Annotated in this window: 92 protein-coding genes and 1 tRNA gene (1 of these 93 only partly in view); 49 read left to right on the top strand and 44 right to left on the bottom strand. The window is 46.3% G+C overall.

All coding sequences use genetic code 11. The annotated features are described in order from the left end of the window. Nucleotides 1-31 precede the first annotated feature (31 nt). Entirely contained in the window at nt 32-541 is a 510-nt protein-coding gene (locus LU351_RS04420) for a disulfide bond formation protein B (protein WP_269783284.1), read from the bottom strand. Nucleotides 542-791: 250 nt separating this feature from the next. Between LU351_RS04420 and LU351_RS04425 the strand changes: the two genes are divergently transcribed. Further along, nucleotides 792-1232 carry a flagellar basal body-associated FliL family protein gene (locus tag LU351_RS04425; protein ID WP_232592845.1) on the top strand — a complete coding sequence of 147 codons (441 nt, stop codon included), beginning with the start codon at nt 792-794 and terminating at the stop codon, nt 1230-1232. Nucleotides 1233-1333: 101 nt separating this feature from the next. Here LU351_RS04425 and gshA read toward each other — a convergent pair whose 3' ends face one another. Next, on the bottom strand, nt 1334-2923 hold the full coding sequence (gshA, locus tag LU351_RS04430; protein WP_232592846.1) for a glutamate--cysteine ligase: 1590 nt from the start codon (nt 2921-2923) through the stop codon (nt 1334-1336). A gap of 51 nt (nt 2924-2974) precedes the next feature. Next, a complete protein-coding gene (locus LU351_RS04435; protein ID WP_232592847.1) occupies nt 2975-3460 on the bottom strand; it encodes a hypothetical protein in 486 nt (161 codons plus the stop codon). A 682-nt stretch (nt 3461-4142) separates the two neighbouring features. On the opposite strand from LU351_RS04435, the gene gspC reads away from it, so the two are divergent. The 22 genes from gspC (at nt 4143) to LU351_RS04545 (ending at nt 27643) form a co-directional block, all read left to right on the top strand. Next, complete coding sequence (gene gspC, locus LU351_RS04440) at nt 4143-5150, top strand: type II secretion system protein GspC (RefSeq protein ID WP_232592848.1); 1008 nt, start codon at nt 4143-4145, stop codon at nt 5148-5150. A gap of 17 nt (nt 5151-5167) precedes the next feature. Further along, nucleotides 5168-7201 carry a type II secretion system secretin GspD gene (gspD, locus tag LU351_RS04445; RefSeq protein WP_232592849.1) on the top strand — a complete coding sequence of 678 codons (2034 nt, stop codon included), beginning with the start codon at nt 5168-5170 and terminating at the stop codon, nt 7199-7201. Between the two features lie 34 nt (nt 7202-7235). Further along, nucleotides 7236-8759, top strand: coding sequence for a type II secretion system ATPase GspE (gspE, locus tag LU351_RS04450; protein WP_232592850.1), 1524 nt, complete (start codon nt 7236-7238; stop codon nt 8757-8759). A gap of 2 nt (nt 8760-8761) precedes the next feature. Continuing rightward, nucleotides 8762-10015 carry a type II secretion system inner membrane protein GspF gene (gene gspF, locus LU351_RS04455; RefSeq protein ID WP_232592851.1) on the top strand — a complete coding sequence of 418 codons (1254 nt, stop codon included), beginning with the start codon at nt 8762-8764 and terminating at the stop codon, nt 10013-10015. A 38-nt stretch (nt 10016-10053) separates the two neighbouring features. Then, complete coding sequence (gene gspG, locus LU351_RS04460) at nt 10054-10518, top strand: type II secretion system major pseudopilin GspG (RefSeq protein ID WP_269783270.1); 465 nt, start codon at nt 10054-10056, stop codon at nt 10516-10518. 51 nt (nt 10519-10569) lie between these two features. Continuing rightward, nucleotides 10570-11205: a pilus assembly FimT family protein gene (locus LU351_RS04465; protein WP_232592852.1), complete on the top strand. Its 636-nt coding sequence runs from the start codon at nt 10570-10572 to the stop codon at nt 11203-11205. Nucleotides 11206-11272: 67 nt separating this feature from the next. Continuing rightward, nucleotides 11273-11689 carry a type II secretion system minor pseudopilin GspI gene (gspI, locus tag LU351_RS04470; protein WP_232592853.1) on the top strand — a complete coding sequence of 139 codons (417 nt, stop codon included), beginning with the start codon at nt 11273-11275 and terminating at the stop codon, nt 11687-11689. 19 nt (nt 11690-11708) lie between these two features. Continuing rightward, nucleotides 11709-12500, top strand: coding sequence for a type II secretion system minor pseudopilin GspJ (gene gspJ, locus LU351_RS04475; protein ID WP_232592854.1), 792 nt, complete (start codon nt 11709-11711; stop codon nt 12498-12500). After that, nucleotides 12442-13566, top strand: coding sequence for a type II secretion system minor pseudopilin GspK (gene gspK, locus LU351_RS04480; RefSeq protein ID WP_232592855.1), 1125 nt, complete (start codon nt 12442-12444; stop codon nt 13564-13566). The genes gspJ and gspK overlap by 59 nt, the downstream gene beginning before the upstream one ends. Nucleotides 13567-13587: 21 nt before the next feature. Next, the gene (gene gspL, locus LU351_RS04485) at nt 13588-14796 is read left to right on the top strand and encodes a type II secretion system protein GspL (protein ID WP_232592856.1); all 1209 of its coding nucleotides are present in this window, start codon (nt 13588-13590) and stop codon (nt 14794-14796) included. 4 nt (nt 14797-14800) lie between these two features. Then, on the top strand, nt 14801-15286 hold the full coding sequence (gene gspM / locus LU351_RS04490) for a type II secretion system protein GspM (protein WP_232592857.1): 486 nt from the start codon (nt 14801-14803) through the stop codon (nt 15284-15286). Between the two features lie 60 nt (nt 15287-15346). Beyond that, the gene (locus LU351_RS04495; RefSeq protein WP_232592858.1) at nt 15347-16135 is read left to right on the top strand and encodes a type II secretion system protein N; all 789 of its coding nucleotides are present in this window, start codon (nt 15347-15349) and stop codon (nt 16133-16135) included. Continuing rightward, nucleotides 16101-17327, top strand: a complete 1227-nt coding sequence (locus tag LU351_RS04500; RefSeq protein ID WP_232592859.1) for an FAD:protein FMN transferase — start codon at nt 16101-16103, stop codon at nt 17325-17327. The genes LU351_RS04495 and LU351_RS04500 overlap by 35 nt, the downstream gene beginning before the upstream one ends. A 433-nt stretch (nt 17328-17760) precedes the next feature. Further along, a complete protein-coding gene (locus LU351_RS04505) occupies nt 17761-18330 on the top strand; it encodes an AraC family transcriptional regulator (protein WP_232592860.1) in 570 nt (189 codons plus the stop codon). Further along, nucleotides 18318-20396: a tetratricopeptide repeat protein gene (locus LU351_RS04510; protein WP_232592861.1), complete on the top strand. Its 2079-nt coding sequence runs from the start codon at nt 18318-18320 to the stop codon at nt 20394-20396. Before LU351_RS04505 ends, LU351_RS04510 begins: the two co-directional genes overlap by 13 nt. Continuing rightward, nucleotides 20393-23263 carry a tetratricopeptide repeat protein gene (locus LU351_RS04515; protein ID WP_232592862.1) on the top strand — a complete coding sequence of 957 codons (2871 nt, stop codon included), beginning with the start codon at nt 20393-20395 and terminating at the stop codon, nt 23261-23263. Before LU351_RS04510 ends, LU351_RS04515 begins: the two co-directional genes overlap by 4 nt. Then, on the top strand, nt 23250-23981 hold the full coding sequence (locus tag LU351_RS04520) for a tetratricopeptide repeat protein (RefSeq protein WP_232592863.1): 732 nt from the start codon (nt 23250-23252) through the stop codon (nt 23979-23981). Before LU351_RS04515 ends, LU351_RS04520 begins: the two co-directional genes overlap by 14 nt. A 117-nt stretch (nt 23982-24098) precedes the next feature. Continuing rightward, the gene (locus LU351_RS04525; RefSeq protein ID WP_416053929.1) at nt 24099-24362 is read left to right on the top strand and encodes a hypothetical protein; all 264 of its coding nucleotides are present in this window, start codon (nt 24099-24101) and stop codon (nt 24360-24362) included. Nucleotides 24363-24777: 415 nt separating this feature from the next. Continuing rightward, nucleotides 24778-25437 (top strand): MotA/TolQ/ExbB proton channel family protein, encoded by a 660-nt coding sequence (locus tag LU351_RS04530; RefSeq protein ID WP_232592941.1) that lies wholly within the window; start codon nt 24778-24780, stop codon nt 25435-25437. A gap of 58 nt (nt 25438-25495) precedes the next feature. Beyond that, entirely contained in the window at nt 25496-26080 is a 585-nt protein-coding gene (locus tag LU351_RS04535) for a biopolymer transporter ExbD (RefSeq protein ID WP_232592865.1), read from the top strand. Further along, nucleotides 26077-26676, top strand: a complete 600-nt coding sequence (locus tag LU351_RS04540) for an ExbD/TolR family protein (protein WP_232592866.1) — start codon at nt 26077-26079, stop codon at nt 26674-26676. The genes LU351_RS04535 and LU351_RS04540 overlap by 4 nt, the downstream gene beginning before the upstream one ends. A 1-nt stretch (nt 26677) precedes the next feature. After that, nucleotides 26678-27643, top strand: coding sequence for an AgmX/PglI C-terminal domain-containing protein (locus LU351_RS04545; RefSeq protein WP_232592867.1), 966 nt, complete (start codon nt 26678-26680; stop codon nt 27641-27643). 211 nt (nt 27644-27854) lie between these two features. On the opposite strand, the gene LU351_RS04550 is transcribed toward LU351_RS04545, so the two are convergent. Further along, complete coding sequence (locus LU351_RS04550) at nt 27855-29318, bottom strand: undecaprenyl-phosphate glucose phosphotransferase (protein WP_232592868.1); 1464 nt, start codon at nt 29316-29318, stop codon at nt 27855-27857. A 436-nt stretch (nt 29319-29754) separates the two neighbouring features. On the opposite strand from LU351_RS04550, the gene rraA reads away from it, so the two are divergent. Beyond that, a complete protein-coding gene (gene rraA, locus LU351_RS04555) occupies nt 29755-30243 on the top strand; it encodes a ribonuclease E activity regulator RraA (protein ID WP_232592869.1) in 489 nt (162 codons plus the stop codon). Between the two features lie 94 nt (nt 30244-30337). Here the strand turns inward: rraA and LU351_RS04560 are convergent. After that, nucleotides 30338-30414 (bottom strand) — tRNA-Arg (locus LU351_RS04560). 257 nt (nt 30415-30671) lie between these two features. Here LU351_RS04560 and LU351_RS04565 point away from each other — a divergent pair. Beyond that, a complete protein-coding gene (locus tag LU351_RS04565; protein ID WP_232592870.1) occupies nt 30672-31094 on the top strand; it encodes a c-type cytochrome in 423 nt (140 codons plus the stop codon). 103 nt (nt 31095-31197) lie between these two features. Here the strand turns inward: LU351_RS04565 and LU351_RS04570 are convergent, their stop codons facing one another. Then, a complete protein-coding gene (locus LU351_RS04570; protein ID WP_232592871.1) occupies nt 31198-33138 on the bottom strand; it encodes an ABC-F family ATP-binding cassette domain-containing protein in 1941 nt (646 codons plus the stop codon). 34 nt (nt 33139-33172) lie between these two features. On the opposite strand from LU351_RS04570, the gene LU351_RS04575 reads away from it, so the two are divergent. After that, nucleotides 33173-33769, top strand: coding sequence for a TIGR02444 family protein (locus tag LU351_RS04575; RefSeq protein ID WP_232592872.1), 597 nt, complete (start codon nt 33173-33175; stop codon nt 33767-33769). Nucleotides 33770-33881: 112 nt separating this feature from the next. On the opposite strand, the gene LU351_RS04580 is transcribed toward LU351_RS04575, so the two are convergent. Next, the gene (locus tag LU351_RS04580; protein ID WP_232592873.1) at nt 33882-34790 is read right to left on the bottom strand and encodes a hypothetical protein; all 909 of its coding nucleotides are present in this window, start codon (nt 34788-34790) and stop codon (nt 33882-33884) included. A gap of 319 nt (nt 34791-35109) precedes the next feature. On the opposite strand from LU351_RS04580, the gene LU351_RS04585 reads away from it, so the two are divergent. After that, the gene (locus LU351_RS04585; protein ID WP_269783276.1) at nt 35110-35865 is read left to right on the top strand and encodes an FKBP-type peptidyl-prolyl cis-trans isomerase; all 756 of its coding nucleotides are present in this window, start codon (nt 35110-35112) and stop codon (nt 35863-35865) included. A gap of 151 nt (nt 35866-36016) precedes the next feature. On the opposite strand, the gene rep is transcribed toward LU351_RS04585, so the two are convergent. After that, entirely contained in the window at nt 36017-38035 is a 2019-nt protein-coding gene (gene rep / locus LU351_RS04590; protein WP_232592874.1) for a DNA helicase Rep, read from the bottom strand. A gap of 514 nt (nt 38036-38549) precedes the next feature. Between rep and LU351_RS04595 the strand changes: the two genes are divergently transcribed. Next, entirely contained in the window at nt 38550-40265 is a 1716-nt protein-coding gene (locus LU351_RS04595; protein ID WP_232592875.1) for a putative bifunctional diguanylate cyclase/phosphodiesterase, read from the top strand. An 86-nt stretch (nt 40266-40351) separates the two neighbouring features. On the opposite strand, the gene LU351_RS04600 is transcribed toward LU351_RS04595, so the two are convergent. Together LU351_RS04600 and LU351_RS04605 are read right to left on the bottom strand one after the other, a co-directional pair. Further along, on the bottom strand, nt 40352-41848 hold the full coding sequence (locus LU351_RS04600) for a YifB family Mg chelatase-like AAA ATPase (protein ID WP_232592876.1): 1497 nt from the start codon (nt 41846-41848) through the stop codon (nt 40352-40354). Nucleotides 41849-41997: 149 nt separating this feature from the next. Beyond that, the gene (locus LU351_RS04605; RefSeq protein ID WP_232592877.1) at nt 41998-42231 is read right to left on the bottom strand and encodes an accessory factor UbiK family protein; all 234 of its coding nucleotides are present in this window, start codon (nt 42229-42231) and stop codon (nt 41998-42000) included. A 532-nt stretch (nt 42232-42763) separates the two neighbouring features. Here LU351_RS04605 and LU351_RS04610 point away from each other — a divergent pair. The 5 genes from LU351_RS04610 (at nt 42764) to LU351_RS04630 (ending at nt 46787) form a co-directional block, all read left to right on the top strand. After that, nucleotides 42764-43504 (top strand): TorF family putative porin, encoded by a 741-nt coding sequence (locus LU351_RS04610; protein WP_232592878.1) that lies wholly within the window; start codon nt 42764-42766, stop codon nt 43502-43504. A 127-nt stretch (nt 43505-43631) separates the two neighbouring features. Next, a complete protein-coding gene (gene glnK / locus LU351_RS04615; RefSeq protein WP_232592879.1) occupies nt 43632-43970 on the top strand; it encodes a P-II family nitrogen regulator in 339 nt (112 codons plus the stop codon). A gap of 51 nt (nt 43971-44021) precedes the next feature. Beyond that, nucleotides 44022-45284, top strand: coding sequence for an ammonium transporter (locus LU351_RS04620; protein ID WP_232592880.1), 1263 nt, complete (start codon nt 44022-44024; stop codon nt 45282-45284). Nucleotides 45285-45611: 327 nt separating this feature from the next. Continuing rightward, nucleotides 45612-45950, top strand: coding sequence for a P-II family nitrogen regulator (gene glnK, locus LU351_RS04625; RefSeq protein ID WP_232592881.1), 339 nt, complete (start codon nt 45612-45614; stop codon nt 45948-45950). Between the two features lie 567 nt (nt 45951-46517). Next, on the top strand, nt 46518-46787 hold the full coding sequence (locus tag LU351_RS04630; protein ID WP_232592945.1) for a hypothetical protein: 270 nt from the start codon (nt 46518-46520) through the stop codon (nt 46785-46787). A gap of 154 nt (nt 46788-46941) precedes the next feature. Here the strand turns inward: LU351_RS04630 and xerC are convergent, their stop codons facing one another. The 8 genes from xerC to argH form a co-directional block, all read right to left on the bottom strand. After that, nucleotides 46942-47895: a tyrosine recombinase XerC gene (gene xerC / locus LU351_RS04635; protein ID WP_232592943.1), complete on the bottom strand. Its 954-nt coding sequence runs from the start codon at nt 47893-47895 to the stop codon at nt 46942-46944. Between the two features lie 34 nt (nt 47896-47929). After that, nucleotides 47930-48619, bottom strand: a complete 690-nt coding sequence (locus tag LU351_RS04640; RefSeq protein ID WP_232592882.1) for a DUF484 family protein — start codon at nt 48617-48619, stop codon at nt 47930-47932. Beyond that, nucleotides 48616-49446 carry a diaminopimelate epimerase gene (gene dapF, locus LU351_RS04645; RefSeq protein WP_232592883.1) on the bottom strand — a complete coding sequence of 277 codons (831 nt, stop codon included), beginning with the start codon at nt 49444-49446 and terminating at the stop codon, nt 48616-48618. The genes LU351_RS04640 and dapF overlap by 4 nt, the downstream gene beginning before the upstream one ends. 72 nt (nt 49447-49518) lie before the next feature. Continuing rightward, nucleotides 49519-50775, bottom strand: a complete 1257-nt coding sequence (gene lysA, locus LU351_RS04650) for a diaminopimelate decarboxylase (RefSeq protein WP_232592884.1) — start codon at nt 50773-50775, stop codon at nt 49519-49521. Between the two features lie 42 nt (nt 50776-50817). Then, nucleotides 50818-51054: an LPS translocon maturation chaperone LptM gene (gene lptM, locus LU351_RS04655; protein ID WP_232592885.1), complete on the bottom strand. Its 237-nt coding sequence runs from the start codon at nt 51052-51054 to the stop codon at nt 50818-50820. Nucleotides 51055-51284: 230 nt separating this feature from the next. Next, nucleotides 51285-54245: a class I adenylate cyclase gene (locus LU351_RS04660; protein WP_232592886.1), complete on the bottom strand. Its 2961-nt coding sequence runs from the start codon at nt 54243-54245 to the stop codon at nt 51285-51287. Between the two features lie 235 nt (nt 54246-54480). Beyond that, nucleotides 54481-57123: a response regulator gene (locus LU351_RS04665; RefSeq protein ID WP_232592887.1), complete on the bottom strand. Its 2643-nt coding sequence runs from the start codon at nt 57121-57123 to the stop codon at nt 54481-54483. Nucleotides 57124-57877: 754 nt separating this feature from the next. Continuing rightward, nucleotides 57878-59272 carry an argininosuccinate lyase gene (gene argH, locus LU351_RS04670; protein WP_232592888.1) on the bottom strand — a complete coding sequence of 465 codons (1395 nt, stop codon included), beginning with the start codon at nt 59270-59272 and terminating at the stop codon, nt 57878-57880. A 379-nt stretch (nt 59273-59651) separates the two neighbouring features. On the opposite strand from argH, the gene LU351_RS04675 reads away from it, so the two are divergent. The 6 genes from LU351_RS04675 to LU351_RS04700 all read left to right on the top strand — a co-directional run bounded on the left by LU351_RS04675 (nt 59652) and on the right by LU351_RS04700 (nt 66154). Continuing rightward, entirely contained in the window at nt 59652-60692 is a 1041-nt protein-coding gene (locus LU351_RS04675; RefSeq protein ID WP_232592889.1) for a sensor histidine kinase, read from the top strand. A 27-nt stretch (nt 60693-60719) separates the two neighbouring features. Continuing rightward, a complete protein-coding gene (locus LU351_RS04680; RefSeq protein ID WP_232592890.1) occupies nt 60720-61460 on the top strand; it encodes a LytR/AlgR family response regulator transcription factor in 741 nt (246 codons plus the stop codon). Between the two features lie 172 nt (nt 61461-61632). Next, complete coding sequence (hemC, locus tag LU351_RS04685; protein ID WP_232592891.1) at nt 61633-62571, top strand: hydroxymethylbilane synthase; 939 nt, start codon at nt 61633-61635, stop codon at nt 62569-62571. A 22-nt stretch (nt 62572-62593) separates the two neighbouring features. Continuing rightward, a complete protein-coding gene (locus LU351_RS04690) occupies nt 62594-63400 on the top strand; it encodes a uroporphyrinogen-III synthase (RefSeq protein WP_232592892.1) in 807 nt (268 codons plus the stop codon). A 125-nt stretch (nt 63401-63525) separates the two neighbouring features. Next, on the top strand, nt 63526-64899 hold the full coding sequence (locus tag LU351_RS04695; RefSeq protein WP_232592893.1) for a uroporphyrinogen-III C-methyltransferase: 1374 nt from the start codon (nt 63526-63528) through the stop codon (nt 64897-64899). After that, a complete protein-coding gene (locus LU351_RS04700; protein WP_232592894.1) occupies nt 64892-66154 on the top strand; it encodes a heme biosynthesis HemY N-terminal domain-containing protein in 1263 nt (420 codons plus the stop codon). Before LU351_RS04695 ends, LU351_RS04700 begins: the two co-directional genes overlap by 8 nt. Nucleotides 66155-66223: 69 nt before the next feature. Here LU351_RS04700 and ubiD read toward each other — a convergent pair whose 3' ends face one another. From ubiD to LU351_RS04775, 15 genes are all read right to left on the bottom strand, one after another. Further along, nucleotides 66224-67690, bottom strand: coding sequence for a 4-hydroxy-3-polyprenylbenzoate decarboxylase (gene ubiD / locus LU351_RS04705; RefSeq protein WP_232592895.1), 1467 nt, complete (start codon nt 67688-67690; stop codon nt 66224-66226). Between the two features lie 454 nt (nt 67691-68144). After that, nucleotides 68145-69503, bottom strand: a complete 1359-nt coding sequence (locus LU351_RS04710; RefSeq protein ID WP_232592896.1) for an OmpP1/FadL family transporter — start codon at nt 69501-69503, stop codon at nt 68145-68147. 559 nt (nt 69504-70062) lie between these two features. Then, a complete protein-coding gene (gene rho, locus LU351_RS04715; protein ID WP_232592897.1) occupies nt 70063-71322 on the bottom strand; it encodes a transcription termination factor Rho in 1260 nt (419 codons plus the stop codon). 710 nt (nt 71323-72032) lie between these two features. Further along, on the bottom strand, nt 72033-72359 hold the full coding sequence (gene trxA / locus LU351_RS04720; RefSeq protein WP_232592898.1) for a thioredoxin TrxA: 327 nt from the start codon (nt 72357-72359) through the stop codon (nt 72033-72035). Between the two features lie 232 nt (nt 72360-72591). Next, on the bottom strand, nt 72592-74676 hold the full coding sequence (gene ppk1 / locus LU351_RS04725; protein WP_232592899.1) for a polyphosphate kinase 1: 2085 nt from the start codon (nt 74674-74676) through the stop codon (nt 72592-72594). A 192-nt stretch (nt 74677-74868) separates the two neighbouring features. Continuing rightward, nucleotides 74869-77283 carry a response regulator gene (locus LU351_RS04730; RefSeq protein WP_232592900.1) on the bottom strand — a complete coding sequence of 805 codons (2415 nt, stop codon included), beginning with the start codon at nt 77281-77283 and terminating at the stop codon, nt 74869-74871. 551 nt (nt 77284-77834) lie between these two features. Next, nucleotides 77835-79019 (bottom strand): radical SAM family heme chaperone HemW, encoded by a 1185-nt coding sequence (gene hemW / locus LU351_RS04735; protein ID WP_232592901.1) that lies wholly within the window; start codon nt 79017-79019, stop codon nt 77835-77837. Between the two features lie 26 nt (nt 79020-79045). Further along, the gene (rdgB, locus tag LU351_RS04740) at nt 79046-79666 is read right to left on the bottom strand and encodes an RdgB/HAM1 family non-canonical purine NTP pyrophosphatase (RefSeq protein WP_232592902.1); all 621 of its coding nucleotides are present in this window, start codon (nt 79664-79666) and stop codon (nt 79046-79048) included. Beyond that, the gene (locus LU351_RS04745; RefSeq protein ID WP_232592903.1) at nt 79650-80129 is read right to left on the bottom strand and encodes a DUF4426 domain-containing protein; all 480 of its coding nucleotides are present in this window, start codon (nt 80127-80129) and stop codon (nt 79650-79652) included. Before LU351_RS04745 ends, rdgB begins: the two co-directional genes overlap by 17 nt. Nucleotides 80130-80163: 34 nt before the next feature. Next, nucleotides 80164-80754 (bottom strand): methionine biosynthesis protein MetW, encoded by a 591-nt coding sequence (metW, locus tag LU351_RS04750; RefSeq protein WP_232592904.1) that lies wholly within the window; start codon nt 80752-80754, stop codon nt 80164-80166. Nucleotides 80755-80758: 4 nt separating this feature from the next. Then, nucleotides 80759-81979: a homoserine O-succinyltransferase MetX gene (gene metX, locus LU351_RS04755; protein ID WP_232592905.1), complete on the bottom strand. Its 1221-nt coding sequence runs from the start codon at nt 81977-81979 to the stop codon at nt 80759-80761. Nucleotides 81980-82076: 97 nt separating this feature from the next. Beyond that, nucleotides 82077-84062, bottom strand: a complete 1986-nt coding sequence (locus LU351_RS04760; RefSeq protein WP_232592906.1) for a dynamin family protein — start codon at nt 84060-84062, stop codon at nt 82077-82079. Between the two features lie 209 nt (nt 84063-84271). Continuing rightward, a complete protein-coding gene (locus LU351_RS04765; protein ID WP_232592907.1) occupies nt 84272-84868 on the bottom strand; it encodes a YggT family protein in 597 nt (198 codons plus the stop codon). Nucleotides 84869-84922: 54 nt separating this feature from the next. Next, nucleotides 84923-85741 (bottom strand): pyrroline-5-carboxylate reductase, encoded by an 819-nt coding sequence (proC, locus tag LU351_RS04770; protein WP_232592908.1) that lies wholly within the window; start codon nt 85739-85741, stop codon nt 84923-84925. A gap of 172 nt (nt 85742-85913) precedes the next feature. Beyond that, nucleotides 85914-86624: a YggS family pyridoxal phosphate-dependent enzyme gene (locus LU351_RS04775; protein WP_232592909.1), complete on the bottom strand. Its 711-nt coding sequence runs from the start codon at nt 86622-86624 to the stop codon at nt 85914-85916. 160 nt (nt 86625-86784) lie between these two features. Here LU351_RS04775 and LU351_RS04780 point away from each other — a divergent pair, with 160 nt between their 5' ends. Continuing rightward, nucleotides 86785-87819: a type IV pilus twitching motility protein PilT gene (locus LU351_RS04780; RefSeq protein WP_232592910.1), complete on the top strand. Its 1035-nt coding sequence runs from the start codon at nt 86785-86787 to the stop codon at nt 87817-87819. Between the two features lie 136 nt (nt 87820-87955). Continuing rightward, a complete protein-coding gene (locus tag LU351_RS04785) occupies nt 87956-89098 on the top strand; it encodes a PilT/PilU family type 4a pilus ATPase (protein ID WP_232592911.1) in 1143 nt (380 codons plus the stop codon). Nucleotides 89099-89113: 15 nt separating this feature from the next. Here LU351_RS04785 and ruvX read toward each other — a convergent pair whose 3' ends face one another. The 4 genes from ruvX to gshB form a co-directional block, all read right to left on the bottom strand. Next, nucleotides 89114-89530, bottom strand: coding sequence for a Holliday junction resolvase RuvX (gene ruvX / locus LU351_RS04790; protein WP_232592912.1), 417 nt, complete (start codon nt 89528-89530; stop codon nt 89114-89116). A 57-nt stretch (nt 89531-89587) separates the two neighbouring features. Next, nucleotides 89588-90172, bottom strand: coding sequence for a YqgE/AlgH family protein (locus LU351_RS04795; RefSeq protein WP_232592913.1), 585 nt, complete (start codon nt 90170-90172; stop codon nt 89588-89590). A 66-nt stretch (nt 90173-90238) separates the two neighbouring features. Next, complete coding sequence (locus tag LU351_RS04800; RefSeq protein WP_232592914.1) at nt 90239-91111, bottom strand: energy transducer TonB; 873 nt, start codon at nt 91109-91111, stop codon at nt 90239-90241. A 186-nt stretch (nt 91112-91297) separates the two neighbouring features. Next, a complete protein-coding gene (gene gshB, locus LU351_RS04805; protein ID WP_232592915.1) occupies nt 91298-92251 on the bottom strand; it encodes a glutathione synthase in 954 nt (317 codons plus the stop codon). Between the two features lie 296 nt (nt 92252-92547). Between gshB and pilG the strand changes: the two genes are divergently transcribed. The 8 genes from pilG (at nt 92548) to LU351_RS04845 (ending at nt 107357) form a co-directional block, all read left to right on the top strand. Further along, nucleotides 92548-92943, top strand: a complete 396-nt coding sequence (gene pilG, locus LU351_RS04810; RefSeq protein WP_232592916.1) for a twitching motility response regulator PilG — start codon at nt 92548-92550, stop codon at nt 92941-92943. A 111-nt stretch (nt 92944-93054) separates the two neighbouring features. Further along, nucleotides 93055-93417 (top strand): twitching motility response regulator PilH, encoded by a 363-nt coding sequence (gene pilH, locus LU351_RS04815; protein ID WP_232592917.1) that lies wholly within the window; start codon nt 93055-93057, stop codon nt 93415-93417. A gap of 205 nt (nt 93418-93622) precedes the next feature. After that, nucleotides 93623-94168, top strand: coding sequence for a chemotaxis protein CheW (locus LU351_RS04820; RefSeq protein ID WP_232592918.1), 546 nt, complete (start codon nt 93623-93625; stop codon nt 94166-94168). Nucleotides 94169-94284: 116 nt separating this feature from the next. After that, entirely contained in the window at nt 94285-96507 is a 2223-nt protein-coding gene (locus tag LU351_RS04825; protein ID WP_232592919.1) for a methyl-accepting chemotaxis protein, read from the top strand. A gap of 60 nt (nt 96508-96567) precedes the next feature. After that, a complete protein-coding gene (locus LU351_RS04830; protein WP_232592920.1) occupies nt 96568-97479 on the top strand; it encodes a CheR family methyltransferase in 912 nt (303 codons plus the stop codon). Beyond that, nucleotides 97436-105790, top strand: coding sequence for an Hpt domain-containing protein (locus tag LU351_RS04835; RefSeq protein ID WP_232592921.1), 8355 nt, complete (start codon nt 97436-97438; stop codon nt 105788-105790). The genes LU351_RS04830 and LU351_RS04835 overlap by 44 nt, the downstream gene beginning before the upstream one ends. Before the next feature lie 78 nt (nt 105791-105868). Continuing rightward, entirely contained in the window at nt 105869-106828 is a 960-nt protein-coding gene (locus LU351_RS04840) for a chemotaxis protein CheB (RefSeq protein ID WP_232592922.1), read from the top strand. 55 nt (nt 106829-106883) lie between these two features. Further along, the gene (locus tag LU351_RS04845; RefSeq protein WP_232592923.1) at nt 106884-107357 is read left to right on the top strand and encodes a chemotaxis protein CheW; all 474 of its coding nucleotides are present in this window, start codon (nt 106884-106886) and stop codon (nt 107355-107357) included. Between the two features lies 1 nt (nt 107358). On the opposite strand, the gene LU351_RS04850 is transcribed toward LU351_RS04845, so the two are convergent. From LU351_RS04850 to LU351_RS04880, 7 genes are all read right to left on the bottom strand, one after another. Beyond that, nucleotides 107359-108084 carry a 16S rRNA (uracil(1498)-N(3))-methyltransferase gene (locus tag LU351_RS04850; RefSeq protein WP_232592924.1) on the bottom strand — a complete coding sequence of 242 codons (726 nt, stop codon included), beginning with the start codon at nt 108082-108084 and terminating at the stop codon, nt 107359-107361. A 66-nt stretch (nt 108085-108150) separates the two neighbouring features. Further along, complete coding sequence (gene metF / locus LU351_RS04855; protein ID WP_232592925.1) at nt 108151-109002, bottom strand: methylenetetrahydrofolate reductase [NAD(P)H]; 852 nt, start codon at nt 109000-109002, stop codon at nt 108151-108153. Nucleotides 109003-109206: 204 nt separating this feature from the next. Further along, complete coding sequence (gene ahcY, locus LU351_RS04860; RefSeq protein WP_232592926.1) at nt 109207-110607, bottom strand: adenosylhomocysteinase; 1401 nt, start codon at nt 110605-110607, stop codon at nt 109207-109209. A 75-nt stretch (nt 110608-110682) separates the two neighbouring features. Then, nucleotides 110683-111837, bottom strand: coding sequence for a methionine adenosyltransferase (gene metK, locus LU351_RS04865; RefSeq protein ID WP_232592927.1), 1155 nt, complete (start codon nt 111835-111837; stop codon nt 110683-110685). A 91-nt stretch (nt 111838-111928) separates the two neighbouring features. Beyond that, complete coding sequence (locus tag LU351_RS04870) at nt 111929-112951, bottom strand: ArsR/SmtB family transcription factor (protein WP_232592928.1); 1023 nt, start codon at nt 112949-112951, stop codon at nt 111929-111931. A 269-nt stretch (nt 112952-113220) separates the two neighbouring features. After that, on the bottom strand, nt 113221-114240 hold the full coding sequence (locus tag LU351_RS04875) for an alpha-L-glutamate ligase-like protein (RefSeq protein WP_232592929.1): 1020 nt from the start codon (nt 114238-114240) through the stop codon (nt 113221-113223). A 9-nt stretch (nt 114241-114249) separates the two neighbouring features. After that, nucleotides 114250-115343, bottom strand: the 3' portion of a protein-coding gene (locus LU351_RS04880; protein WP_232592930.1) for an inactive transglutaminase family protein. The gene runs 430 nt beyond the window's last position; 1094 of the gene's 1524 nt are visible here — the last part of the coding sequence; the start codon falls outside the window, past its right edge — the gene reads right to left on this strand; the stop codon is at nt 114250-114252.

Consider the following 115343-nt stretch of genomic DNA (forward strand, 5'->3'; position numbering starts at 1 on the left):
AGTTTGTTCTGTGAGTGAGTTTACTTGGCGACTAGGCAGAGCGAGTACGAAAAAATTGCCACAGGTTAATGATGACTAAACCTGCAAACGCGACGATCGTCCAGCCAGGGATGCTAATGCCTAAAAACGTCCATGCCACTTCTGAGCAATTACCATCACCTCTTAACAGAACTGAGAAAGCGTCTTGCAGAGGAAAGTTTTCGATAAGATAGCCAAGGCTTGGGCCGCAAGCGGGTTGTGATTCGGGGGGTAAACTTTGCAAGTAAGTGTGGCGTGCTGAAAACCCTCCACCGATGATAGACATCAGTATGCCTAAGCCTGCGAAAATACGTAAGCCGAGTTGGGCAGGGTTAAAGACAAATGCGATTAAGGCCAGTAGGCCAGTGGCGATAATAAAGATTCGTTGTGTGATACACAGAGCGCAAGGCGCAAGATCCATCCCATGTTGCATATACAACCCTATCAAGATTAATCCGGTGCAGCCGAGAAAAAGAACCAAATTGGTCAGGCGGATCGAAGGTATAAGCGGGTTGGCAGACAAAGCGGGTATCTCCTGTTTTGAACTGGGTAATACGGTGTTTTGGTATACGCTGTGAAGAATGTGGCCGCTAACGTTACTAGAGCTGACGAAAAAAGAAAATGAGTCTTTGAGTTGTATACGCTTTGCAGTCATCTATATGGGGAACTTGACCGTTTTATCGGTGAAAGGTTCTGTTTTCTTGGAAGCGGGGGGCTCTTGAAACAGGCTCGGCTCATCTACACTAATGGTATCTATGTTTCGGAGAGAAAAAATGAAAGTATTTAAAAATAGCCTCTGGACACGGTTATTGAAGTGGACATCGATGGTACTTGTGATGATGAGTATTACGCTATTGGCTCAGGCCGAAGAGGAAGGGGGTGGGGTTGTACCATCGGCAATCTATATCCCAATGAAACCCTCGTTTGTGGTGAATTACGGGGGGCCGGGAAAGCTACGTTATATTAAAGCCGATATCACCTTGCGCGTTAAAGATACGGTTTCGGCGAATGCGGTACGCCATCATTTGCCCTACTTGAGAAATAACATTGTTTTATTGCTCTCTAAGCAAACGGAAGAGGTGATTGATACTCAAGCCGGAAAAGAGCTTCTTAGGCAGGCAGCGCTAGAAGAGGTGACTGGCATTATGGAGTCTGAAGAGGGGGAAAGTGGTATCGTGGATTTGTATTTCGACAACTTCATTGTTCAGAAATAATATGATCGCACATGCGATTAAGCGTTTTATGTATCGATAAAACGCTTAATCGGGCCCTTGGGTTTGAGACTTATTGGGGTTTGGGACTTAGCGTAAGGCTATCACCCTTTACAAAAATGATATTGGTCGTAGTAGCTCTTCAAATGTTCCTCAAAGGATTTGGTTTCATTGTTCTCGATCTCCAATTGATCTTGCAGTGACTGGTCTGCCATTTCTTTAAACTGTTGGGTTTGTTCAGGAGTGAGCGGATCTTTTGAAAGAGTGTCATGGTGTTGGCTAGCGTACTTCATCATGAGCTCGTAATACCCTATTTTTTGTTCTTTCATTTCAGCCAGGATACGTGCAGAAGGAGTGAGCTCAGGGTCCCTTAATTTCGTTTTTTCTTTTGATAAAGCGTGGGTGTGGCAGTTTGTTTCCAGGGCGTGATCAAGTAACTCGGCTACAGGTCCCATTTTTTCCATTAGTTCTTCCCCCCACTCTACCGTGCCTTTATCCCCATTTGAGGTGAGTAACGATAATTCGGGGTTGCGTCCCTCATAGACAATGCGTTTTTGATTTTCTTGAATGAAATGATATTCGTCAGCAGTGGATTGCGGGCTGTTCTCAAGCAAACAATAAAGCAAAAAAGTATCTAAGAAGCGAATTTGAGCGCTGGAAATACCCAGTGGTTCGAAGGGGTTTAAATCCAAACATCGTACTTCTATGTACTCCACACCACGGTAATGCAGAGCGGTTAAGGCCGTTTCACCAGAACGAGCGGTACGTTTGGGGCGAATGGGGCTGTAAAACTCATTTTCGATTTGTAATAGATTGCTATTTAATTGGTGCCTTAGGCCATCTTCACCAGTATGCCCCATCTTTGAATAATCTGGATATTCCGTGTTAATGGCGCTGCACAGGGTTTTTAAATAGTTTTCGATATGGTTGTAATCCACCACCAGACTTTTTTGCGCATTGCTTTGATAGCCCAAATCGCCCATACGCAGAGATGTGCCATAAGGAGCATACAGTGTGTTGCCTTCACCATCCCATTGTGTAAGTTGATGGGTTTGACCGTTAATAAAGGTTTTACACACCGCTGGAGACGCCCCAAATAGATACACCAGGAGCCAGTAATAACGACGAAAATTACGTATTAAATCGAAATATCGTTCGGTTTTATACCGCTGTAGGTCAAGCTTACTGCCGGACTTGGTGTGCAAGTAGGCCCAAAAAGGGCTAGGTAGGGAAAAGTTGTAATGAATACCGGCAATGGTTTGCATTTTTCTCCCATAGCGCTGACCAAGGCCGAGTCGATAAACGGTCTTCATTCGTCCTACATTTGAGGTGCCATATTGTGCTACGGGAATTTGTGAGTCATCCCCCAATACACACGGCATACTGCCCGGCCAAATCCTTTCGTTATTAAGCGACTGGTAGGTGAATTGGTGTACTTCTTTGAGTGATGCGAGGACTTTTTCTGCACGGTGTGAGGGTGGCGTAATGAACTCAAGCAGCGCTTCTGAAAAATCAGTGGTAATTTTGGGGTGAGTCAAGGCTGACCCTAGTGCTTTAGGGTGGGGGCTTAGTGCAAGTCCTCCTTGCAGGTCGATGCGTAATCCTTCTTTTTCTATTCCCCTCAGAATTCCATTCAGTAGTAATGAATTTTCGGGCTTCTTCAAGGCGGTAATGAGAGTTTCCAGCGCTGACAAGGGATATTCCTCACAATGAATCGAATATGGAATTTCGGTAAATAAGGGAAGTTAACACTCCTCGGTGATAGGGGGCAAAGGCTCGTTTGATGTGTCACTGTCGGGTGTTTCTGTTGATGTATGTGTCTTGCCTATTGTGTTTGAGTTGAGTGAGTCCTTTTCTTTTTTTGAGGGATTCGATAGGGATATCGTTCCATTTATCTGGGGGGCATGTTCACTATTTTCGACAATGTGAGAGGCTTTTTCCTCTTGGGTGAGACTTTCATCGGTTGTTGTTATTTTATTGGTGTCTGTATTGGTGTTGATGGGCGCTAACCAGTCATCTTTGATTATGGGAGCACCTTTAGAGCCAGTTTCACATTCTATGACACTAATGCGTTGATCATAATCTTTAGCGTTTGTCTCGAATAATTGATTTAGCGCTTCATCTTTATTGGCTGTGCGATATAGGGGCGTCGAATCCCGTCCGTCTGTCCATTCACCTTGTCGTGTTAGGAACAGCTTGTGCTGGTTTTGTAAAATATAAACGTTACTCATAAGAAGGTTATGTAATGATTTTATAGCCTCCGTACTATCAAAAAAGAAAAGCGATGCCTGTCGCAAATCAAATGCTTATACGAAGGGTAAATAGTGAATTTCTAGGGTATATCAGTCAGTTTCGGTTAACGCCGATAACTGCATAATGGTGATCCTGGCTCGAAAATCAATGTAATATTCAAGGCGAAACGCGTACCGTTCGTTTTTCTCGATGTGTATTCTTTGAACGGCTTTGCATAATCTCATGTCATTCAGTTTCTAATGGGTGTCAGATAGACGCATAGGGCGTTATGATAGCCCACGGATTTTATTTATTAGCCATCGACAGAGTTAAATCAAGGGTTTACCTATACTTCAGCAGGTAAAGCTTTAACTTGTAACGGCTTGGCGTACATAATAATCGGCTCAACCTGAACATGACCTGCTTTTATTGATGGTCTTAGTTCATGGTTTTTGGATGAAGTTGGTCTGAAAACAAAGAAATGGAATAAAAAATAGCAACATTAGTGTAAAACCTACTGGGAAACTTGTCATAGTCAGGGCAACATGGGCCTCTTCGATTGGAGTGATTCATGGATTGTCGCATTACACAGTGAATCTTTTTGCAATGATGTGGTCTCTGGCCTCGCTAGACATGACCATTAGCGTATTGGAAATTTAGTCTTATTTAAGAAGCGAGAGCATGATTCGACAGTTGGATTTTGGAGAGTTTGCAACAGTTTTGAAGCAGGGGGTCGAAAGGCCTGGCACTGTTGGGGCAATTCGGGATGGCCTTATCGTACTCCTATTGATATCGGCTTGCGTTAGCTTTGCCAAATTATTTTGGTTGATGTTTCCTCTTCCCTCTCTTCCCGATCCTGATCTTCGAACCCCTAAAAACTTGGTGGTTTCTGGTCAAACCCAAAGCACTACTTCTTCTAACGATATCAATATTCAATTACTGGCTTCGGCGAAAATTTTTGGTGAAGTGGCTTCAAACGATACGGCAGCAGCTCCGGAGCCGGTGAGTGTTGGTATTGAAGATGATGCAGTCGATACGAAGTTAAATTTAAAGCTAAAAGGTGTTGTCATGAGTGCGACACCAGAGCAATCACGAGCCATGATCGAGGATGGACGTGAAGAAGAGCTATACAAAGTTGGTGACAAGTTACCCGGTGGTTCTAACGTCACATTGAGTAAAGTCTTGACCGACCGCGTCATTCTAAGCAACGCCGGTAGAGCCGAGTCATTATGGTTGTTTGACCCAGACGGTTCTCTGGGGGGGAGCAGTGTGAGTTCAGGTCGAGGCAGTTCTGGCCGCAGTGCTAGCAGTTCGCGCCCTAGGTCAATACGCCCTGGTGTTAGCCAGCCCAATACAGCCAGTCGTCGCTCGTCTGGCCCAGGCCCTCAGGAAAGTCGGAAAATTTCCCGTCTACCCAAGTCCTTGGCGGAAGTCATTAAATTCAGTGTTCATCGTGAAAATGGTCAAATCATGGGTTACAAAATTCGCCCAGGCCGAGACCGAGATGCATTCCAAGAGTTGGGTTTGCAAACCAACGATATCGTTACAGAAATTAATGGCATTGCTTTGAATAGCTCAGGCAGTGTCACCCAGGTTTATCGTGAGATGCGAGAGGCCACAAGTGCCGATGTAACCCTGTTGCGCGGTGGACAATCGATGTCTTTGAGTGTGGAACTCGATACCAATTGAGATCAGTGAGGATTAGTGTGCGTGCGGTAATATTAGCAGTCTTCCTATTTTGTGCCTTAGGTGCAAAAGCCCAGGAAACTTTCACAGTCAGTTTCAACGATTCTGATATCGGGGAGCTGATTAAGTTGGTATCGGATGTAACGGGAAAAACAGTTGCCATTGACCCTCGTGTTAAGGGCAAGGTCACGGTAGTTTCCAAACAACCACTAACAACCGATGAACTTTACGATCTTTTCCTTTCTGTGCTTGACCTACATGGCTTTACGGCATTTGAAAGTAATGGTGTAGTTCGGGTGGTGCCGAATAAAGACGTCCGGTCATCCCCTATTCCTGTGGTCTCTAATACACCTAAAGCTGACCAGAGCGATGAATACGTAACCGAAGTGATTGTGTTGCGGAATATTTCAGCGGCTAAGGTTCTGCCGGTTTTACGCCCATTGGTGGCTCAGCACGCACACATGGCTGCCTATGACCCGAGTAACTCCATTGTTATTTCAGATACCTCTTCAAACATCGCCCGGATTAAAAAGGTTATTGATAAAATAGATGCCGCTGCAGTTGCTCAAACTGAAGTGGTGCAATTGGATTATGCCCCCGTTGAAGAAGCGGTAAAAATGATCGAGCAATTGCTCAAAGGTGACAAAAATACAGGCAGTATGAAGCTTGTTGCGGACGCTCGGACGAATTCTATTTTGGTCAGTGGTGACGAGATACAGCGCAATCGAGTTCGGGGTTTGGTTTCACGAATTGACCGGCCACAGGCTCAAACCGGCAATGTGCGCGTCATCTATTTAGAATATGCTGATGCAACTGAAGTGTCTCAAGTTCTGAATAAGTTGCTCCAGAACATGCAGAAAAAAGCCGATAAAGCCAAGCAGGGTACGGGCGCTTCCGTTGAGGCAGATGAAGATACCAATGCGTTATTGATTACTGCGGAAGGGGATATTTTAGATTCGTTATTGCAAGTAGTAGAGCGCTTGGATATTCGTCGTGCTCAGGTATTAGTTGAAGCCATCATCGCAGAAATTGAAGACGTTGATGGTACTGATCTAGGCGTACAATGGTTATTTGCAGACCAAGATGGTGGCTTCGGTGGCCTTTCTACAGGGGATGGTGCTCTGGGCGGCGCTGCGCGAGCTGCTTTCAGTGATGATGATGATGCAATTGAAGACCTTGCTGGTGTTGTGGCAGGTATCGCTGGTGCAACGTTAGGGGTGGGAGAATTCGATGGTGAAGAAGGTTTCATCGCTCTATTGAATATGTTGCAGAGAAAGACTAACTCCAACATTTTGTCTACACCAAGCTTATTGACCACAGATAACCACGAAGCGGTGATTGCGGTCGGGCAAGAAGTTCCTTTCGTGACGGGCAGCTTCACCAGTGCCGATGGTAACTCAACCAATCCTTTCCAGACCATCGAGCGTCAAAATGTGGGTATTTCCTTAACGGTTACCCCACACATAAATGAGGGCGATAAGATTCTTCTGGATATTGAGCAGGAAGTATCCAGCTTGACTGGTGAAACGAGCGCCTCTGATGTCATCACCAATGAGCGTTCAATTACGACACAGGTATTGGCAGCAGATGGCCAGGTGGTCGTATTGGGTGGCTTGATGCGTGACAACGTTCAAACGTTTGAATCCAAAATTCCAGTCCTGGGCAGCATTCCTGTATTAGGTCAATTATTCCGCTCAAACCGAGACTCGGTCACTAAGACGAACTTGTTAGTGTTCATCCGAGCTACGGTTATTCGAAACGATGAGACACTAACGGGAACTACGGCAGAGAAGTATCGTTATATCCGTGAGCAGCAGCTACAGCGTCGCGAGAAAGCGGGTTTGCTGATTGATGATGATTCGTTGCCTGTGATTCCCGAGTGGCCTGTTTCTCCACACCAAGATCTTTCGGGATACAACAAAACGTTGAACGAAATGCGCATTAAACGAGGAGAAGCTCCACTTATTTATGAGCCAACTCCAGCAAAACAGAGTGCAGAAGATCAGTCTACAAATCTGGAATCGGACGATGCAGATCAGTCCGACAGCCAATAGCCTCCATAGGCAACAAGGTAATTGAGGTGGGTTTATGTCGGAAAATGCTGAACAAGAGATTGTAGAGACGGAAGTAGAGGAGTTTGAGTCGCAACCGTTAACGGACAGCGACTTGCCTTTCTACTACGCGAGTCAACATGGTGTCATCTTCGAGGATGGTGTCCTATCGCACCGAAGCCCACTGCCGTTGCCATTGTTATTGGAAATACGTCGATTTTTAAATACTGACTTCGATGTAGAAAAAATTGAAGATTCGGTTTTCCAAAAACGCCTAAAAGATAAGTACCACGGTGCTAGCGGTTCTGCCCAACAAGCTGCAGATCAAATGGCTGATGAAGTAGGCTCGGATATTGATTTAGGGTCATTGGCTGACGAGCTGTCAGACGATCAAGAGTTGTTGTCTGGTAATGACGATGCGCCGGTCATCAAGTTGATCAATGCCATCCTCTCTCAGGCGGTACGTGAAAAAGCATCCGATATCCATATCGAGCCCTATGAGGATCGCGTAGCGGTGCGTTTTCGTGTGGACGGTGTCTTGAATGAAATGCTGTCTCCGAAAGCTGTACTTGCACCATTATTAGTTTCCCGATTGAAGGTGATGGCGAAACTGGATATTGCCGAAAAGCGTTTGCCACAGGATGGTCGTATTAGCGTAAAGTTAGCGGGTCATGGCCTAGATATCCGCCTCTCTACGATTCCCTCTGCCCATGGCGAGCGGGTGGTGTTGCGTCTTTTGGATACCACCGCTGGACAGCTCACATTGGATCAAATTGCGATGCCACCTCAAGTTCGCAATGGGTTTTCAGAGGCATTGCATAAGCCCCACGGTATTATTTTGGTGACTGGGCCAACGGGTTCAGGTAAAACCACCACACTTTACGCGGGCCTTAGCCATATCAACGAACGCAGCCGTAACATCTTAACCATCGAAGACCCGGTGGAATATGCTTTGCCTGGTATTGGCCAAACACAGGTGAACGCAAAAATTGATATGACGTTTGCTCGTGGACTGAGAGCCATTCTCCGCCAAGACCCGGATGTCGTCATGATTGGTGAGATTCGAGATCAGGAAACGGCTGCCATTGCAGTACAGGCGAGTTTGACGGGTCACTTGGTTATGTCCACCTTACATACCAATACTGCTATTGGCGCGGTCACGCGTTTGCAAGACATGGGCATAGAGCCTTTCCTCCTTTCCTCTAGTTTGACCGCAGTCATGTCCCAACGATTGGTTCGGACATTATGCAGTTGTAAACGCCCTGATAAGCCAACACCAGCCGAACAGCTTCATATGGGCATTGGTCCAGATGAGACGATTTACCGGCCTGTTGGCTGTGAAGCTTGTCATCATCAGGGCTATCGTGGACGAAGTGCGATTTATGAATGGATTGATATCACCCCTGAGATGCGTCAAATGATTCATGAGGATGTGGGTGAGCAAGAGATGACCGAATGCGCACGGAAGTATTCTGATTCGATTACTACTAATGGGTGTCGCCGTGTTTTAGCCGGCGAAACGAGTATTGAAGAAGTTATGCGCGTAACGACGGCGGTGTAATCGTGGGTGCTTACAGTTATACAGCGATTAACAGCTCTGGAAAAACCGTAAAAGGGATTATTGAGGGTGACAGTGAGCGCCAGGTTCGTTCACAGTTACGAGGCAAGCAACTGAAGCCCCTTACCGTATCCAGCGCGCGTGATGGTGGTAAACAAAAAGCCACCCAGTCTTCTAGTACCGAAGGTGGTTTATTCGGCTTAGGTGGGCTGAGTTTATTTGCACCGAAAGTCACTTCTAAAGAGCGTTCCTTGCTGACTCGCCAGTTGGCCTCTCTGATTAGCTCGGGTTTGCCTCTTGACGAGTCTTTAAATACGGCGGCTAAACAAGCCAATAAACCGGCGACACAATCGGTTTTATTCAGTATTCGTAGCCGAGTATTGGAAGGCCACTCTCTTGCACAGGCTTTTTCTGAACATCCAAAAAGCTTTGACAATATGTACCGTTCCATGATTCGGGCAGGTGAATCATCCGGTTATTTGGGCGAGATTTTAGAGCAGCTCGCAGAGTACATTGAGCGGAGCGAGCAGGCCCGTGGCAAGCTAAAAATGGCGATGATATACCCCATTGTTCTTCTTTGCGTCAGTATTGCGGTTGTGACAGTGCTGATGGTGTTTGTAGTACCGGATCTGGTGGGAATGTTCCAGCAGAACGAACGTGAGTTACCTGGTATCACGGTCTTCCTTATTGCTTTCAGTGACATTTTAACGAGTTACGGGCTCTTCATTTTGATGGGGCTAGCCGCTGCTGTTTCTGGTTTTCAATATTTACTCCGAAAGCCTTCCAGGTTGAGAGCTTGGCATCGGTTCTGTTTGCGTGTTCCCCTCATTAAAGATGTCATTTTATTGGCTGACAGTTCGCGTTTTGCCGGGACATTAAGTTTGTTGATACACAGTGGCGTGCCGTTATTGCAGGCGTTACGTATTTCAACGCAGGTGTTGGGGAATTCGGAACTGCAAAGTGCATGTTCTGATGTGACACGAACGGTTCAGGAAGGTGGCAGTCTAAATAAAGCGTTACGCCAAGTTGGCTGGTTCCCGCCTCTACTGGTTCAAATGGCTGCCAGTGGCGAAGCAAACGGTACGTTAGATCATCAATTAAAACACTGTGCGCAAAACCAAGAGCGTGAATTGGAAATGACTTTGGCAACTACATTGGGCATTTTTGAGCCTCTGATTGTTGTCTTCATGGGAGGCGCTATTGCCTTCATCATGCTCGCAATTCTGATGCCTATTTTTGATATGAATAAGATGGTTTAACCCTCTTGGCAATGTATTTCCTAAACGGACGAGTAACTATGAAATCAATGCAATCTACAAATGAAGTTAACGTAAAAACACAACAGAAAGGCTTCTCGTTAATCGAGATTATGGTGGTATTGGTCATTATTGGGCTATTGGTGGGTATTGTGGCACCTAATGTTCTTCAGAATGTTGATGAGGCCCAGAAACAAACGGTATTTGCTAACTTCAAAAGTATTGAAACCTCTTTAAAAATGTACCGCTTGGATAACTTTGTGTACCCGAGTACAGAGCAAGGTTTAGAAGCGCTAGTGACAAAGCCAGCACTTGATCCTGTTCCTGCTAAGTATCGCAAAGGTGGCTACTTGCCTGATTTACCCAAAGATCCCTGGGGCCGAGAGTACCTTTACCTAAGCCCAGGTGAAGGTCACGAATACGATATTTATACCTATGGTGCAGACGGTGTTCCAGGTGGTGAAGGCCAAAATGCTGATTACAACAACTGGGAAAAGCCACAATAAGTAGTCGCTGAGTAGTTTTTAATAAAATTGACGGCCAGGTTTAACAATCAAATGAAGTTAATGAAGGTGAATCATTCCTCTCAATGGGGCTTCTCGTTAATTGAAATTATGGTCGTCATGCTGGTGATTGGTTTGGGGGTTGGTGTTGCTACGGTAGGCTTAATGCAACCAGATCCAGCTTCCAGATTGAAAGATTATGGTGAGGATTTTTACTCACAATTAAGTTGGGCACGCGATGAAGCTCTGCTCACTGGCGAGCATATCGGAATGGTGCCGGAGCTGGTAGGAAATGAGCCGGGCGGTCGCAACGATGGTCAAGGAGTATGGCAATTGTTGTGGCATCGCTGGCGAGACGGCGAATGGATGCCCCTAGAGCTAGAACCATTGATCCCCCCAAGAGGAATGCTCGTCGAGTTAGAAATCGATGAACAGCCTGTGGATTTGTGGCGTTGGCTGGAATATGACAAACCCTTACCCGCTGCTGTGTTTTATGGTGGAGGAGAAGCCACCCCTGCTGTGTGGATTGTCCGCTTGGAAGAAGAGTTGGCTCGCGAAGTGGAAGAGTTTGAGGATCGCCAACTTCATATGGTAATGGATGAGTTAGGACGCATTATTTGGGTTGAGCGCTCAGATTTGGATCGATGGGGCGGAGACGAGAGCGATTTAGTTGAGCGATATCGCCGCTAATAAACGTTTCGTTTTTTGCTGAGACTATTGATATCTGCCGTATTTCGTTATCACGGAGTGTGAATTCTTGAAGAAGCAATCGGGTTTTACGTTGGTTGAAGTCATTGTTGCGATGGCGATTGTGGCGGTGGCGTTACCGGCATTGCTTACCGTTATGATGACTCAAGCTGATAACGCCGTATCCATTCGAGAAAGAACTCTGGCGGAGTGGGTCGCAATCAATTTGCTTGAAGAACACCGTTTGAATTACCAACTCAGCGGTAGGGTTCTTAACGGTCGAGATACCGGCGAGGCTGAATTAGCCGGCACAACTTGGTATTGGCACGCTGAAGGAAAGGTCACGGCGGTAGAGGCGATTCGGAACTTGAAAATCTCGGTGGGTACAGACGCTTCCACAGTGAAAGATGAGCCTATCACGACATTGTCTGGATATTTGTATGAAGATACCAATACCAGTGGTAATCGAGGCTCAAATAGGAATTAACGAGAGCTGGTGTGGTTAGGTGAAAAAAGCATCCGATATGATAGCGTGTAAAAGCAGTTATTCGTCAGGTTTTACCCTCGTCGAAGTAATGGTTGCACTCGCCATTGGAGTAATGGTGACGGTGCTTGCTTACCAAACGCTCTCCGTATCAATTACCAGCAGTGAGGCCACTGCCGATGCCCTGGCAGAAATTGACGATTTGGATCGCGCATGGCAGATGATAGACCGAGACTTACGTCATGCTATTAGCCGAGCTAGTTCGTTACATGGCGTTAGATCTGTCACTGGGTTCGGAACTGAAATTGATAATGCTTACAAGTTGAAATTTACGCGCTCCGGGCGCCCGAACCCTATGAATTTACCCCGAAGTGCGTTATTGCGTGTGGGGTATCGTTGGGAAGACGAGGTGCTTTATCGTGACGCATGGCCGGAAAGCCAAGAAGCGGATATTGATAATGCGTTGTCGATGAAACTCTTAGGGAATGTGACTGACTTTCAACTTCGCTTTCTACCTGAAACGGCTAGAAATGCAGAAGGTCCTTGGGTCGATCAATGGCCAGACGGAAATGCCCAGAATGACCAAGATGAAAAAATGCCTATTGCCGTTGAAGTGACAATGGAGGTGACAGGTTACGACAAAATTGTTCGCATGTTTTCAATCAGCTCAGGCGTTGTTGTCGCTAACAACAATAATACAGCTGGTGGAAACCCTAATGCCGGTGGTGGCCGCTCTGGAGTAGGAAACCGAACGGGTGGAGGTGCGCGCACCGGTAGTGGGCGAGGAGAAGGTGGTGGGCGTGTTGAAGAATAATCAACAACGTTTATTCGCAGGACATCAATCATCGGCCTCCAGTGCACAGGGCGGGTTTGCGCTAATTACGGCACTGGTGATTGTCAGTCTAGTTGTGGCCTTGTCTATCGGAATTGCTGCCAGCCATGATCGCAGCCTTTGGTTGTCAGAAAGTCGTTGGCACGGAAATCAAGCGCTTCAATATGTCTATGGCGCAGAACAAATGGCGATTTATGCTTTAAATGAAGATTACAAGGACGACGATGAAAACCAGGAAATGGTAGACCACAATGATGAAATTTGGGCTCAGCCAACACCATTTGAGCTGGATGAGGGATGGCTAGAGGGCAATTTAACTGACGCGCAATCGAAGTTAGATATTAATCGATTGGCGGAGAAGGTTCAGAATGCCAACAATATTTCCTATGGCGCAACTGATCCACGCCGTTTTACGGAAGCGCAACGACGATTTTTAAGATTGCTTCAAAGCTTTGAAGAGCAGTATCCGGTAGATCCTTCTCAAGCAGTTGAAATCACAGAAGCTATTGTGGATTGGATTGACCAAGATGACCAAGATTTTGGTTTTGGGGGGGCTGAGAGTTTGTATTATCAGCGTCAGGATCCAATTGTGACGCCTCCAAATGGCCCAATGGCAAGTGTAACCGAGTTACTTCTTGTTCGGCACATGACACCCGAATTATATGAGTTGATTAGGCCTTTTTTGGTTGCCTTGCCCGGTCAATCTAAAGGGTTGAATGTCAATACGGCAGACGAGCATTTACTCCGTGTGTTAAATGTGGATACAGACTTACAGCCATTATCTGCTGTAGACGCAGAAAGCTTAGTGGTGGAGCGTGGGGCCACAGGTTTCCTGGATATGACGGAGTTCATGGAATCGTCGATGGCAATGAACTTATCGTCTTCTGGGAGGGGGCAATTTAGCCAAGAAGGCATTGTGTTTAATAGTGAATATTTTTTACTACGAAGTCGAATACAAGTAGGACGACAACGACGGACTATGAACTCTCTCCTGTACCGAGAAAATGGTCAGGCTAAAATAGTGAGACGTAGCGAATTTGAACTTTAAGCCGTATGGCATTTGATTGATATGAACAGACTGGTAGTAATACACGACGGGCAACAGTTGTTGTGGCGTTTAGCGCAAGATGGCAATTGGATGGGGCCGGAAGTCACCGGTGATATCCAAGAGCTTAAGCAGGCACAGCTACAAAGTAATGCGGAAATATGGCTGGCGCTATCGACGGATCAGTTGGTCATGTCTCGAACGGATTTTAATCCGGCTGAAAAAAAACATATTGGTAAACTACTGCCTTATGAGCTTGAAGATCAGATTCTTGGTGACGTTGAAGATTTCCATTTTGCCATTGGAAAAATGGATGAGAGCAAGCTCAATTTTGCTTATGTACCGAAGCGCTGGATAACCAATATTATTGATCAATTCAATGATGCGCAGATTGAAGTCGTTGTATGTTTACCTGAGCCATTGCTCATACCTTGGGAAGAGCACCAATGGACATTACGTTGGCTAGGCGGAGACTCCGTCGTTGAAGTTCGTTATGCCTATGATTTGTGCTTTCGTATTCATATTGGGTTGTTGTCTTCAACGTTGAATGCGTTGTTGGACGATGAGGAATTTTCAAAGCCCAATCAAATCAAGCTATTTGCTCAGACGTTTGAAGATTTGCAAACCTTGCAAGATGCATTGCCTGACGCTTTACAAGATATTGCCACCAGTCAGCAATGGGATCGGTGGCTGAGCCAGTCCTTAGACAAGCTAGCCCCTCTGAATTTACGTCAACAAACCCTGGCGCGAGCATTGCCCGTACAGCGCTGGTGGTTACAATGGAAGCCCGCTGTTATTGCTGCAGGTGTTGCTGCTGTTACCTACTTTGGTGTGAATTGGGTTGAATTGCTGCAGTTAAAGTATCAACACGAGAGGCACTTAGCGGCGGCTGAAGAAGCGTACCGTAGCGTTATGCCGAAAGGGGCGATGGTGGATCCGGTTAGGCAATTAACAACGCAGCTGGAAAAATATCGTTCAACCGATGACAGTGGCGGGCCCAGTGCCATTCATATGCTCTCTAAAATCACTCCTGTTCTTTCCTCTTCAGAAGGTCTGTTGATTAAAAATTTGTATTTTAACGATGGTGATATGCGATTAAACGTAGAGTCGCCTTCTTTCCAAAATATTGAAAAGCTCAGAAGCGATATTGAAGTGCAAAGTATGAGTGCTGAATTAATTAACACCAGTAATAATTCAACTGGAGTTCAGGCTAGGTTGAGAATTCGAGGATAGGGTAATGATGGAGTCGATAAACCAGCAGTGGCAAGCCCTTTCTCGCCGTGATCAAACCGCATTATTAGTGTGCTCAGTGGCGCTGATTTTGGCCGTTATTTGGTGGATGATATTACAACCAATGTCAAAAGCGGTTGATCAACAAGCCATCAGTACTCGAGCCAGTGCTGATAACTTAGCCAGAGTGAGAGAGATGGCGCTTGAGTTAAAGCAGTATCAAGCCAGTGGCTCTAGTCAAAGTTCGGGTAGTAATGCGCCGTTAAGTGAATTAATTGATCGTAGCTTGCAAACTCGAGGCTTAAAGATGAGTAGCTTTCAGCCTGTTAAAGATGGCGAGGTACGTTTACGCATTGATGATGCTGAGTACACTAAATTTGTGCAATGGCTTTACGATATGGAGCAGCAGCAAAAGCTCACGGCTCGTGAACTCACTGTGACACCAACACGAGCCAGCGGTAAAGTGTCTGTCAGTATACGGCTTGCTCGCTAAAAGGCCTTTCGTTTTTAAAGGAAAGAATGTAGATGCAAACAGTTGGAGAAATACTTCTCAATGGAAGCTAGTATTTTAAGAAACCGATGGTTGTGGTTTGCCATTGTTGTTTTATTTTTGGTGCTGGTGATTAATCGGATTCCTGCCCAGTGGGGGGCTTTTGGTTTTACACGTGCAGTGCCTGGCCTTTCTTTATCAGAAGTCAACGGCAGCCTCTGGAATGGTAAAGCGGGTAGTGCTCAGCTCGTGGTGCAGGGCGATGTGTACAGCCTTGGGCAATTAGAGTGGAAACTCAGCCCCTTCAGTTTGTTGACCTTTAATCCTTGTGCTCATGTTAGCCTTGGTTTTCAAAATCAAAGCACCAGTGGGCAAATCTGTGCGGGTAAAAATTCCCTTGAGTTAACGGATTTTGAATTGAGCTTACCAGCGGCGTTAGCGGAGCTTTGGTTTCCTATGAACTTGGATGGTGATTTTTCACTAATGATCAGTAAGGGGAAATTGGAAGGCCGCCAGGTGAAAACATTGGATGGGAACTTATCTTGGCGAGGAGCCCGCTATCATGATGGTCAGCGCTGGATTGATGCTGGCAGCTTTGGAGCCACATTGGTTGATGACTCCCAAGGTGGTATTAATGCAAAAGTGACAGATTTAGGTGGCCCATTGCTCGCGAAACTGGATGCCAATTACAATCCCATATTGCGGCCAAATGATATGGTGGGTTTACTGGTTAAAGGCGAGGTTGGTGCTCGGGAAAGTGCTCACCCTGAGCTGAAACGGGTTGTACCCATGTTTGCTCAAGTCGTAGGGGAGCCGAGTGAAAACGGTTATCTCATTGAGTGGCAACAATGACTTTTTCCTGAGTGCCCTTGCCACCTGCGAGTTGTTGCTTAGGTGGCGTCGCAACTCGCTCACCAGTAGCTTAATTTTGACGGTAATCTTCTGGTTGGTGGTGGTATTACCAGTTTCAGCGAATCACTCTCAGCAGACGCCAAAGCTTCCTATACCATTTGAACAACACGTCCTATCTTATACCTCCCTTTCAACTCAAAAAACGCTTCATCAAACGTCTGGCTCGAAAGTTGCCAAGCCCATTAATTTTCGTTGGTATGTTGATGAGTGGCCCATAATGGGTACGGAAGTGTCTGCTCGTATTCATCATGATCAAGCCGAAGAGGCGCGCTTACTTTTGAAGCACGTTAGGGAGGAGATGCAACGAATTGATAACACTTATAGCCCATATAAGCCTAATAGTGAATTATCTCGGGTTAATCGCCTCGCCTCTCAAGCACCACAAAAAGTATCCGATGAATTTTATGCATTGATTAAAAAGGCCCTATGGGTATATGAACGGAGTGCAGGTGCATTCGATATTACTTATGCGTCAGTAGGTCATTTGTATAATTATCGAAAAGCGGAAGCTCCTACAGACGATGAGATTAAGGCGTTAAAGCCTGCGATTGGGAGTGTGGGGATTACGTTAAATGATCGTCATCAAAGTGTTTATTTTTCCGATGAGCGTATCAAAATTGACTTGGGTGGGTTGGCCAAAGGGTACGCCGTTGATAGCGCGATAACCTTATTGGCGAAATCAGGTATAAAACATGCCAGTGTCAGTGCTGGAGGAGATACCCGCCTTTTAGGAGATTATGTTGGGCGGCCTTGGATGGTGGGCATAAAAAACCCGCGACTTGTTGGCGCCAGCTCTAATAATTGGGAAGAACAACAAGTCATGAAAATCCCAATGATAAACGAAGCCATTTCGACTTCAGGAGACTACGAGCGCTTTTTTATTGATGACGATACTCGTGAACGTGTGCATCACATTATTGACCCTGGCACGGGAAAATCGACCAATGAAATGATGAGCGTAAGCGTTATTGGCCCGGAGGGTTTCAATACAGATCCTTTGTCAACCGCCCTATTTGTACTTGGGTTTGAAAAGGGTCTTGAGCTCATTGAGAAAATTCCAGGCTATGAAGCCATATTTATCAGACGAGATGGCCAAGTAAAATATTCGTCAGGCTTGGTCAATCCAGAATAAATAATTTCTTGTTTTTATTATAAAAATCGGACCCTTATAATAAAAGTATCGTTTATGTATCGATGGCGTCATCAACTTCTACAATATTGTGAGGTTTTGTGCTCTTTGACGCATTTCATTGGTTGCCTCATCAGTACACTTTGATTCAGCTGTATACAATGTGACACAGTTTTACAAAAACAGTGTGAACTTGTCCAAATCTAAGCCATGGTTACACTAGGGTATTGTCGTCGGATTTTGTATTTTTTTGAGCTTGGGTGAGTTTGTCATTAAAACCCATCAATCACTCAGTAGGATTTGTTATTTGGCCGAGCCGTTTTCATACTCAGCCCTAAGTCTGAACAACAAGCAGTAACGTTCAGCATTAGTAATAAGGTTTACTTTCTTAAATGATTTCATTTAAGCCTCTTTGTATTTGGGAGACTTCATTTTCATGTCAGGTAGGAAAAATCACGTTTGGTCTTTTATCGCGGCTTGGTCATCTATATTGTCGCTCTCATTGTTGTTCTCAAGTGGCACATTATCTCAAGGCGTTGAGGAAGTGGATGCGGGGGAAACACAAGCTGGTCAGACTATTGAAGATCTCAAAAAAGAAGTGTTAAAACTTAACCGAGATCTTTTAATTCTAGAAGAAGAACTTTTGTATCCGGCAAGTTCACAATTGGCGCTCTATTTATCGATGGATGTAGGGGAATACTTTGAATTGAATTCAGTCAAAGTCCACTTAGACGACAAATTAGTGGCCAGTGAATTGTATACCCCTCATCAAACTGATGCGTTATATCGTGGTGGCGTGCAGCAATTGTATCTTGGTAATTTAAAAACGGGGGATCACACCCTTAGCGCATTCTTTGTGGGGATAGGGCCAGAGGGGCGTGAATACAAGCGTGCGGCTTCTGTAACGATTAACAAAGAAACCACCGGGAAGGTGTACGAGTTGCGAATAATAGACTCGGGAGCAAAACTCCAACCTCTTTTTGACATCAAGGAATGGCAGTTGTAATGGTTTTACGCTGGACGAGTGTGGCCCTCTTCGCGGCAAGTATTGCGTCTTCTTCTTTAGCAAAAGAGCAACCTTTGACTTCTGTGGCGGATCTACGCTACGGGGTGGCGTTGTATCATTATTTTCAGGATGATTACTTTTCGTCATTGAGTGAATTGATGGTGGCGGAAGAAGAAGGTGGAATACACGGTCATGGCGATAACCCTGAGTTAATTGAAGGGGGTATCAGTCTTGCGTTTGGAATGTATGATCAGGCTGAGGCAACCTTTACCCGCTTATTAACCGAAGACAGGTCAGAAGCGGTGCGCAATACAGCGTGGTTTTATTTGGCAAAGCTGGCTTATCTACGAGGAGAGTGGGCAAAAGCTAAAGCATCGCTTGATCGCTTAATGGTTGAGTCATTGTCATCGGAAATGGCGGCTGAGCAACAGGTTATGCGAATTAACATTGACCTGCGTGCCGGGAGTGTTCAAAACGCGATTTCTGCATTGGAAGAATCTGAAAACTTGGGTATTTGGGAAAATTACGCACAGTTTAATATTGCTTCATCGTTAAGTAGAGAAAACCAACACACCGTCGCGGTTCCTTACTATCAGGCAATTTACCAAGAGCCATTGCTTGAAGACGCACAAGTACCGGATGAGCAATTGGCTTTAAGAGATAAAGCGCATACTGCCGCTGGTTATAGTTTTCTTGCCAGTGAAAATTGGCAAGAAGCGCTGAATGAGTTCCGACAAGTAAGATTGGACACTACCTTCTCGACAAAGGCGTTATTGGGTTATGGGTGGGCTGCCTTTTCACAAGAAAACTACAGTGAGGCCATTACGCCCTGGCAGGAATTGTTAAGGCGTGATCATCAGCTGTCGGAAGTACAGGAAGCGATGATTGCACTGCCCTATGCGTATGAAAAAATGGGGGCACCAGGGGATGCACTTCAACAGTACCTCAATGCAGAGACTGCGTTTGAGAAAGAGCTGGATCGAATTACCAGTGCGGTGCAAGTTCTAGGCAATGCTAACCTTCTGCCGCTATTGAAGATTGATATCGACAAAAACAGTTCTTGGCTAAACGAAGAAGAAGTGCTTCGTGCTCCGATTATTAACTATCTTCAAGTTCTCGTCTCCCAGAATCAATTTAATAACGACTTACAAGAACTCAGAGATTTGTATGCTCTTCGTCAACAGCTCGCTCTTTGGCAAGACAAATTAGACCATTATGACCATTTGATCGCTGCCAAATCCGTTGCCAGAAAAACGCAGGTGCAAAAGATTCAAGACCAGGCGTTTGTGGAAAAGATTTCACAGTTAGAAGCCGAGCGTGATGCAGTCAGTGCCGAGATTGAGCGAATAAAGTCAGAGAAAGATTACCTGGCTTTGGCGCTTAATGATCGCCAAGAGTTAGTGGACAGAGTAAAGCAGACGACAGCAGCTATTGAGAAGCTCGGTAGCAAAGTGAATACAGAAAATGTTGCCAAGCAAAAATTGCTTGCAGGAATTCTTTTTTGGGAAAGTAGCGAAAAATACCATACGTTGCTCTGGGATCTTGAGCAGCGTCAAGCTCAACTGATACAAGATCTCAACGCGCTTTCTGGAAATTACGAGCATTTGCAGGCGGTGATACGTAATGCGCCAGATGTGGTACCTCAGCGGGCGAAAATTGCGGCCCACCTTGCCAAACTCCAGGCACAGGTTCAAACATTGGATGCCGGTATTGCCAGCGCCGAGCAAAACCTTAAGGAAAAAATGTTTGCTCAATTGGAATTTCAACGAAAACGCGTGAATTATTACCAAGGCGAAACGCGTTTGGCTATTGCGAGGTTGTATGACACGACCACGCAAATGGAGCCAGACCCGATCAGTAATGAAGCGACAATCAAGCCAGTCCAATCCGGGAACGGTACTCGACCGCTTGGCGGGAGTGCTCGAATTGGTGGCGAATCCCCGGCGATTGAATCTTCCCAAAACTCAACGAGTTCACCACAATCCAATTCTGTAGCAGAGCCTGATGCTACGGAAATAACAGATGACCTCGTTGGAGATGATGATATTGGGGAGGATGAACTGTGAAGCGTTTACGCTCCCCCATCGCTTTAGTGGCAACAATATCGCTTTTGATTGGTTGCAGTTCTGTTGACACTCTTGATTCTGGGCCGACGCTTAGCGATCTGCAACCCGCCGTTTTACCCGATACGAATCACCCAGTACCAGAAATTTCTTTGGACGATATTGAGCAACACTATCGCAAAGCACTGTCTACCGCTGAAAACCCTGAAACTCGACGGAAAATTTTAATTCGGCTTGCGGGTTTGGACATGGCTCGTAGCGAGCAAAACCTGGTGGATGCAAACCAGCCTGGGCAGTTCTTTGATACGACGATCTCGATGTATCAAGAGTTGATTGATTTACAGCAGCAACAACCCGAAGGGGTCGATACCAGTATCGATGAGCTGATGTATCAATTGTCAAAAGCGTATGCGTTGGATGGTCGTACAGAAGAATCGGATGCCACACTAGAGCAATTGGCCCGAGAATACCCAACATCGCCATTTTTGGCTGAGTCCGATTTCCGTCGTGCTGAGCGGGACTTTGCACGACAAGATTATCGCAGTGCCAGTGCCGGTTATGCCAGTGTCGTCATGGCTGGCCCCGAGTCAGCATTCTATGAGAACGCGCTTTATATGTTGGGGTGGAGTTTATTTAAGCGCGGTATTTATGAAGATGCCATCGATTCCTTTACTGGATTATTGGATATTTATCTCACCGATGGCTCAGAGTTAGAAGACCTCACCGGGACACCCCGAAATTTAACGGAAGATACTTTAAGAGTCATCAGCCTTTGTTTCAGTTATCTTGATGGCCCGCTCACCATCGCATCGACCTATGATCGACTGGGTGCGCGTGACTATGAGCATATGCTCTATAGCAATCTAGCGGGGTTGTATCTAGAGAAGCAGCGTTTTAACGACAGCGCAGATGCCTATGAAATGTTTATTCAACGTTATCCACTAAGCGATAAAGCCCCTCAATTTAGTGCTGCAAAAATCGATGTGTATGAAAAGGGCGGTTTTCCAGATTTGCAAATTGCCGAACGGGCAAACTTTGTTCGCCGGTATGGCGTGAATAGTGAATATTGGGCATTAAAAGACGATGAGGCTCGTGAAGTACTCAAGAAAACGCTCCACCCTTTTATCATCGACTTGGCTAAGTATCGGCACACTCGTGCTCAAAGATGGGAAGTTCAACTGGCCAAGCAGCCTGCTGGCGTTCCTCTAAAACTGGATAGCGATATTATTGACGGCCCTGCTGTCATCAATGAGTTTGCTTTAGCGGCTCGTTGGTATCGAGAGTTTGTCGAAACTTTCCCTGCCGATAAAAATACGGGAGAAATGACGTACTTATTGGCCGAATCCCTCTACTCTGCAGGTCAAGTAGAGGCGGCTTATGCGGAGTACCGTAATGTCGCTTACAAGCATAAAGATGAACGTTATGGCTCTGAAGCGGCCTATTCTGCGGTGGTACTGGCAAGAGAGTTACGTGATAGCAGTAACGCTCCTGAGCAACAAACCTATTGGAATACTCAGTTAATCGACAGTGGGTTGCGATTTGCTGAGTTTTATAAAGGTGATCAGAGAGCGGTGGTGGTACTGGCGGATTCTGCACAGTTATTGTTGAACGCCAATCAGCCACAACGGGCGATCGACGCCGCGTTGGAAGTCACATTGTGGCAGCCTGCGCCAGAAAAAGAGGTATTGAAAACCGCTTGGTTGGTGGCGGCACAGGCGCAGTTTGACACGGACCAATATGGCCAAGCGGAATTTGCCTATTCACAAGTGTTGGCGTTATTACCGAAAAACGACCCACAGCGAGAAGCCATTCGTCAGCGCTTGGCGGCCAGCGTGTATCAGCAAGCGGAGATGCTATTGGCTACAGGCGACCGCCAAGGTGCAGTGGATCAGTTATTGCGGGTTCGATCGATGTTGCCTAACTCCGATATCGCGACCACTGCGCATTTTGATGCCGCTAATTACCTCATGGAGATGGAAGACTGGGGAAGAGCAGAGCAGGAGCTTCTATCGTTTCGCCAGCAACACCCTAATCATGAGTTGACGTCTTCTATTGGTGCCAAGTTGGTTGTGGTTTATCAAGCCCAGCAGAGCTGGAGTGCAGCAGCGAAAGAGTTGAAGCGTGTCATTGCCAATGACAGTGACCCCGAAGCAAAGCGTCAATCGCAATTGCTGATGGCTGAATTTTACGAAAAAGCCGGGGATATGGAAAACGCGATTGATAGCTATCGTTCTTATGCCCATGGCTATCCAGAGCCGTTTGACGAAAATATTGAAGCACAACAAAAAATGACTGAGTTGTATGCGCAAACCCAGCAAGTGGATAAGCGCAATTTCTGGTTACGAAAAATCATTGCCACCCACGATGCCGCTGGAGCGCAAGCGAGTGATCGAAGTTTGTACTTGGCCGCTACGTCAGCGGGTGATTTAGCAGAGCAGCAATATCAAGTATTTGAATCAATCCCGCTTAGGTTACCGCTCAAAACCAGCTTGAAGAAAAAGAAATCGGCGTTAGAAAAAACCTTAAAGGCATATGAAAAAGCGTTGGACTACGACATTCAAGACGTGTCCACTAAAGCCACGCATCGAATTGGAGAGGTGTACGCTCAACTCAGTCGAGACTTAATGGATTCGGAGCGACCTAAAGGCCTTAGTGATCTTGAGCTGGAGCAGTATGAAATCTTACTGGAAGAACAGGCCTATCCATTTGAGGATCAAGCGATTGAAATTCTTGCCAAAAACTCCGAGAGAAGTTGGCAAGGGGTTTACGATGAGTGGGTGAAAGAAAGCTTTGACTCTCTTGCAAGGTTATTACCAGGGCGTTACAACAAACCTGAATCCAGTCTGGAGTTTTCTAATGAAGTTTATTAGTCCTTTTGCCACGTGCTTGGTGGCATTGCTCCTGATTGGTTTGGTTGGGTGCGCTCAATTACCCAACGTCGGAGGAGAGCCGAGTGATACCAAAGAGGTTGAAGAAGGCGACTCTAAAGAAGCTGATGTGCTTGGTGATTCCGATGGCACCGACGAAGGTCTTGCGCCTGTTCGTCAAGTTAGCCCCAACCCTTATTTAGCCAACCCGAAACCTATTGCGACAGACATACAAAGAGCGTTTGATGAAGCCATTGTTGCTCAGCAGTCTGAGGATTGGGCAGTCGCAGAGTCTTTGTGGCGTCAAATCTCCACCCAAGCGCCAGAGTTGTCTGGGCCGCATCTCAATCTTGGTATTGTTCTGCAGGCAACAGATAGGCCAGCTGCCGCTGAAAGTGCTTATCTTGAAGCCATTAATGTGAATCAACAGAATGTGTTTGCTTACAATCAGTTGGGGGTCCTTAAGCGGAAATTGGGTGAATTTACTGAGGCAGAAACCTTCTACCTAAAGGCGCTCGATGTGTGGCCCGATTATGCACAAGCTCATAAAAACCTTGGCATTCTCTATGATTTATATATGGGTCGCTTAGCGGATGCGCTCAAACATTATCGTGCCTATCAATCACTCACACAGGAGGAGGATAGAGCGGTAAAAGGTTGGGTGGCCGACCTCGAACGCCGTGTTCAGTCGATGAGTGGTTCCGATGCGGGCGCGTCATAACCCGAGAATGATTGGTATGTTGTGGATAATCCGGTATTACGAAAATAGGCAGATTGGTGAATCTAGGGTCATTGGCTTATGAGAAGACGAATACTTTTGTTTAGAACTTTTTTCGTGATGAGTCTTTCAGGCTGGTTATGTTTATCGGGTGTTAAAGCGTTGGCTCAGGGAAATGTAGTCAACATTGATGAAACGGTAACGGGTAACCAAGAGCAGCCAAAAGTGCTTTATATTGTTCCCTGGAAGTCAGCGGCAAATCAAGAAAACCTTGAACAAGATCTTCAGTCGCAGCTCTTGTCCGGTGTTTTTGATCATTTAGAAAGGGCGGAATTAAAGCGAGAAATTATCTTAATGCAACAAAATGAGAATCAAACTGAATAATCGCAACTCAGTTGATCAATTTATTTTTGCAATACCTTTTTGTTTAGGCTGGCACAAAACATAGCGCAAAAAATTATGGTAAGCGCTAAATAATAACTTGTTGTTTGCGTGCGATAAAAAATAACAAGAGTGAATATGTGACAAAAATGCGCAGTTTTCAGTGTATTCCAAGTTGAAAAGTGTCATTTCTTGTCAGCGGGCTGCAGTAGAGTGTGAGGTTTAGCGCTTATTTACACAATACAGTTTAGATCACACTTAAACTGTGGCACCATTTTAAAAAATATTGGCGGCTTCTTATTTTTAAACCTATTTTTGAAACAGCATTATTTGTGTTTACAAATTGGTTACAAATACAGTGTTTAAAACACTGGCCGACAGGTTTTATCTTAATGGCTTTTATGCAGGTGATGGCATTATGGATTTCTTCAACACAGTTGTGACTTTCTTTCAAAGCGGTGGCTCCTTCATGTACCCCATCGCAGTAGTCTTGGTTATTGGGCTTGCGATTGCTGTAGAGCGTTGGATGTTTTTGACCTACGCTAAACAATCCAACAAGCGCGCTTATAACCAAATCATGCCGTTACTAAAGAAAAAAGATTACGCCTCCATTGTAAAGATGGGGCAGAATGGCGGTGCTCCAGTCAGCCGAATTATTGCAGCTGGTGTGGTGCGTATGGCTGAGTCCCCACGTCGTGATGATATTGAATTGGCCATGGAGGAAGGTGTATTAGAAGCCATGCCTCGTTTAGAAAAGCGCACGAACTATCTCGCAACACTGGCAAACATTGCTACCTTACTTGGCTTGTTAGGTACCATTATTGGTTTGATTGCCGCCTTCACTGCAGTGGCGAACGCAGATCCAACCGAAAAAGCCTCACTCTTATCTCAAAGTATTTCGGTTGCTATGAATACGACTGCATTTGGTCTTATTTCCGCAATTCCACTTCTATTAGCCCATGCCGTTTTGCAGACAAAAACCACTGAAATTGTGGATAGCTTGGAAATGGCGGGAGTGAAATGTTTAAACGTAATTTCTGGCGGCTCTGTGAGTAAAACTCGCAATGTAGATCGATAACACTTTCAGCGAGTCATTAACGTGACCACGATTTATCTTTTCTGCCAGGATTTCTACGATGTTTCGACATAGGCACAAACGCAATTTTGAGGCCGAACTGGATATCACCTCGTTCATGAACTTGATGATTATTCTGGTTCCTGTACTCCTTATGAGTATGGTGTTTTCTCATGTGACAGTGTTGGAGTTAACGCTACCCGATTCGGCATTGTCAGACAGTTCAAATCCTGATGAGCCGAAGTTGCTTGAGGTTGTTCTTCGCGATGACTATCTGGATGTGAATTACCCTGCGGGCATCCGCGTTAAGCGAATTGAAAAAATAGCGGCGCCTATTGAGGATGAGAATAACATTGCACCAGTGGACGGGGCAGATAGTGGTACGACAACAGAGCTTGTGCATAATTTCGAATTGTTATCGCTGACACTGCAAGAGTTGAAACGGCAACTCAAGGAGAAGGGCATTGAAAAGCGCGATATTTTATTGCTATCGCAGCCCAATACGGATTATCAAACCATCATCAGTGCTATGGATACCGTCCGTTCCTTTAAAGCCGTAGTGGTAGCCGATGTGGTGGATGCAGAACTTTTCCCGGCAATCTCATTAGGTGATGCGCCAGTGGCTGCTGAGGGAGGTGCCCAATGAAACAATCTCTCAGAGCAAAACGGATGGCGAAACATCATCGTCGATTGGGTGGGGCGAATAAGTTAAACCTTGTTTCCTTAATGGATATCTTCACAATTTTGGTTTTCTTTTTGCTGGTTAATTCTTCGGACGTTGAAGTATTGCAAAACAATGAGGCCATTACATTGCCGGAGTCCGTTGCAGAGCAAAAGCCAGAGTCAACATTGGTTATTATGGCGAGCGCTGAGGATATTATCGTTAGTGGGCGCAGCCTCGTAAAAGTCCCTGAATTATTGATGAGCCCCGATAGTGATATTTCCGCTTTGGCCGAAGAATTAAAATACGTAGCACAGAGGGCAGGCCCCTTGACGGAATTAGAGCAAGAAAAAGGCCGCGCCGTCACTATTATGGCGGATGAAACAACCCCATATGCTCTGTTGAAAAAAATCATGAGTACCTGTGCGACCAATGATTATCGCGATATTTCCTTTGCGGTAAGTCAGGTTCCCACCAAAGATTTGGACCCTTCGACGCTTCCTCTTGGTCCAGGTGGAGAATCGCTACCTTCCGGTACTGGTGGTGATACTCCCGCCGTCGATACAGGCATGGAGGGGTAAAATGAGCGTAGCGTTTAATACGGCGATGCTCAATCTTGAGCTGCCATGGCAGTCTGGCCATAAAGAAAATAGCCGCTTCAAAAAAATCGCGACCATTATGCTGGCGGTGTTGTTCGTCGTGGGTGTCGTTATTCCGATGATTCCCATACCAGAGAAAACACGCGAAGAGAAAGAAACGCTTCCGCCTGAATTAGCACGCGTGGTGTTAGAAAAGAAAGAAATTCCTAAGCCTGAACCTAAGAAAGAAGAGAAAAAGCCAGAGCCGAAAAAGGAAGAAAAGAAGCCTGAGCCTAAAAAAGAAGAGCCTAAGAAAGAACCGGAAAAAATTGTTGATAAAAAGCCGGAGCCTGCGCCGACGGTAGAGAAAGCTCGTGAAAAAGCGGCAACTAGCGGCTTGTTGCAATTTCAGGATGATCTTGCCGATATGCGTGAGGCAATGGATTCCAGCAAGTTAAGTAGCAGTAGCTTAAGTCGTGGAGAATCTCAGGCGAAACAGTTGGATCGCTCGGTGATTACCAATAAAGCAAAACAGTCCAGCGGTGGCATTAACACCGCAGCGCTCAGTCGTGATACCGGTGGTGTTCGCCTCTCTGGTAAAGAAAATACAACCGTCAGTAGTGAATTGGCCGATGCCCAAGGCAAGAACCCGGTTTCAGCGGGCAAAGGCAAGGCACGTTCTGGCCGTGGTGATCAGGATATTCGTGCGGTGATGGACCGCAATAAAGGAGCAATTTTCGCCATTTACAACCGTGAGCTTAGAAAAGACCCAAGCTTAGAAGGTAAAGTAGTCGTGAAAATGGTGATTGAGCCTAATGGGTCTATTTCTGATATCCAAATTGTATCCAGTGAATTGAATAACCCGGCACTAGAGAAAAAGCTCCTAGCGCGTATTCGATTGATTAATTTTGGTTCTCGTGATGTCAATCAAACCACTGTCAATTACACATTGAGCTTCTTTCCCGCTTAATGATTTACATTTCGCTTAGATCAAACGTTATTAATAAACACAGTCTTAATACGTTACTTTGAGTGAAGGGTTGTTTAAGTGAGGGAGTGCTTTAAAGATATCGGCGCGGCAAGGTAAGGTGGTGTTAATGATAAAAAAGGCAGAGTAATTATACTCTGCCTTTTTTATTGGATTGCATTAAATTTATCTGGTGGTCTCAAACATGTGTTTTTTAATAAGCATTTTTATTAAAGATGCGAAAAGGAGTGAGTAATAGGATCTTAATGTCCAAAATAGGACTCCAACGATTGATGTATTCCAAGTCACTTTTTACACGAGACTCCATGTCGCTGATTTCTCGTGTTTCCCCTCTGAAGCCTCGAATTTGAGCGAGACCTGTCATGCCTGGTTTAATACGGCTGCGGGCAAGATACGATGAGATTTTTTCACTGTAAAAATTGTTGTGGCTCACCGCATGAGGTCTTGGCCCGACTAAAGACATACTACCAAACAAGACATTAAACAGCTGGGGCAATTCGTCCAAACTGGTACGCCTTATAAAACGGCCAACAGAGGTAATGCGATCGTCGTTTTTTTCCGCCTGTTTAACATAGTGATCTGCCTCGTGGACATACATACTGCGAAATTTATAGACAAAAAATCGTTTACCATTCCAGCCATCCCGTTCTTGTCGAAAAATAACTGGGCCAGGAGAAGAGCGTTTAACGGCAATAGCAATGGAAATGAGCAATGGCGCAATCAATAAAATGACTGCACCGGAAATGCATTTATCCATGACATTTTTAATCAGTGCTCTGCTGCCACCAAATAGGGGTGTTTCGTTTAGGGTAATCAATGGAAGCCCAGAGATTTCGCGAATGCAGTGATTTAACAAGTCAAACTCATAAATATCCGGTACCCAAATAACATCCACGTGCTGGTTCTTTAGAGCATTGTAATGTTCCATCAACTGGGGTGTTTCTTGTAAAGAGAGAGCGACATAAACCCGTTGAATGTTTTCATTTCGAATCAATTGTTTTAAATCATCAAAGTTAAAGACAGATTTGATTTTTGAGGGGAGAGAATAACTTAATTCACTATTGGAATAGTCGCATACAGCGATCAGATTTTCATCCAGCCAAACATTATCAGAAATGCGTTCCGCTAACCGATAGACGATATCCCCCGAACCGACAATAACAGTACGTGAGCGGTTGCGACGAACACTACGGGCGAATAGTTGGAGTTGTAATAGAACATAATGAATTAATGACTGCATAATTAAGCTGATGCAGACCCAATAACCTAGTAAATTTCGATCATAGACTTGGGTGCTTTCGGTAAAAAAGCCGACAGCAGTCAATGAAAGCACAACCAAGCCCCAAGCCCTTCCTGTTCGTAACACGCCTTGAAAGCCACTCATTCTACGTCGTCCTACACCAATACTTGGGTAGATGATCAGCATTAACAGCCCTGTTGTGACAATTAACTGAGAGTGAATTCTGGTAAATTCAGTACCAAATAATGTCAGGCAGAGTGAAAGAGAGAAGGCAACGGTGAGTAAATAAAATGCGTACTCAAACCAGATAATTAATGAGTCGTGCCGTTGAAGCAGGCGTTTGTATGTAGCGTGATTGTGTTGTGGGCGAGATACAGAAACAGGCGACGAATCGATAGCTTCCTTGACACTATTCATAAAGGCTTCCCTGTATTTTTGGTGATTAGGTAAAGCGGTGTCTCGTTACGTTGTGTTACCTATGGTAGATGAGTTATGCGCCATTAGCAAAAAACGGCTGGTATCTGTTTTTTATAAAATAGTTCCTCTTTTATCGCAAGTGAATTCTTTTTCTGTATTTTTCTGGTTGGAACAGAAGGGTAAACCAACACAGGCTATTTTTTTCGACAACTCATAAATGAGTGGATTTTGCCAATACAAATTATAGCCAATGCAATAGGTGGTTTTATAAGAAAACAATCTCAGTGTTTGAGTCAATGGTTTTGATTAAACGAGAGAAGTTATCTGAATGACGTTGCTCTGTTAACTACAATAAATTCACACAGACGTTTAGTTTATATACATTTTTATGTGTCAATACACGAAACATAAACATCATTGATATAGCGGAGGTGTAATGGATATTTCGACCCCAGACATATGCGATCAATTCCCGGAAGAGGTGCGAGTATTAGAACCCATGTTTGCCAATTTTGGTGGTATTGCTCGATTCAGTGGTGAAGCGGTGACGGTGAAGTGCTTCGAGGATAACTCAAAGGTAAAAGAGTTAGCCGCCACGGATGGACGAGGAAAAGTCTTGGTAGTCGATGGCGGTGGTTCTCCACGTCGTGCATTGATGGGGGACATGATTGCGGCTAATGCAGCGGATAATGGTTGGGCTGGGGCGGTTATCTATGGGTTTGTTCGTGATGTGGATGAATTAGCGGAAACGCAAATAGGCATCCAAGCCTTGGGCAGTTTTCCCATTAAGACGGATAAACGAGGATTGGGAGATGTGAATGTCCCTGTGACTTTTGCGGGGACAACGATTATCCCAGGTAATTTTGTGTATGCTGATGATAACGGGATTGTGATTTGTGATCGTGACGTACTGTCGGTTAGTTAACTATCTTATTGTTGAGTTATTAATTGTTTAGCCATCCATTATTTAGTTATCGATGGTATTGCTGTCGCATGGTCTGTGGGGGTTAGGTACTGAATGGCCCGCCCTAGAGGATTCGAACCTCTGACCTTTGCCTCCGGAGGGCAACGCTCTATCCAGCTGAGCTAAGGGCGGGTAATAAGAAGGTGCATGACCGTTGTGTGGCAATGCGCCGCGAATGATACCGAGTTAGGTCCATCGCGTCTAGCAACCTGTATTCCACTTGGTTGAAATTGGAGCATTTCCCCCTAAACGCATTTGTAGCTATAATCCGCGCTCAATTAGAACTGCTTTTATCATTAGGTTGCCTAGCTGAGACGATAATTCATAATGCACTGGGCAATCGCATTCAACCGCGAACTGATGACGTAGAAAAACCGCGAGGAGAAGCCGTGACTTCAACATCTATATTTAGCCTGATTGCCACTGCTGCAACATTAGCAGCGTTAGCCTTAACTGCGGTAGCGGCAGACGTCGAAGAGGGAATCGAAAGCCGTATTAAATCAGTAGACAGTGTGTGTATGTCTGGAGATGAGTGTGCGGCGGCGCCTGTTGCGGCGGCACCTGCGGAGCCTCGAACTGGCGCAGAAGTGTATGACACTAAATGCACGACCTGTCATGGTTTAGGTGTTGCCGGCGCACCGAAAATGGGTGAAGCCAGTCAATGGGGCCCAAGAGCTGCACAGGGCATGGACACCTTATTTGATCATGCTTGGAATGGCTTTAATGGCATGCCAGCAAAAGGCTTGTGTATGGATTGCAGCGAAGATGAAATCCGAGGTGCCATTCAGCACATGCTGGATAACAGTCAGTAATAAGATCCGCTGTTAGTTCCCTTTACCAATGAACCGGCCGAAATGGCCGGTTTTTTGTGCCTGTAGGTAAATCAATCGGGGAGTATTTATCAAGCACTTGCTCTTACTCCGCATTCTCGGCGTGCAGAGCTTCCAAGGTATCGGTCACCTCTAGCCATTCTTCTTCGGCTTCTTCCAATTGTTGAACCACATCGGCTTGTTCTTTCAATAAGGCTTGTAATTGGGCTTTTTGCTCGGGGTTGGCGTATAAAGTTTCATCGGCCAGTGCCGTTTCCAGCTCATTCTTTCGTGACGCCAGTTGCCCCATTGCAGTTTCGAGCTTTTTAACTCGGTTAGTGAGTGGTTTGAGTTTCTCTCTTAAGGCCGCCGCCGCTTGTCGCTGGCTTTTCCGGTCTATCTTTTCAACGGCTTTGGGGGGCGTTTCTTCTGCTGTGCTGGGGGTTTCTGAGTGCGTATTTAAGACGTTTTTCGCATCGGCGTTTCTTTGGCTCAACCAGCGTTGGTAGTCTTCCAATGTGCCGTCAAATACTTCAACTTTTCCGGCGTCAACCAAGACGAAATCAGTAACCGTGTTGCGAAGTAGGTGACGATCATGGGAGATAATCACCACCGCTCCGGCATAAGCTTGTAGCGCGACTGTCAATGCGTGACGCATTTCCAAGTCCAAATGGTTGGTGGGCTCGTCCAGCAGCAATAAATTGGGCTGTTGCCAAGCAATGATGGCCAGAGCTAAACGGGCTTTTTCACCTCCAGAAAAGGGACGAATGGGTTCGAGAGCGCGATCACCATGGAAGTCAAAGCCGCCTAAAAAATTACGGATGCTTTGTTCTGTGGCATTTGGAGATAAGCGTTGTAGATGCAGAGCGCAGGAGGCGTCCATATCCAACGCTTCCAGTTGATGCTGGTTAAAATAGCCAATATGAAGGTGTTCACCGCACACCCGTTCACCTGACAGCAATCCAGTTGATTCTGCAATGCATTTAATTAGTGTGGATTTCCCTGCGCCGTTAGCGCCGAGTAAACCCAAACGTGTTTCCGGGGTAATGCTGATGTTCACAGTGCTTAACAGCGGTGTTTGATCGTACCCCAATACCCCGTTATCCAAGCGTACCAGCGGCGTTGACATTTTTTCTGTGCAGGGAATAGAAAATTGAAAAGGCGAATCTATATGAGCTGGAGCAATGGCTTCCATGCGTTGTAATTCTTTTAATCGACTCTGAGCCTGTTTGGCTTTGGTCGCTTTGGCCCGAAAACGACGAACAAAATTTTCAATTTCGTTAATACGACGTTGCTGTTTTTCAAAGGCTTGCTGTTGCTGAGACAGCCGTTCGGCTTTTTGTCTTTCGTAGCTGGAATAATTCCCTGCGTAAAGAACTAACTCTCGTTGCTCAATATTCACCACTTCACTAATGACTTGATCGAGAAAATCTCGGTCATGGGAGATCAGCAGTAATGTGCCTTGGTAGCGTTGCAGCCATTGTTCAAGCCAGACGGTGGTGTCTAAATCCAGGTGGTTAGTGGGCTCGTCTAGCAGGAGTAATTCCGATGGACGCATGAGTGCTTGAGCAAGATTTAATCGGATACGCCATCCACCCGAAAAGCTGTTTACGGGCTTTTGATAGTCCTGGTTGGTAAACCCTAACCCTTGTAGCAGTTGTTCGGCACGTACACTGGCGTTATAGCCATCAATGGTTTCGAGTTGCGCGTACAGTTGCCCGAGTCGCTCTCCGTTACTGCCGTCATCTTCGGCAATCGCGTTTTCGATATTTCGTAGCTCGGTATCGCCGTCAATCACATAGTCCAGTGCAGAGCGTTCACTGCCGTCCACTTCCTGGGCCATATGGGCAATTCGCCAGTCGTTCGGGATATCACAATGGCCTCCATCGGGCTGTAATTGTCCAAGCAAGAGCTTAAATAGGCTGGATTTGCCACAGCCATTGGCACCGATAACGCCAATTTTGTGGCCCGGATAGATACGCAGGCTGGTTTCTTCAAGCAAAGGCTTAGTGCCGCGTTGTAAGCTGAGTTCGTTCAATGTAATCATGGCGGCATTCTACATGGCAGAGGTGTAAACCGTAATGGTACTGGAGAATGATCTCTGGAAATTTTCTCTTAAAACCTATGCTCATGCACAGGTTGCAGAGTATTGCTTGCAGCTTCAGGATGAATTTGGAGTGAATGTGAACCTTATTCTCTGGTGCTTATGGCTAGAGAGTCGTTCTATTGCTATTTCAAGCGAGGATATTCATCAGGCTAATTTGGCGGTTGCACTGTGGCAAGAAAGGATTACTGTGCCGCTTCGCGAAGATCGCAGGGCCTTGAAGCTTCTGGTTGAGGATTGTTTTCATTACCTGCAATTGAGGGAGCAAGTTAAAAGGCTGGAGCTGCTTAGTGAACAATATCAGCAGTTTATTTTGTGGCGTTACTCTGCCTCAGTCATTTCAAGCTGGCAGGCCTACGTAAAATCCGAAATGTCACTCTATAAAAACTCACATGATGAAGGCTTTCATGACCTGTCCAAAGACAAGTTTGATCAAGTTGATGCTGAAAAGTCCATAATTTGGAAAAGGCCGCCCATCGCTCTAGCGTATTTTTATGATTTAAATGAGAAAAATAAACGACGATTGTTGGGAATAAAAAACATCATTACTGAGTCCGATATTAACGGGCAGTAATGATGTTTTTAAGGGCAGGAAGCACACCTGCCGGTCTTAACTGGAATGGCCTTTTTATAAAAACGTCCTTTTGTGCGTATTTTCTCTCCTTCAGCCTTTCCGTTATTAAAGATTAAAGTAGAGGCGCATCGAATAAGCTGGGTGTTTGGGGCTTATCGTCTTCGGATGCATCACTTTCATTTGCACTGTCTTCGGCAGGTGCTGGCGTTTCTTCAGCAGTGTTTTCTGGCGTTACCTCTGTTTCAGTCGCTTCTGCTTCTACTGTTTCTACTTCTGTTTCCGGAGACTCTGGCGTGTTTTCTACGATGGGTGTCTCTGGGGCTACGTCTGTAGCGGGTGTTTCCTGCGCTACCGCTAACTCTTCTACTGGAGTCGCCGGAGTCTCTACTTTGGGCTCTTCCACTTTTTTAGGCTTGCGGCCTCTTTTCTTTGGTGCCGGCTTTTCGGTTGCAGTGGTATCTTCCGCAACTTTTATTTTTGGCGGACGTCCACGACGTTTTTTCACTGGTTGACCATCTTCAGTGACGGCCGGTGTTGCAGCAGCAGCGGGCTTGGCTTTTGGTGGGCGTCCACGACGTTTTTTGACAACAGGTTGATCGTCGTCGGTGGTGACTGCTGTTTTTGCAGCGACTCCAGTCGTGCGGTTTTTGCTTCCCGGTTTACGGCCGCGCTTTTTCGGTGCTGCTTTTGGAGTTGATTTTTTCTGTGTGCGGCTTGTTGTTGAAGTCATTTGGGCAATGGTTTCGGCAACCTTAATGTCTTCTTGTGTACTTTCTAGTTCTGAGGTGGCAATTTCCAGCTCGAGTTCAGCAAGCTCAGCGATGGATTCGGCTTTTTCAGCAGCAACGCGTGCTTTTTCAGAACGGGCTAATGCCGAGCTTGCCGCTTTTTGGGCTTTTTCAACGCGCTTAACCGCTGACGCAACTTTTTTAAGACGCGCCGCTTCTAATTTTTGTGAAACATTTTCTATTTGAGCTTCAAGGTCCGCTACGGTATCGACGGATTTTCTTCGGGCAGCCATGTGTCGAATCCTTATGATGAAATTTGGGTTGGTTAGATATTTTTATTAAAGATGGGATGATAACGTTGTTTTTTTTAAAAATGTACGTTTGCTGCTGTAATTTTCATCGGATTTAATAATCTTAGCACCGGCATTCTCTACTGACGGATTTTTTACCGATAAAACTGTGCATTTGTGCAACTTATTGTCCCCAAAATGTTCAGTGAAAGGCTTGCAGTGGGTGTGCGACCTAACCGTTATAGGTTACCATGAACACGTCATAGGGGGGCGAGCGCCCGCGTGGCACTTAACAGAACACTAAAATTATTGGGTATTTGGAATGAAATTAAAACTAATCGCCGGTATCGCCCTGGGCTCTCTCATCCTTGCGGGTTGTGGTGAAAAAAAAGAAGAGGCGGCTGCTCCAGTTGAACCAACGTTAGAAACGCTTGAGCAAAAAGTTAGCTACATTTTCGGCATGAATCTTGGCAATCAATTTAAGCGCGATGATATTGAGTTGGATATCGACATCATGGCGATGGCATTGCGTGATGCAAGAGAAGGTAAAGACCCTCGCTTGACGGAAGAAGAAATGCAACAGGCCATGACGCAATTCCAAGAGAAGCAGCGTGCCGCAAAAGCAGAGGCTGCAAAAGCCATTGCGGATGCAAATTCAAAAGAAGGGCAGGATTACTTGACGGCTAATGCCGGCAAAGAAGGGGTTGTGACCACAGAGAGTGGTTTGCAATACAAGGTAATTACTGAAGGTAGTGGGCCTAAGCCAACCCCAACCGATACCGTTACCGTTCACTATCGTGGTACGTTAATTGATGGCACTGAGTTCGATAGCTCTTATGGTCGTGGTGAGCCCACGTCTTTCCCAGTAAATGCCGTGATTGCCGGTTGGACTGAAGCACTTCAGTTGATGCCAGAAGGCTCTAAGTGGGAACTGTATATCCCGGCAGAGTTGGCCTATGGCCCAGGTGGAACCGGTGGCTTAATTGGTCCAAACGCTACGCTGATCTTTGAAGTTGAGTTGCTAAAAGCCTCTCAAGACAAAGAAGGCGAAGAGAAAAAAGAATCAAAAGAAGGCTAATTTTAGTCGGCCTTCTTTCTACTCGGGTGCTCGCAACATCCTGACTGACAGATTAAGTGGGGTGCATCCATTGCCACTAATGGGTCAGTTTAAAAACCCGGCATTGCCGGGTTTTTTTATGCCTTGCTTATTACTTGATTAAAAACGCACATTAAAGATCGTCAAACAAGTTTTTTAAATTATCCAGTGTGGCTCGTCCACGGGCCTGATTTTTCTCTGGATTGTATTGTCCAAAACCTTCTTGTTCTAAATCATTTTCTGGCAGCTCATCAATAAATCGGCTCATACTGGTTTCGAGTACTTCGCCGTATTGTTTACGTTTTCCGGCCAGCGTCAGCGTTAATGTTTTTTCTGCCCGTGTGATTCCCACATAAGCGAGTCGGCGCTCTTCTTCTATGTTGTCTTCTTCAATACTGGTTCGGTGGGGCAGGATGTCCTCTTCCATTCCCAGAATAAAAACGTGTGGAAATTCCAAACCTTTGGAGGCGTGAAGGGTCATCATTTGTACTTGGTCTTGTACCTCGGCTTCTTCTTGTCGATCCAAGAGATCCATCAGAACCAGCTTGGCGATGGCGTCTTTCAGGTTTAATGGTTCTCGTGCAGGGTCGGTGGGCTCTAGCATTTTCGCAATAGACTCAATTAAATAGTGCACATTTTCTAGGCGCCTTTCGGCTACCTTGGCGCTGCTGGCATTTTGGTGTAACCACCCTTCATAATCGATGTCGTTAATTAATTGTCGTAACGCAGCCGTTGCTTTTTCCGATTCGGTTTCAATCGTGAGCTTTTCCATCCAATGGCAAAATCGTTGAATACGCTCGGAGGTATTGGCCGCCAATTGCTGTTGCAAACCGATCTCCTGACAGGCTTGAAACATACTGATTTCTCGCGTGGTGGCGTAATTACCTAAGGTTTCGAGTGTGGATGTACCAATTTGTCGGCGTGGTGTATTAATAATACGGAGGAAAGCGTTGTCGTCATCAGGATTAATGATGAGACGAAAATACGCCATGATGTCTTTAATTTCGGTGCGTGCGAAAAACGACGTGCCTCCACTCATGCTGTAGGGAATTTGATGTTGTTGCAGTTTTAGCTCCATAAGACGCGCTTGGTGATTGCCGCGATAAAGAATGGCAAAGTCTTTGTAGCTGACTTGGCGCTGCATTTTTTGATTCAGTATTTCGGTGGCGACTCGTTCAGCTTCGCTGTCTTCGTTGGTGCATTTAATAATACGAATGGGCTCCCCAATGGCTTTTTCACTCCATAGTGTTTTTTCGAATTCATGGGGGTTGTGGGCGATAAGATGGTTGGCTACTTTCAGTATGCGTTGAGTAGAACGGTAGTTTTGTTCCAGTTTGATGACTTCTAATTGAGGAAAGTCCACTTTAAGTTGAGTCATGTTTTCAGGGCGGGCACCTCGCCAGGCATAAATAGATTGATCATCATCGCCCACCACCGTGAGCGCAGCCCGATCACCCACTAATTGTTTCACCAGACGGTATTGGCTGTTATTGGTGTCTTGGTATTCGTCGACCAGCAAGTAGCGAATTCGACGCTTCCAAGAATCAAGAATGTTGGGTTGCTCTGAGAATAATTGAACTGGAAGTAAAATGAGGTCGTCAAAATCGACGGCGTTATAGGCGCGTAAGGCTTGGTTGTAGCGTTGATACACCAATGCCATCAGATACTCCCCATCACTAGAGGCACGGCTCATGGCATGTTCTGGGGTGACGAGGTCATTTTTCCAGTTCGAGATGTGATGTTGTGTAAGATCCAGTTGGTCTGAATCTAAATCACCGTCTTTAAGCATCAATTCGCGCAGTAGCGACTTGGCATCTTCCGCATCAAAAATGGAAAACCCGGGTTTAAACCCAAGTGCTTTATGTTCTTTACGAATGATGTTTAACCCGAGGTTGTGAAAGGTAGACACCGTAAGCCCTTTAGCTCTACCACCTTTGAGTAATGCACTTACACGTTCTTTCATCTCCCTAGCTGCCTTATTGGTGAAGGTTAAGGCGGCAATATGGTGAGCTGTGTAACCACACTCATCCACAAGGTAGGCAATTTTTCTGGTGATCACGCTGGTCTTGCCACTGCCAGCTCCTGCGAGTACAAGGCAGGGGCCATCAATGTATGAAACGGCCTGCTTTTGACGAGAATTGAGATTGTTCAATGAAGGACTTCCGACGAGTGCAAAGTAAACGGGTTAGTGAGACTGAATACGATAAGGGTTAACTTAATAGTATCCGTGTTTACTTGAGGGATAAAAGGACTATTCGTGTAATGACGGCGTCATCTGTTTTCTGATAAGGGCTTGAGGAGGATAAATGAATGTGAATCCCTTTGCGCAATAGACGGATGTCTTATATTTAGAGGGGTTTTTATGCGCCAAAATGAGTTGATAGAAATCATAAATCATAGAAAATTTTGTAAAATGTGACGCTATTTTCTTATTTGTGTGCGCTATGTTGATTTAAATTTGTTAAAAATAGCGTGTTTAAGAAAAATTAAGATTCATTGTGCAGGGGTTAATAATGACTCTACATAAATGAGAGCCCCTTAATCGTCTCGTTGGTGCTGTCACGGTAAACTAACCCCTAATCCCGTCACTGAGTCAGGCTGAAAGCGTGATGTTGTGTTGGCTAACTGACTCATGAGATATGGCTTAACGCCCCCAAGGTTTAATCATGGAACCCTGTATTAATGTGCTTGTTGTGGTTGAACGAGCCGACACTTTTCAAATGCTGGAACAACACTTAGAGCAATCTAGCCAAGCGTATCGTCTTCGTTGGCAAGATTCGCTGGATGGGGTGGAGTCAGTGCTGGAAGAAGGTGAATATGATGCCGTATTGATTGAATACCATTGGGGAGAGGTTAACTGTAAGCCATTAATTTCCAGTTTGAACCGCTTGTCATTGGCTTCGGCACTGGTGGTGCTTGATGGTCACAACGGCCCTTCTTCAAACCGGTTTTCTCAAAGCAGTGCCGATAGCCTTTTGCGCTGTGGTTATGATTGTCTAACGATTTCTCTAGATCGGTTGCACCAGTTGGATCGAACTATTCGCTTTGCCATTGAACACAAGTTGCCGTTATCGGAACACTTTGACTCTTCGACGCAGTTGCCGAGCCATCGCTTACTGATGCATCGACTCAATCATGTTATTCCGTTGAGCCAACGTAATGGTGACAAGTTTGCGTTATTACTGGTGGAATTTGACGTGGTATGTGAGTCAGAGCCACAACAGGTGAGCGTCGATCAGTTAATTAGCCATGCCGCAAAGCGTTTGCGAGGCATCATGCGGCGCAGTGATTTTGTAGCGAGAGTTTCTGGACAACAGTTTGCCATTCTGTTGGAGGGAATTGAGGCTGTATCGGGGGTTTCGAACTTTGCCACCAAGGTTATTGAGCGATTTGCCACCCCTGAGAGCTTGGCAGATGTACGTTATTCATTAGCGTGTCGAATTGGGGCCGTCGTGCACCCACCCACCGATCAATCATCGGAAGCCGTTTTTGGCCATGCGTTGTCGGTGTTGAATGAAAGTGATTATGGCGAATTTCGTTTATACCGACATAACAAGGGCGATTTCTCGAAAGAAAGCGAACGACTGAATATTGAGTCTCAACTCAATGAGGCCATCGCAAAAAAAGAATTTATTCTTCAGTATCAACCAAGGTTTGAATTAGACAGCGGCAACATCGTTGGGGTAGAGGCTCTATTACGGTGGCAGCACCCAGAAAGGGGTTTATTGCAGCCACAAGAGTTTATGGAAGTTGCTGAGTCCAGTGGTTTAATTTGTGATATTGGTCGTTGGGTTATGGTGCAAGCTTGCCGAGATTGGCAAGTCATACAGCGGTCTTGTGGCCAAATGATCACGATGGCAATTAACCTTTCCCCCAAGCAGTTTGCTGATCATTCATTGGTTGATGTGCTGGAAGGACTTCGCCTTGAGGCTGATCTTGACTCGTTTCATGGGTTAGAGCTCGAAATTACTGAAACACAAGTGTTGGATAATTTAGAGTTTGTGGCCACTCGTATGGAACAACTGGCGGAGATGGGGGTGTACTTTTCGTTGGATGATTTTGGTACGGGTTATTCTTCCTTTGTTCATTTACAACAACTGCCTATTCAGGCTCTGAAAATTGATCGTACCTTTATTAATCGTTGTGATATTAATAAAGACGATGCTGTATTGGTGGATGCGATTGTAAAAATGGCGAAAAGCCTAGGGAAGTCGGTGATTGCAGAAGGTGTAGAAACGTCGAAGCAGCAGCAATTGTTATTGTTATCTGGCTGCGATCAAGCCCAAGGGTTTTTCTTGAGTGAGCCATTAGATCTTCATCATTTATGTGCATTGTTGATGGAGCGTCCATCAAGAGAATCAGAATCTTCTTTGTTTCATTAATTGAAACACGCCTTGTATTCTCCATTACGCGATGTGATCGCCCTTTGTTTTAATTAAAGGGCTTTAACTGATCTCATTTTCTCTTTTTATTTCATATTACGCTCAAGTTGACGGTAGTTGAGTGCTTCCACTAAATGTGTTGTTTGAATGTTTTCCTCACCTGAAATATCGGCAATGGTGCGAGCAACTCGCAAGGTTCGGTGGTATGCACGGGCAGAAAGGCCGAGGGTGGTCGTTGCTTTTTCGAGTAATTGCATTTGGGCATGATCAAGGCGACAGATTTCGTCAATTTCTCTACCTGACAGCTCCGCATTGGTTTTCTGTTGCCTTTGTTTTTGGATGTCATGGGCTTGCTGAACTCGTTCTCTTACGGCTTGGCTGGGTTCTCCGGCCTCTAGGTGAGACAACTGTGTCGGCTTAATGGGAGGGACTGCAATTTGTAAGTCAATGCGATCGAGCAGCGGGCCAGAAATTTTTTGGCGGTAGCGCTTTACTCGGTCTAGGCTGCACTGACAGCGGTCGCTACCTAAGTAACCACAAGGGCAAGGGTTCATAGCCGCCACCATTTGGAAACGGGCGGGATAGCACACTTGGGCTTGTGCCCGTGAGATGTGAATTTCCCCAGATTCGAGTGGCTCTCTGAGTACTTCAAGTACTTGTCGTTGAAATTCCGGCAGTTCGTCCAAAAATAAAACGCCGCCATGGGCCAACGAAATTTCGCCTGGTTTTGGGTGAGAACCCCCTCCCACTAACGCGACACTTGAGGCCGTGTGGTGTGGGTTGCGAAAGGGTGGCAATTGCCAGCTGCTACGAGCACTTCCTGCAACAGAATGAATGGTCGCCACTTCGAGTGCGGTGGTTTCATTTAGGGGCGGTAGAATACCGGGCAGTCGGCTGGCAAGAAGGGTCTTGCCGGTGCCGGGAGGCCCAAAAAATAATAAGTTGTGCCCGCCAGCGGCGGCGATTTCCAACCCCCGTTTTGCTTGATGTTGGCCTTTCACATCCGCAAGGTCTAAATAGGCGCTGGTATCGGGTTCGGAAAGGCCTTCGGAAGTCATCGGTGCAAGGGGTTTTGCATTACGTAAATGCGCGCACAGTTGCAGAAGGTTGGCCGCGCCAAAGCAGGTTAATGAGGGGATACGGCTGGCTTCTTGGGCATTTTGCAGGGGGAGATACAGCTCGGTCTGCTTATCTGCTGCCACCTTTGCAGCCGGCAGCACCCCTTTAACAGAACGTAACTCGCCATCCAGCGCTAGCTCCCCTATAAATTCACGATTCGCCAGAGACTCAACAGGCAATTGACCGGAGGCCGCTAAAATTCCAAGTGCAATGGGTAAGTCGTAGCGACCACCTTCTTTGGGGAGGTCGGCGGGTGAGAGGTTAATGGTGATACGTCGGGTGGGAAATTCAAAGTGGCTATTCAAGAGCGCACTGCGTACGCGGTCTTTTGATTCACGAACGGCGGTTTCAGGTAACCCAACAATGTTAAGGCTGGGAAGGCCTGATGAGAGATGAACTTCAACGCGAACAAGTGGTGCGTTAACCCCAATTTGGGCACGAGTATGGGTAATGGCGAGTGTCACAGTAAATCCCTTTCTTCTTAAATGATCCTAATGGCACTCTATATTAAATTATCCATTTTCAATGTGACATAACCCATGCTTTAAAGGCCTGGCGCTCAGGAAACCTTCAATTGATTCTGGAGTGTGGATGTGAATATGCTTGGCTAATACTATGGTGTAGGGTCACTGTTTGTTTTCGATAAGGTGTCTAATTGTTGCTGAGCCGCTTCTAGCCTCTGTCGAGTATGTTGTAATACAGCGGTTTGTGCATCGAATTCGCTGCGAGTGACTACGTTGTGCTTTTTCAAAATACCTTCCACTAAGCGTTGTAAAGCGGTGTTATCTGTCGGTGCTTTAACGGAGGCTAATTCGTCGGCCAATTGTTTGGCTAAGTTTTTTAACACGTTGATCTCCAAAGATAAGGGCAGAGTCATAGTCTCAATTATGGAGACTGATTTGTCACGAATACGGAGTTTTACTGTCGTCAAGCCTATTTATGGTGCGAAAAAAAACCTTTGTGCTCCAGAAAAGTGAAAATTGAGCACGGAAAGGAGGTTCGTGTTCTTTTAAGTTTAACAAAATTCGACCTTTATTTGGTTTCAATGCGTACTATCGCACTATTGAATTTATCTTATTAGTTTTTTAGATCACTTTTCGCGCCAATTTTGTTAACGCCTATTTTTTGTGCACTTCTTTGGTGTTTATTCCTGCCCCCACTGGTGATTAAATGCAATTTAATGGTGCGCGTATCTCTGCTTGCCTTCTATCTTTTTCTTTTCAATGGCGTTAAGTGCTTGTTTATTAGTTATTTTCCCTAAGCTGGCATGTGTTCTGCACTTTGTCCTCCGAGTGATGGGTGAGCGCAAACCTGTGCTCATCCATGACTTTGCTTTTTTTAAAAATTAAATAATCGAAAGCACCCTCTTGGAGAAACACATGAACTACAAAAAAAAAGCGGCTGCCTTAGTGTTAGCTGCAACGTCTTTAGGTGTAAACGCTTCCTTCGCGGAAGTTTCTGCAAACGTTAGTGTAACCAACAATTACATTTGGCGAGGGTTAACTCAGACCAGAAATGAAGCCGCTGTTCAAGGTGGTATTGATTTCGCATCAGATAGTGGCTTTTACGTTGGCACATGGGCATCTAACGTAAGTTATGCCTCTGAAGATAACTTTTCTTATGAGCATGATATTTATTTCGGCTTTAGCGGTGAAGCTGGAAGTGTTAGTTATGACGTTGGTTATCTCTACTACAACTACGACGATGCAGCCGAGTTTGACTTCGGAGAAGTTTATGGTTCGTTGGGCGTTGGTGGTTTCAGTGCGACACTATATGTGCTTGCGAATACAGAGGCTGAAGAAGGAGATGATCAAGACTTTGGTGCTGGTGAAGCTTTTTACGCCTCTTTAGATTATGGCTTTGAGGTAGGGAATGGCTTTGAAATTGGATTGCATGCTGGATACCACGATGGTGATTTCAATGAGGCGTTTAATGGAGTACCTGACAGCTATGTGGATTACAACTTTAGTATTTCTAAAGGTGATTTCAGTTTCATGATTACTGATACCGATTTAGATGATGTAGAGATTGACCCAATTCTTTCTGATCTTGGTGTTGTTGATTATTTAGATAACGATGAAATGAAATTTGTCGTTAGCTGGGGTATGACGATCCAATAAAATAGGTCATTTGTATCAATGAGGTTTCTTTCGGGCTTGTCCAGACGAAACCTCTGTGGTGCATGATTGAACATTGATAGGCTCTGCTGTTTTGTGACGGTAGATAAATGAATAGCAGGAGAGGCAAATGAAATTAATCACTGCAATTATTAAACCCTTTAAATTGGATGCGGTACGCGAAGCACTGTCTGAAATTGGTGTGCAGGGTATCACCGTCACCGAAGTGAAGGGTTTTGGCCGCCAAAAAGGCCATACAGAACTGTACCGGGGTGCAGAATACGTTGTGGATTTTCTGCCAAAAACCAAACTCGAAGTAGCGATCTCAGATGACCAGATAGACGCGGTAGTTGATGCCGTTAGTAAGGCCGCCCACAGTGGCAAAATTGGTGATGGAAAAATCTTTGTATCGGCTCTAGAGCAAGTCGTGCGTATTCGTACCGGCGAAACCGGCGAAGATGCACTGTAACGGACTTGTCCGACTTCACTTTAATAATGTAAATACTTTCGGAGAGCTGCTATGGAAAATAGTGTTTTAGAATTGCAGTACGCCATGGACACCTTCTACTTTTTGGTCTGTGGTGCTTTAGTCATGTGGATGGCAGCGGGTTTTGCCATGCTAGAGGCTGGTTTAGTTCGGTCTAAAAATACAACAGAAATTTTAACCAAGAATGTCGCGCTATTTGCGATAGCCTGTACCATGTATTTAGTTTGTGGTTACGAATTAATGTACGGCGGCGGTTACTTCTTGCAAGGTATTGTCACTGACGGTGCCGAATCTATGGAAGGCTTAAAAGACGCTGTATTGGCTGAGTTTGCTGGCGAAGACGCCAATGCGTATTCAAATGCCTCAGACTTTTTCTTCCAGGTTGTATTTGTTGCCACAGCCATGTCGATTGTTTCCGGTGCGGTGGCTGAGCGTATGAAACTGTGGGCGTTCTTAGCCTTTGCGGTTGTGATGACAGGTCTGATTTACCCTATCGAGGGTGGATGGACTTGGGGCGGTAATTCTGTATTTGGCTTGTTTGAGCTGAGTTACAGTGATTACGCCGGTTCTGGTATTGTGCATATGGCCGGTGCTGCCGCCGCGTTAGCGGGTGTATTGGTGCTTGGTCCACGTGCAGGCAAATACGGTAAGAATGGTGAAATTAACGCGATTCCTGGTGCTAATTTACCTTTGGCAGCGTTAGGTACCTTCATTCTTTGGATGGGGTGGTTCGGGTTTAACGGTGGTTCAACCTTATCTCTGGACAGCGTGAGTGCAGCCAACGAAGTAGCGGTCGTATTCTTGAATACCAATGCAGCGGCTTCTGGTGGTTTAATTGCGGCACTGATTGTTGCGCGTTTTATGTTTGGTAAAGCTGATCTCACTATGGCACTCAATGGTGCACTGGCGGGCCTCGTTGCCATTACGGCAGAACCAGCAGACCCAACGCCATTGCTCGCTACCATCATCGGTATGATTGGTGGTGTTATCGTTGTCTTTAGTATTATTGCCTTAGATAAATTAAAAATTGATGATCCTGTTGGTGCCATTTCTGTTCATGGTGTTGTGGGTATTTGGGGTGTGTTGGCAGTATTGCTTTCAGACTCTGATGCAACCTTCGTTGGGCAAGTGGTGGGTATGTTGACCATCTTTGTTTGGGTATTTGCTACCTCATTCGTGGTTTGGTTGGCATTAAAAGCCATTATGGGTATCCGGGTTTCTGAAGAAGAAGAATTCGACGGTGTGGATATTTCAGAATGTGGTATGGAAGCTTACCCAGAATTTACGGGCAAGTAATCGTTTCTTAGGTAAGTAACATTCTCTTGTGTAAGTAACTTTCGTTCGTATAAGTAGTTTTTTGTATTGATATTTACACAATCAAAAACCGCAGCATTATGTTGCGGTTTTTTTTCGTGTCTTTTTTGCCTTTTTACCGTGGTAATGTGGCAATAGATGTAACAGCAGTGATATACATCAAAAATTATTGAGAATTGGCGCTGCGAATAGCGGACTCTTTTTCATTCTCGTTTGTGATAATGATAAGGTTGAGGTAGATTTCATAGTTACGGTTACACTAAAAAGTGAACATAAAAAAGACTAACAAGCGCATTCAAGGAACCAACAATGAAATTGATCACCGCTGTAATAAAACCCTTTAAGCTAGATGACGTTCGTAGTGCATTGTCTGAAGTTGGCGTTCAAGGCATGACAGTGACTGAGGTTAAAGGGTTTGGGCGACAAATGGGTCACACAGAGCTGTATCGTGGTGCGGAATATGTTGTGGATTTTTTACCGAAAGTCAAAATCGAATTAGCGGTGGATGACGAGGCATTAGAGCAGGCAGTGGAGGCGATTACCAAAGCGGCTCATACGGGTAAAATTGGTGACGGCAAGATCTTTATTACCAACTTGGATCAAATTATACGTATTCGCACGGGTGAAACGGGTGGCGATGCGGTTTAACCTCTTCCCTCTCTCAGAATTCTGTTTCATATTGGCTCTTTTAACAGCGGATAATAGAAGCCGTTCCTAAAACAATTTTACAACATGGTTTTTGCGACATGCTTTTGTGGCATGTTTTTGTGGCATGTTTTTGTGGCATGTTTTTGTGACCTGTTTTTGTGACATAGCGGTTATGAAACAGCGGTTATGAAACAGCGCATGAAGGAAACCATGTTGTCCTGCTTCAATGTATTTTTGCCTCTCTTCGACGTATTTTCACTTCTCTATATTTTACAGCGTCATCTCTGATTCATCGTCATTAAGATGTCACAATCACACTTTAAAAGTGACTTTCATAGGCAGTGTTACCCGAATTGTTTCGCGTTTTGTTACGGGTTTTCTCAGTGTTTTAGGTTGTTGGTTTTTTAATAACTAAGCAATTCACAAAACTCAAAAAATTAGTCAGAAATAACCTAAAAACTGAAATAAAAAATCTTTGGTGATAGGGGATTTTAGACTATAAATATCCTCGTCGGCGCCTGTAATGGCGGATTGCGTTTAAATGTAATTACAGAGGTTAAAATAAACATGGCTAGTGAAGCGACTTCTGAATACGATGACGACGTTATCGGTTCTGTAGAGACGGATGAACCCAATACAGATTCCGTGACTACTGCAGCGAAGGAAGATTATATGGACGATCACAGCGTGAGCGCGAAAGAAATCGAACGCAGTGAACTGCAAAAACAAATAGACGAATTCTTGTCTCGTGGCGGGAAAATCACGGAGGTAGAGCCAAACGTAACGGCTGACCCTCCACAAAAGCCCAGTAGTAATTATGGCAGCCGCCCTATTTAACGAAGGCACTCACATTTTACATAAGTAAATCAAACTTGTTCTGAGGCTTACCTTATTAAAGTGGACTCAGGGCGGGGGGTGTTTTTTATGATTTATTTATTGTGTCTTAATTTTTTTATTCTTTAGATATGAATAGCGGATGGACGTGCTGATTTTATTTTCCAAGCGTCTCATCGTCAGTGTGTTGTTTATCGGCCAGTTCAGCCGATTGACCTGATCGATTGGCTCTGGGATGGGCGGCGTCATATACCTTGGCTAAATGTTGAAAATCCAAGTGTGTATAAATTTGTGTTGTTGAAATATTGGCGTGGCCCAGTAATTCTTGTACCGCACGTAAATCTCCGCTGCTTTCGAGCATGTGACTGGCGAAGGAATGGCGCAACATATGCGGGTGGAGTGGCTTATCTAACGAATGTGTTTGGCTGGCCTGTTGCAGTCGAGCTTGAACATTACGTTGGCTGATGCGCGTGCCTCGCTGTGATACAAACAGCGCGAGTTCTTCTGAACTTGCCCACCGAGTGCGAACAGCGAGCCAGCGTTGAAGACTTTCTATGGCTTTCTCACCAACGGGCAACAGTCGTGTTTTTTGGCCTTTACCCACCACAGTAATCAGTTCTTGAGAAAAATCGATATCACCCACATTGCAATTCACCAGCTCGGTTAATCGCAATCCACTTGAGTAAAACAGTTCGCAAATGGCCTTATCTCGTAATTCGATGGGAGTTGAATCGCGCGGCGCATCCAGAAATTGTTGGGCTTGATCGATGTCCAATAATTTAGGCAACGTTTTGGGAGCTTTGGGGCCAGAAAGTGTGTGGGCGGGGTTGTGTTCAATCCATTGTTGGCGACAACAGTAGTGAAACAGGTTTTTTACTGCCGATAACCATCGTTGCAGGCTCTTGGCAGAAAGTCCTTCTTGCCGCTGGTGGGCCATGGCATGGCGGAGATTATGCGGGGTAATGTCTGCCACCACCCCAGAAAAGTCTGTCTCTGTCAGTGTTCGGTGTAACCGTTTCAGGTCACGCCGATAGGCATCTACTGTGTGTGGGGAGGCTTGTTTAACGGTCACGAGATGATCCAGGTAGGCCTCGATACAGTCTTCCAGCATTATTGCCACAGGTAGATCCTTTTCACCTTCAAAGCTAGCTCGGTATTTTATCGGGCAGCACCCGGTTAAGCACATCGGCAATGTAACTCAAAAATATGGTGCCCATGCTAGAGCGATAATAATCGGGGTCAGAATTCCCGATGGCCAGTAACCCTAAACGCTGACCATGTACTAAGGGGGCTACTGCCGCCGAGCCAATGTCGTTAATGTTTTTTGGGAAAAGCAGTGCGAGTTCGTTTTCGGGTAAATGCCCACACACAGCTTTATTCAATGGCAATAAACGGGGGAAGCAACGGCGCATATCGTTTAATGCCATTACTTGTGCTAACCCAGAATTAATACTGCTGGGGTTACCAATGAGTATCAAACTGGTAAATTGAATATTGAATTCATTTTCGAAGCTATAAAAAATGGCGTCGATGATGTCACCAATATCTCTTGCTTCCAGCAGTGTTAACACTAAGCGCCGTGTTTTATCAAATAAGGCATCATTTTTACGCGCGTTGTCGATGAAGATATCGAGGCGTTTGCGCATATCCATTGTTCGCTCACGCAACACCGAAACTTGGCGTTCAACGAGAGAAACGGCTTTACCACTTTCGTGGGGTAAGCGGATATCGTTCAGTAAATATTGATGGTTGATGAAAAATTCTGGGTTTTCGCGCAGATATTCAGCAACCTCTTCTGCGCGCAAGCTTTGAGTCTGATCGACACTCTCGGTCATAATCGAATTTGTCCGTGATAAACCGTCGTTGCTGGGCCTGTCATCAGTACTGGGGTATCGGGCCCTTGCCACTGAATGGTTAAGCTCCCACCAGGGAGGTTAACTTTCACATTTGAGTCTAACAAGTTCTGTAAGCACCCTGCTACTACTGCGGCGCATGCTCCGGTACCGCAAGCCAAGGTTTCACCCGCGCCACGTTCAAAAACCCGCAGGTTAATTTCACCTCGGTGGATGACTTCCATAAAGCCAACATTAACGCGTTTCGGAAAGCGGGGGTGTGTTTCAATGGCCGCGCCGATGGTCTCTACCTCTGCTGTTTCCGTGCTTCCGACCGTCAGTACGGCGTGGGGGTTGCCCATGGAAACGGCACCAATGGTGTACTGGATACCGTTATGTTCGAGTGGGTAGTGGGTCGCTTGCTCGGCAGCGGTAAACGGAATGTGTTCGGGGTTTAAAACGGGAATACCCATGTCAACGGTGACCTCACCGTTGTTCTGCAAGTGCAGTGTCATTTTACCGTTGGCGGTTTCGACACGGATCGATGAGCGGCCAGTGAGCTTTCGATCGGTAACAAACTTTGCGAAACAGCGTGCACCATTCCCGCAGTTTTCCACTTCTGAACCATCGGCATTAAAGATTCGGTAGCGAAAGTCCACATCGGGTGATGAGGGAATTTCTACCAATAAAATCTGATCGCAGCCAACACCGAAGCGTCGATCTGCAATGGCTCTTACGCGCTTTTCATCCAATAGAACACGTTGACTGATCGCATCGATAACAACAAAGTCGTTGCCTAAGCCATGCATTTTAGTGAATTTAAGGCGCATATAAGTCTCTCTTGGTCGTTTCTTTGGTAGACGTATGGGAAAGGGCGTATGCTCAATATGTGAGCACCCCTTTTATTGGTTTGATTTGGGTAAGAGCGCCTCACCTTTAATTAGGTCATCGAAGGATTCTCGTTCGCGTACAAGATGGGCTTGGTCGCCATCCACAATGATTTCGGCTGCACGTGTACGGCTGTTGTAGTTGGAGCTCATTGTAAAACCGTAAGCACCGCAGGAGCGAAGTGCCAATACATCTCCGGCGGAGAGGGATAGCGAACGATCGTGGGCGAGAAAATCTCCGGTCTCACAAACCGGGCCAACAATATCCCAGGATTGTGCAGTGGCATCACTTGGGCCGATATTTTCAACGTTGACCCAAGCTTGGTAGAGCGCTGGACGAATATTGTCGTTCATCGCGGCATCCACAATGGCAAAGTTTTTGTGCTCGGTGGGCTTTAAGTATTCAACCGTCGTTAACAAGATGCCGGCGTTGGCGACGATTGAGCGTCCAGGTTCCATCATCAATGAAACGTTTCGCCCTTCCAGTTTTTTCAACACTTCTACCATGTAATCGTGCACCGCCGGAGGTTGTTCATCTCTATAGGTCACGCCCAAGCCACCGCCAATATCTACATGATCAATCGTAATGCCTTTTGCCTCCAGGGTATCAACCAATGCTAATACGCGGTCGAGTGCGTCTAAGAAGGGGGTCATATCGGTTAATTGTGAACCGATATGGCAATCCACACCGGTGATATTGAGGTTAGGCAAACTCTGGGCGAATTCATAAACTTGTGGTGCGGTTTTAATATCGATGCCAAATTTATTTTCTTTCAACCCTGTGGAAATATAAGGGTGAGTTTGCGCATCAACATCTGGGTTGACACGCAAAGAAATATTCGCCGTTTTACCCATTGATGTGGCGATAGCAGAAATACGCTCAAGCTCTGGCGATGATTCTACGTTGAAGCACTTAACCCCAACTTCCAGCGCGAATTGAATTTCTTGATGGGACTTACCGACGCCGGAAAAAACGACGTTGTTCGGTGAACCGCCTGCTGTAATCACCCGTTGTAATTCACCCCCAGACACAATATCAAATCCGGCACCAAGCTCGGCCAGTAATCCTAATACGGCTAAATTTGAGTTGGCTTTCACGGCATAACAAATCAACCCTTCATGTTTACCTAATGCGTTTTTATAGGCCATGAATGCGTCTGAAATGGCTTTTTTACTGTAAACATACAGAGGGGTGCCATGGGTTTGAGCTAGGTCAGAGAGGGCGACGCCTTCTCCATAAAGTTGGGATGCTATGCGGGGAAAGTAACTCATAATATCGATCTATTGACGGGGTTTACGTGGGCTTTTAGTGAATTATTGTTGAACTGTAGTGGATTTACTGGTGTTTTCCGTTGTTGGCTCTTCAGTCGGCGATTCTAGCAAGGGCTGTGATTGAGATGTTTGCGCTGAAGGGGGTTGTTGAGCGGACTCAGGCAAATACAGGGGGCCGGTTTGCCCACAGCCTGTTAGGGTGATCAATGCCAACATGACACAACCAGTGGCAACGATGGTAAACGGTGTAGAGAGAAACCTTGTGTAGCCAGCTGTCATGAAATTAGTCTCATCGTGCGGTAATCGAAATGTGTGGCGTAATGGGCATTGACCGTATCTTTGGAATGCCATTTATCTAATGCTGTTTAACGTCTGCGACTGACCACCGGTCGTTAAATCCGCCGTTGTTCAACCTTCCATACGAAAATAGCAGGCCAGTATAACATTTGCTGTCGTCTTGATAATGCTTTGCGTTTTTGACCTTGAACAGAATTAAAGAAGAGGCTTATTTATAGCGCGGATAAAGCATGGTTAAGTTTGTTCTCTATGGTGGCTTTCATTTGCAAGTAATGAGCGAGCCTGAGTTCCCCGGTGCTACTGAGGGTATCGCTGCAACGAGTTAAATCTAAATCATTGATGTAAATGGGGTATCGAGTACCTTGGCGGCGTCGGGATAAAATGAATTGAGCCGCAGCGAGGTATAAGTTCTCGCCATACTGAAGGTGATTGAACTCATGTTGGTCGCACAGTAAGTCCACGTGTACGTGATCGAACGCATCCGGTTCGGCCAGTGCAAGCACATTAAAATGCGTCTTTTGTGGCACATTCACTAAATTGAAAGGCTCTTTACTGAGCTTCCAGAGTTGGCGCTCGTAGGTCAGTTCTCGAATATGAATAGGGTAGACGCCAAAGCTGCGTCGAGCAATCAGGGTGTTCGTGCCAATCTTAGGCAGTACCGCACGAATGAAGGTGTTAAGACTTAATAATAATGTTTGAGAGTTTTTACAGGGCAGCTCCAGTAAAGTGAGCGCATTGTATTCATCTAGGCAATAAATTTTGACTCGCTCAGATTGAGCCCGGAAAAAGGCGAGTTTGATGCCGCTTAATGAACATTGTGTGGCCACTAAGCGTAGTGGGTCATTGTGGCAGGCTCTTGGGTCAAAGGTGATGCGTTGAGAACCTGTATGCGGGGCTTGCAATAATTCAATTAGGGCGTTTCGGGTGGTGACGCTTTTTAGAGAGGGGTGGTCATGACCAAGGTAAATACAGTGGTAATGGCTGTCTGTCTGAAACACGAAGGTAGTGGTATTGGAGACTTTTTGCTTCCCCGCCATTGCCGCTAGGGTGTTTTTGCTGAATAGGCTTGACGAGGTTTGGGCGTGTTGGTTTTGCCCTCGATGTCTTTCGTGGGTTTCTAAAATAGTATCGATAAATTCGTTGATTCTTTGCTTAATCAAATGGTTAAAATCCACGGCAGCGCAGATGACATGCAAGTGCGGATGTTGCCCACGAGGGCACTCATCCAGCACTTGAAACAGCCGTAACGCCAAGTGTTTTAAGGCAGAGCTGCCTAAATCATGACAAGACACTTCCCGCCAGCTATTGCAGACAATCAAGTCGATACTGCTGATTAAGCTGAGTTTCTGATCTCCGTAACAAAAGGCGTCATTATTATCGCTAATGGTGTGAGTCTCTCCTGTTCCTGTTGCCGTGGTCGGGTTTAAATTGGCAATGATAATGATGGATTCAATATACGCTTCTTGCGCGAATTGATCATGGTCTGTGGGAATGGGGAAGGGTGGAAGTTGTTGGGATAACTCATTAAACAATTGCTTCAAAATGGCAGGGGTGATACTGCCATTTTTGATGAGTAGCTGCGTGCCAAGCGTGTAAATACCATTGCAGTGACACCAGCAAATCAGTTCCGTTAACGAGCGGGATTGGCGCAAAAGCAATAATGGGGTTGGGGTGGTAATGCGATTAGGAAGGCCATACACATTCCAACTGGCGCTGGTGTTCTTGCCGGAGCGAAATTCAAAGAGTAAATACTCTTCGCTGAGATTGCTGGAAATGTCCGGGTTAATGCGTTCAATTTTTCCGGGCTTTCTCTCAAATGCGGCGTGTAGTTTATTGCCGAGTACGGTTAATTCGAGGTGATCACAGTGGCTTTCTGCACCTGAGCTTTGAGCAAAGTGTGTTAATGAACGATAACCATTGGTTAATTCACTCACTAAGCGTTGGCGCTCTTGAATGACTCGTCGAGCTTTCCATTGGCGGCGACTGTCCAACAATTCGATAAATTCTGGTTTCCATCCCCATTGTGTTACAACGTGCTTGAGGAGTTCAGTTTGCCAGTGAGTGGAGGTGGCGTTGCGCCTTTCCCGAGCGGAGTTTAGGGCATTGGTCTTGGCCTTAGACAGTGTACGTCCTACCTTGAAATAAAGACTGCGCTGGGCCAAATCTAAGCGCTTTTGTTCTTTTCGTTGGGTAAGGTAGCGCGCTAAATGCTCATAAAGCAGCACATAGCTGTCTAAAGAGTCTAATTCTAGACAGCCTTGATAAACGCATTCTTTAAACTGGAGACTCAGTGTTCGAATATTGGGGTGTTCGCTGGCGTAGGTTTCTAACAACAGCAGTTTAAGTACTGCTTTATAAGGCGACTCTATGCCCTTGTACATTTGCCAAATGCCGGCCCCAATAAATTCTCCGGCAGGAATGTTGCCGCTACTGCCAAAATCCAATACATCAGTGTCGCGTAAGAATTTCTTTGAAAGCAATGTATTTGCATACTCTGCGTAACGTTGCTCGCATTCTGGCGGTACATACCACCATAGAGGGGTTCTGCCTGCTAGCCATACGGCAGAGCGATAAAATTCATCCAGCAGTAAATAGTGCTGGGTGCTGCCGCTGGCTTCGCTGTCTAGGCGTGCAAGTTCGCCGCTGCGAAATTGTTCGCAGTCCATCGTAAAGGCATGTAACTCAACACCATAGGTTTCCGCCCATCGGCTGATTTCATCGCACTTTCGTTTTAATAACTGGATTGACTCGGGGGCTATCCCAGGCTTATGGCAGACCCATATGTCCAAATCACTGTGGCTGCTTTGGGCGATGGTGCCTATGCTGCCCATTAAGAAGAGCGCATAAATATCTCGGTCTTTGTGAATCGGTTCGTGATAATGAAAGCTGCGACAAACCGATTTTGCCATCTGTTGTTCGGTTTTACTGGGCTGATAATTCCAGATACCGCTGGGGGTATTGGTAGTGAGGTAGCCTGGCATGGCGGGGTGGTTGCAGTGAAAAAGAAGGCATAACAAATCTAATACGATGTGTTGGCGTTCTGGTAATGCGGCGCGAGTACGTAAAAGGCGTTCAGCACTAATGTGCAGAAATCGCTCTTTTAGGCGGTTTAATTGATAGCGGTCGATACCGTTGTCGATATCGGCAATGGAAATAGAATCGCCTTGCATCATGATGGTAAGGGACTTTGATTGGAGTAGTGACAGTAATTATGACGTAACTTTTCTGTAGACGACGATTGTATATAGAACATTTTGGTATGGCTTTCGGCATCCCATTATAGTTGTCCTATCGTTGTGGTATGAAGTAGCTGCAAAAAGTAGCTGCAAAAAGTAGCTGCAAAAAAGTGTAGTGAGGCGCTGGATGCAGTGCATTAAGCGTGTGGCTGGAAATAGACCAGTTTATGTTTTAGTCATCTGAGTCGACCGAAATTTCCACAAAGTCGGCTATGGTCCGGTACAATAATTTCGGATTGACGGGTTTGGTTAAATACGCATTCATGCCGCATTTCAGGCACTGTTCTCTGTCGCCGCTCATGGCATGGGCCGTCATGGCAATAATAGGAATATTGGTGTGGTGTTGGCCTTTGCGAATGGTTTTGGTCGCGTCGTAGCCATCTACAATGGGCATTTCCATGTCCATTAAGACTAAATCAAAGTAACCCGGCGGTGAATGGTAGAGTTCATCAATGGCCTCTTGGCCATTATTGGCGACTATGACCTCTATGCCTTTTTTCTTCAGTAAGCCGACGGCGACCTTCTGGTTGACGATATTGTCTTCCGCCAGCAGGACGCGTGCGCCATCCAATAATTTATCAATATTATCTTCGGGCCGAGCATCCATCATGTCGACTGGTTTGATGCTGTAGATGGTGTCGAACAGGCTGGAAGGGCTAATGGGTTTGTGAAGAAACCCATGGATAAAGTCGGGTTTGGATGAAAATATTTCGTTGCGACGATAAGACGAAACCAAAATGACACGAGGTTTGTGGGCAATAATCTCATTGTGTTGAATTCTTTGGGCGGTCTCTAGCCCATTGAGCCCCGGCATATCATAGTCGAGAACAATGACTTTATAGGCGCTCTCGGATACAGATTTTTGACTGTGTGGGTCCAATTTTGGACTATGTGGTTCCAATTTTTGACTGTGTGATTCCACTTTTTGATTGTGTTGTTCCAGTAGTGCGATGGCCTCTTCACCATTCGCGACGCTGGCGACGTCAAGTTTTATGGCTTTACCGGTTCTTTCTAGGACTTCACGGGCTTGGTCATTGTCGTCCACAATGAGCGTTTTGAGGTTTTCGAAACGGTCCGGGTTTTCTCTAATGGGCCGCGCCCCTAAATGGCTGTCTTCAAATAATGCATTGAACGAAAATGTACTGCCTTGGTTTTCGGCACTTTCGACAGATAATTTCCCTTTCATTAACGTGATGAGTTGTTTGCAAATAGACAATCCCAGTCCGGCGCCACCAAATCGTCGACGACTTGAGCCATCGGCTTGGGTAAAAGGTTCAAATAAGGACTCTAATTTTTCTTTGGGAATGCCAATACCGGTATCTTTGACACTGAATACCAGTTCTGTGGCATCGGGACGTATTTTTTTATGTTGAATCGAAAAGCGAATTTCCCCTTTTTCGGTAAACTTAATCGCGTTATTTAATAAATGATTTAATACTTGGCCAAGTCGAATTGGGTCTCCCCGAAGATAACGTGGCAGTTCAGGGGATAAATCGTACACGACTTCAAGATGTTTAGAGGTTGCTTTGGCGTCGGTATCTCTTGCGACGGAGCGCAATAGTTCGTCTAAGTCGAAATGGCTGTTATCGAGAGTAATATCACCGGTTTCGATTTTGGTGAAATCCAGAATGTCGTTAATGGTATAAAGCAAACTATTGGCAGAAGTATCAATACTTTTTAAATAGGCATGTTGGGTTTGGTTCAACGGGGTGTCGCGCAATAAATGCGCCATGCCGATAATGGCATTCATGGGGGTACGAATTTCATGGCTCATGCGAGTAAGAAATTCACTTTTGGCTTGGTTGGCTGCGTTGGCGTATTGCATGGCCTTTTTGAGTTGCCGCTCAGATTCTTTAAACGGAGTAATATCCATATTAATGCCCACAATACGCGTTGCCTTGCCGTATTTGTTGCGGCGAACCACTTTCGCTCGACAGTATGTCCAGACAATATGTCCGTCTTTGTGTAAACCTCGATATTCGTTTTCGTAACTGTCTCGATCGCCTTCCAGCGCTTCTTTGAGAATTTGTTTGGCTCGATGGAGGTCATCGGGGTGGATAAAGTAATTTTCGGCAGTAGACGCTTTTTGAGGTAGGTGGCTTTTTTCGTAGCCGTACATTCTTAAACAACTCAAGCTGTAAAAGCAATCGCCTGTGGTAGGGTCGAAGTCCCACAGTCCATCTCGTGAGGCCTCCATGGCATAGCTCAGTCGTTTTGCTTGGGAGTTTAATGCTTCAATTAATTCCGTTCGGCTAAAGACTAATGCGAGAGCATTGCCCAGTAAGTGACAACACTCAATTTGCTCGCGTTGCCATTGTTTGGGGTGTCCACAGCTCAATACCAGGAAGGCTTTAACACGTAAACTGCCCTGTTGTTTAATGGGGACAAGCAACAAGGATTGCAGCTCACCAGAGGCTACCCACGGCGCTATGATGGGATCAATTTTTTCGTGTGTTAGACGAGTATCGTTAATGATTAACGGTTCGCCAGACTCAAGATTGCGTTTAAGAATCTCCTGATTAGTAATATCAAAGGGGACAGTGGCCCCTTCAATGGGGTGCTTGTCTGAGTGATGCCATCCCACTTTGACTTTAACCAGATTGCTGGCCTCATCAAATTTATTTAGCGTGCAGTAATCACTACCGGTAGCTTGGCCTAATCGGGCAACTGCATTATGCATTGCTGTGTAGGGGTCGCCTTGAGCAATTTCATAAATAATTTTACTCAAAATCTCTTTGCCCAAGTCGAAAGTACTCAAAGGATTTGAGTGCGGATTGGATTCGTTTAAAGGGGCAGCAGAAGATTGAGATTTCAAAACTTGAATCTCTTTTTCCAGAACCTGTATTCGAGCCTCTAGCTCTTCATATGTGGGTTTTTTAGGCATGTTTTTTAGGGAGGAAAATAGCCTCGTGAGTAAAGGTCAGTTTTACAGCTTTGTTAAGCCATAACTTAATCATCCCATTGATAACACGCATTCCTATTGGTTCATTTGATTTAAGTTGCCAGAGCAGTAATACAATACGCCGATAAACGAACTTATACGACGGTTTGCTATTGTTTGTTCTTACATATTTATGTTTTTTTATAATATAAAATCTATTTTTTTAGATGCGTCAAAGCTTTGAATAAAGCGATTAGCGTTCAATTTCAAAAACTTAATGCTTAACTTTGTATTTTAGCATTATTTCCTCTTTCCCATTGCGCTCTGGGGGCCTAGAGAATTGATCGTTTAACACTCCATGACAGGTAGTGAGCCCGCGCTAGAAATGGAAAACTTTGATTAATTCGCCTGCTTTTCCAAGAAAGTAATGTAAAAACATCGTCGATACTTTGATACAAAAAGCGATTAAAGCAATTACAAAAAATGGTTATATTCATTCTTGTGATTACTGGTTGGGGGCAGCTTCATCTTTGTCGCTGTGTTGATAAAAGGGTGGGGGTTGTTTAATAAAGCGAATTAATAAAAAAGAAAGGAGGGAGGCTTTCAGGGACGGCGAGGAAGTCGCCGTCAGTGACTACTTTGTTATGACTATTACTTTGTTGTGACTACTTGTTGAGTGTATTTTTGTTCAAGGATTGAGGGTTTGTCTTGCTGTGGCGACGGCGATTTTCACTTGTTCAGGCGCTGTACCTCCAATATGACTTCTTGCTGCCACAGAGCCTTCCAGCGTTAACACGTCAAACACATCGCTCTCGATAACGGTAGAAAATTGTTGCAATTCTTCTAATGTCATCTCCGATAAATCGCGTTGTTGCTCCAACCCAAACGCCACGGATTTACCCACAATTTCATGGGCATCACGGAAAGCAACGCCTTTTCGAACCAAATAATCGGCTAAGTCTGTGGCGGTAGAGAAACCGCGTTTAGCCGCTTCGTACATGGCGGTTTTGTTGGTTTCCAGTGCGGGAATCATGTCGGCAAACGCACGCAAACAATCTTTAACGGTATCAACGGCATCAAAGAGGGGCTCTTTGTCTTCTTGGTTGTCTTTGTTGTACGCCAACGGCTGCGACTTCATTAAGGTCAACAGCGCGATGAGATGACCATTAATGCGGCCGGTTTTGCCACGGACTAATTCGGGGACGTCCGGGTTTTTTTTCTGAGGCATGATGGAGCTGCCGGTGCAAAAGCGATCAGGCAAGTCAATAAAATTAAATTGCGCGGAAGTCCATAGGATGAGCTCCTCGGAAGCACGAGAAAGGTGGGTTAGCAGTAAGCTTGCAAAGGCGCAAAATTCAATGGCGAAGTCCCGATCCGATACAGAGTCTAGTGAGTTGCGGGTAGGGGCGCTAAAGCCAAGTAATTCGGCGGTGCACTCACGATCGATGGGGTAGGTGGTGCCGGCCAGTGCGGCGGAACCAAGAGGCGATAGGTTTACACGCTTGCGGCAATCGAGCAACCGATCATGATCTCGGCTGATCATCTCCTGCCATGCCAGCATATGGTGCCCAAAGGTGACCGGTTGTGCGGTTTGCAAATGGGTAAAGCCCGGCATAATGGTGCTGGCTTCTCGTTCTGCCAAGTCCAATAATCCGGTACGCAGACGAGTTAATTCGGTACTGATGGCATCGATTTCATCGCGCAAGTAAAGACGAATGTCGGTGGCCACTTGGTCATTACGTGAGCGGCCTGTATGAAGCTTTTTCCCTGTGATGCCGATTTTCTGGGTCAGTCTTGCTTCAATGTTCATGTGAACATCTTCCAGTGCTTCCGACCATTCAAACTCACCACGCTCAATTTCTTCTCGAACTTCATTCAATCCTTGAATGATTTGGTCTTTCTCTTCGTCTGTGAGCACGCCGACTTGGGCGAGCATGGTGGCATGGGCGATGGAACCGCGAATGTCTTGCTCGTAAAGGCGTTGGTCAAAATTCACAGACGCTGTAAATCGTGCAACAAACGCATCGGTGGGCTCGCTGAACCGTCCGCCCCATTGTTGGTTGGTTTTAGAATCATCACTCATGAATATCTGCCTGCTGAAGTCGATGGTTGATAGTGAATACTTCGCGTTTGAAGTGAAACGGTTGAGTATAAGGTATAGCGAATTTGTGGGCGATGGTGTTTGGCGCCTAAATTGCTTTTTGGTTATTTCTGATTTTTATCGAGTGAAGACATTGTGTGTGGTGTATCAAATTATGCGGTGTGCGGTAGATTGGTGGTGCCTAACTTGAGCGTCCTTTGCTTATCTGGTGGAATTTTCCCTGAAAAGGGGATGTGCATTATTCTTAGTTTTTAAAGGCTTAGGCTCAATCACGGGTTTAGAGACAGCAAGCGAACAAGAATTCATTATTTTTAATTTCAATGTCATTTTAAATGCCAGCTTTTCGGCCTAAGGGGGTAGTTTGTCTGGCTCAATAGCCTCATCTCGAAATCCGTTTTTACCGGATTTATGTGCCATGCAATCGGTTTTTTTCTTGGTGCTCGGTGCTGAGCTCTTGGCCTTTGCTTTGGTGATTGCTTCTGCACCGTTGGCTTATTTTAGTTGGGTCAAGCTCGGCCAAATCTCGATGTTGGTGCAGTGGATAACGCTCAGTAATGCGGCGGTACTGTGTCGGTTGCGCTTTTGGTTAGGGGGGCTTTCGCCCAGCTCTGCAGGTACGTTCAGCTACTTACTCGTGCTTGCCATTACCTTGTTATTTAGTTGGGGTGGTGGGGTGTTGATGTATCGAGAAGTGGCATTGCTTGAATCTTTGCGGGCGGCATTATTGGCGGCCATTATTGCCGGTGTGGTATTGCGCTACATGTATTTGCAGCAGCAATTGGCCAATGAGCAGCAAGCCCAAGCCCAAGCGCAAATTGCGGCATTGCAGGCACGTATTCGGCCCCATTTTTTGTTTAACAGCATGAATGCGTTGGCAAGCCTGGTTTCCATAGACCCCGAACGGGCCGAGCAATTGGTATTGGACTTGTCGGATTTGTTTCGTGCCAGTATGGCCGAGGCGGCATTGGTGCCGGTGTCGCAAGAAATTCAACTGGGACAACAATACTTAGCCGTCGAGCAGGTAAGGTTAGATAGTCGATTAAGCGTGAGCTGGTCGACCCAAGGTGAACTTGAGCGTGCCGTCATGCCCAGCTTGATGTTACAACCTTTGCTGGAGAATGCGGTTTATCATGGTATTGAGCCTTTGAGCCAGGGAGGGGTAATTGAGGTGGTGGTTGAGGTGACGGAGACCACCGCCGGTGATGCCTTCGACGTGGTGATTACCCTTCATAACGATAAGCCGTCGGGTGGTTCATCAGAAACCCGTGGCAGTGGTATTGCCCAACAGAATATTCGACAACGGTTAGTGGCACACTTTGGTGAACAGGCGAGCTTTGCGGTTGAAGACCACGATAACCACTATGCTGTGAAGATCGCCTATCGGTGTGGCCGTGAAGAATAAAAAATAAAAAGAGAAGAGTGCTTAACCATGGACATAATTGTTGTAGATGATGAGCCTTTGGCTCGTGCGAGATTGATCAAGTTAATCGCAGAAATTGAGGGTTGCCGAGTGTTGGATGAGGCGGGCAATTGTGAGAATGCGGTCGCCGCAGTAGAGCGTCATGACCCAGATTTGGTGCTATTGGATGTGAGAATGCCCGGCAGCAATGGATTGAATGCCGCAGAAGCCATTAACCAGTTAGATGACCCTCCGGCCATTATCTTTTGTACCGCCTATGACGAATATGCCATCAACGCCTTTGACTTGGGTGCCGTGGGCTATTTGCTCAAACCAGTTCGAATTGAAAAGCTTAAGGAAGTCTTAGAGAAAGCAAAAAAAGTCAATCGTGTGCAGCGGGCGGCCGCAAAAGAGTCCAAGACGCCTCTGGAAAATGCAAAACGCACACACATTAGTGCCAAAACTCGGCGGGGTGTGAAGCTTATTGATATTAATCATGTTCAGTTTTTTCAGGCAGATCAGAAATACGTCACCTGTCATTACGATGGCGGAACGCTATTGATCGACGACACCTTAAAAGAGTTAGAGCAAGAGTTTTCTTCATTATTCGTGCGAACTCACCGTAACGCGCTGGTGTTTATTGGCGCCATTGAGGCAATGGAAAAATCCCAAGAGGGGACTTACTATCTACGCCTGAAAGCAACAGAAGAGACACCGGCGGTCAGTCGTCGTCACGTGAGTAAAGTGAAAGAGTTGTTGATGTCTCTGTAGGTTTTGGAAAATAGGTTTTGGAAAACAACTCAGGTGGCTTTCAACATCACAGATCGTGATGTGTCTCGTATCGGGCATTTCCAAAGCGCTTACCGGCACTGTTATGATTCACCTCATAAACCATCATTCGATAGTGACGATACGATCTTTTTTCTATAGATAGAGTAAATCCATGCCTCTTGCCCAAAAACTCCGAATTGCTACCCGAAAAAGTGCCTTAGCCATGTGGCAGGCTGAATACGTTCAAGCTTCATTGGAAGCGCATCACCCTGGGTTGGGGGTCGAGTTGTGTCCAATGGTCAGTAAGGGCGACAAGATTCTAGATGTGCCGCTGGCGAAAGTGGGCGGTAAAGGGTTGTTTGTAAAAGAGCTGGAAAATTCCATGCTGGCCAACGAGACTGATATTGCGGTGCATTCTATGAAAGATGTGCCAATGGAGTTTCCTGATGGGTTGGGCCTTGCTGTTATCTGTGAGCGAGAAGATCCCCGTGATGCGTTTGTCTCTAATCGATACAGCTCGTTCGAGTCGCTCCCTCAGGGTGCGGTGGTGGGGACTTCCAGCCTACGCCGCCAATGTCAATTGTTATCAAAGCGCCCGGATTTGGACATCAAGTTTCTGCGTGGCAACGTGAATACGCGATTGAGTAAGTTAGACGGAGAAGAATACGATGCCATTATTCTTGCCGCCGCCGGGTTGTTGCGCTTGGAGTTCAAAGAACGTATCGCTGAGTATCTCCCGCCAGAATTAAGCTTGCCTGCGGGCGGCCAAGGGGCGGTGGGTATCGAGTGTCGAACCGATGACACGATCACACAAGCGCTATTGGCACCGTTACATCACCAAGACACTGCTACAAGAGTCTTGGCCGAGCGTGCCATGAATCGCCGTTTGGAGGGGGGCTGCCAGGTACCTATTGGTTGTTATGCCGAACTTGAGCAAGACCAGCTTTGGCTACGAGGGTTGGTGGGGGCGCCGGATGGCAGTGTGTTGCTATTCGATGAGATACGTGGCGAGCGAGAAGATGCCGAAGCAATGGGGGTGGCATTGGCAGAACGTTTATTGGCGTCTGGTGCCGATAAGATTTTAGCCTCAGTGTATGGCACTTCAGTTTGATGATGAATGAGTTCGCTTACTAATGAGCAGCTTGAACCATGATGAATCGGATAACCGAGGAACCATTCCCTCTTCAATGAAGTGGGTGTGGGTGACTCGACCGAGGTTGCAAGGGGAGCAAACGGCTCAACGATTGATTGAGATGGGGTATCAACCTTGGGTGCAACCGGTGATGGATATTGTTCCGATTGACCTTACCCCTTCATCTCGACAAGCCCTGATGAACTTGGATGAATATCAAAAAGTCATTTTTGTCAGCCAAAATGCGGTGCGTTTTGGTTGTCTCGCCATAGAAGATTTCTGGCCACAGTGGCCGGTTGGTGTTGCTTTCTTTGGTATCGGTGAAGCAACGGTACTCGCTTTGGAATCTCAAGGTATACAAGCTCAAAGTAATATTGATAGCGCTGCCAAGAATTCAGAAGCCCTATTGGCGTTGCCTGCTTTGCAATCGCTTGAACATAACCGAGTGTTGATTCTGCGTGGCAAAGGGGGGCGTGAAACGCTAAAAGAAACACTAGAGGCACGGGGGGCGAAAGTGGAGTATTGCGAACTGTATGAACGTCGGTTGTCCCCAGAGGCAGAAAACGCACTGCGAGCTTCTGTGTTTTCTCAGTCGGTGCCGGCAAGTTCGGCGATCTTGGCATACAGTGGGGACAGCCTGGCCTATATTGATCGCGTGATTGCGTCCGCAGGCTTGTCCTTCTTAAAGCAATTGCCAATCATCGTACCGGGTGAGCGTGTGGCCAAGTTGGCACAAGAGCGAGAGTTTTACGATATTCGCATGGCAGACAATGCCTCGGATAAGTCCATGCTGAAGATGTTACCGTAGCGCTTTTGCGGCTACACATGAGCGACTGGCCATTGATTTATCGTTTATTACTGTCACTTATTACTAACACTTAATGACTACCATTTATTATTACCGCTTAACATGGGTTTTGGGGAAAGACCGCTATGAAGGACACTACGCCTGACGACCAGCCGTCAGCGAATCATTCATCCAATCAGCCATCCAATCAGACATCCGATAATACAGATCGTGACCACTCGGATATTCCAGAGAAGACAGACGTGAGCGCAGAGCAGCCAATAGATGAGGCCGGCTCCAGTAAAAATGAGGTTGCCCAATCCTTGAAAGCCGAAACCCCTACCGAAGACCGCTTACAAACACAGTCGACTCAACCACAGTCGATTAAAGCGAGCGCACAAAAGACAGATCAAAAGAGCGACCCTGAGGATTCACAGCCTGTGGATAAGCCATCAACGCCCTTGTCAAAACTGGCAGTGGTGTGCTTCGTTTTAGTGCTGATTTTGGGTGGCCTTATCGGCACGGGTGGCTACGTTGGTTGGAAAGAATGGCGCGCGCAACAAGCGCAGAATCTATTACTGACCCAACAAATCAGTGCCAGTGCGAGTAGCATTGATGCGCTGGAGCAGTCTTTACGACAAGCTCAAACTGTCGCTAATACCAGTACCGGTGAGCGCCGTGACTTAGAGGCCAAACTCAATGCCGTTACTTCACGCCTAGATGCTCACAATGAGCGATTGTTGTCGCTTTCCAACACCAGCCGGGAAGATTGGTTGTTGGCTGAAGCGGAATACCTATTGCGATTAGCCAACCAACGATTACTGGTAGATCGTAGTGCTCGTTCTGCGGTGGGCTTGCTGGAAGCTGCTGATGAAATCTTACGGGAATTGGCCATGCCAGATTTATTCCCAGTACGACAGGCTGTGGCGCAGGATTTGGGGGCTCTGAAATTGGCCGCGACGGTGGATCGAGAAGGTTTGTACCTGCGGTTAGATGGGTTGGCCAATAATATCCATTTGTTGCCAAATGTATTCAGTGATCTCCAATTTGAGCCGGGTGAGGTAGAGGCGGTATTGGCGCCAGCGGATGAGTCTCAACATTGGATAGACCGCCTGAGCATGATGGTTAAGCGTGTCACCCATGAGTTTAGCCAGTACGTTAAGGTACATGGCCCCAGCGACCAGCCAGCTAAACCGCTTTTACCGCCAGAAAGCGACACTTACCTGAAGCAAAACCTTCGCTTTTTGTTAGAACAAGCGCAACTGGCGATGCTCAGAGAGCAGACCAATATTTATCAACAAAGCCTGACTAAAGCTCGTGAGTTATTGACTGAGTTCTACCCATTGAGTGAACAAGCGAGGCGCCTGCGGACTGAGTTGATTTCGCTTGCCTCAGAGCCTGTTGTTGAGAAACTACCTGATATTTCTAGCTCTCAAGAGCAGTTGCATGCTTACATCGAAGCCTTGCACCAATTGACCGGCACTCGTGCTACGCCAAAGCAGGAGGATGTTCGTGATTAAAAACCTTCTGTATCGTGTGTTTTTTTGGTTGTTCCTCATTGTTTTTTTCCTGTGGGCCATTTACCAAGTGGTGACCAGTACTCCGGGCTATGTCGCTATTTCTATCAATCGCTATACCGTTGAAACCACATTTTGGGTCGCTATCGCCTTGAACGTGGCCCTGTTCTTGACGTTGGTGCTGATTTGGAAAAGCATCAAAAGAACACGTCGTGTAATGATTGGCAGTGTGTCATGGATGCGTCACGGTAACCCGCGCAGTGCTCAACGAGCCACGACCATCGGCTTGTTGGAATTCTTAGAAGGCAATTGGCGGCCTGCCCGCAAGCAACTGCTTAAAGGGGCAAAGCGCGTCGACAATCCATTGTTAAATTACTTGGCGGCTGCCCGTTGTGCCTATGAATTGGGTGAAGAAGAAACCGTTGGAGAGCTTCTCAACCAGGCTGAGCAAAGGGCGCCAAAGAATACCTTGGCGGTTGCATTAACTCAGGCGCGTATGCAATTGATTGCCAAAAAATATGAGCCGTGTATTGCCACTTTAGAGCGTGCCAGAAAAGCTAAACCCAACCATCCAGTCGTTTTGGGGCTACTATCCGAAGCGTATATGGGGGTCGGTGACTGGAAAGCGTTGCAGAAATTACTGCCACAATTGAAGCAACGGGGTCATATGAGCGAAGAAGAGTGGGCCGCATTGAGCATGAAAGCGGTACTAGAGCGCCTGGAATCCGAGGGGGATCTTGCGAGTCGTTTGTCTTCCGCAGAGGCGGTCAAGCATATGGAGCAAGTGTGGCAAGAGTTGCCTGCTCAATACCGTAAAGATGTGGCCGTGATTGCCTCGTTTGTGCAGCAGTTGGTGCGAAATGGTGGGGATGCTTCTGCCGAGCAGGTATTGCGCAAAACATTGCGAGAACAATGGGATGCACGATTGGTACGGTTTTACGGAATGGTCTCCGGTGAAAACGTTAATAAGCAGTTATCGTTGGCAGAAAGTTGGTTGAATGAGCATCCAGACGACAAAGAATTGTGCTTGGCTTTGGGCCGAATCAGTTTACGAAACGAATTATGGGGTAAGGCTCGTGAGTATTTTGAGCGAAGCTTGAAGTTGGCTAAAAACCCGGAAGCCTATGCTGAATTGGCGAGATTGCTGGCTCACTTGGGTGAGCATCGGCTCAGTACTCAATATTACCAAGAAGGTTTGATTTTAAGTACTGCCGGTTTACCTGTATTGCCTATGCCAAAATCAGTGACCGAGCATTAAGCTCGGTCATCATTCTTCATTTCTTTCTCTTTATTTTAGCTTTCCGTCTTTTAATTGATGTCCAGACCATCAATCGATTCCTAGTGAACCCCATAACTCGTCCACTTTTGCTTTTACTTCGGCATCCATTTCAATGGGTTCGCCCCATTCCCGTTCGGTTTCACCAGGCCACTTATTAGTGGCATCCAACCCCATTTTTGATCCCAAGCCGGAAACCGGTGAGGCAAAATCTAAATAATCGATGGGGGTATTGTCGATCAAGGTGGTGTCACGGGTTGGGTCCATACGGGTGGTAATGGCCCAAATCACATCGTCCCAGCTTCTCGCGTTGACGTCATCGTCGGTTACGATGACAAATTTGGTGTACATAAATTGCCGTAAAAACGACCACACCCCCAACATCACACGTTTGGCGTGCCCTGGGTACTGCTTCTTAATGGTCACCACCGCCATGCGATACGAGCAGCCTTCTGGTGGTAGATAAAAATCGGTAATTTCAGGAAATTGCTTTTGTAAAATCGGTACGAACACTTCATTTAAGGCAACGCCTAAAATAGCCGGTTCATCCGGTGGACGGCCAGTATAGGTACTGTGATAAATGGGCTCTTTACGATGGGTAATACGATCCACCGTAAACACTGGGAACTGATCCACCTCATTGTAGTAACCGGTATGGTCGCCGAAGGGGCCTTCATCAGCCATTTCACCTGGGGCGATATGCCCTTCTAAGATAAATTCCGCTGAAGCGGGGACTTGTAATTCACCGGCAAGAGTGTCGACCACTTCGGTTTTATCACCACGCAATAACCCGGCAAAGGCGTATTCGCTTAAGGTATCTGGAACCGGGGTGACCGCTCCTAAAATGGTGGCCGGGTCGGCGCCTAGGGCAACCGCAACTGGGAAGGGCTCCCCCGGATTTTCTTGTTGCCACTCTCGAAAATCCAAGGCGCCACCACGATGACTTAACCAGCGCATGATTAATTTATTACGACCAATTAATTGCATCCGGTAGATGCCTAAATTCTGACGAGCTTTGTGTGGGCCTCTTGTCACCACTAATGGCCAAGTCACTAATGGCCCGGCATCGCCAGGCCAGCAGGTTTGTATGGGAAGTTTATGTAAGTTGACTTCATCGGCTTCAATCACCTTTTGTTGGCAAGGTGCCTTTGAAACCACTTTCGGCCCCATATTCAATACTTGTTTGAAGATGGGCATTTTATTCCAAGCGTCTTTTAACCCTTTTGGTGGCTCGGGCTCTTTTAAAAAAGCCAGTAGTTTACCCACTTCTCGTAAGGCTTCTACATTCTCTTCTCCCATCCCTAAAGCGACCCGCTCAGGTGTTCCAAAAAGGTTCGCCAATACTGGAATATCGTGTCCGATGGGGTTTTCAAATAATAATGCCGGGCCACCTGCTCTTAATGTACGGTCGGCAATTTCCGTCATTTCAAGGTTAGGGCTGATCGGGTGTGAAATTCGTTTAAGCAAGCCGCGCTTTTCCAGAAGCGCAATAAAATCACGAAGGTCTTTGTATTTCATAGAGTGGGGGGCTCACAGATCGTTGGTTGGGTACTCGCAAAATGAATAACGAGACCTGCATTCTATTCGACATGAATGAACGATACGAGTCAAAGACGTGCTTGGTTCTCCATAACGTTTATTCACATTTAATTAAAAAAAATGAGGCGTGGGCGCAAAAATTACATGTTTTTATCAAAGGTAGGAGATTGAATTTATGTTGATCAAGCGTATTTAAGCGGGATTTTAAGAGTTGAAAGTAAAGGCAGTAAAAAGGGCGCTAATAAATTAAATGCGCCATTTCATGTTAAATTTTATTCACTTTGGTGTGATGTGAGCTGAGCTACTGAGTGATTGATTATTTTCAAAACTACTGTGTTTTCGAAACTTCTATGTTTTTGAAACTACCATTTAGATAGATAATTTTTCCAAACCAGAATAAATAAAGGCCGCTATTGCGGCCTTTAAAAATTAATTAGAAGCTGTAGTTAACCGATGCTGCGAAAATATGAGCGTCACCACCGGAAGTTCCTTCAAAACTGTTGCGAAGAGGAGTTTCTTCGGCGTCGACAAATACGTCTTCACCTGAAACGAAAGAATAACCAAAATCGAAACTGACATTTTGGCTCATGGTGTAGGTAGCACCTAAGCTGTACCATTCGCGATCAGAGTCAGGAATCGCCAATGAGCGATGTTCTGCAGGAACTGGGCTTTCATCTAGGGCGAAACCTGCGCGTAAGGTTAAAGCCTGAGACACTTCATAGCCGACACCAATCGCATAGCGCCATGCATTATTCCAGTTTTCTTCAGCAAGTACTCTAGTAAAGCCTGCGTCAGTGGTTACCGCTAATTCTTCAAAGACATGCCATTCAGTTAAAGTGGCATTACCAGAGATGGTTAATTGACCAACTTGGTAGGCAGCGGCAAATTCAGTCACGGCTGGCAAGGTAATGTCTAAGGTACCGCCATCGTCCAGAATGGCACTTTGTGCGTATGCCGCAAAGCCTTCTAGGCCAGGTACTACCGATAAGCTTGAAAGATTTTCCAAGTCAGTAGACACGTCGCCTTCCAGCTCTAAATCAACTTCACTACGGTAGCTGAAGCCCAGAGTTAGTGCGTCAGTGGGCTTTAATGCGATACCTGCATTCCAACCAAAGCCCCAGTCGTCCCCTTCTAGTTTTACGACAGTATTGTTCGGTAGCTCGGCACCAATTTGTGCACCTACACCAGAAAGAACAGTGGATTCGTAAACAGGGAAGGAGTTTTCTAAGGTGCCATCACCATAAACAATGTTGATACCAAAACCGATACTGACTTTCTCATCTGGCTTGAAAGAAAGGGTTGGGCTGAAGTTAACGGTTACGATTTCAGCAAAATCGGCAGTGTCCAGTGCTGCGAAGTCATCGTCGTAATCGGTGCTTAAACCGAAGTTTGAGTTAACGATCATGCCGAAACTCAGTTGATCGTTTAGTGGGCGAATGTAGTAGGCATTAGGAACAACCGCAGTCGGTGCGATGTCTTCACCTCTGGCTTCACGCTCAGTACCCGGTGAAGGATTACCCGCGATTTGATCGACGGTAGGGTTAGAAACCGTACCGTTTACATCGATTTCTGGGTCGATGTAGCTGAAACCGGCGGAAATTTGAGATGTGCTGAAAAATCCAGAAAGCGCTGGGTTATGGGAAATGGTAGAGGCATTGTCAGTCATGGCGGCCTCACCTGCGAATGCACGCCCTAAACCCACGGCGCTATGTTCTTGTAGTTGGAATCCGGCCGCTATTGCTTGGGTGGTGGCAAGTGACAGAGCACAGACTGCAAATGTTTTTAATTTCATGGTAGTACCTCTTACACATCGTTTGTTAATGATTTTATCGATGATTTTTTTATTGCCGGGTGGTAGTCCCTGGCGCGAAATGAACGCAGGATTATAGAAGCCAAAAAGCTTGAAGAGTATGATTTGGCGTGTTTATTTGTGACTATTTAGTCAATGTTGTTAAATAACGACACAAAAAGTGAATGAGGGCTGAATATTCTTTGGAAATAAGAGTTTTTTATAATTATTCTTATTAAATATGATCAATGAAGGTTTCTGCTTTACACACTAATAATAGGGTTTTTAAGTCACGAGTTCATTTGCTGTAGGTGAAATTGGATGAATAATGTGGCTTTACAAAGACAAGCATTTGAGAAAAGGCATTATTGTTTTCAGACGTTGCTAACGTAAATCGGCTGCTAAGCAGTAGCAGCCGATTTACCAAAATCGTTATTTCGAAAACCGTTATTGTAGAGAAATTACTGTCTAAAAAGTAAAGAAGCAAAAAACGGTTATGTAAAAATATCGATATAAAAAAGAATCCTATTAAAAACGGTAATGTAGTTTTAACGGATGCTTTTTATTTACGCTTCATCGATAAGAAAAACTCATCATTAGTTTTATGATCTTTGAGTTTATCGACCAAAAATTCGGTTGCCGCGACATCTTCCATATCGTGCAATAATTTGCGAAGAATCCAAACTCGTTGCAGCTCATCTTCTTTCATTAATAGGTCTTCACGACGAGTACCGGAGCGACGAACATTAATAGCAGGATAAACGCGTTTTTCGGCGATTTTTCGATCTAGGTGCAACTCTTGGTTACCCGTTCCTTTAAATTCTTCAAAAATCACTTCATCCATTTTTGAGCCAGTGTCGATGAGTGCGGTGGCGACAATGGATAAGCTACCGCCTTCTTCGATATTACGTGCAGCCCCGAAGAAGCGTTTTGGGCGCTCCAAAGCGTGAGCATCCACACCACCGGTTAATACTTTGCCGGACGAAGGAATGACGGTGTTGTAGGCACGGGCTAGGCGGGTTACGGAGTCCAGTAGAATCACGACGTCTTTTTTGTGTTCAACGAGACGCTTGGCTTTTTCGATAACCATTTCCGCCACTTGAACATGGCGAGCCGGTGGCTCATCAAAGGTTGAGGCAACCACTTCGCCACGTACAGAGCGTTGCATTTCGGTCACTTCTTCTGGACGTTCGTCTATCAGCAGTACAATCAGGTGACACTCAGGGTTATTTCGCGTGATGGCCTGGGCGATGTTTTGCATCATGATGGTTTTACCGGCTTTCGGCGGTGCCACAATCAAGCCGCGTTGGCCTTTCCCAATCGGTGCAATCAAGTCGATAATACGGCCGGTTAAATCTTCGGTGGAGCCATTACCGGCTTCAAGAATAAGGCGATCGTCTGGGAAGAGTGGAGTGAGGTTTTCGAAGAGAACTTTGTTGCGTAGTTTTTCAGGTTTGTCGAAGTTGATTTCGTTAACTTTTAATAAAGCGAAGTAACGTTCGCCGTCTTTTGGCGGTCGAATTTTTCCGGCAATCGTATCACCGGTGCGCAGGTTAAAGCGCCTGATTTGGCTGGGTGAGACGTAGATATCGTCTGGGCCTGCCAGGTATGAACTGTCTGCAGAGCGCAAAAATCCAAAGCCGTCTTGAAGGATTTCCAATACGCCATCGCCGTAAATGTCTTCACCGCTTTTGGCATGACGTTTCAGGATATTGAAAATGATGTCTTGCTTGCGTGAGCGAGCGATGTTTTCAAGGCCCATTTCCGTTGCAATAGAAATGAGTTCTTCAATAGGTTTTGTCTTTAGGTCTGTTAGGTTCATAGGGGATTAGTCGTTAAGGGTGGGGTGATTTGTTGGTCGTGATCTCACACGAAGACAGGTGTATTAGTGTTGTTGTCGTGTAAATCGTTAAATTTAAATATTACGTTCAAATACTGTAATGGTTTGCCGAAGTGAGCATTGATGTTAATCGTTTTCAGCGCAATGAATCCTATCACTCGAAGTAAGCCTTAATGCATTGAATAGGGTTTATCACAAACGTGACAAGACATTATTTGTCATACGGTAAATTGTAATACGGTAAAGTTTGCTGAATTAAGCCGGGACTGAAACTACGTTGAGAACGCTGCTACTCTCGGGCTGCAATTTCCTGTTTAAAAGCGAGGTTATTTTTTTCAAACCGTCGTGCGTGTTGCTTAGCAAGAGCGGAACATTGAGAAGACCACTGATGGGCGACAACGATTGCGTTACGGTATTGGGCGCAGATTAATCAGGAATGAATAGTTCGAGTATAGCGGCTATCACTTTGGAGTGCAAAATACAAAAAGCAAATTCAGTACAGTTTTTTTCAATAGTGATTTATGTATGGGCCTATCGGCCCATTAGCCTGAGTCAGTTGGCTATTAAAACCGGGTTTCACCACACTTAACCATCTGGTTGATTTTCAATCAAAACGCCTGGTGATTAAGTATGATGGAAGGACACAGGTTGAGCGGATGGATGGCCTATTTACGTTAGGCTGTAAAATTGGGCTAAACCGCTGAGTCCAAAAATTCAATCAGTTGGGTTTTTGAAAGTGCACCCACTTTGGTTGCTTCCAAATTACCATCTTTAAAAATCATCAACGTAGGAATACCACGAATCGCGTATTTTGCTGGGGTGTCCTTGTTGGCGTCTACGTCCATTTTGCAGATTTTTACTTTATCTTTGTACTGGTCGGCCAACTCATCCAACACCGGCGCAATCATTTTACAGGGGCCACACCAGGCCGCCCAAAAGTCAACCAATACTGGCAGGGATTCACCCAGAACATCAGTTTCGAAACTAGCGTCGGTTACTTGTACGATGGCATCACTCATAAGTTGCATCTCCGTTTTTTCGGTTTACAGTCGCTGCTGTTCTTTTGCTCGGCATAATAAGGATTGCGCTGGCTGAGAACAAGGATTAGGCCAAACGCTTTTCACCTCAGTGAGGATTGGTCACTGTCGAGCAAAATGCTTGGCTATATCGTTTGGGCGATATTGGATAAATTCAAGCATAAATTATGGAGAGGGCTTTAAATTGAGAAGCCCTCTCCATGTGATGAGCGGGTTAATCTCTCAAGGATTCCAGTAGTAAACTTTGTACTCCTTCATTGAGTTTACTGTTCGGGGGGGCTTCGTATTCACCGCTGGAGGTGAGCGTCCAACTTTGGTTGTTGTCATCTAAGTACATTTCTAAGTCTTGCAGTACGCGCTTGGTGAGTTTGGGTGACTCAATGGGAAAGCACACTTCAACACGACGATTGAGGTTTCTTTCCATGAGGTCGGCAGAGCCGCAATAGACATTCGGTGTGCTGTTGGCGAAATAGTACACGCGAGTGTGTTCTAGGAAGCGCCCAACAATGGATTTGACTCTAATATTATCGGAAACACCCGGAATGCCGGGACGCAGGCAGCACATACCTCGAATGATGAGGTCAACTTTAACTCCCGCTTGAGAGGCTCGATACAGCGCATGAATCACATCGGGTTCAGTTAGGCCATTGGCTTTCATGATGACGCGTCCGGGTTGCCCGGATTCTACCGCATCAATCTCCCGTTGAATCAGTCGTATCAGCCCTGTTTTTAGGGTAAAAGGAGCATTCAATACACGGCGGATGCGCTCTGTTTTCCCCATACCAGTGAGTTGTTGGAAGACTTTATGAACGTCAGCACAGATGTTTTCGTCTGCGGTGAGCAAGGAGTAGTCTGTGTACAGCCGAGCGGTGTCGGCGTGGTAATTCCCAGTCCCTAAGTGTGCATACCGCTTGAGCTGATCATTTTCGCGCCGAACCACCAGGATCATTTTCGAATGTGTTTTATAGCCCACCACACCGTAGACCACGACGGCCCCGGCGGCTTGAAGTTCGGCGGCTAATTCTAGGTTTTCTGCTTCGTCAAAGCGGGCGCGTAATTCCACGACGGCAGTGACTTCTTTACCGTTGCGAGCGGCTTCTAACAGTGCTTGGACGACAGGTGAGTTGTCTCCTGTGCGATACAAGGTTTGTTTGATGGCCATGACATTGGGGTCGATGGCGGCTTGTCGTAGTAATTGCACCACAGGCTTAAACGATTCAAACGGGTGTAGAAGCAAGTAATCGCGTTTGGCAATGGCACTGAACATATCGCTTTTCTTGCCCAGTGCGCGGGGAATGCCTGGATTAAACGAGGGGTAAAGCAAGTCTGGTCGGTCTACCATGCTGGGTACACGCATTAGGCGTTTTAGGTTGACGGGCCCTTGAACCTGATACAGATGAGCTTCAGTCAGTTGTGTTTCTTTCAGTAAGAAGTCAATCAGTGGCTCGGGGCAATCGTCTGCCACTTCCAAACGAACTGCACGGCCAAACCGTCGGGACGCTAGCTCCCCTTTTAAGGCGATGGCCAAATCGGCGACGCCTTCCATATCCACATCTAAATCGGCATTGCGAGTGACTCGGAACTGATAACAGCCTTTGACGGTCATGCCGGGGAATAATTTATCCACGTGGGCATGAATCATGGACGATAAAAAGACAAAGCTGTAAGTGCCATCGCTGAGGTGGTCTGGGAGTTGAATGACCCGGTCTAAAGAGCGGGGGGCCGGTACGATGGCCATGCCAGTTTCACGACCAAAGGCGTCTTTCCCTTCAAGGGAGACAATAAAATTCAAGCTTTTGTTTACCAGTAACGGAAAAGGGTGCGCAGGGTCTAGTCCAATGGGGCTCGATACGGGAAGGATGTCGGAGAGAAAATATTCTTCCACCCATTTCTGTAGGGCCGGTGTCCACTCGCTGCGGCGTAAAAAGTGTACGCCCTGTTCTTGCAGCTCAGGGATCAGCATGGTGTTTAAAATATGGTATTGCTTTTCCACTAAGGGGTGGCAAGTCTCTGCAATGTGTTTGAGGGCTTGCTCCGGTGTGAGGCCGTCTAACCCGATGTTTTGTCGCTCTAGGTCGATGCGATCCATCAAGCCCGCAACTCGAATTTCAAAGAATTCGTCAATATTGGAGCTGAAGATCAATAGAAATCGCAGGCGTTCCAGTAGAGGGTGCTCGGTATTGAGCGCTTGCTCCAGAACGCGTTGATTAAATGTTAGGTGGCTTAGCTCCCGGTTAATGTAAAACTCCGGGTTATCGAGAGAGGGTTTTTCAGTGGAAACGGACAGGTCGTTGGGCATGGTAAAACCTTAGGTGATGTCTGTAGATACCGCGACAGGAAGGCACCGCGAGGCTGGCTTCTATTGGAAGATCTGCGGCTAGTCTGTGGCGGTAATGTTAAGAGTTTGTGACGGGAATGGAAACTGTGTGGTCATGGTTTTTGTTGGTGTTTCAGGGCCACATCAGACTACTTGGTGCCTCAACTCAGTTGTTCACCCGAGAACTTTCTCTGGGCTTTGAATTAACCCCATCTTTTGTATCGCCTCCACCAATGATTTCATGGTGACGGGTTTGCACAGATAATAATTCATACCACATTCGAATACGGCTTCTCGGTGTTCTTCCAGCGCATGAGCTGTCAGTGCCACGATGTTAGAGGCAGTGACACTATGGGTGCGCTCGTATTCCCTGATATTTCGGGTGGCTTCGAAGCCGTCCATTTCCGGCATTTCACAATCCATTAAGACTAAATCGAATTGTTTGCCAGAGTTGGTGACGCTATTAAACGCCTCCAGCCCGTTCTCTACAATTTCAGGTTCGATTCCCATTTTATTCAGTAGGCCGCGAATTACCATGCGGTTAACACTGTTATCTTCGGCCACTAAAACACGTAGTTTGGTGTAATGCATGAGGTTAGCCTCATCCAAGTCCAGAACTGGTTTGCGTTTAGTGTGGGTGCCGTGGAGTAACTCGAGTAGTTTGGATTTAAAGCGTTGTGGGGACACCGGTTTGCGCATCCAAGACTCAATGCGTGCACTGGTGAGTTGCTCATTGTCGTAATTGGCTTCCGCCCCCGTGAACATAAACATGTGTACATCTTTATGTTGGGTAAGTTCGACAGCAAATTTTTTCGCTAGTTGGTAACCGTTGATGTCTGGCAGTTCATAATCAATGGCGATAAAGTCGTAAGGTTTATCGGTGTCCATTTGGTCTTGCAAGAGCATGTGGGACTCGTGTCCGCTGGCGGAGGTTTGAACCATCATGCCCCAACTTTCACATTGCACCTGCAATACCCGAGTGAGGAAAGTGTTGTCTTCCACGATGAGAATGGACTTGCCGCGCAGCTCATTGGCCGCATCTTCCGCTTTTTGTGTAATTGGTCTATCCACTCGATGAAACCGAGAGGTGAACCAAAATGTTGAGCCTTCACCTTCAATACTTTCTACACCAATTTCACCGCCCATCATTTCAGCAAGACGTTTACAAATGGCGAGTCCTAAACCGGTTCCGCCATATTTACGCGTGGTAGAGCTGTCTGCTTGACTGAAGGATTCGAAAAGGTTTTCTTGGGCATCAGTGGAGATGCCAATACCGCTGTCGGTGACACTGAATAACAACAAGACTTCGCTGCCGTTATCGGCACTGTCGAGCTTGGCTTCTAAAACGACATGGCCATCTTTAGTGAATTTGAAGGCATTGCCTAATAGGTTGATGATCAGTTGGCGTAATCGGGTAGGATCCCCCACTAAATAGAGTGGTGTACCGGGGGCGACATTGCCGATGAGTTCGATATTACGTTTGTTGGCAGTGGCTCCAAACAATTGCACACAGTCTTCAATGAGTAAGTCGACATTGAACTCGGTGGTTTCGAGCTCCATTTTGCCGGCTTCGATTTTGGAGTAATCCAACACATCGTTAATGATGTCCAGCAAGCTGATGCCCGAGCGGTGGATAACATCGAGATAGTGACGTTGGTTCTCGTTAAGCTCGGTGTCGCGAAGTAATTCCACCATACCGATTACCCCGTTCATTGGGGTTCGAATTTCATGGCTCATGGTGGCCAAAAACTGGCTTTTAGCTCTGTTGGCTGTTTCCGCTGCCACTTTCTGACGTCTTGATTCCAGCTTTTCTTGTTTCTCTGTTAGTAAGGCGTTCTCAATGACTCGGCGTTGTTCAATGTCGTCTAGGAGTGTTTCGCGCATTTGGTTAAATGCCATGACCACATTATCGAGTTCGTCTGGGTTGGTTGTGTGTAAGCGCTTGTTGTGCAGTTTGAGTGGCGTTTCGAGGTTGTCGAGAGTAAGCCTTCGAGCGTACTGGGCGATGGTTACCATATGCCGGGTCAACATAGAGCGTACTAGCCACAAAATAAATAGAGCGATGGCCAATGTTTTACTGCCCTGTAATGCCACAATGTAAGATGCTCTCTCCCACATTTTGGTATAAACACTGTCGAGGCTGGCGGAAACGAAAAGTGTGCCCAGCTCTTGGGGTTCTGAGGTTTGGTCACTGTAGATGAGAGGGTATTCTTTGGTAAGGGTGTTACCTTGGTTGCCTAAAATTTCTGTTTCAGCATCTTGTGGGGTGGCGCTCATGGCCTGTTCGCGGTTATTCCAGTCACGCCAAACCACCGTCACCTGCACCACGTCCTCTACTTCCAGTAAACTGTGTATTTGTACGTTCAGTTGTTCTTCGTCAAAGCCCCATAAACTTTTTGTGATGCTCGGGAGAGTACTGATACGCACCTGATCAAGACGTTTTTCGAGAGAGGCAACATCATCATGAAAGCTCAGATACAACTGGATAAGAATGGCCAGTAATGTAATTAATGAGCTGGTGATAAGAATCAACCCCATTAGCTTGGTGGCAATAGGGTTGTTGCGACTGTATCGAATAATGTCGAGCATTATTGATCAACTCTGTCTGTCATAAATTATGTGGTGGGTGAGTGTCTTCGCTCGCGCCGGTATAATTGATCTGGCAGGAATAGAGGCGCGAAGCATTTATTGTTGAATTCATTCTTTTATAAACTGATTTTTTTGCAAACGTATTGATGCGTCATTTGATGGTGTCAAATAATAACAATAACGCCAATCCGAGCTTATCGGCAGTACGTTTCAATCAATAAAAAATTTATATTAATAAATTACTAAAGTTGCAGCATATCTTATGCCATACAAAAAACATACTCACGACGAACCGTCTCTCGCTTGAGCCATTGGGTTTCATCTAGGCGAGAGATTATTCACTGTGAGAAAACGTTCGCTTGGTTGGGTGTTTAATTTGCACCACATTTGCCCATTGATGTTGTATCAAGTGTAGCAGTATCCCAATGTATGACGAATCAATTATGAGCATTCGTTCGGCTAGTGCCAAATAAAAGCAATTATTCACCGAAAATCGTGTGTCATTGGGATAATTACTGTTGTCAGCCCAATGTTTTTGCGTCGAAGGTTTATTATTCAGGCGCTGAAAGGTGTTCGTTGGCCTCAAACATGGCTAGTACGTGATTGAGAAAACGGTGGCCAAGGGGGGTGGTGCAATAGCGTTGTGCATCTTCTTTTAATAAAGTTTTTTCTGTGAGTGTGCGAATCACAGAGATGATTTGGTCTTCTTGCAGCCCTGTACGTGCAGGGAACAAATCTCGTTCGACCCCCTCATTGAGTCGCAGTGTATTCATGAAAAACTCAAGGGGAAGTGCATCGGCCACAATGGTTTTTTTCCCTGCGCAGAAATCAGAGTCTCGTTCCAAGTACTTGGCGGGTTGTCGTGTTTTCCAGCGACGCTCAATAGTATCGTTGGGGTACGAACTATCTGAGTTGAGGTGAGTGACTTTGCCGTGTGCACCTGCACCAATGCCGAGATAATCCCCAAATTGCCAATAGTTCAGGTTATGGCGACAACGGTTATTGGGTGAAGCGTAGGCAGATACCTCATATTGCGCAAAACCGGCGTTGTCGAGGAGATCGTGTCCAGCGTCTTGAATATCCGCCAGGGTATCATCAGCGGGTAGAATGGGCGGTGCGCTGTAAAACTCGGTATTGGGCTCAATGGTGAGCTGGTACCAACTCAAGTGGGTTGGCTCTAACGACAGTGCTTGGGTTAAGTCTGCTAAAGCATCATCAAGGGATTGATTAGGGAGGCCATGCATCAGGTCGATATTAATGTTTTCAATACCTGCTGTGCGTGCACTTTTTACGGCGTTGCTGGCTTCCTGGCTTGTATGAATACGCCCTAATGCCGTTAATTGTTCTGATTGGAACGATTGCACACCAATAGAAAGTCGATTGACTCCGGCGGTGAAGAAGTCAGAAAACTTTTGTTGCTCTACCGTGCCTGGGTTGGCCTCTAGGGTGATCTCAGCGTCTTTAGCGATGCCAATGATGTCATCAGCGGCGTCTAAAATCGCGCCGATGGCCTTCCCAGAAAACAAACTGGGCGTGCCACCGCCAAAGAAAATGGATTCGATCGGGCGATGGTATGCGTTGATTTTTTCCGAGAGTAAATCTCGTCGAAGCGCGGCAACATACTCTTCTTCTGGCAAGGTGTTACCAAACGCGTGGGAGTTAAAGTCACAGTAAGGGCATTTGCGAACACACCACGGAATGTGTACATAAAGGCTCAGTGGCGGAAGGGAAAGCATTATCTTCTCTTTAATTTATCGTTCAATCAGCGAATGATTTGGGCGTTACGCATACCGTCTAACAGTTGAGACATGGCCATACCTCTGTGGCTGATGGCGTTCTTCTCTGCTTTGTCTAACTGTGCGCTGGCACAATGGTGGGTGGGAACGTAAAAAAGAGGGTCGTAGCCAAAACCGTTTTCCCCACAAGGGGCTTCTAGAATGCGGCCATACCATTGGCCAATGGCCAAAATAGGGGTCGGGTCTTCGGCGTGACGCATAAACGCTAAGGCGCAGATAAAACGTGCCCCTCGCTTGGCTTCAGGAATATCGGCCAAGGCGGTAATCAGCTTTGCGTTGTTATCGGCATCGTTACCGGATTCGGAATACCGGGCAGAATAAATGCCCGGAGCCCCATTTAGGGCATCCACAGCAAGGCCAGAGTCATCAGCGATGGCGGCAAGCCCGGTATGCTCACAGGCATGGCGCGCTTTTAAAATCGCATTTTCCACAAAGGTGAGCCCGGTTTCATCCACACTGGGCACGTTAAACTCGCTTTGCGGTTTGATCGAGATATGGTACTCCCCCAACAATTGCTGAAATTCACGAATTTTTCCAGCGTTGCCGCTGGCGAGGACAATGGATTGTGGCTTAATGGCGGTCGACATAGAGCTTCTTCGAAAATTTCAATTTGATGGGTGAGTCACTGCCTTCTGGCGTAACAGTGATAAAAAAGTTCATGACTTCTTCATTAGTGAACCGTATTGGGGCCAGATAGTACGTGGTGTTTTGCTCATTAATGCGCTGGAATTTCAGTTTTTGCGCTTGTTGCATCAAGTTGCGTGCTTCGCCTTTCAAGTTGGCGGGTAGTCCAAGTGTTTGTGTTTCTTCGCCGTCTTTGGTTACCACAATATTAACCAGTGCGCGATCTTTCCCGCGAATCAGTTTATAAGTGCTTGCAATGTCAGGCGGGATGAAACTGCTGTTAAACACGCTGTAAAAAATACGATAGCCATCTTCGGTAATGGAGATATTCTCTTGAGCATTTGAAGTCATTGACGATAGCGTGAAAAACAGAGCCAATAAGCTCATGAGTAAGGCAGGAAAAAATTGATGCAGTTGAGTCAACATGGGTCACCTCATTTGGCTAAGTTAACCTGGGGCATTAGCCTAGGTGGTAAATGGCGGTATCACCGAAAAGGTTGGGCAAGAAGGTAGCCCCTGCTTTGTCCAGTGGATTTTGAGTGACGACCAGCCGCTGTTTTATGGTGATATTGCGCTCTTTACACAAGACTTCAAAGTCTTTAAAGGTACAAAAGTGAATGTTTGGCGTGTTATACCACTCGTAAGGCAGTAAATCAGACACTGGCATGACACCGCTGAGCCCAAGGTGTAAACGGGCTTTCCAGTGACCAAAGTTGGGAAACGTCACGATACATTCCTTGCCAATACGCAACATTTCTTCAACGAGTTTATCCGGGTAGCGCATGGTTTGCAGTGCTTGGGTCATGATCACGGTATCAAAGCTTTGATCATTGAATTCATCTAAGTGGCGTTGATCCAGATTGTAATCAATGACATTTACTCCCTTTTCAACGCAGCTGGCGATTTCTTTGGCATCAATCTCCAAGCCATACCCGCTAACCTGTTTGGTGTCTGATAAGAGTTTTAACAGTGTGCCATCACCACAGCCTAAATCCAGAACGTGGCTGCCGGGTTTGATCCATTGTTGAATGACTTGAAAATCAATGCGCATGAGCTCAGCCTCCTGTTTTAGGCTTGGACGCCGTGCCAATGTCGATATTGTTGAGGTACTGGGAAAAAACGGTTTGATATCGCTCATTGGGCAATAAAAACGCATCGTGACCATACTGAGAATCGATTTCGGCATAACTGACGGGGCGCTTGGCAGCGATAAGTGCGTTGACGATTTCCCGAGAACGTTCTGGCGAAAAGCGCCAATCGCTTGAAAAGGAGATTACCAAAAAGTTGCATGTGGATTGCTCGAAGGCAGTGACGGGGTTGTCGTTGTACTCTCGGCTTAAGTCGAAGTAATCCAGTGCTTTAGTCATCAAAATATAAGTGTTGGCATCAAAACTCTTGGAAAAATTCGCGCCCTGGTAGCGCAGGTAGCTTTCAATCTGAAATTCTACCGGCTCATTGTCGCCTTGCTTAAAGCTGCCGCTTTTTAATTCTCGACCAAATTTATTTCCCATACCGTCGCCCGACAAATAGGTAATATGGCCGATCATACGTGCAACGGATAGCCCACCTTTGGGATAGGTGTGGTGCTTGAGATAGTCGCCACCGAAGAACTCCGGGTCTGAAGTGATGGCGCTGCGTGCCGCTTCATTAAAGGCGATGTTTTGGGCGGTGAGTTTCATGGAAGAGGCAATCACAATACAGTGGCGTACTCGATCTGGGTACTCTAATGACCAGCGCATCGCTTGCATGCCCCCCAAACTGCCTCCAATCACGGCTGCCCAGCACTGAATGCCCAAGGTATCGGCCAAACGTGCCTGGCTATTTACCCAATCTCTCACTCGCAGAAGCGGGAACCCAGATCCCCAAGGCTCACCGGTATCTGGGTTAATGCTGGTGGGGCCGGTAGAACCGTGACAACCGCCTAGGTTATTGAGGCTCACGACAAAAAATCGATTGGTATCGATGGGTTTACCAGGGCCAATATATTGATCCCACCAGCCCGGCTTCTTGTCGTTTTGATCATGGAAGCCCGCTGCGTGGTGGTGACCTGAAAGGGCGTGACAAATCAATATGGCATTACTGGCGTCCGCGTTTAATCTGCCATAGGTCTCATAAATAAGCGTAAATTCAGAGAGTGTTTGTCCACAGGTAAGCAATAGCGGGTTGGTAAAGTGATGAATTTGGGGGGTCACTAAGCCAACGCTATCGTCTGGAAAGCGGCAGGGTTGCTCCGTTACAGGAGGGGCATCAACGTCGTTGGATGGAGAATTGGGCATAACAATACGACTCTTTAGCGGACGCGAAAGTCTATTCAGCTATTTTGCTATGCGCAAGTATTCCAACATTACTGGACGGTTTTGAGGGTAATGAGAGCTAGCCTTTCGCGGCTTTTTTCTCCGGAGTTGATCGTGCCATGGTTAATGGCAGAACGTTGTCATTGGGTTTGGAAACCAGCTCCAGGGTGTCGATATCTCGAATTAAAGCATTTAGGGTGTGCAATGCGCCTTCTTGGTGACTGATTTCCAGTCGCATTGTACGTGCTTGTTCTTGACGGGGGTTTTCGGTTTTGGCGACGCGAGAGAGATTCAGCAATTCTTTTTGCAATAGCTGTTTTTGATAGTAGTTAGGGTAAGCCAGTGGGGTTAGGGCTTGTTTATACCAAGTCTCTAACCCGTCATTGAGGTCAATAATAAAATGTCGGACTTCTTGGCTCACGCTCAATAAAAAGTGCCTCACGATGCTCTCTTCAACAGAAGATGTCTCTAACAGGTGCTCAAGATAGTGTTCACTTCGATGTTTGATTTCCAAAAACTGACGTTGGCGGCGACCTAATTTGAGTAGACGACTTTTCAATAATGCACGTTCTGGCGGATTTTTGGGGCGCTGATAAATGTCTGCCAGCAATCGATTGGCGTGGGTTGCTTCGGCGGCTAACTTTTGTAGGTTCAGGTGAATCTGGGCAAAGCAAGCGTGAAGTCCGGTACGTAAAAAACTCTCGGGGTCGGATGCGGCATTTTGTAGGCAATTAAAAACTTTATCCTGCTGTTTATGATCAAATACTTCACTTAATGAGGTGAATTGTCGATTGAGTAATCGTTGATAGGATTTGAGCAGCAAAGCTTCCTGGTGCACTTTACGATGAAGGTGTTTTATATTCGCTCGAATTTCTTCCAGGCTTTGCTGGTTCGTTTCTTCGGGCTCTTGTTGTAAAGAGGCCAACAGGGAGTCTTGTTCGAATAACCGCTTGGAAAGCTGATCTCTGGTTTGGTGAATCAGAGCGATGGCGTCTTCAATCAACGCATGTTTACACAGGGTTTTGTGTTTTTGCACAAGCTGTTCGGTTAAGACGCTTTCAAATTCGCCAAAGGCGCTCCTTTTGAGCCGAGCTTTATCGTTAGATGCTTTGGCTAATATGGCTTGTTTGGCTGATACCGGCATCACCTGTTGCAGCGATAAACCAAAGGTGAGCGCGGTGGTTGTGCGCACGGTTTGAATGCTCGCTTCAATCGCGGCGTCACTGCTTAAGTCTTCCCATAGGCTGTCAATTTTATTCAGGACAACGAGGATTTTACTGTTGTCTTCAGAGCTGATGTAATCTCGCCAAGTGGCTTTGTCGGTGGCGCTGATGGGGGCATCAGCCGATAGCATAAAGACTACTGCTTGAGCCTCGGGAAGTGTGCTTAATGTCAGTTCTGGTTCATTGCCCAGTGCGTTGAGCCCCGGAGTGTCAATGAGCTTGAGGCCCAGCTCAAATAAGGGGTGATTCAAATTAATTTTAGCAAATCGCCATGCGGGAATTTCCACTTTGTGGATATCTTGGGGGTGACGATTGAGCATCGAGCAGTTAAAGCCTAAGGCTCGGGCTTCACTTTCGCTGACGTATTTGCAGTCGGCAATTCGGCCTACAGCATCCTGAACGGAAGCGGGGCTTGTGGCATCAAAGTGGATGGTGACCCAGTGCTTAGGGATGCGCTTGAAGGCATTGAGGCTGGTGGCTCCGCGTCGGGTTTCGATGGGCAATAGTTGTAACGTGTTGCTTGGGACTTCTTGATCAAAACCAATTTCTGTGGCGCACATGGTGGTGCGGCTGGGTCGCGAGGGTAAGAGGCGGCAATGGTATTCGGGAAAAAGCAATGCGTTAATCAGCTCGGTTTTCCCGCGAGAAAACTCCCCAACGATGACGGTGGTGAGCGTGTGATTTTGGAGCATGGTCAGTGCTCGTTGAATGACTTGGCTGACTTCTGGATTGTGAAATTCGCTTTCAAAGTGCCAACGCTCAAACGCGAGCAGTTTGCTGGAGAGATCTTTCCGGTGCTGTTCGTACCCAGCTAATTGTCGTTGGAGCGATCTCAAGTCCATAGATTATCCAGGTAAAAGTGTCAGAATTTTACAGGTTAGCAAATTTCTCTTCGAAAGCGTATATAGCGGCCACCTATCGGCTAGTCATTTTAAATATAACTAAAAATCATTAAAGTGGATGTTATCTGTTGCTCAAAATATAGTTGATGGCGAAGCCTTGGGTAACTCAGTTGGCTAAGGCAATTGGATGATTCAAAAAAGTCATTTCATTAAATGCCCGGCACCAGTTGTGCGGCGGAATTACTCAGCCCTGCCAATGCGGCAAAGTGATGAATAAGTACATTCACGACATTAATCACCAAAAAAACCAGGATAGGGCTTAAATCAAAACCGCCCATCGGAGGAATCAGCTTGCGAAACGGTGCCATGATGGGTTCAAGCAGCTGACGTAATAAGCTCAGTGCAGGATGATTACTCATTGGGGCAATAAAGCTTGAGATGATCATAATGATCAATCCCCAAAAGAATATGGTTGATATAAGTGATATCAGACCGATGATTGACCACACTAAAACGGTGGCAGGGTTGATCATGCCAAAGCCGATTGCCAATGCATTCAGTTCGACTGCAACCACGCTCACCAATATGGCTAGCACAATGGCCGCTAAATCAATACCAAATAAGCCTGGAATAATGCGCCTTAAAGGAATCAATACGGGGTTGGTGGCTTTCACCACACCTTGGGAAATGGGGTTATAGAAGTCTGCTCTAACCAACTGCAATAGAAATCGAATCACAATAATAAACAAAAACAGCGATGCTAATGTTTGGATCACCAGCGTACTGATTTGTGCAAGCGGCCCCATGTATTCCCCCGGTTTTTCTTAATAAGTGGATAGGTAAAATTAGTCGGTGATTAATCAGTCTTTGAGTGTTTTGCCCAATGCTTCTGAGCGCTCTGCGCAGGCTTTCATGGCCAAGTGTACGGTGTTTTTGAAGTCGCATTCGGTCAGTGTATTTAGGGCGGCTTCGGTTGTTCCATTGGGTGAGGTTACACGGCGCCGGAGTTCGCTGGGGGTGATGTCACTGTTGCTTGCCAGGCTGGCGGCGCCCAAGGCGGTTTGTAGAGCCAAGTCTTTGGCGACATCTTCACTGAGCCCTTGTTTCATTCCGCTTTCAATCATAGCTTCCATGAGCAGGAAAAAGTAGGCAGGTGCGCTTCCAGAAATTGCGGTGATCGCATGCATTTGGTGTTCGTCCTCGACCCAGGCGACTTTGCCTACGGCACTTAATATGTGTTCGGCAAGTGCTCTTTGGGAGTCGCTGGTATTGGCGTTAGCAAACAACCCAGAGGCCCCTTCTCGTACCATGGCAGGGGTGTTGGGCATACAGCGGACAATGGCATGTTGTTCACCTAGCCAATGGGAAAGGCTGGCGGATTCTATTCCAGCGGCGATAGAGATGATCAATGGGTTGTGAGTGATCACGGCGGCTAAGGGTTCGAGTACCGCTTGCATAATCTGTGGCTTTACGGCCAAAACAATAACATCCGCTTGGCGAGCGGCTTCGTCGTTGTTTTCGTAGGTGCGTATACCGTATTCATCGCTTAGGTGTGCAAGGGCATCAGTATTGGGGTCGCTGGCAATCAATAATTCAGGTGCGATGCCTTCAGCCAGTAGGCCGCCAATAATGGCGGTGGCCATATTGCCCGCGCCGATAAACGCAATGGTACTTTTCATTGGATGCCCTTGTTTTATGCCAGCGAATGTTAATAGTTCTTTTTCAGACTTGAGCTGCCGGGTGCTGAGTTGTTAGGCACCAGCTACGTAGCAATATGGGGATGAATTCGATTTTTTACAGCTTTGATGCTCTAGCTTCTTTACGGTTATGGCCTTATTTACGGTTATGATCCTATTGCCTTGGTCCAAAAAGGTCTGTACCTACACGAACAATCGTGCTGCCTTCGGCAATCGCCGCTTCTAAGTCTTTCGACATTCCCATGGAGAGGGTATCCCATGGGCATTGTGGAATCGCCGTTTTTAATTTTGACATCAGCATGGAGAGTTGGTGAAACCCCTCCCGTTGCTCTGCTATGTTGGTTCGCGGAGCTGGTATGGCCATGAGGCCACGGAGTATCAAGTTGGGCATCGTTGCAACGTGCCGAGCTAACTCAATGGCATCGGTTGGTATGATGCCAGATTTTGTATCCTCATTATCCAGGTTAATTTGCAAACATATATTCATTCTCTTGGATCTATGAGTTTGATTATTAAGTCTTTCCGCAATTTTTAATCTGTCTATACTGTGAGCCCAGTCAAAGTTTTCGGCAATAGCACGCGTTTTATTCGCCTGTATCGGCCCAATAAAGTGCCACGTGATGGGAAGGTCTGTGAGATCTGCCTGTTTTGCCAAGGCTTCTTGTAGATAATTTTCGCCGAAATGTTGGACGCCTAAATTGGCCAATTCTCGTATTTGCTGGCTGGTCCGGGTTTTACTCACCGCTAATAGTAAAGGCGACGGTTGGTGAAAAGCCTCAACAGCCTGCTGGATGCGATGTTCCACAGAGCTTAAATTCTGTTGCAGTTGATGCGCTTGAATTAGGTTGTCTTGAAGGTTCTGCATATACTTAAGATGTTTTGAAGGTTCTGCCAGTGAATCACAATCATACTGACAATCAATCTATAAACGTTAACTCTTTAAACGTTTGCGGTAGGGCTATTACGCAAAACCGCACGGTCTATCATAATTTCAAAACCCTACACTCATAAGAATAAGGTCGTCTATGGATATCACGGAATTATTGGCGTTTAGTGCGAAGCAAGGGGCGTCGGATTTGCATCTATCTGCGGGGTTACCGCCGATGATTCGAGTGGATGGTGACGTCCGCCGGATTAATCTTCCGCCCTTGGAGCATAAACAAGTACATTCACTGATTTATGACATCATGAATGACAAGCAACGCAAAGATTACGAAGAGTTTTTAGAAACGGACTTTTCCTTTGAGGTTCCGGGCGTTGCTCGCTTCCGTGTGAATGCGTTTAACCAAAACCGAGGTTCTGGCGCTGTTTTCCGTACGATTCCCTCTAAAGTATTAACGATGGAAGAGTTGGGAATGGGGCAAGTATTCCGCGATATTGTCGCTGTGCCACGTGGTTTGGTTTTGGTGACGGGCCCAACCGGGTCGGGTAAATCAACTACCTTGGCCGCCATGATGGATTACATCAATAACAATAAATACGAGCATATTTTAACCATTGAAGACCCCATCGAATTTGTTCACGAATCGAAAAAATGTTTGGTAAATCAGCGGGAGGTTCATCGCGATACTCACGGTTTTGCCGAAGCATTACGCTCCGCTTTGCGGGAAGACCCGGACATTATTCTTGTGGGTGAGATGCGTGATTTGGAAACCATTCGTTTGGCATTAACGGCGGCGGAAACTGGCCACTTGGTCTTCGGCACCTTGCATACGACCTCAGCGGCAAAAACCATTGACCGTATTGTGGATGTTTTCCCGGCAAATGAAAAAGCGATGGTGCGCTCTATGTTATCGGAATCATTGCAGGCGGTGATTTCACAAACATTGTTGAAAAAAGTGGGTGGCGGGCGTGTGGCGGCTCATGAAATCATGCGTGGTACACCGGCGATTCGAAATTTGATTCGTGAAGATAAAGTGGCGCAGATGTACTCCGCGATTCAAACCGGTGGATCCATCGGGATGCAGACGATGGATCAGTGTTTAACCGATTTGGTGGCGCGTCGTGTTGTGTCGCGTGAAGCAGCACGAGAAAAAGCAAGGTCTCCAGAAAACTTCTAAACATCCGTTTCTAAGCCAAGCTGGCCAGTGTTTTGTTGGGTGTGGTGAATTAGTAGCGCAGTGGCGTATGTATTACAGTGGCGTATTAGTGATAGCGCTAAATTATTGTTTTTAACTTTTACTCTTGGAGTTACCCATGGACTTCGACCGATTACTCTCCTTAATGGTGGAAAAAGGCGCGTCTGATTTATTCATCACCGCTGGTGTACCGCCTTCGGTCAAACTGCACGGGAAGGTCACACCGGTGACCACAACCCCCTTGTCGCCAGAGAAAACACGAGAACTAGTACTGAGTGTGATGAACGAAAAGCAACGCTTGGAGTTTATCGAGAAAAAAGAACTTAACTTTGCGGTAAGTGCTCGTGGTGTTGGACGATTTCGTTGCTCTGCGTTTTATCAGCGTAATTTGGCGGGCATGGTGTTGCGTCGTATCGAGACCAATATTCCTCGTATTGACGATTTAGGATTACCGGAAATTGTCAAAGAACTGGCCATGACCAAGCGTGGGTTAATTATTTTTGTGGGGGCAACAGGTACGGGTAAATCGACCTCGTTGGCCTCCATGATTGGTCATCGTAACCGCAACTCCAAAGGCCATATCATTTCCATTGAAGATCCGATTGAATTTATCCATCAGCATCAGGGTTGTATTGTGACTCAACGAGAAGTGGGGTTGGATACCGAATCGTTTGAAGTGGCGTTGAAAAATACATTGCGGCAAGCACCTGATGTGATTTTGATTGGTGAGGTGCGTTCCCGTGAAACCATGGAACACGCTATTGCCTTTGCTGAAACGGGGCATTTATGCCTGTGTACCCTTCATGCAAACAACGCGAACCAAGCGTTGGATCGGATTATTCACTTCTTCCCAGCGGATCGACACAGCCAGCTTTGGATGGATTTATCTTTGAATCTGCGCGCAATTGTCGCACAACAATTGATTCCTACCCCAGATGGCACAGGGCGCCGAGCGTGTTTGGAAGTGTTATTAAACTCGCCGTTGGCGTCGGATTTGATTCGAAAAGGTGAAGTGTCTGACTTGAAAGAGTTGATGAAGAAATCGAACGAGCTGGGGATGCAGACCTTCGATCAGGCACTGTATGAACTGTATGATAATGGTGAAATTACGTATGAAGATGCTATTTCCCATGCCGACTCACCGAATGATTTACGTTTGATGATTAAATTGGCATCGGAAACGGATGCGGATTATCTGAATAATGCGGCAAAAGAATTGAGTATTCAGGAAGACGACAAAGATCGTTCTCGTATGTTTTAACTGCGCTTTTTCTCGTTAGCCATGGACGGCAAACCACGATTCCAAAATAAGACGGGCGGCAATGGAATCAATCGGATTTTTCCCATAATTGCCTTTGTGGCCTCGCTTTTGAGCGGCGTCTTTTGCGTCTCTCGTTGAGAGTCGTTCATCCATCAATTCAACTTTCACACCAAAGCGGCCATGCACACGATTGGCAAATTTTCTGGTGCGAACAGAAAATTCGCTCTCGCTATCGTCCATGTTTAACGGTAATCCCACGATCACCACATCCGGTCTCCATTCTTTCAGTAGTTGTTCAATCTGATCCCAGTCTGGGGTTCCGTCTCGTGCAGGAATGGGGTTTAGCTCAGAAGCGGTTTGCGTGAGGGATTGGCCGGCGGCAACGCCAATATTTTTCACGCCATAATCAAAAGCGATTGCAGTTAAAGTCATGAGAGATAAAACGAAAGTGGATGGGAAGCGTTATCGTGTCCAAATTAGAGTGGCCAATCACGCGTGCCCAGCCGCTGATGACATAAGGTATAAATCAATGCCAACGGCTTTTGCCGCCGCATGCCAGCGCTGTTCAGTAGGAATGTCGAATAACACATTGCGGCTGGCAGGGATGGTTAGCCAAGCATTGTCAGCGATTTCTTGTTCAAGCTGTCCTGCAGACCAACCTGCATAGCCAAGGATAACCAAGTGATGCTCAGGGCCTTCTCCTTTACCAATACTTTCGATGACATCCCGTGACGCCGTAAGCGCAATATCGTCGGAAACCTCGTAAGTCGAAGACCATTTTTTTTCGGTGGAATGCAGAACGAACCCCCGCTCAAGTTGCACCGGGCCACCGGTTAAGACTTCTTGCTCACCGACACCTGCATCATCATTGATGTCCATTTGAAGAAGGATTTCGCCCAGCTTCATGGACATGGTGTGATTCACGATCAAACCCATTGCACCCTGGTCGCTATGCTCGCAGATGTACGTAATGGTTTGAGAGAAATCGGGGTCTTGAAGCCCAGGCATCGCAATCAAAAAGTGATCACGAAGACTGCCTTCACTGAGGGACGATTGTTCAAATATTTCAGCCATAGGGTAAGTATGGGGGCTATCCGCCGGAACACAAGTTGAGCAATGAAATTGTCACATTGAGCGCCATTACCCGTCTGTGCTGAGCCCCGTAATTTCAAATCGCCATGTGCGGATAATTTCTAAATGATCCGTAGTATCTCGAATCTCTTTGGGAAAAGGGGGGTAAGGTGCTGCCATATGCACAATTTGGAGTGCAGCATCATCCAACAATTTATATCCAGAGGTTTGAAGAATTTCTGCTTCGATTAAGACGCCGTTGGCATCCACTACGGCTAAGAGGCGTAGATTTCCATGCAGCTCTTCTCTCAGTGCCTCTTTGGGGTAGTTTTTATTACCGACAAATTCGACTTTCTGGCTCCATTTGTGGAGGTATTCTGCATCCACAGAAGAGCGCGTTGACACGGAGGTTAAGCGTCGAATACGGGGTTTTTTTGCATAGGCTTCACGTTGACGATCCAGCTTCGCTTTAAGGCTCGCTATTTCTGCACTGATGAGAGTCGGTTTTTGGTCGCTGTTGGTGTCTGCAGAGGTGGGCTTATCGTTGCGATCCGCATCAATATGGGTTTTGAGTCGGCTGGTGGCTTCGGTGGCAATTTCCGGGTTGTCCGGTTTGGGGGTTTCGGCATTGAGTTGTTGAACAGGTACCACTTGATTGATTTGCGTGTCTGCAAACTCAGCAAATTGCTCTGTGGTGATCTGTCGAGCCTCTTCTTCGGTGCCACTACCGACCTGATTATGCTGAGCGATAAAGTCGGCCTCTTCAGGCGCGTCTTCTGATTTGTGTGTGGCAAGGGTAATTTCTAACGTTTGGCTAACATTGGGGTTGATGTCAATGTTAAAGCTGATGCCGAAAATGACCAAGGCATGAATGGCAGCGGCGACGAACATGGTGAAAGTGAGTCGGTCATTACTGATCGCAAGTGCTGGGTTAGCGGTCATACTCTAATTCTAATCCTACCTATTTCTAATGCTATGTTCAGATACGGCGTTCTAAATACTGGAAGCTTTGTCATCCTACGGCGTGCAGCCTTGCTGCTGGGCAGCCCTGCTGGTGTCACTCTGTGTTTGATCTCATATCGTATTCAGATTGAAGTGCCAGCAGAGTGAGTGCTGGCGAGCCAAATACTAAGCATTTTCGAGACGTTTAGCGATGGCTTCCATTAATAATCCGCCAATATCTGTGTTGTAGGCCGCATCAATCTCGCGAACACACGTCGGGCTTGTGACATTTATCTCGGTTAAATAATCGCCAATAACATCCAGCCCGACAAATAGCAGCCCTTTTTCTTTCAGTGTCGGGCCAACTTGTTCGGCAATCCAGTGATCCTGATCGGTAAGGGGCTGAGCCACACCTGTGCCTCCAGCGGCCAAATTTCCTCTAGTCTCTCCTTTGGCAGGAATTCGTGCCAAGCAATAAGGAACTGGTTCTCCGTCCACCATTAAAATTCGTTTATCGCCCTTTGTGATTTCTGGAATGTAACGTTGGGCCATTATGGTTTGCTTTCCATGGTTGGTCAGTGTTTCGATGATGACGCCTACGTTTGGGTCCTCTTTTTTGCAGCGGAAAATACCAGCGCCACCCATGCCATCTAGAGGTTTAAAAATGACATCTTGGTGTTGATTATGAAATGCACGAAGTTTGTCACTGTTCCTGCTTACCAATAAGTCAGGGCAGCATTGAGGGAAGTGGGTTGCAAACACTTTTTCATTGCAGTCTCGTAGGGCGCGAGGGTCATTGACAACTAATAATCCATTTTTTTGCGCAATTTCTAGAATATAAGTGCTATATATGTATTCGTTGTCAAAAGGTGGATCTTTGCGCATCAGCACGACGTTAAGCTCAGAAAGCCCAATACTGCGGGCAGTATCCAATGAAAACCAACGAGTTGGATCAGAATGTACCGTCATGGGTTGAGCAATGGCCATGGCTTTGCCATTCTCAATAAATAAATTTTCTTGCTTTATGTACTCAATTTGCCAGCTTCGTCGTTGGGCAGCTAACATCAAAGCTAGGGTTGTGTCTTTCTGATAACGGATGGATTCAATAGGATCCATTATTACGCCAATTTTGATGTTCATTTTGAATGCCTGAAATCGTAAAAATTGATGGGTCTGTTAAAACAAATTGCATTGAGTCAATGCATTTAAGCAAGTGTATGTAAGTTAAGTGCATAAGCAGTAACAAGCAAGCGCCAAAAAGTAGCAAACATATTCCGCTAAACTTTATGCCCTAGGTTCCACACAGGCGTGTAATTTATAGATAAATAAATGGAACTATGTTAAAAATCGACAGTTACCGAGGGCTAGCGTTTGTAAGAAAAATCCTTGGAAAATCAAAAATTCACTTGTGATAACTTAGATTTAAGGTCACGTGTATGGAAGTAAACCTAGAAAGCCTCAAGGTCATGGTTATCGACGACAGTAAAACCATCCGCCGAACGGCCGAAACATTGCTACAGAAGGCTGGCTGTACGGTCGTTACCGCAACAGACGGCTTTGATGCGCTTGCAAAGATTGCTGACACAAGGCCAGATATTATCTTTGTCGACATTATGATGCCCCGCCTAGACGGCTACCAAACTTGCGCTCTCATCAAGAACAACAGTGAATTCAAGAATACCCCTGTTATCATGCTCTCGAGTAAAGATGGGCTTTTTGATAAAGCCAAAGGGAGAATCGTAGGTTCGGATCAATATTTGACGAAGCCCTTTAGCAAGAGCGAATTGCTAGGTGCGATCGAGTCGCATGTGAAAGAGGCTCGAGCGTCTTAGTTATTCTTTGATGAGGCGCAGTCTTTCTTTGGCGTTGTTACGAACACTGTTTATATTTTTATTACGTTTGTAACAACTGACGTTTAAGTAAAAACACCATTGGGAATAGTTATGCCTACGGTATTAATTGTTGATGATTCTCCAACAGAAACTCATAAATTAACCAGCGTTTTGGAGAAAAATGGCTTTTCGGTAATTACTGCTCAGACGGGTGAGTCTGGTGTTGAGACGGCTAAAAAAGAAAAGCCAGATGTTGTGTTAATGGATATTGTAATGCCAGGCTTGAATGGTTTTCAGGCGACACGACAACTAAGCAAAGGTGCGGAAACCTCCTCTATTCCCGTGATTATCGTGACGACGAAAGATCAAGAAACTGATCGAGTGTGGGGTCTGCGACAAGGCGCTAAAGCGTATTTGACCAAGCCTATCGAAGAGAAAAAACTCATGGATACCATTGCTGGTGTGTTGAGTTAAATCGTTTAGTGATCGTACTGGTAACTCGCTAGACGCACGAATGTGTGCTATTAGGGTCATAGGTAGTTTGTTGCGAAATGCAATTAATTGGTTGTCCCGGTATTACTATGCGCATGTGAGATTTTGGTAAGTGTCGTCTTCGTTGGTGTGATGGTTCGTTGGTGTAATGGAAGGTCTCCAGTAACATGATTAAGAGAGTGTTTTGATGGTTGAAGCGTCAGCGGCATTCGATGCTCTTGTGGATTTGGCTCAACGCAGTCGATCCTCAGCAAAAGGTCTTCCGGCTCAAGTCGATGCAAAACCTACATGGAGTGGCATTGGTTTTGGTGTTATGGGCAAATTTTTTGTGGTGCCTATGGGGCAGGCATCGGAGCTTCTAGAGCTTCCCCATTACACTCGATTACCAGGTGTTCAAACTTGGGTGCGTGGGGTCAGTAATGTGCGGGGGCGTTTATTGCCACTGATCGACCTTGCCATGTATTTTGGCGAGCGTCTGGTGAGTCAGCGAAAAGCACAGCGTGTGCTCGTGTTAGAAAATGAAGAAATATACTGTGGCCTGATCGTTGATCAGGCTTTTGGTATTCAGCACTTTATTACTGAGAATTATCGTGCTGAAAATAAAGATGTGGATTTACCTGAATTGTCTAACTTTCTAAAGGGAAGTTACCCGCTTCCAGATCGTTGCTGGCATGTCTTCAGCATGTTGGACTTGATGGCGGATCCACGTTTTTTGGTTGCTGCAAAAAATTAGCAAATTTGGGGTCGACAATTTTTTGGGGGGCAGGAAGCCCAGTTCTGGCATTTTGTCAGGCCGGCCAGAGGGACGACAAACAAATATACACGCAATGATGGTCAGGAGCGCGTAGCATGAAAACAGAATCCAGTAACTTGATGGCCTCCATCAAGGCCAATGCTGCACTATCGATGTTGATAGTCGTGTTGGTAATCCTGCTGGCGGTAATTACTTTCGGTATTATTACTTCGTCACAGGAAGCGGCACGAGATCAAGAATATTTGCAAATTGTCGCTGATTTGAGGGCATCGTCCTATCGAGTCACCTCGCTACCACGAGAGGCGACTTCCGGAAATGAAACGGCATTTGCTGAACTGGAACAAGTTGTTTCCAGTATGACAAGTTCCTGGGAACAGCTGAATTCTGGCGGAGGCAGCTCGCAAAGCGCTCTAAGGCCGTCACTTTCTCAATATGAAACGGTATGGCAAAGAGTAAAGTCAAACGCTCAGACCATTATCACTAACAAAGACACCATTATCTTCCTAAATGATGTGGCCAAAACTCTGAATGAATCGCTTCCAGAGCTTCAGGCAGAGCACAACAACATTGTTGAGATTCTTCTAGAAAACTCTGCACCGGGCGAACAGATTGCGGTAGCACAAATGCAGTCTTGGCGTGCGGAACGTATTGGGCGAAATATCGATAAGATGCTTCGTGGTGGCGGTGATGCCACACAAGCGGCAGACCAGTTTAACCTTGATGCTAACCTTTTCGGAAAAGTATTGACCGGTATGAAAGACGGCGATACGGCAATGGGTATCTCTCGGGTTACTGACGGCGATGCTATCGAGAGTTTGGGTGAAATCTCTTCTTTATTTGAATTTGTAAATTCTTCTGTGCGAGAAATCTTCGAAGCGTCTCCTGCACTATTTAGCGCCCGCCAAGCTTCTGAAGAGCTCCTGACCGACTCGCCAGAAATTCTTGAAGCACTGGGTACCCTTGCGGTAAGAATCGAAGGGTTAGATGGAACGCGTGTTTTTAACCCGATTAACTTGGGTATTCTTGCGGGGTTAGCAGCGGTAGTAATGGCAGCCATTGCTGTTGTGTTATTGCGTGGTACACGCCGTCGCCTACTTGAAACTGCTGAGACCAATGAGCGAAACCAAAACGCAATTCTGCGTTTACTGGATGAGCTGGCCGATCTCGCAGACGGTGACTTAACCACCACTGCAACCGTAACTGAAGATTTCACCGGTGCGATCGCTGACTCTATTAACTACACGATTGACCAGTTGAGGGTGTTGGTATCTCGAATTAACGAGACATCAGTAAACGTTGCATCGGCATCACAGGATACACAGCAAACGGCATTACATCTTGCTGAGGCGGCGGAGCACCAGGCGCAAGAAATTGCAGGAGCCTCTGCGGCAGTAAATGAGATGGCGGTGACCATTGACCAGGTATCGGCGAACGCCGCCGAATCAGCATCGGTTGCGGAACGAGCGGTATCCATCGCAAACAACGGTGCAAAAGTGGTACAGAACACCATCCATGGGATGGATACGATTCGTGAACAGATTCAAGATACTTCGAAACGGATTAAGCGATTGGGTGAATCATCACAAGAGATTGGTGACATCGTATCGTTGATTAACGACATTGCTGACCAAACGAACATTCTGGCACTGAACGCGGCCATTCAGGCATCGATGGCGGGTGATGCTGGTCGAGGCTTCGCGGTGGTAGCGGACGAGGTACAACGACTTGCGGAACGTTCTGCAGCGGCAACCAAACAGATTGAAGCTCTAGTAAAAACCATTCAGAACGATACCAACGAAGCGGTAATTTCAATGGAACAAACCACTGCAGAAGTGGTTCGAGGTGCGCGCTTGGCGCAAGACGCCGGTGTGGCACTGGAAGAAATTGAAAATGTATCGACCTCTTTGGCGGAATTGATTCAAAACATTTCGAACGCGGCTCGCCAGCAGGCTTCCTCTGCTGGCCATATTTCCAACACGATGAACGTGATTCAAGAAATTACGTCGCAAACGTCCTCTGGTACGAGCGCAACCGCTGGATCGATTGGTAATCTTGCGTCGATGGCAATGGATCTTCGAGAGTCTGTTGCTGGCTTCACACTACCAGAAGATGGTTCTGTATTAGCCGGCGATGCAGCAGAAGCAGGTGGCTTCGGGTCAATGCAAGGTGAAGAAAGCGACTACATTGCCACACTGGACGAGCCTGTTGATATTGATGAAAGTGGGTATGACGAAGAGTTGTCATTGGATGATGGCGATGATGTTGCCCCATTACTTGTCGACGAAGATGATGATAAACGTTCCGGAGCTACTGCATAAATTTAGTAGACTTCGTGCAAATAATAACGATGTATATTCCCGCAGTTTGAGGGCTGTGCTGTGACTTCGGTTTGGTCGTTAAAGGCATTACCACCAATGACCGACGCTCAACTTCAGCAATGGAGTGAGTTGGTGGAGTCGCGCACAGGATTGCAAATAGGCGAGCGCCAGAAAAGCCATCTTCATACCCAAATCAACATTCGTATGCGTGAGCTGGGTGAAAGTAACTACGATAACTATTTCAATCGAGTCGTCAGTGGTTTGGATGGAATGATGGAATGGGCGATTTTAGTTGATCGTCTTATGGTGAATGAAACACAATTTTTTCGTCATCGACCTTCCTTTGAACTTGTCAGGCGTATCGTCCAGCATCGAATCGATAATCAAATATTAGATGACAGCTTTGATGTATGGAGCGTTGGGTGCTCCTCCGGAGAAGAGGTCTATAGTCTGGCAGCCATTCTTTATGACTGTTTTACCTTGGCCAATCTTAAGCATTATTTCTCCGTTAATGGCATGGACTTAAGTGCCTCTGCATTAGCTACTGCTCGTTCTGCAAGGTACAGCGATCGACGTGTCAGTATGCTGAGCATCGATGAACGTAATCGTTATCTCGTTAAAGAAGACGATGACCAAAATTCCATCCGAAGTGAAATACGTGATCGGGTGACATTTACACGTGGAAATGTATTGGCTCTAGAAGAAATGCCATTGATCAAAATGGACGTTATCTTTTGCCAAAACATATTGATTTATTTTAGACGTTGGCGCCGACGGCAAATACTCAATGAGTTCGCCCGCCGACTTAAGCCTGGTGGTGTTGTGATCATTGGTCTAGGTGAGCTAGTGGATTGGCAGCATCCACAGATTGAGAGCCTATCCGTTGATGGTGTGCAGGCATACCGATTACTTGGTGGAACCTCTCCGGGTGGTAGGTCCAACAAGCGCAGCACAGCAAGAGCGACGATATAAAGAGGATAACTCCAATATGGGAGATAACCGTAACTTTGCGGCATTAGATTGGGTTACACAAGAAATTGACGAAACTCTTTCCCATGCTCGTCAAGCCTTAGAGGCATGGGCGAACGACCCCAATGACTCGTCACGTATTCGCTTTTGTTTAGCCCATATTCACCAAGTTCATGGCTCTTTACAGATGGTGGAGTTCCATGGAGCGGCACTATTGGCCGAAGAATTAGAAAATCTGGCTCAAGCGCTGTGTGATAATCGGGTTCAGTATGTTGCAGAGGCGCAGGAATCTCTCATGAGAGGGATTTTACAACTGCCCATCTATTTAGATCATATTAAAACACATCGGCAAGATCAGCCGGTGATGATATTGCCACTCCTTAATGATCTTCGTGCTGTTCGTGGTGAAAACTTATTGTCTGAGACAGGCTTGTTTAACCCTAATCTTGAGCCTTCTAAACGACCTAGCGGAGCACGCATTGATGTTTTAGATGATCCTGCGCAGTTTGGTGCGTTAACCAAAAAATTACAGCAAATGTTCCAGGTTGCGGCGGCCGCAACTATTCGCGGTGTGAAAGTGGATGAGCATTTGCAGTACCTTCATAAAGTCATCGCCCGCCTTTACAAATTAACGTCTGGCACATTAAGCCAGCCTTTGTGGGAGATAACGTTAGGGTTAATTGAAGCACTGTCAGATGATGGTATTGAGCTTAGTGTGTCTGTCAAGTTGCTGTTTCGACAGCTTAATCGAGAAGTTAAACGACTGGCTCAACAAGGTATACCTGTTCTAGGGCTACCTATTCGGGAGGAGCTGGTTAAGAACTTGCTGTTCTACGTCGCTTGCAGTCAATCTAAAGGCCGTTTGGTTTCACGAATTGTCCAAAAATACAATTTAGCATCTCAAGTTCCGGCAGGCTCGCGTGATGAAGGCAGCTTAATGTCGGCACCGGATCAAGATGCTATTCGATCTGTCGTGGCGGCATTAAAAGACGAGCTGAAATCCATTAAGTTGAATCTGGATGATTGTTTAACTTCAGATAACACCATTGAGCTCTTGAAAGAATCTCTTCCTGTTGCCCAGCGTGTTGCAGATACCTTGGCTGTTTTGGGAGTTGGAGATCTCCGTAAGCAAATGCTAACTCAGGTGGCGACATTAGAAAGTGCTGTGGAAACCGGCGCATATGATGCCGATCAATTGCTGAGTATTGCTGGCGAAATTATTGATATTGAAGGGCGCTTAGACGGTTTGGCCCGAGGCGTGTCGGTAGATCGGAATAATCTCGAGCAGCAGAAAGCACTGCAAATTAATATCGCTCAAGAAAGTGTGTTGTCCGAATCTCGCAATGGCCTAGAACAAGCTAAAGATTGTGTTATTGAATACATCGCCAGTCAATGGAATCGCGAGCATCTCCAAAATGTACCCAAATTGTTGCGTGACATTCGTGGCGGTTTGGAAATGGTACCCCTAAATCGTGCCTCAAAAGTCATCGCTTCTTGTGCAGAGTTTATTGAGGATAACCTCTTAAAAGATGGTTATGTACCTGACTGGAATACACTAGATACGTTAGCTGATGCCATCGCCAGTATTGAATATTACTTGGAGCATTTAAGCGAGCGAGATAACTACGCCGATGACGATATGCTACTTGGTGTGGCAGAAGACAGCGTTCGTATACTTCGGGGTGAGCTAGAGCCTTCTGCATCGGTTGGCGGCCCTGAAGAGGCTGCTGAAACCAGCGCCGAAACAGTGCTTGAAAAAATCGCCGATGTTGAAAAAGTGGATATGGTGGATGTGAGCTTAGACGAAAGCTCTGAGCCTGTGGAAGAGGCTGAATTCACGGAAGTAATGGATGATGTCGATGAGGCGGAGTCGTCCGTAATTGAGGAAGTAGCAGTAGAGGAAGTGGATTCCAATGTAACTACTGTGGATTTCTCGAAAGACGCAGAGCCATCTACAGAGCCGTTATCCCCTCAAGAGCCAGAACTTGAAGAGTCAACAGCTTCGGTAGAAGTAGGCGCTCAACAAGAAGAAGTGGAAGAGCTGGAAGCAGACCTCGAAGAGGAAGAGGATCTCGAAGACGATAATGATATTGATGAAGAGATTATCGAAATCTTCATTGAAGAAGCCGAAGAAGTCACGGCCACTATAGAAGAATATTATCCTCGTTGGGTAGAAAATCAGTCTGATCAAGAGGCCCTGGTTGAGTTTCGCCGAGCTTTTCATACCCTCAAGGGTAGTGGACGTATGGTGGGAGCGAACGATATTGGTGAGCTGGCTTGGGGCATAGAAAATATGCTCAATCGAGTTATTGATGGCACCGTTGATGCCCATCCTTGCCAAGTCGTCCTTATAAACCGTGTGCTTGGTGTACTGCCTACCCTGATTGAGGCGTTTAAAAATCGTAAGCGCAACCCAGTCCGTAAAACGTGTGAGCAATTTAGAGAGTGGGCCGATCAAATTTCGAATGGTGATTTCCCTGAAGATATTGATCGAATCATTGAAGAACCGAAGAAGAAAAAGGCGACTAAGCCTGTATCAATAGAGCTTGAAGTGCTCACTCAAGACAGTGTTTCTCAAGAAGACAGTGTTGCTCAAGGCGGTGTTGTTCAAGACGGTGTTGTTCAAGAAGACATTGGGCAACAAGAGACTGCTCAAGAAGAACCTGTTCAGGAAAAATTAAAGGCCGAATCTGAGGCACCTGCTGAGCAAGCGATAAATGAAGCAGAAGACGATGAGGATGATCGTTTACTGTGGGAGATTTTCAGCACAGAAGCATCTGGCCACCTCTCGGTTGTGCGTCAATATTTAGAAGAAATGGAGGGAGTTGCCCCTCTATTATCACCACCGAGTGATGAAATGCAGCGTGCTCTACATACCTTGAAAGGTAGCGCACACATGGCGGATGTTAGGCCAATAGCGCAATTGGCAACGCCGTTAGAAAATTTTGTAAAAGAGTTGCGCAGCTATCAATTGAATATTGATGAAGACATCTTGCAGCTGCTGAAAGATGGCGTTGATTATACCGAGATGGTACTTCATCAAATTAAGCATTCCGAAACGTTACAAATACCTCGTTTAAGTCAATTTGTTGCGCGTGTGGCAGAGTTGCGTGAAAAAACGGTTGTTCCAATTTTACGCAATCAAGAACACAGTGATGAACATAAGCCAGTAGATCCTGAGTTGTTAGCGATCTTCATGGCTGAAGAAATGAATTTATTGTTGGATGCGGATGAGGTCATTAATCGTTGGCAGCAAGGTGAGCCTGATCGCGAATCATTATTAGCCATTGAAGATGAGCTTAAAACACTTGAGCGTGGTGCGGATAGGGCCAACTTGCCCACCATGGCCGAGTTAAGCAAAGCTTTGATTAATCTCTACGATGTTGCATTAACTGATCGTATCGTGACCTCTGAAGTATTCTTTAACACGCTTCAGCAGGGCCATGAATCGCTACTGGATATGGTGGATTCGGTAGCGGCGGGTCAAAACCTTCCAGAAGCCGATAATGATTTAAATGATGCCATTGAAAAGCTGCTCTCCGAAGCGATATCTAGCGAGAGCTTCGAAGCCGTAGATCTTACTCAGCCTGACGAACTGGCCCAGGCTCCCGAAATTTCTGAAATACAGGCAGAGCCTCAATTCTTGAGCTTTGAGGATGAAGTTCCTCAAAATGATGGTGCTGAGCTTGAGCAAGAGGGTGGGTCAGAACAACTTGAAGGGCAAGACGTCTCTGATGAAGTAGATGCTGTGGGGGAGTCGATAGCCCCAATAATGGAACCCTTTACTACCTCCTTCGATGAAGGAGCCTCTGCAGATGATGAGGACACAAGCATTGATGGAAGTGTTACTGTCGATCAGGAAAGCGATCACGTCGATGAAAGTCTTAGTGAAGATGATGAAAGTCTTGATGAAGCTGAAGTAGCACCAGTTTTAGAAGAACCATCTTGGGATAACTGGGAGGTTGTTGAACCCGCTAACACAGAAGAAGTCAGTGCCGAAGAAGTCGAAATAGAGGGCGTTAGCACTGAGGAAATCAGTGTGGAAGCCTTTAGCGGGGGCGAGACAGAAGGGGCGCTAGATCAGACAGCGGATCAGGAATCCACAGATCAAGAAACCATAGATCAAAAAACAATAGATCAAGGAACCATAGATCAAGGAACTACAGTAGAAGTAGAAGCTTCTTCAGAGATTAATACTCAGACATCCTGGGAAAACCAGTCGAATGATGATGGCGATGGCGATGGCGATGGCGATGGCGATGGCTGGGATGAAAAAGTGTCCTGGGATACAACAGCCGAGCATTGGAATTCTACCGAAGCTACAGGCGAATGGGATCAACAACCCGATGAGTCCGACGAAAAGACTACAGCTTGGAATTCAACGCAATCAGAAGAAGAGCTTCAGGCATGGGCCGAAGAGCAGCCGAGCAATAGCGACGAAGTACAAGCTTCTACCCCAGAGCTTGCTGATGTTGACCTAGAGCCTGTCGATGTTGAAGAGACTAAAGACGCTGAATCTGCCGATGGTGTCGTTGCAGCCGAATCGGATGAAGAGATCAATCTTGACGAGAACCTTGAAGAAATTCAGGCGTTAAATGAAGCTTTCTTTGGGCTGACTCAAAGCTTAGAGCAAGACGAACAAACATTTGATTCGGTAGGTGAAGAGCAATCTGCTCCTCCAGAGAGTGTTGAGGCAGAAGAGCCGCAGTTGGGTCTTGGTGAGTCCGCCTTCCAAGAGGCGCCAGACGAGTCACAAGATATCGAGCTAACCCTTGATGCGGAAGGCGATGAGTCTTTCGAAACAGTCCCTCTTCTTGAGAATGATCTTGAGAAAGAAGTACCTGTTGACGAATTCACAAACAATGATGAAGCATTAACGCTTTCGGAAGCGCCTTCTGAAGAAGACATCGAGCTTGAGTGGGAGGCGCCAGAAGAGCCTTCTGAGCCACTGAACTGGGATGGTGACTTCATTTCTGAGCAGGACCTTCCTGACTCACTGCGTAACCTAGTATCTAATGATCGAGTATCTACTGATTCAGTGCTTACCGATCTGGCACCTACGGACTCAGAGTCTATTGAGGGTGCTGGTGATCAGATTGAATTAACCGATGAGGCCGGTCATGCAGATGTAACAGAGGCATTAAGTGACTCTGAGATTGATGATGCTTTGACGCGCGATTTATCAGAGCTATCTCAATTGCATGAGGTTGTGAGTGATCCGACCTCTGAGGATGCACCTGATTTTCTTGTGGATGATAGCGCTAATGAAGCGTTGGGAACCGATGACACATTAATTGAGCTTGAGATCCCAGAGGGAGATGAGCCTGATTTAGCATTGTTTAATGAGCTGATCGCTGACACAGAAAGTCCCAATTCAGAGCTTGAAAGTTCGGATCTTGAAAGTTTAGAGCTGGAAAGTTCGGATCTTGAAATAGAGCTGACGACTGACTTGGAGTCCTCCAATCTAGAGACACCCAATCTAGAGACACCCAATCTAGAGACACCGAACCTAGAGACGCCCAACTTTGGTGATAGCCCCATACTCGAAGTGGATGACAATCTGGATGATATTGAGTTGGTCATGTCAGATGCGGAAGATTCCATTGAGTTAGAGGTTGATAGTGCTGGCGTTGATGCAGATGGTGAGATCTCTGAAGGCGAACAAAACTTTGATGCCTTGATCAGTGTTGACGCTCCGTCTCAGGATGGGCCTTCTGAAGTGGTTTCGTCTGATGTCAGCTCTGAAGATAAGACAGAGACAACGGCAGAAGACATGGAATTCGACGAAGACATTGTCGAAATTTTCCATGAAGAAGCCCAAGAATTGGTGGAAGAACTGGACATTGCCATCCATGAATGGGAGGCCGATTGGAGTCGGACGGATCAGCTCGAAGAATTAAAACGCTTGCTTCACACATACAAAGGTGGTGCTCGGCTTGCGGGTATGATGGGGTTGGGTGAGTCTGCCCATGATTTCGAAACGTTCCTGATTCACTCTAACCAAAAAGATTGGGATAAAGCTTTCTTTGAGCGGGTTCACCGTTATTACGAACAGTTACTCAATGGCACTGATATTATCCGTAAGCGGTTGAATGGTGTTGTGCTTCCGAGTTTCAAAGGTGTTGTGGAAGCGGGGGGTATGTCTTTACCTGAAGATTCCGGTGAACGAGTCGGCCCAACCTTAGAGGAATCCTTGGCGGGTGTGCCACATATTGTTGCTAATGTTGACCCTGAACCTGAGCCAGAAGAATCCCAAGTTACTGACTCTGCCGGCGGTGTTTCATCCGGTGAGACCAATGTCGTGCCGTTTGCTCGTAAGCGTCAAGAGGAGGGGGCAGAAGAAGTTGGGGCTTTGACTCTCGTTCCTGTGGAGGGGAAAAAAGATCTTACGCCAACCTTACCCGAAGGATTACCAGTATCGGGTGGCCCAGCGCAAACCTTGATGGGGCAGCAAGTCGCTAAGCGGGGTGGTCAGCAAGAAAGCGTCAAAGTTTCTGCGGAATTGCTTGAAGAGTTGGTGAATCTGGCCGGTGAAACCTCCATCGCTCGTGCTCGAATGGAAGAGCAGATCAACGAAATCGGCTTTTCCATTGATGAAATGGACATGACCGTTGAACGTTTACAAGAGCAATTACGACGTTTAGATATCGAAACCGAAGCCCAGATTTTATTCCGTCAAGAACAGATGGAAGCCATGGATGATTTCGATCCGTTGGAGATGGATCGCTACTCTCAATTACAGCAACTATCACGCTCTCTCATGGAGTCTGCCTCCGACTTGCTGGACTTGCGTTTAACGTTATCAGACAAAACCCGTGATGCAGAAACTCTTTTGTTGCAACAGTCTCGAATTAACACCGAGTTACAAGAGGGACTGATGCGTTCACGCATGGTGCCGTTCTCACGACTGGTGCCACGCTTACGCCGAATTGTTAAACAAGTTTCAAATGAATTAGGCAAAAAAGTATCCTTCGACATGGATAACGTGGAAGGCGAATTGGACAGAAGCATGCTTGAACGCATGGTAGCACCACTGGAGCATATGCTTCGTAATGCAGTCGACCACGGTATCGAGTTACCCGAAGATCGACAAGCTGCCAATAAATCGGAAACTGGGCGGGTTAAATTAAGCTTAGGTCGTGAGGGAAGTGACGTTATTTTGCGTTTGGCTGATGATGGTCGCGGCGTCAATATTGAGCGTGTTCGTGAAAAAGCGATTGAACGAGGATTAATGAGTGCGGATGCGCAATTAAGTGATGCAGATATCGTGCAATTTATTTTGACCGCAGGCTTCTCAACCGCCGAAACTGTCACGCAAATCTCGGGCCGTGGTGTGGGCATGGACGTGGTTCACGCCGAGATCAAACAGTTAGGCGGTACGGTTTCCATTAATTCCGAATGGGGCAAAGGAACCGAGTTTGTGGTGCGTTTACCGTTTACCTTATCGGTAAACCGCGCATTGATGGTTCAGTTAGGGGACGACCGTTATGCGGTACCGCTCAACTCCATCGAAGGTATTGTGCGAGTCAGTCCATTCGAGCTTGAACATTATTATCAATCGCCAGATGCGCGATTTGAATACGCCGGTGAGCAATACCAAGTGCGTTATTTAGGTACCATGTTAGAAGAGCATCGTGTACCAAACTTAGAAGGTCATGTACTGCCATTGCCAGTTTTGCTTGTACGCTCCCGTGAATATTCCGTGGCTCTGCAAGTCGATAGCTTGATGGGTAGCCGCGAGATTGTGGTGAAGAGCCTTGGTGTTCAATTCAGTGCTGTAGACGGACTTTCTGGTGCAACCGTGATGGGGGATGGATCGGTAGTGGTCATCCTCGATCCGCTGGCGTTGATTCGTAAGATGATTGCGCAAACCCATCTTCTTGAGATGCAGCCAGTACAAGTCGTTGAAGAGAGTAAAGAAGAAGACCGCATTCGCACCGTGATGGTGGTGGATGACTCAGTGACGGTAAGGAAGGTGACCACGCGCTTCTTGGAACGTGAAGGATACAATGTCTTCACGGCCAAAGACGGTGCCGATGCCGTTCGACAACTTCAGGAAACCATTCCTGATTTAATGCTCTTGGATATTGAGATGCCTCGTATGGACGGTTTTGAGGTTGCGAAGAATGTTCGTACCAGTAGCCGTTTGAAGCACCTTCCGATCATTATGATTACGTCACGGACCGGTGATAAACACCGCAATCGAGCGCTTGAGCTTGGGGTGAACGATTATATGGGTAAGCCCTACCAAGAAGACGAATTATTGCGGAATATTAAAAAGCATATGGGCGAGCTAGAGGAAGAAAAGGCTTAAAAGGCAAAGCTTTCCTCTGCATGACTGACGTGTGTGACCGATGATGTTGCGTAGAATACCTTCAGTACGGAAAAGCTCATGACTTGGGTGGGCCTCATTAGCGATGACCTTGTGCAACATCGTATTGTTGCTCAGGCGATTGCCGAAGCGGGCTTCACCCTTTCCTCAAGCGTTACTCAAGATCTTGCTGAGATTAAACGTATTTGCCGTGATCATCACATGACTGTGAAGGCGTGTTCATCCCAACCGGTTTGGATTGTGGATACTAGGCACGACCTTGATCATGAAGTAGAACTGTTTCTTCTCGAACTGGATGCCATTGTCATTTATTTGGATCGGCCCTTGCCTCCTGCTGGTGTCGCCAATTTTGAACGCGAGTATGCTCAGCTATTACAAAAGTTGGCCTATTCTGTGGCACAAGGTCAGCAGTCTCTGAAAGACACCACCGTTGCTGATGAGGTTTGGCTTCTGGCCGCATCTACAGGTGGTCCCGAAGCCGTTGCCGAGTTTCTGCAAGCATTGCCGCCAGAGTTAGGTATTGGTTTTTTGTATGTACAACATATCAATACCGGTTTCAATGATACGTTGCTGAAAATGGTGTCACGAGTGAGCGCACTTGAAGCCATCATGGCTGCCAGCGGGGAGGTGGTTAGAAAAAATCAATTGGTGTTAGTTTCGTGCGATCATTACACGAAATTATTGGAAAATAGAGCGCTGTTGGTTCAACGAAAACCGTGGCCGGGTGCTTATAGCCCATCGGTGGATGCCATGATCGCCGAGTTTACCAATGCTTACGGTGCTCATGGAGGAGTCATTGTCTTTACCGGTATGGGCAATGATGGTGAAGTCGCGCTACGCTTGTTTGGTCAGCGTGGTGGGAAGGTGTGGGCACAAACACCGGAAACCTGTGTGGTAAGTTCAATGCCGGATTCTGCCATTGGTACCGGTTTGGTGGAGTTTGTGGGCAAGCCTGTGGAACTGGCGAAAAAGTTAACGGCGATTTACCAAGGAAAATACCCCCAGGAAGCCGTCGTATAATGAATGATGAATAGGCGTTTCAGTCACGGTCATAACGTAGATGAAGTAATTTTATATGAATAATCCTGAGCTGCTTGAATTTCAAAGTGTAGAAGTCCTTCCAAGCTTACTGTTGCCCATTGCTGAGGGTAATTTGGTTGTGCCCAACGTGACCGTAGCAGAGATGGTGCCTTGGTCTGACCCTATTGAGGCCCAAGGCCCAGACTGGTTATTGGGGTATTTTCCATGGCGGAATATTGAGTTGCCATTATTGTCCTTTGAAGCCATTAATGGGGGTGAGAACCCCGGTCGTCACCCACGTAGTCGCATCGCGGTTTTAAATTGTACCGGTGTGAGTTCCGATCTTGCCTTTATTGCTTTGCTGACTCAGGGCATTCCGAGAATCGCGCGTGTTGAGCGTGAACAAATTGCCGAAGGGGATGTTACCCCTAAACCGTTTGAGTTGATGCACGTTCGAATTGCGGCAGAAGATGCGATTATTCCTAATGTTGCTGCGCTAGAGGAGGCGGTATTGAATTTGCCTGGCTAAATCAGCAAAGGTCGCCCCATTGGAATTGTAAGATGCTGATTGCGGCAATTGGGGCAGTTTCGGTACGAAAGATGCGCGGACCTAAACGTAGCGCGTCGAATCCCGCCTGCTCTGCTTGAGAGATTTCTTCTTCGCTAAGCCCGCCTTCTGGGCCAATTAAAATCGCCACTGAACCGGGTTTTTCCTGTCCAACAAGCTGTGCTTGTGTACGATGGTGTAGCACCAGCTTTTTGTCAGCATCAATGTCATTTACAACTTCGAATAGAGGCTTTGGAGCGTGTAAAGTTGGAAGCCGATTAAGCTGACATTGTTCACAGGCGCTGACAATGATTTTTCTCCAGTGATCGAGCTTTTTGTCTAAGCGTTCACCGCGCAGCTTGACTTCTGAGCGCTCAGTAAAGAGTGGATAAATATGACTGACACCCAGCTCTGTCGCTTTTTGTAAAACCCATTCAAAGCGTTCCCCCTTGGATAAGCCAATCACTAAAGAAATCTCTAAAGTTGAAGCACGTTCTATGCTGTCATGCTCAAGAATTTTTACACAAACCGTTTTACCTACCTCGATTATTTCAGCTGAGTATTCACCGCCCTCACCGTTAAACAAAAGCAGAGGGCGGGAAACCTCCATCCTCAACACTTTTGTTAAATGACGAGAGGCTTGTGCATCCAATTTAATGGAATCGCCCGTAACTAGGGTTTGTGATGTAAAAATTCTAGGTATTCGCATACAGCAGTAATGACGTAAAAATAGAGAAGCTTAGTATTTTACAGTAAGCGTCTGCAAAAGTTTATGTTACTCGGTGTCTGCGGGGACCAATCCCAAATTTTTAACAATGGTCGAGGTCGGTTCGGCCTGGTTCATCGTATAAAAATGCAAACCGGGCGCGTCGTTATCGAGCAACATATCGCAGAGATCCGTAATTAAATCAATACCAAAGGCTTTAATACTGTCTGTGTCATCACCGTAAGCGTCTAAACGTTTACGAACCCAGCGCGGAATTTCTGCCCCACAGCTATCACTGAAGCGAGTGAGGTTTTGAAAGTTGGTAATGGGCATAATCCCAGGGTAAATTGGTTGCGTAATTCCTGCAGCTTGACATTGATCCATAAAATAAAAATACGCATCCGGGTTGAAAAAGTATTGGGTAATACCACTGTTGGCCCCTGCGTCAAATTTTCCTTTCAAATACCGAATGTCATCATCGTAGCTTTTGGCTTCTGGGTGAATTTCTGGGTAAGCCGCCACTTCTAAATGGAAGTGCTCTCCAAAATGTTCACGAATAAACGCGACGAGCTCATTGGCATAGACCATTTGCCGAGGGCTGCCTAATCCCGAGGGCATATCCCCACGTAAGGCGACAATGCGTCGAACTCCCGCTGATTTATAGTCTTCCAAAAGTGCTTTTATGGCGTCTTCACTATCGCCACCGAATGACAAGTGTGGAGCAACGGCGATATTTTTTTCACGAATACTTTTCACGATATTTTTCGTATTGTCGCGCGTTGATCCACCCGCACCGTAAGTAACGGAAAAGAATTCGGGTTGAAATTGATTCAGTTGATCGCGCACATTGTGTAATTTTGCTTGGCCTTGTTCCGTACGCGGTGGAAAAAATTCAAAGCTTAATCGAGGAGTGTTTGACATGGTGGTTTCTCTAGAAAGTTTTTTCTAAATAAAACAGGTTTTTCATTTAGATGAGTTACACGTTGTATTTTATGATTGTTGTTTTATTGATAGAGAGAAATGAAAATTTTTAAAACAGAGAGGCCACATCGCCTCTCTGAGTATTTTTAAGGAGTACTTTTATGATGCTGAGTACTTTTATGAATGTTAGTACTTTTATGGATATTAGTACTTATAAGATTCAGGCTTAAATGGGCCTTCGACTTCTACATTGATGTAATCGGCTTGAGTTTGGGTCAATTGGGTAATGACGCCGCCAAAACCACGAACCATATCTGCGGCCACTTCTTCATCCAATTTTTTAGGAAGAACTTTCACGTACACATTGCCCGGCTTTTCTTCCGCAGGTAAATCGGCAAATTTTTCTTTATACAAATGAATTTGCGCTAGTACCTGGTTGGCGAAAGAGCCATCCATAATGCGTGATGGGTGGCCAGTCGCATTGCCCAAGTTCACCAAACGGCCTTCAGCCAAAAGAATTAAATGGTCTTTGGTTGTCGCATCACGAACGATTTTATGCACTTGGGGCTTAATTTCTTCCCACTCCCAATTTTCGCGCATGTATGCAGTATCAATTTCGTTATCGAAGTGGCCAATGTTACACACCACCGCACCGCTTTTCAGTGCTTGCAACATGTATTGGTCACACACGTTAACGTTACCTGTTGTGGTAACGATTAAATCGGTGGTGCCTAATAATTCTTTGTTGATGCCTTCAGCAGAGCTAGTGTTTTCACCATTAATGTAAGGTGAAACCACTTCGAATCCGTCCATGCAGGCTTGCATGGCACAGATTGGGTCGACTTCAGTGACTTTAACGATCATGCCTTCTTGGCGAAGTGATGCCGCAGAACCTTTACCGACATCGCCGTAACCGATAACCAACGCTTTTTTACCCGATAATAAATGGTCAGTTGCGCGCTTAATGGCATCGTTAAGAGAGTGACGACAGCCGTATTTGTTGTCGTTTTTAGATTTGGTGACCGCATCGTTAACATTGATGGCAGGCACTTTTAATTCGCCTTTGTTCAACATTTCTAATAAACGGTGAACGCCTGTGGTGGTTTCTTCAGAAATACCGTGAATGCGATCAAGCAAGGCGGGGTATTTGGAGTGAACCATTTCGGTCAAGTCACCGCCATCATCCAAAATAATATTGGCATCCCAAACCTCGTTACCGTCTTTTTCTGCAAGAATGGTTTGCTCAATACACCAATTAAACTCTTCCTCGGTTTCGCCTTTCCACGCAAATACAGGAATACCAGAGGCGGCAATAGCGGCAGCGGCGTGGTCTTGGGTGGAAAAAATATTACACGATGACCAACGAACCTCTGCACCTAAGTCCACAAGGGTTTCAATTAACACAGCGGTTTGAATGGTCATGTGAATGCAACCCATGATTTTGGCATCTTTTAAAGGTTGATCTGCGTGGTATTTTTTACGTAATGCCATGAGTGCCGGCATTTCGCCTTCGGCAATTTCAATTTCTTTACGGCCCCATTCGGCCAAGCTGATATCAGCAACTTTGTAGTCGGTAAAATTTTCTACAGAAGAGATGGCGGTCATAACAGACTCCAAAAATAATAAGTATCGAATTAACGTCTAATCGTTGTATTCAGTGAATCAATAAAGCGTGTGGTTTTACAGCGCGCTTTTTAGTGCCTCGGCTTTGTCGGTTTTTTCCCAAGTAAAATTGGGTAACTCACGGCCAAAGTGACCATAGGCAGCCGTGTCACGGTAAATCGGGCGTTTTAAGTCGAGCATGTCGATGAGTCCTTGAGGGCGTAAATCGAAATGTTCGCGAACCAGCTCAACAATGGTGTTATCAGATAATTTGCCCGTGCCAAACGTGTTGATGGAAATAGACGTCGGCTCAGAGACGCCAATGGCGTAAGAAACTTGAATTTCGCATTTATCGGCAAGGCCCGCTGCAACAATATTTTTTGCTACGTAACGACCAGCGTAAGCGGCAGAGCGATCGACTTTAGAGGGGTCTTTTCCAGAGAAAGCACCACCACCATGACGGGCCATACCACCATAGGTATCGACAATAATTTTACGGCCTGTTAACCCACAGTCGCCCACAGGCCCGCCAATGACAAAATTACCGGTTGGGTTAATGTGGAAAAGTGTGTCGGTGTGAAGCCATTCGCTCGGCAATACTGGCTTGATGATTTCTTCCATTACCGCTTCACGCAGATTCTCAAGGCTGATGTCTTCTTCGTGCTGAGTCGATAACACGACGGCATCTACGGCAACTGGTTTGCCGTTTTCATAGCGCAAAGTTACCTGTGATTTGGCATCCGGGCGCAGCCATGGCAACACTTTTTCTTTACGCAATTTCGCTTGTCTTTCCACAAGGCGATGAGAGTAATAAATCGGTGCGGGCATTAATACATCGGTTTCATTGGTGGCGAAGCCAAACATCAGGCCTTGGTCGCCGGCCCCGAGGTCTTTGTTGTCAGCCACGTCTACGCCCATGGCGATATCATTGGATTGTTTACCAATGGCATTGAGTACCGCACAAGATTCGCCATCGAAGCCCACTTTGCTGGAGTTGTAACCAATATCCAAAATCACTTCGCGAATTAAGTCTTCTAAGTCCACGTAAGTATTCGTACGAACTTCACCGGCGACGATGGCCATACCGGTTTTAACCAGTGTTTCAACGGCGACACGGGCATCAGGGTCATCTTTCAAGATCGCATCCAGCACCGCATCGGAGATTTGATCGGCCATTTTGTCTGGATGCCCTTCAGACACGGACTCTGATGTAAAAATTGTGTATTCAGACATATAAAAAGTCTCCTTTACGGGCCTAACTCATGTCAGGCGCTTTCTATGATTAGTTTGTAATAGGTAAAAAGTTATACAGTCAAATATGACATCAAGTGGTTGATGGCTTAATAAACTGGCGAATTTGAATTTGAAATCCATTACGCAACGCGAAGTAAATACCTTCTCCGCTACTTAAACCGGCGCTTTGTGCCCAGTGCGTTAAATCATCGGGCTCAAACCCAAGCCAGACATCCCCACAGGATTCCCGTGCCCAAGCTTGGTCGTGATGACACAGCTCGGTCACCATCCATGTGGCACCGGGGTTCATTACTTGGCTCACTTCCTGAAAAATGCTGGCCGGTGAGGGGGTGTGGTGTAAAACCATGTTCGCCACGACGAAATCGATTCCTGTCGCGCCGATTTTCGCCAAGGCCTCATCCAGCACGGTGGTATCTCCGTGATACAGCTCGATATTATTCAGCGATTGTGTTGTAGCGAATGTACGAGCTTGCTCAAGCATTTGCTTACTGTTATCCAACGCCAAAACCTGATGAAAGCGACGTGAAAGAGGCGCTAGAAATTCACCCTCGCCGGGCCCGATTTCTAAGGCGATGGCGTGATGCCTTGTGGAGATGGCATTCAGTAGCAGATTGACTTGCTCCTGGTAGACGGGATAACTGGCAATCAAATCTTGTTGTTCACGAAACTTTTCGCTGTTTTGGGTAAAGAACGCTTGTGAGCTTGAGAGGCGTTCTTCTCGAATATGCGTCAGGCGTGAAAGGGCTTCTGATTCTAGATGGCACAAATCAATGCTGCGAAAGATATCGCGCAACAACCAACCTTTGGGCGAGTCGTCGGCCAGTGCTCGTCGGTAGAACACGGAATTGCCTTCTTTTCGGGTAGCCACAAATCCAGCGTTAAGTAATACCTTCAAGTGATGGCTCATGCCTGACTGTTTCATCTCGAACACATGAGCAAGCTCTAGCACACCAAAAGAATCCTTTTCCAGAATGCGCAAAATCTGCAGGCGCAGAGGGTCTCCGGCAGCTTTCAAAAAAGTGCCTACATCGTGAATTGACATAGCCTCGGTTGAAGGAGAGTGGCTTTCAACACTGATGAGGGGAGGGTTCATATGATTCATGGGAGCAGTTTAGCAGGCTGAAAATCTATATCAAATTATTTTGATATAGATTTGTAATCAAAATAAGCCAGTCAGTGCTGAAGGGATAATCGGTCGGCGATTACGGCAGAAATGAGTTCAACAGAAGTGAGTACAAGAGAAATAAGTACGAGAGAAATAAGTACAAGAGAAATAAGTACAAGAGAAATAAGTACAAGAGAAAAAGTAGCACCCAATGAGTTGTTTTAGTTGGATGCGTTAGTTTGGTGTTTTAGGGAGTTTTAAAGCTCAGAAGTAACTGAGTCTGGCGACACTGGATAATGAATGACGTCACTATCGGATTCAGGAAACCGAGAGAAGTATTTTTTACTGTAAGCAATGCGCCGCTCTGTGGTGAAATTGACCTTCCCTAGCGCCTCGATATTGCGTAATCGAGGAAGAATGCCTTCGGCATTGGCGGTTTGAATGGCGAGCCCAGGCCTTGCGTTTAATTCCAATAACATCGGGCCTAGACGTCGGTCTAGCACGATGTCGACACCGATGTAACCAAGGCCAGACATCTCGCAACATCGCGCTGCCAAATCCAGTACGCGATCCCAGTGGGGAACAATGAGGTCAGTCAGTGCATTATTGGTGTCTGGGTGATGGCTAATAGGGCGATCGAATTGTACTCCACCAATCGCGCGGCCGGTGCCTATGTCCAACCCTACCCCTACGGCGCCTTGGTGCAAGTTGGCTTTTCCGTCCGAGGCGGCGGTGGGTAAACGAATCATCGCCATGACAGGGAAGCCCATAAACGTGACGATCCGCATGTCTGGGACGCCTTCGTATGAAAAATCTTCGAATACGGGGTCGGCCTGAATCAAACTTTCAATAACCGCGACATCGGGTTTGCCACCCAAGCTGTATAAGCCACTGAGAATGTTCGACACATGTAACCGAACCGTACTTTCCTCCATGGCTTGGCCATTCAGTTTTTGAAAGTGACCCGGCGTATGCTGCTCAAGCAGCATAATGCCTTTCCCACCGCTGCCTTTGGAGGGCTTAATCACAAAGCCTGGGAAGTTCGCGACCTTTTCACTCAGGCTTTGAATATCATGCTGAGTATCAATGACGGCGATCAGCTCAGGGCTATTAACGTTGTACTCAGCGGCCAATAACTTGGTTTTGAGTTTGTCGTCCACATTGGGAAAGTGACAGCGAGGGTTATAAGTGCCGATGTAGTGAACGTTGCGGCAATTAATGCCCAGTACACCAGAGTTTCGTAGCTTTTTGTATCGCTCCCAGTATTTCCGTATCACCCTATGCCCTCACTGTTCGCTGATGCTATTGGCTAAAGGTTTGAAGCGATACAGCTCTAATAGTCGGTAGCCGGTGTAGCTGCCCATCAACAAAATCAACGCCATGATCACCAGCTGTAGGCCAAGGAAGTTAAAGGTCAGGTGCTGAATTAAATCGTTGCTCATGCACGCATAGGCCACAATCGCTACCATCAAACTACCGCCGCCTTGGGTTAAAACATCTCTTGGACCTTCTTCTTCCCAGAGGATGGACATTCGCTCAATGGTCCAGGCCAGAATAATCATCGGGAAGAAGGTAATTTTTAGTCCTTCCGTTAGGCCGAGTTGGTAGCTTAATAGGCTGAATAACGTGATGATGGCAATCACCATTAAAATCACTGCCGAGATTCGTGCCACCAGTAAAAGATTGAGCTGAGTAAGATAGGATCGGAAAAACAAACCCACGCCTACGATTAAAATAAAGCCGACGAGCCCGGTGACTAATGTGGTTTCCATGAAAGCCAAGGCAATCAGTACGGGCATAAACGTCCCCGAGGTTTTTACACCGATCAAAATGCGCAAAAACACCACCACTAATGCCCCGATGGGAATGAGCAGAAGGGTTTTAAACATGGCTTGTTCTGCCAATGGCAGAGAGCCGATGGAAAAGCTCAATACATTCGGTGTGAACAGCTGAGTGGTGGCGCCATGCAGAGGCTCTGTGCGTCGTATGATGGAAAACGTTACTTGAGAATTCACTCCGCCGACCACTTCTAAAATGGGGTGTCCGTAGTTACCCCACAGTAAGGTGTTCTCTGGTAACCCCATTTGCCCGGTATTTGGGTCAAAAATTTCGGCATCGTTGTCTTGCCATACCTTTATGAGTTGTTGCAGGGGTTGCCGGCGGCGACCATCTTCTAGGCTTAGAATTGAGACCACTCGGGCGGGAATGTTGGCATGATTAAGAAGCTGAACGGCGACTTCTGCTTTAGAGCGCATGGACTCACTCAGCAGCAAACGGGCATTTTGATTTTGTTGCTGATCGTTTAACAGCTTCAGTAGTTCAAGAGTAAAAGAGTGTGCGTCGGCGGAACGATCCCAGGCTTCCGCAAGGAGTTGTTCGG

The sequence above is a fragment of the Marinibactrum halimedae genome, from assembly GCF_021234875.1.
In the GTDB taxonomy this organism is placed as follows: Bacteria; Pseudomonadota; Gammaproteobacteria; order Pseudomonadales; family Cellvibrionaceae; genus Marinibactrum; species Marinibactrum halimedae.

What these genes read in the sequence shown, in the direction of transcription:
- LU351_RS04425 (WP_232592845.1), top strand. Translation starts at nt 792, where the DNA reads ATGAAAGTATTTAAAAATAGCCTCTGGACACGGTTATTGAAGTGGACA.
- LU351_RS04435 (WP_232592847.1), bottom strand. Translation starts at nt 3,460, where the DNA reads ATGAGTAACGTTTATATTTTACAAAACCAGCACAAGCTGTTCCTAACA.
- gspC (WP_232592848.1), top strand. Translation starts at nt 4,143, where the DNA reads ATGATTCGACAGTTGGATTTTGGAGAGTTTGCAACAGTTTTGAAGCAG.
- gspE (WP_232592850.1), top strand. Translation starts at nt 7,236, where the DNA reads ATGTCGGAAAATGCTGAACAAGAGATTGTAGAGACGGAAGTAGAGGAG.
- gspG (WP_269783270.1), top strand. Translation starts at nt 10,054, where the DNA reads ATGAAATCAATGCAATCTACAAATGAAGTTAACGTAAAAACACAACAG.
- LU351_RS04465 (WP_232592852.1), top strand. Translation starts at nt 10,570, where the DNA reads ATGAAGTTAATGAAGGTGAATCATTCCTCTCAATGGGGCTTCTCGTTA.
- gspL (WP_232592856.1), top strand. Translation starts at nt 13,588, where the DNA reads ATGAACAGACTGGTAGTAATACACGACGGGCAACAGTTGTTGTGGCGT.
- gspM (WP_232592857.1), top strand. Translation starts at nt 14,801, where the DNA reads ATGATGGAGTCGATAAACCAGCAGTGGCAAGCCCTTTCTCGCCGTGAT.
- LU351_RS04495 (WP_232592858.1), top strand. Translation starts at nt 15,347, where the DNA reads ATGGAAGCTAGTATTTTAAGAAACCGATGGTTGTGGTTTGCCATTGTT.
- LU351_RS04505 (WP_232592860.1), top strand. Translation starts at nt 17,761, where the DNA reads ATGTCAGGTAGGAAAAATCACGTTTGGTCTTTTATCGCGGCTTGGTCA.
- LU351_RS04510 (WP_232592861.1), top strand. Translation starts at nt 18,318, where the DNA reads ATGGCAGTTGTAATGGTTTTACGCTGGACGAGTGTGGCCCTCTTCGCG.
- LU351_RS04520 (WP_232592863.1), top strand. Translation starts at nt 23,250, where the DNA reads ATGAAGTTTATTAGTCCTTTTGCCACGTGCTTGGTGGCATTGCTCCTG.
- LU351_RS04525 (WP_416053929.1), top strand. Translation starts at nt 24,099, where the DNA reads ATGAGTCTTTCAGGCTGGTTATGTTTATCGGGTGTTAAAGCGTTGGCT.
- LU351_RS04530 (WP_232592941.1), top strand. Translation starts at nt 24,778, where the DNA reads ATGGATTTCTTCAACACAGTTGTGACTTTCTTTCAAAGCGGTGGCTCC.
- LU351_RS04535 (WP_232592865.1), top strand. Translation starts at nt 25,496, where the DNA reads ATGTTTCGACATAGGCACAAACGCAATTTTGAGGCCGAACTGGATATC.
- LU351_RS04540 (WP_232592866.1), top strand. Translation starts at nt 26,077, where the DNA reads ATGAAACAATCTCTCAGAGCAAAACGGATGGCGAAACATCATCGTCGA.
- LU351_RS04545 (WP_232592867.1), top strand. Translation starts at nt 26,678, where the DNA reads ATGAGCGTAGCGTTTAATACGGCGATGCTCAATCTTGAGCTGCCATGG.
- LU351_RS04550 (WP_232592868.1), bottom strand. Translation starts at nt 29,318, where the DNA reads ATGAATAGTGTCAAGGAAGCTATCGATTCGTCGCCTGTTTCTGTATCT.
- rraA (WP_232592869.1), top strand. Translation starts at nt 29,755, where the DNA reads ATGGATATTTCGACCCCAGACATATGCGATCAATTCCCGGAAGAGGTG.
- LU351_RS04570 (WP_232592871.1), bottom strand. Translation starts at nt 33,138, where the DNA reads ATGATTACATTGAACGAACTCAGCTTACAACGCGGCACTAAGCCTTTG.
- LU351_RS04575 (WP_232592872.1), top strand. Translation starts at nt 33,173, where the DNA reads ATGGTACTGGAGAATGATCTCTGGAAATTTTCTCTTAAAACCTATGCT.
- LU351_RS04580 (WP_232592873.1), bottom strand. Translation starts at nt 34,790, where the DNA reads ATGGCTGCCCGAAGAAAATCCGTCGATACCGTAGCGGACCTTGAAGCT.
- LU351_RS04585 (WP_269783276.1), top strand. Translation starts at nt 35,110, where the DNA reads ATGAAATTAAAACTAATCGCCGGTATCGCCCTGGGCTCTCTCATCCTT.
- LU351_RS04595 (WP_232592875.1), top strand. Translation starts at nt 38,550, where the DNA reads ATGGAACCCTGTATTAATGTGCTTGTTGTGGTTGAACGAGCCGACACT.
- LU351_RS04610 (WP_232592878.1), top strand. Translation starts at nt 42,764, where the DNA reads ATGAACTACAAAAAAAAAGCGGCTGCCTTAGTGTTAGCTGCAACGTCT.
- glnK (WP_232592879.1), top strand. Translation starts at nt 43,632, where the DNA reads ATGAAATTAATCACTGCAATTATTAAACCCTTTAAATTGGATGCGGTA.
- LU351_RS04620 (WP_232592880.1), top strand. Translation starts at nt 44,022, where the DNA reads ATGGAAAATAGTGTTTTAGAATTGCAGTACGCCATGGACACCTTCTAC.
- glnK (WP_232592881.1), top strand. Translation starts at nt 45,612, where the DNA reads ATGAAATTGATCACCGCTGTAATAAAACCCTTTAAGCTAGATGACGTT.
- LU351_RS04630 (WP_232592945.1), top strand. Translation starts at nt 46,518, where the DNA reads ATGGCTAGTGAAGCGACTTCTGAATACGATGACGACGTTATCGGTTCT.
- xerC (WP_232592943.1), bottom strand. Translation starts at nt 47,895, where the DNA reads ATGCTGGAAGACTGTATCGAGGCCTACCTGGATCATCTCGTGACCGTT.
- LU351_RS04640 (WP_232592882.1), bottom strand. Translation starts at nt 48,619, where the DNA reads ATGACCGAGAGTGTCGATCAGACTCAAAGCTTGCGCGCAGAAGAGGTT.
- dapF (WP_232592883.1), bottom strand. Translation starts at nt 49,446, where the DNA reads ATGCGCCTTAAATTCACTAAAATGCATGGCTTAGGCAACGACTTTGTT.
- lysA (WP_232592884.1), bottom strand. Translation starts at nt 50,775, where the DNA reads ATGAGTTACTTTCCCCGCATAGCATCCCAACTTTATGGAGAAGGCGTC.
- lptM (WP_232592885.1), bottom strand. Translation starts at nt 51,054, where the DNA reads ATGACAGCTGGCTACACAAGGTTTCTCTCTACACCGTTTACCATCGTT.
- LU351_RS04660 (WP_232592886.1), bottom strand. Translation starts at nt 54,245, where the DNA reads ATGATGCAAGGCGATTCTATTTCCATTGCCGATATCGACAACGGTATC.
- argH (WP_232592888.1), bottom strand. Translation starts at nt 59,272, where the DNA reads ATGAGTGATGATTCTAAAACCAACCAACAATGGGGCGGACGGTTCAGC.
- LU351_RS04680 (WP_232592890.1), top strand. Translation starts at nt 60,720, where the DNA reads ATGGACATAATTGTTGTAGATGATGAGCCTTTGGCTCGTGCGAGATTG.
- hemC (WP_232592891.1), top strand. Translation starts at nt 61,633, where the DNA reads ATGCCTCTTGCCCAAAAACTCCGAATTGCTACCCGAAAAAGTGCCTTA.
- LU351_RS04690 (WP_232592892.1), top strand. Translation starts at nt 62,594, where the DNA reads ATGAGCAGCTTGAACCATGATGAATCGGATAACCGAGGAACCATTCCC.
- LU351_RS04695 (WP_232592893.1), top strand. Translation starts at nt 63,526, where the DNA reads ATGAAGGACACTACGCCTGACGACCAGCCGTCAGCGAATCATTCATCC.
- ubiD (WP_232592895.1), bottom strand. Translation starts at nt 67,690, where the DNA reads ATGAAATACAAAGACCTTCGTGATTTTATTGCGCTTCTGGAAAAGCGC.
- LU351_RS04710 (WP_232592896.1), bottom strand. Translation starts at nt 69,503, where the DNA reads ATGAAATTAAAAACATTTGCAGTCTGTGCTCTGTCACTTGCCACCACC.
- rho (WP_232592897.1), bottom strand. Translation starts at nt 71,322, where the DNA reads ATGAACCTAACAGACCTAAAGACAAAACCTATTGAAGAACTCATTTCT.
- trxA (WP_232592898.1), bottom strand. Translation starts at nt 72,359, where the DNA reads ATGAGTGATGCCATCGTACAAGTAACCGACGCTAGTTTCGAAACTGAT.
- ppk1 (WP_232592899.1), bottom strand. Translation starts at nt 74,676, where the DNA reads ATGCCCAACGACCTGTCCGTTTCCACTGAAAAACCCTCTCTCGATAAC.
- LU351_RS04730 (WP_232592900.1), bottom strand. Translation starts at nt 77,283, where the DNA reads ATGCTCGACATTATTCGATACAGTCGCAACAACCCTATTGCCACCAAG.
- hemW (WP_232592901.1), bottom strand. Translation starts at nt 79,019, where the DNA reads ATGCTTTCCCTTCCGCCACTGAGCCTTTATGTACACATTCCGTGGTGT.
- rdgB (WP_232592902.1), bottom strand. Translation starts at nt 79,666, where the DNA reads ATGTCGACCGCCATTAAGCCACAATCCATTGTCCTCGCCAGCGGCAAC.
- LU351_RS04745 (WP_232592903.1), bottom strand. Translation starts at nt 80,129, where the DNA reads ATGTTGACTCAACTGCATCAATTTTTTCCTGCCTTACTCATGAGCTTA.
- metW (WP_232592904.1), bottom strand. Translation starts at nt 80,754, where the DNA reads ATGCGCATTGATTTTCAAGTCATTCAACAATGGATCAAACCCGGCAGC.
- metX (WP_232592905.1), bottom strand. Translation starts at nt 81,979, where the DNA reads ATGCCCAATTCTCCATCCAACGACGTTGATGCCCCTCCTGTAACGGAG.
- LU351_RS04760 (WP_232592906.1), bottom strand. Translation starts at nt 84,062, where the DNA reads ATGGACTTGAGATCGCTCCAACGACAATTAGCTGGGTACGAACAGCAC.
- LU351_RS04765 (WP_232592907.1), bottom strand. Translation starts at nt 84,868, where the DNA reads ATGGGGCCGCTTGCACAAATCAGTACGCTGGTGATCCAAACATTAGCA.
- proC (WP_232592908.1), bottom strand. Translation starts at nt 85,741, where the DNA reads ATGAAAAGTACCATTGCGTTTATCGGCGCGGGCAATATGGCCACCGCC.
- LU351_RS04775 (WP_232592909.1), bottom strand. Translation starts at nt 86,624, where the DNA reads ATGCAGAACCTTCAAGACAACCTAATTCAAGCGCATCAACTGCAACAG.
- LU351_RS04780 (WP_232592910.1), top strand. Translation starts at nt 86,785, where the DNA reads ATGGATATCACGGAATTATTGGCGTTTAGTGCGAAGCAAGGGGCGTCG.
- LU351_RS04785 (WP_232592911.1), top strand. Translation starts at nt 87,956, where the DNA reads ATGGACTTCGACCGATTACTCTCCTTAATGGTGGAAAAAGGCGCGTCT.
- ruvX (WP_232592912.1), bottom strand. Translation starts at nt 89,530, where the DNA reads ATGACTTTAACTGCAATCGCTTTTGATTATGGCGTGAAAAATATTGGC.
- LU351_RS04795 (WP_232592913.1), bottom strand. Translation starts at nt 90,172, where the DNA reads ATGGCTGAAATATTTGAACAATCGTCCCTCAGTGAAGGCAGTCTTCGT.
- LU351_RS04800 (WP_232592914.1), bottom strand. Translation starts at nt 91,111, where the DNA reads ATGACCGCTAACCCAGCACTTGCGATCAGTAATGACCGACTCACTTTC.
- gshB (WP_232592915.1), bottom strand. Translation starts at nt 92,251, where the DNA reads ATGAACATCAAAATTGGCGTAATAATGGATCCTATTGAATCCATCCGT.
- pilG (WP_232592916.1), top strand. Translation starts at nt 92,548, where the DNA reads ATGGAAGTAAACCTAGAAAGCCTCAAGGTCATGGTTATCGACGACAGT.
- pilH (WP_232592917.1), top strand. Translation starts at nt 93,055, where the DNA reads ATGCCTACGGTATTAATTGTTGATGATTCTCCAACAGAAACTCATAAA.
- LU351_RS04820 (WP_232592918.1), top strand. Translation starts at nt 93,623, where the DNA reads ATGGTTGAAGCGTCAGCGGCATTCGATGCTCTTGTGGATTTGGCTCAA.
- LU351_RS04825 (WP_232592919.1), top strand. Translation starts at nt 94,285, where the DNA reads ATGAAAACAGAATCCAGTAACTTGATGGCCTCCATCAAGGCCAATGCT.
- LU351_RS04840 (WP_232592922.1), top strand. Translation starts at nt 105,869, where the DNA reads ATGACTTGGGTGGGCCTCATTAGCGATGACCTTGTGCAACATCGTATT.
- LU351_RS04845 (WP_232592923.1), top strand. Translation starts at nt 106,884, where the DNA reads ATGAATAATCCTGAGCTGCTTGAATTTCAAAGTGTAGAAGTCCTTCCA.
- LU351_RS04850 (WP_232592924.1), bottom strand. Translation starts at nt 108,084, where the DNA reads ATGCGAATACCTAGAATTTTTACATCACAAACCCTAGTTACGGGCGAT.
- metF (WP_232592925.1), bottom strand. Translation starts at nt 109,002, where the DNA reads ATGTCAAACACTCCTCGATTAAGCTTTGAATTTTTTCCACCGCGTACG.
- ahcY (WP_232592926.1), bottom strand. Translation starts at nt 110,607, where the DNA reads ATGACCGCCATCTCTTCTGTAGAAAATTTTACCGACTACAAAGTTGCT.
- metK (WP_232592927.1), bottom strand. Translation starts at nt 111,837, where the DNA reads ATGTCTGAATACACAATTTTTACATCAGAGTCCGTGTCTGAAGGGCAT.
- LU351_RS04870 (WP_232592928.1), bottom strand. Translation starts at nt 112,951, where the DNA reads ATGAACCCTCCCCTCATCAGTGTTGAAAGCCACTCTCCTTCAACCGAG.